This is a genomic window from Xenorhabdus sp. KK7.4, assembly GCF_963876465.1.
Classification (GTDB): domain Bacteria; phylum Pseudomonadota; class Gammaproteobacteria; order Enterobacterales; family Enterobacteriaceae; genus Xenorhabdus; species Xenorhabdus stockiae.
In genome coordinates this window covers 1-85736 of sequence record NZ_CAWNQF010000078.1, presented here as the reverse complement: position 1 = coordinate 85736, position 85736 = coordinate 1, and the positions used below count along the sequence as shown (strand labels likewise).

Here is an 85736-nt window from a genome sequence, read left to right as displayed (position 1 = left end):
CGCAAGGTGTTTTAACAAATCAAAAGGGGTTTTTATAGCTGCCTCATCGCTGAAAGCTCTACGGAACCCCCTGCCTAGCAGGGGGTTTTCTATATACAAAAAACCTGATGATCGACATCATCAGGTCAAGATAATCAAGTCATTTTCTACTGTGGGAGGCGCCAACCCTGCTCAAGCGAAGATCGGCGCGCTCAATGCTGATTTTTAGAAGCTCATTTTAGCCCCAATACCCACTTCACGTGGTTCTAAAATATTTCCAGAAAGCCCGGCTGTACGGTCACGGTACTTATTTGTCGGCGCACGTCTGTCAAAAATATTATTTCCGTAAACGAAGAGTTCCAGATTATTAGTCGGATTATATGAGAAACGAAGATTGGAGACTGAATAAGAACTGACTCGTAATTCAGGATCGTTTTGGTCATCAGAGAAATAATGATCCACGTAACGAAGAGACCCACTCAGACGAAATTGTTCGGTGATATTCCAGTCAGCACCGATATTAAACATATAACCGGGTGCTTTAGAGAAGTGTTTTCCTTCAAACGAGTTGCCTCGATAATCAGCGAATTTTTTGATTTCAGTATGAAGTAATCCAAGCCCACCGTTTAAGCTTAAATTGTCCAGTACCCGATAATCCGCGCTTAGTTCAACCCCATAGCTTACCGCTTTATCGGCGTTAACAAGAATCGAACCGTTAGATTTGTCTTCCCTGTAATCATCTACAGCACTCTGGAACCCCTTATAATCTGTATAGAAAATATTGCTGGTTACCAGTAATCGGTTATTGATGGCTTTACCACGGGCAAACAACTCATAATTCCAGGCCTTTTCCGGGGCAAAGGTATAATAAGAATGCCCGGAGAAATTCACACCTGTACCACCCGGAGCATAACCTTTACTGACTAAAGTACCGACAGTGACATCGTCAGTAATATCGTAAGCAAGGGAAACTTTCGGCAGGACAGCATGGAACCCTTTACTATATTCATGATAAACACCGGGTACATAGCTGTTAATCCCTTCATGCTTAACCTGATCATATTGATAACGCAAACCGCCAGTCAGAGCCCATTTTCCCGCGAAACGTCTGGTCGCCTCTGAGAAAAGGCCAATGCTCGTGTTAGTCAAATCCGCATCAGCCTTGCCCAAGACATTATTAAGCACGTTTCTGGCCTTATCACGCGAGTAATAAAGCCCTGTCACTCCACTCCAGATTGAATATTCATCACCAAAGTTCAAGTGTGTTTCGTTAGTGATATTGTTCGAATCACGGTTTGCGATACCTGGCAACATCTTCGTGAAAGTGTAACGGTATTTCGATGCAGAATATTGGAGTTGGTTGGAGAGCACGATATCGTTGTCAAAATCATACTGAAGATCGAAGATACCGACATTACTGCTAGTTTTAGATCTGTTTATGCCTAAAGTCATACTCTTCAAATTACTGTAAGGTAATGAAGCAGACTCGGCATCAGAATTTTTTGCTGCTGTATGGAAGTAGGTTAGTTTAGCCAGCCAAGGGCTATCTAGTGGTTGCCAAAGTGCTTTAAACCTGGCATCCAGATTTTCAGAACCTTTCCTCATATCAGAATCATAGAATCGAGGGTTGGTATATTTCATAAACGTATTTCTGCCGCTGTAATCCACTGCGAGGCGTACCGCGAGATCGTCTGTCAACGGCCCATTGACAGTAAAGGACGCTCGTTTCTTTTGGTGGCTTCCATACAAAATCTGACCATCGAATTCGGGAGTAAAGGTGGGATCGTTTGTCTTGATAATAATTGCCCCGGCAATACTGTTTGCTCCCTGTGTTGTGGTTTGTGGGCCCCGGAAGACTTCTATTGAATTCACGTCCCAAATAGGCCCTCTTCCCAAACTGAATTCCGCCGCACTCATATAACGACCATCAACACTGGTGGTTGCTCGCGGTATCGGTTTGGAAAGAAAAGTATTTCCCCCTACAAGAGGCCCGTTCGTCTCAATACCGCGAATACTCGGTGCCTCTGTATTACTGGTATAAAGCACATTGGGTGTACCCTGCAACATACCACCGATGGTTGTCGCTTCGGGCTTATTTCGTATCTCCTGTCTGGAGATAACGGTAACTGAACTTGCCGTTCTTTGTAGTGATCTTGCCGTTTTTTCACCGGTTACAGTGATGATATCGGCTTCATCGTTCCTCGTTTCATTTTTCTTTGCTTGATCAGACGCAATCGCTTGCCCTCCCAGGGAGGATAAAGAAAGCAAAATTGCACTGTTAAGTAACATTTTTTTACGTGAAAAAATCTGATTTCCTGCCTTGATAGCTAGGGGAGTTACTGCCTTTTTCGGGATGATTATCATTATCATTATCATTATCATTACTGTTCACAGGCAGGTAATATTATGTTAACCTTCTAATTTGTCAATTACATATTTGTTAGTATTTCTTCAAATACGGGCCGTTACAGCACATATTCTGCGGGTAACATCTGGCTTTCCTATGCCGTATTTAATGGCTGTTAGCCCGTATTAATACACTTAAAAAAAACAACTAATTAGTTTGATAAAGCGGGATTTTTTATGTTGAACATTGATTCAGGAAAGTTATCGCACGTAGCCGTATCCCGTTATGAAGAACATATCTGGTTACTCCAGCAACAGAATCCTGACCGCGTACTTAAACAGCTCTCAGCCTGGCAGCTTCATGATGATGTTAATATTTCAATGGTGGTGCAGGCTGTCCAATCTGTTGTTGAAGCAATACCGGATTTGAACGTACGTTATGAGTTAAATGATGACGGTGAATTGTATAAAACCCGGGCATCGAGCTGGCAGTCATGCCTTGAGTTTTTCTATGCCGGTTCACATTCAGACATGCTCCAGAAAATACTAACTGTGCAAGCATCTGTCTGGCTTCCTGAACAGAATCCCCCCTTCAATATATTGATAATACAAAGAAGTGATAAAGTTGTTTTAGCGCTTATCTTGCACGAAATACTGGCGCAAACTTGCCATGAAACCGAAATTATCGAAATGCTGACCCGCGCTTATGCTGGTCACTTAGTAAAACTTTCACCTCTAAAACGCACTTCCTTATTACCTTACGATGGAAAGGCAACTTCTCTTGTGCCTTGGCTATGCTGCCGCAATGATGAGAATTTCACCATTCGTTCCTCTTTTGGTGAGGCAACCTATCTGAGTAAAGGTCGGCTCGCACTGCGTTGGAAAACAGGACTTAAAATTAATGAACTGGAAAAATTTCTTCCTAGCGACAGATTACCTCACTATGTGCCAGCCCTTATTTCGGCCCGATTTTCTCAGTTTATCGCTCTGCTTGGAGGCCAGAAAAAGCTAGCACTGTGTCTGTTGCAGCCGGACGGGTTCCGTCGCCTTGTTATCGAATCTGACATGGCGGAAACACAGATTGTCAGCTCCATCATGGATAAACTTCAGGCTCAACCAGACGAAAATAATTTTCTCTCCGATGCTCCCGTAACAGTAAGTGATGAACCTGAGATATATGTTCGGTTGTTATCTCGCCCGAACGATCTGGTTGAACAACAGAGCTTACTGAGTCAGTCAATTCTGTTACCCACCTATGAAATGCGGCCCGATTTTGAGCTGGCAATGGAGTATGAAAGTACAGAGGAAATTAGTCTTATTTTAACAACCGGCCAGTCGGTTTCCAGCCATGCCGGCGAGTTCTTAATGAGCCGTTTTGTGTCTTTTCTTAAAGGTACTGAAGATGCCATTATGCGCTTAGCTGCAAAATCTGTGTCTGACTCAGGTATACCTTCTACGCATGATGCCACCAGCAAAGAGATCTCCGTTGGTACTGACGAAATAGCAACAATAATCCTGTCGGAATTCCGTGAAGCTTTAGCGATTACAGATATGACACTGGAAGATGATTTTTTTGATTGTGGCGGTCATTCCCTGCTGGCAACACGTATTATCGGTAAATTGCTTGGTACGCACGGTCTGGAAGTACACTTTGGTGATTTCTTCAGCCATCCTTCAGCTACTGCTTTGGCATCCCGTGCGATCAGAAAAAATCAGAATAAAGGCGCCATCTCTTCGGCACAGAACGATCATTTAACGGCCCCATTGGCACTTGCCCAAACCTCGCTCTGGGATGCCTATAAGGCCTATGAGTTTGGCACTATCTTTAATCTACCATTCGCTCTGGATTTTCTTGATGAGGTTGATGAAACAATCCTTGAACAGGTTTTTTCTGATCTTATAGAACGCCATTCCAGTCTGCGTACCCTGTTCTATGTTCAAAATGGCGAGGTTTATCAGCAGATTGTCGCGATGTCGGACATGAGTGATTATAAATGGTTCTGGTTCAGTCACGAAAATCAGGGTGTACACCTTGATGATGAAGCGGCTTATACGTTCGATCTTTCCCGTGAATTGCCAATCAGAATACGACTACTCCGCAATGCGGAAACCGGACGTCAGATATTATCGCTTCTGGTCCACCATATGGTTATTGATGAATGGTCGCTAAATGTTCTGATGGATGAACTCTCCCAGGCTTATTTATCACGTTCTTCCGGTGTGGCCCCTATCTGGAAAAAACCCGTATTATCATTCCATCAATTTGCCCTGCAACAGCAGGCGAACGGCTTTAATCAAAAACACCTCGATTACTGGACAAACATGTTGCGTAATGCAACTCGCGGATTAGAACTCACCTTATCTGACAACCAGAAAACTGTTGCAGCGCATGAAAGTTCATCTAAAGCCGGCTGGATCGAGTACAAACCTAAACCTGAAGTCACTCATCATCTTTATTCCTTTGCCCGACAAAATAACGCATCCCTGTTCAGTGTCGTCTACGCGGCAATTGCGCTTTCTCTGCATAAGCTCGGTAATCTGAAGGATATCGTAATCGGTACTTCTGCATCAGGTCGAACCGAACATGATACTTATGAAACAGTCGGCTATTTCACCACCATGGTTGCACACCGGTTGCAATTCTATCCGGAGAAACCCGTCGGTACACTGATCGAAGACACCAGAGATACAATCAATAACTCAATGCCGTATGCAGATGTGCCGCTCGATCTTATTCAACAATCGTTGGGGATGGCACCTGAGGAGGGACTAATCTTCGACGTTTATATTCAGATCCATGCCAATAATGCACTGAACGGTGTACTTAAGACCCCGCCTGGTAACGATATACGCTATCGACAAATCGATCCCGATAAAAAGGAATCCATGTTCGGTCTTCAATTCGAAATTATGGAAGATGTCATTGATGGCGAAAGAATCATGCGATTGGTCATTACTTACCGTGAGGAGCGTTATCCTGAAGAACTTATCCAACGCCTCTGTGAAACAATAGAGAAAATTTTCTCATTCTTCACCATACCTGGGGCCTTAAGCCTTCCTCTTGCTCAAGTGACTGTGTGATATCTATAACAACCATAATTAACGTGAGTCGGTCGGTGTTAACTGACGGACTCATATAACCCTGATCCGTTCTGAAAGAGAAAACATTATGCGATCTGCTATTACTGTAATATTAATGTGTCTGATGGGAACATCGGCCTTTGCCGCATCACGGCAGGTTACGGATACCTTAGGGCGGGATGTCGTTATTCCTGAGGAGCCACAGCGTATTGTGGTTATGAGCGAGCCAGCTATCGGCCTGCCCTTAATGGAGCTGGGTGTTGAACCTGTAGGCAGTTACGGGCGCACGGAAGATGGTATCTACCAGCTTGGAACAGATTTCGTCGATACTGTTCTGGGTGAAGGGCGTGCAAAACCAAAAGGCATCGGTGCTGGGCGGGAGATTGATCTGGAAAAACTCTACGCGCTGAAGCCCGACCTGATTATCGGAACAGAATTTGATATCGACAAAGTAAAACAACTTTCAACAATCGCCCCTGTCTATCTGCAAAATTTCCTTTCTGGGAAATCCCACAATTTTCATATTGAAGAAAATCTGGCCCAACTGACCGGACGTGAGCAGAGCTTTCAAAAACGACGGGATATGTATTTGCAACGCGTTGCCGCAACGCGCGCCCTCTTGCCGGAAAATCCGGCTAAACAGACTTATCTGCCGATCCTTGTCACAGATCAGATCAATGTCGTTGGCGAAGCAACCGGTTTCACTCAGGCATTGGAAGATCTTGGTTTCACCCGGCTGAACCTCTCGAAACAAAGCGGCCTTTCTGCCAATTCATCCCAACTGCTTCTACAGTTGAGTGCGGACAAATTAGGCGAGCTTAACCCGGACGTTCTGGTCGTGCTCAACAGCTGGGGCAGCAAGGCACACGATGAGAAAGCCATTCGCTCGGCGCTTGATCGGGTTGTCCCCGGATGGGCTCACTATATGAAACCCGCCCGCGAAAAACGGATAGTTTTCCTTAACGCAGGTGAAGTTTTTACCCCCACATTTGCCAGTGCGGAACATACGCTTAAAGCCGTGGAAGAATGGGCTAAGTCGAAGCAATAAAATGATCCTGCTCGCCAGAGGCTGCTCGCATTCAACCTATTTTTATACTTGTACCTATTAACAGCATTTTTCAACTACGTGAATAAACTATGAGAGAATTAACGTCAATGCAGGCAGCTTACTGGGTCGGGCGTCATGTTCAGGCCGATCTGGGAGGCGTTGCCGCGCATCTTTATGCTGAGTTCGACGGCGATGACATTGAAGTGAGTCGATTTAAACAGGCTCTGGAACGCGTTTGTTCTCTACATCCAATGCTAAGACTCTGTGTCGATGCTGAGGGACTTCAGTCTGTGACTTCATCCGGTGAGCCATTATTGCCGGAGATCGACGATTTTCGTGGATTAACAGAACAGGAAGTGGAGAAATTACTTCTCGTTAAACGCACGGAGTGGACTCATCAGAAACTTGATCTTTCTTCCGGTCAGGCATCGCGGTTCTCGCTCAGTCTGCTAAATGACGGAAAATTTCGCCTGCATATTGATACGGATATGATAGCTATCGATCCTTCAAGTTTCAGGGTACTAATGGAGGATCTGGCGATATTTTATGATAATCCAGACCAGCCAGCTCCGGTAATAGCATCATATTTCGAATGGTGCGATCAGGTACGCACCGATCCCCACCTGAAAGCAGCCCGTGAAAGGGATAGAATTTGGTGGCGTTCACGTATTCCACAGATTCCACCAGCCCCTGCTCTGCCTATGAATAAAACTCAGCCCGATCAGGTTCACAGCCATCGTCTGGCGGCATGGCTTCAGCCAGAGGAACGTCAGGCGCTGAAACGGCTTGCCCGAATACACAAAATAACCATGTCTAGCCTGATGCTGGGGCTTTTCTCCATTATTCTTGGAAGGCATACCGGAGATAAGCAGTTTCGCCTCAATGTGCCGATGTTCTGGCGCTCTCCCCATGTGAATGATGTAGAAAGAATTGTCGGCGATTTCTCTAATGTGCTTATCCTCGGCGTTGATATCAATGGAGCTGAAAGCCCTGCTGACCTTAGTCAACAGCTTGGCGAGCAACTGACCGATTTGCTCGCTCACTCAGCTTATCCGGGGGTGAATCTGATGCGTGACCTTTCCCGGCATCATGGTGCAACGCAATTAACTCCAGTCGTCTTCACCGCCGCTTTGGATATGCCGGGGGAAGAACTTCTCTCAGATCGCGTCAGGCAGGTATTCGGTTCTATGAACTGGGTTATTTCACAAGGCCCGCAAGTTGCACTTGATGCACAAGTGGCATCTGCCGATGGCGGTATTCTCATCAATTGGGACATTCGTCTGGATATACTGCCAGAAGCATGGATAACCTCAATGTTTGACAGTTTTGTCAATTTCGTCCGTGAAATCGCCACACACCCACAACGATTCGATGAAGCAATACATTCTTCACCCAATAACGTCGCAGCCTTATCATCAATAATCAGGCGCAAATCCGCTGATTCTACCGCGCAAATTGATCTGAAAAACAATATTGGCCTGAAAAACAATATGGAAAAGACAGATAACACGGAAAAACCATTAACCGCCCTTCAACTGGCGTATCTGCTTGGGCGACGGGCAGAATTGCCGCTGGGTGGCGTCGCGATGCAAGAGTTTCGTGAATACCGCGGAAGCATGGAGTTGGCGCGTTTGCGAAATAATCTGGAAGATATGGTTCAGCGTCATGACAGTTTGCGCACCCGAATTGATGCCAAGCGACTTGTCCAATATGTTAGTACAGAAGCCGATATCAATTTACACCAAGTCGACCTGAGTGCTATGTCACGGGAAGAAGCTTTCCGCTATGTAGAAAACCACCGTGAAGAATATGCACATGCACTTTGCGATTTGGATCGTTCTCCATGGGACATAACATTATTTCGTTTACCAAAAAATCCGTCAGAAAAGGATGAGCTGATTGCGTTTGTTCGTTTCGACGCGCTGATCCTTGATGGGCGTTCGATAGCTTCTCTGATGGTAGAACTTTTCGAGGGCAAAGTTTCACTTGTGGCGGATACTGATGCCTCCTTGAATGAGAGTGATATCTCTGAAAAGCGCAAAACAGATGAAGCATATTGGAAAACAAAACTTGATGCCGTCAGCGGTGCCCCACGACTTCCGTGGATAAAACCATTGGTGCAAATTGGCACATCCCGCTATGCACGACAAAGCTTGATTGTAGCCCGGGAAGATTATGCCGCAGTATCAAAAGCCGGTACTAAACAAACGCTTTTTAAGAATTCCACTATTATGGCTCTGGTGCTTGAGGTTCTGTCCCATTGGAGCGAAGAGAAAAATCTATCTATCGGCATTCCCGTGGCACCGCAGCTCTCTGGTGTTTTGTGTAATCGTTCAAGTTTTATTGTGGTCAACTGGAATGCTGAGCAAGGCAACCTTTCTGAACGGGCCAGCACCCTACAGAACGATGTGATGGAAGGGATTGAACACCTTGCATTTTCAGGTATAGACATTACCCGAATGTTGGTTGAAAAAAATGGGGCTGGCCCTGTTTTACCTGTCGTCATTACCAACGGGCTTTCATGGCCGGTATCAGGTCAGGATAGTGGTATGCAGTTGCATCGCGGGCTGACTCAGACACCACAAGTCGCGATGGATATCCGTTTTTCAACCAATGCGAACAAAGAGCTTGTTTTTGACATCGATTATGCAACTTCCGCAATTGAACCCGCTTTCATTCAGGACATTTTACAGGCTCTAAGCAAGGCGATACAGGCCATCGTATCATCAGGCGTATTCACCCTTTCAGCGCAGAATATTATCGATACAGACCACTATCGATTAAACAGTGTCGAAGCTGATTTTCACTGCGGACAATTTCTCAGTCGGATAGCCGCCAATATTTTCGACAACAAAAACACCAAAACGGCACTCATCTGTGGCGACAGACATATCAGCTACGCTGATCTTGGGCGTGATGTACGTCGAATTATGGGCGCTTTCAGGGAGAAGGGGCTTTCCGAGGGTAGCGTTGTCGCCCTTTGCCTGCACCGTGGGCCTGAGCACACAGCAATAACCCTAGCCTGTGCATTAACAGGGGTGATCTGGGTTCCGATAGACGCAGACTCCCCTTTTGAGCGACTGCATTATCTCCTTGAAAACTGTCATCCGGATCTTGTCGTAACGACAAAAAGAGAAGGCATTGAACATCCGGCTGAAATGCCTGAAACACTTTTGTCTGCCGAGCCTTTAGCAGAACTCCCACTTCCGCTTGACGCTCTCTCATCAAGTGAGGCGCCCGCCTATTATCTGTACACATCAGGGACAACCGGAAGGCCAAAGTGCGTTGTTTTATCCAATAAATCAACATCGAATGTCATTACCAGTACCCTTAAAGAGTGGTCTGTAACACACCAGGATGTCTTCATTTCTGTAACGCCTTTACATCATGATATGTCGGTCTTCGACATTTTTGGGTGCCTGACCGCCGGTGCAACACTGGTTCTTCCTGCTATCGGTGAAGAAAAGGATGCCCTGTGCTGGAACCAGTTAGTTGTCAGACACAAGGTCACATTATGGTGCTCTGTGCCTGCTATTTTGGAAATGCTCCTCGCTTGCCGTCAGAGTGATGAATTGAAAAGCCTACGGTTGATTGCTCAGGGTGGTGATTATATCAAACCTGCTGTGATTAGTAGCTTGCGTACACTTCTACCGTCAGTGCGGCTGATTTCGTTAGGAGGACCAACCGAAACGACTATATGGAGTATATGGCACGAAATTGGGCAGGATGATATCAGCCAGATCCCTTATGGAAAACCCTTGCCTGCTAACAGCTACTTTTTGTTGAACGAGTGTGGTAACCACTGTCCGGTCGGTGTGACTGGCCTTATTCATACGGCTGGTGTCAATGTCGCACTGGGTTATCTGGAAAACGGGAAGCTCACCCAGACCAATTTTGTCACCATCAGGGATACAAACGGAGAAGACATCCGAGCCTTCCGCACCGGCGACCACGGGCACTATCGTCACGATGGCATCATTATTTTCGATAGCCGCGTCAACGGTTACGTCAAGGTGCGCGGGGTGCGTATTTCCTTGCCGGACATTGAAAATGAACTGGTTCGTCATCCGTCAGTTAAGCACATTCTTGTGGTGGATTATGGCGATGAAATGCATGGTGAAACCTCTATCGGCGTACTTTATGTACCACTAAAAGAAGATGCCCTGTCAGGAGCAGAATTACGCAAATATGCCAGCCAATGTCTGCCTCCATCACATGTTCCGACACGGATATTACAGGTCACTGAATTACCGCTCTCGCCAAATGGTAAACCTGATCGCCCTAAAGCACGCAGCCTATTGATGGAATCTGTGCATGAAGCATCGCCTATTCGACACAATTCTTCCCCTGAGCAACAAACAGAGATAGAAGAGACGGGAATGAAAAAGAAAGTGCTGGAAATCTATCTGGACGTGCTCGGCCAATCACGAGATAGCCATTTTGATGGTTCCAGCGACTTCATCAGCATGGGATTACGCCCCCAGCATCTGAAGACAATTTCGGCACGAATCTCCGAGGAATTTGCTATCGGGGTTTCGTTACCACAATTGCTGCGTTGCCGTAATGCCGCAGAGGTTGAACGGCAACTGAACGCATCTCTGCGCTTTTGAAAATAGTTCGGATTATTAACATGAATAATATTGACCTTATCGGTATTGGTATCGGCCCCTTCAATCTGGGATTGGCGGCCCTGCTTTCGTCACACTCTAACCTGACCAGCCTTTTCCTCGAACGCAAGGCTGAGTTTCGCTGGCATGAAGGTCTTCTGCTACCGGGTACAACGTTACAGGTTCCATTTCTGGCCGATCTGGTCACGATGGCAGACCCTACACATCCTCTGAGCTTCCTGAATTATCTTCATAAGCACGACCGTATTTACAAATTCTATTACTATGAAAAATTTCAGATCCCACGTCAGGAATATGACCATTATTGCCGCTGGGTGACACAACAGCTTCCCTCCTGCCAGTTTAGTGAAAATGTCATTGATGTGGCGTATGAACCAACATCTGAACGTTTCATTATTGAAAGTAAGACTCACTCGCGTTCAACGCATCAGTACTATAGTCGTAACCTTGCTATTGGTATCGGAACAGCTCCGTTCCTGCCTGAATGGGCTAAAATCCAAACCCAAGCGCCTATCTTTCATTCAGCAGACTTCATCAACAAACGAGCTCAACTCTCAACATGCCGACGTATAACAGTGATTGGATCAGGGCAAAGTGCTGCCGAATGCGTGCTGGCACTCTATAGTGCGTTGACTCCTGAAATGATAGAGGACGGTGCTTCAGTCCAGTGGATCACCCGCTCTGCCGGTTTTCACCCGATGGAATCATCGAAACTCGGTCAGGAATGTTTTACGCCTGCTTACATGAACCATTTCCACAGCATAAGCAGAGAAAAACGCCGCAAGATCGCATCGGGCCAAGGGGGGCTTTATAAAGGTATCAGCGTCTCAACTATCGCAGATATCTTCGATATTTTGTATGAACGTTCCATCGGCGGTCGTGATCCGGGTCTTTCGCTTGTTTCAAACTGCGAGGTTGAGCAAGTGGAAAATAGCGAAGACTCCGGGACATTGCGGATCGTTTTTCGCCATCAGCAACTCGATGAAGTCAGTTCCATTGAAACTGACGCCATTGTTGCTGCTACAGGTTATAAACACACCAGCCCAAAATGGCTAGAAGGACTCAAACAAACGGTACTTGCCACCGATGATTACGGCGATTTGATTGTGAAAGAGGACTTTAGCGCTCAACGCCTTGATAAAGGAAAAGGCCTTATTTTCGTGCAAAATGCTGAGATCTTCCAACATGGCATTGGTTCTCCCGATCTGGGACTTGGCGCATATCGTAATAGTATTATTGCCAACCAGCTTCTTGGCCGAGCGCATTATCGCTTACCTCAAAACTCGTCATTCCAAAGCTTTGGTCTGCAAGAGCATCACAATATCGGAGATAAAAATGACATTATCCCTTGCCGATAAGGGCAGACTAGATGCATTTTGGTATCACTGTGTTAAAAACCAGCATTTCAATATCGGTTATCCTGAGTCCTCAGACTTTGATTACTCTTATTTACAGAGATTCATGCAGTTCTCTATCAACAATTGCGGGGACTGGGGGGCGGAATGCAACTATCTTTTAAACTCCTTTGAGTTCGAAAAAGAAGTCATGGAGTATTTTACTGAACTGTTCAGAATTCCATTTGAAGACAGTTGGGGTTATGTGACCAACGGGGGAACGGAAGGTAATATGTTCGGCTGCTATCTGGGACGAGAATTATTCCCGGATGGCACACTCTATTATTCAAAAGATACTCATTATTCGGTGGCAAAAATCGTCAAATTATTGCGTATCAAATCTTGTTTAGTGGAATCTCTACCCACTGGTGAGATAGATGATAATGACCTGCTACAGAAAATCATCGCTCATAAAGAACCCCATCCCATCATCTTTGCTAACATTGGCACGACATTGCGCGGTGCGGTGGATAACATAAAAATCATTCAACAGCGTATGCAGCAAGCAGGTATCGCCCGCGGGAATTACTATCTGCATGCTGACGCCGCCTTAAGTGGGATGATCCTGCCATTTGTAGATAACCCGCAACCCTTCACCTTTGCCGATGGTATCGACTCAATCAGTGTGTCCGGGCACAAAATGATAGGCTCACCCATTCCTTGCGGAATTGTTGTTGCGAAACGGAAAAACGTTGAACGTATTTCCGTTGATATTGATTACATTTCGGCTCAGGACAAGACTATCTCCGGTTCACGTAATGGCCAGACGCCACTGATGATGTGGGCCGCTATTCGCAGCCACTCGTTCGCCGATTGGCGTCATCGCGTCAAACGCTGTCTGGAAATGGCACAATATGCCGTCAAGCGTTTCCGGTCTGCGGGGATAGATGCCTGGTGTCATGACAACTCTATTACGGTGGTATTTCCATGCCCGTCGGTCGCTGTCTGGAAAAAGCATTGTCTGGCAACATCGGGAAACACGGCACATTTAATAACCACAGCACATCATCACGACAGTAGTAAAATCGATATCTTAATCAATGACGTTATTGCTGATTCCCGCCAGATAGTTAACGTGCGGGATGTTGTATGTGAGCAGTAAAAAATAACAGTGAGGCTGATTATTTTCAGGCTATGCGGCATTAAAGATGCAGAGAATGGATCATCCATAAGATAAAACCGTAACCTGACTGCTCGTCAGATAAACGATAACAGCCACCATTTTTCTGCTGTGTTATGGATAGGGTGATTTTGGTATTCTGCCTGAACCCTAACCATGTCACTGTAATTTTTTTTATATATAAGATAACTGAAGGAGCTTTTGGTGCTTACAGCAAAAAATCTCACCGCAACTTACGGTAAAAAAACCGTATTGCATGATTTGTCAGTAGACTTTGCTCAAGGGCGAATTACCGCACTCGTCGGGTCTAATGGCTGCGGTAAGTCAACACTTCTGAAGTCCATCATGGGCTTCATTCCACTGAAAAGCGGGGAAATTTTACTGGAAGGTAAGCCGATTGCAGGGATAGGCCGCAAAGCGCTGGCCCGAAAGATCTCTTATCTGCCGCAGGAATGCCACTGCCCGGACTACATGACACTGGGAGAGTTGATCGAACTGGCTGCTTGTGGACGCCATTCTCTTTTCGGCGGGGCATCTGCGCGGGATCGCAAACTATTTCATGATGTATTAGACATCGTCGGTCTGGCTGATCAGGCCAGCTCTCAGGTCAGCGACCTTTCAGGAGGGCAACGCCAGCGGGCCTGGGTGGCGATGGTGCTTGCACAGGACACTGATATCATTCTTATGGACGAACCAGTCAATCACTTAGATATCAAATATCAGTACACCGTACTAAAACTGATCCGCGATCTCTCACTCCAGCACGGAAAAACCATCGTTGTGGTGTTACATGATTTAAATCTGACGACCACTTTTGCCGATGATGTAGTGATGCTTAATACTGGCAAAGTCATTGCCGCGGGGGCTGTCAATAAGACAATAACGGTAGATAATATCCAGCGTGTATTCGATATTCCGGCTGATATTTTCAGTTATAACGGCAGCCTTATCTGTCAGCCTTATCCGGGCATAAACCATCCTGAAAATTGGTCCGGAGTATAACGATGAAACCCCGTCTATTCTTTATATTCGCACCTTTTTTATTACTGCTGATCTTCTTTTTTAGTCTTTCTTTCGGTGTAAATATTGCCTCATTTTCGCAAATTTATGCCGCCTTAACCCAGTCTGAACCACAAAACTATGAACAAGCCGTTATTTTATACCAGCGACTGCCACGGGCGCTGATCTCTGTTTATGTCGGCGCGGTGATGGCATGCAGCGGTCTTGTTTTCCAGGGATTGATCCGCAACCCGCTGGCTTCTTCATCAACATTAGGCATCAATGCTGGTGCAACACTGTTTGTCGTAGCTGGTGCAATCGTTTTTTCACTCGACCTGACACTACAAGGCATAGCAGCACTTTTGGGTGGGCTACTTGGTTTTTTATCATCTCTTTTGATATCTCGTCTGGCGGGCGTTAACACCGTTTCTCGCGACTTACTGCTGATACTGGCTGGCACATTAATAGCGATGCTTTATCTTGGGGTAAGTAATGCTGTTCTTCTTGCTTATCCTGAAACGCGAACTGAATATTTGAGCTGGCTAGCAGGAGCTATCAATCATGTCTATATCACAAGACTACACCATTTCTGGTGGTTCGGTCTGCTGGCCTTAATCGTACTTTTATTACTGGCACGTCCGCTGACGCTCATTCTGCTCGGTTACGAAAAGGCGCACTCGATTGGAGTGAATGCAACGCTTGTTTCGCGCATTGCGTTAATTGCAGCCATAGTTGCATCCAGTTCTGCTGTTGCCATATGTGGTCCGATTGGTTTCGTAGGGCTGGTTGTACCCCATATTGTCAAGCCTTTGGTTGGACAGAACTTTATGCTGTCGCTGCCAGCCTGTGCTCTGGCAGGAGCAAGTGTCTGCCTGATCGCTAATCTTTGTGCGCAGACACTCTTCCAGCCTTATGTCATTCATACCGGTATTCTGATGGATTTTTTGGGCGGGCTGTTTTTTATCTGGATCATCAGAAAGCGCTATCTTTCAACAAAATCAGCGAGATTGTTATGAAGTTCGGTCAGGCAATAGACGGAAAAAGAGTATTACGTTTCGCGAATGGATTACAAATGCGTACCCTCGATATAAAAGTCGGGTTATGTCTATTTACCATTACGATCATACTCGTCGTTATTTCTTTAAGCGTGGGAGTTACGGACGTTGGTGTCTATGAATTCTTGCATATGCTTTTCGGTAATTCGCTGGAACACCACCAGTTTTATGCACTCTGGGTTGTACGCATCCCGCATATTTTATTGGGGCTGATGGTTGGTTGGTGCGCAGCTCTTGCCGGTGCTATTCTGCAACCGATTGCTCGCAATCCATTGGCCGATCCCAGTCTTTTTGGCATAAGTCAGGGTTCAATGACAATGATCATCATCTTGCTGGCGTTCGTTCCCAACGCACCTAACATGCTGATCGTCCTTGCTGCACTGGCTGGTGGGCTGGCTGTTGCATTGTTTTTGACTTTACTCGTCGGCAATAATCGCGCAAGTGGTTTGGCAATTTTACTGATGGGAATTGCCGTTTCGTCCGTTCTCGGTTCAGTTAGCTCTTTTCTTATTCTCTATCTTCCAACAGAATTATCCCTCCACCTTGCCGGATGGATGGAAGGATCATTGTTTCAGGCCAGCTGGTCAGTTATCGCATCATTCATACCATTATTTTTATTGAGCATTATCGGCATTTTGCTCATCGGCCCCGCGTTAAATCGCTATGAACTTGGAAACGAACTTGCTTTGTCCCTTGGAGAACCTATCAAATATTCCCGCCCGATGCTGATGGGATTCTCTGTCTTGCTAAGCGCTGCATCTGTCACCGCAGTAGGGCCATTGAGCTTTCTAGGAATACTGGCACCACATCTGGCCAGCTTTATTTCATCGGCTACAGGTCGCGCCCGTTTGTTTCTTTCCGCTCTGGTGGGCGGCAATCTAGTCATTGCGGCAGATATCATAACGAAAGCAGCACCAGCAGGCGTCTTTATCCCTATCGGATTGAGCTTCACACTTATTGGTGTGCCCCTGTTCATCCTGACGATGCGGCTTCGCGCACTGCGTAAACGCTAAATATTTGCCGTATCTGTTGTGGAATAGAGCCCGTCATTCAACCGTGTTCCGTTTAAACCGTCACTGAAAAATCTTCTTCTGAGAAGAAAAATTTCAGTGACGGTTTTTTCTACTTTTGGAAAATATCTCAGGTGTGACCAATTATTGTCAACCCCATAATTTCTTAAACTTTATTTTAGGATAAATTTATATATCCTTAGTTTAATAACCAAGAATATATAAAAGTGAAATTAACAATTCCATACGTCAACAAATAATTTCTTCAATAATAAAACATTAATCTGTACAATACTTAATTAACAAGTGAGGATTAGGGATTCCTATTTCATTTTTTAAAATTAAAACTTTCATCATTCTCAGTAAAAATAAAATAATTAACTCCAGTTACCCGACCCAGACCCGATTCCTGTTACCAGGGAAATGCCTAGACCAGTGAAAACTCCAAGAGGAGAAAGATCTGCACTTTGGAAAGTAATACCTAAAACCAAAGAATTTCCGACAAATTTAAAATGTGTAGTATCAGAAAAAAGTTTATCTAAATTATCTGTCCAAATCCAACCCTCTGAAGCACCCACACCAATAGAAGAAATTCCCCATGATTCACCTCGAAAAACCTCATGATGATCTTCCACCACGATGTTAAAAATCTGTTTAATGAACTTGCCAACATAAGAAACTGTAGCTTGATAACCCTCAATTCCCAAAGAAGTAATTTCTTTTATTGTTTTATCAATAAGCTCAGCTTCCAATTTACCTTCAGTATATTTTTTAACATCTTCAATCATTTTTAATCTTATTTCATTGTCTTTTATTGCACTCATAATATTACTCCCACCATTATATAAATATATTTTTTATAAAAAAATAATTAATTTCAACGACCCTGAACACAACCTTCCTCTAGCATAAAAGAAATGGGTGGACCTTGAAAACAGCCAAGAACAAAATAACCTGCGCAGAAGAAATATACACTTAAATAAACGGTAGTTTCTAAAAAGAAAAAACATACCGTATCAGAAAAAAGTTTAGCTAAATTATTTATCAAAAACCAACCATCTTAACTATAATATTATGATGACTATTTTATCGATAAGATCAGCTTCCCATTTACCTTCTGCTTTTTTAAAAAATGTTTAATCATTTATAGATTTATTTTTTCTTTTTCACTCATAAAACCATCTATATTGTATAAAATGCAAAAAAAAAAAAATAACACTCCAAAATATAAATAATATTATCACTCCTCATTAGAGGCCATTTTTAATAGTAGCACCCCATCTATGTAATAAATCACCCCAAATAAAACAATCATCATTAAATTTAATGGGATTTTCTTGATAAAGAATAATTCAAACACATTACAATAACAGTATGGATAATTACCAACAATGTACTAAATATCATTTCATTATATTAAACGTATTTTTATACATAAGTGATTATATTTCTATTTCATGACCAAAATTTAGAAATCTTAATCCATACTTATAAATTTGCTTTACCTTTATCATCTGAAATATTTTTTAATATAACAATTAATAAATCTCTCTATTGAAATCTAACTCATATACTAACTATCTTATTAAATTAGATAATTAAAACATATTATCTATTGATCTTTTTAAGAAAAAAGTTAATTTCTGTTATGTAGAAAAGTATCGCCTTTATATAAATCAGATTTAAAATACTAAAGGAGATCTTCATGATAGATAAAAATTTAGCCTGTTCTGAAATAAAATCCCTTCCGTGGAGAAGTGATGATGCTCCATTATTAGTTGTTCTTGGGCAGTCAAATAGTTATGGTCATGCCACTCAACTGGCACCAAATGAAGCAATTACTCAGGGTTTAAATAATGTATTTGCCCTGTCCCTGCCTGAAGTTTATAGTGTCAATTTTTCAACCATTAACTGGACAGGCCTGACGAGTTTTGGCCATGCCAATATTGGTGCTCCGTGTGGTTTACCGCGAGGTAATCAGGATCATCCGGTTAATATCGCCAATCGTTTTGCCCGCTATTGGCAAAATCATATTAACACCGGTAATATTCTCAAATTACCTGATCTTTATGTCATTCTCATGGGATACGGTGGGCAGGGAATGTATTTACCTGATACTCCTGATAACCGTTGGGCGCCAGAGCGGGACCCTGATGATGTAGAATCACTCTACCCCCGCGCAGTCAGAACATTAAGGATGGCGGTGAATTCCCTGCGTAAAATGGGTAAAAATCCCCGCATACTGGCCGTTCACTGGAATCAGTGGGAAGCAGAAACTGAAAGTTTAGCCGCCGCAAAAGCCGCAGAAATGAACTTTACCCGTATCGTTACCGGCCTTAGTGATGCCATAGGATCCCGCAATATACCGTGGAGATTTTATTACCCGCTTTCAGTCTGGTTTGACCCCCTTAATACCAGCTATGTTTCCGAAGCAATGAATAGTGTGATTGCGGCTAATCCTGAGTATCGTACACTCGTCGATGCCAGAAATGCACCAAACTATAACGGGATCTCCACCCAATTTGGGGTATTTACTCCCGATGATATGCATTACAACGCAGAGACCCAAAAATGGTTTGCCCGACAGGAATGGGCTCAGATTCTGGCTGGTTATAAAGGCGTTGAGTTGTAGAATGTATCTATACTTTCCGTCTTTCAGATTGCCTTTTTGTTGGACATAGGTGGTGTAAAAATACCACCTATATTTCCACACCAAACCGCTGTTTAAGTGCCCGCCTTCCTGTCTCTGTCAACGTTAGTTCCCGACTATCCAATTGCCGGATAGCCCATTTTTTCTGCAAAAAAATATTCAGCAGCGATGAACCCAGAAAACCACTAAGGTGGAAATATCGTTCACTCCAGTCAAGACAGGAGCAGGCAAATTTCCGTCCGGAAATTGTTTTCTCATCCAAACTCAGGCCAAGAGAAAAGAAAAATTCTTTCCCCTGTGGCGTTAAACGGTAATCATCCGTTATCCAAAAACGGGACAACAGACTGTTATGAATTTTTACGGCGATTTCTCCGGACATATGGTCATAGCAAGTTCGGAAGGAACGCAATGATTTTGGTGTCGACGTTTTAATAACCCCGAAGCTTTCGCTATTAACAAAACACATCATGCTTTCCAGCAATACTGCGACTTCTTTACTATAAATTTTAAAATAACGGTATCGCCCCTGCTTAATACTGCTCACCAGATTTTGTTCTACTAACCGGCTTAAATGCGCACTGGCTGTCGAAGGTGCTATATCAGCCGCGGTACTTAATTCAGTCGCTGTGTAAGCGCGGCCGTCCATCATCAGAAATAGCATACAGAGACGAGCACGATCCGATAATAATGCAGAAACTACAGTGACTTTTTTCTCCAGAGTTAATTCACACATATCTATCCCATACCTGATACAGCCAACAAAGAGGCTACTTGAAAAACGAAGAGTATATTTCGCTGCCCAACGAAGTAACCGTCAAAACGGCAATATATGATTACGTTTTCTATTCTTCAAGGAAACGATAATGTTAGTAGTTATATTTGAAGTCGAAATCGCAGAAAACCAGAGTGAACGTTACTTTGACACCGCAACCATGTTAAGGCCACTACTGGATACCATTCCGGGCTTTATTTCTGTAGAGCGCTTTCAAAGCCTGTCTCAAAATAATAAATATCTTTCATTATCCTACTGGCGGGATGAGGAATCTGTTAAACAGTGGCGGAATACCTGCCAACACCGGGAAGCACAGATATTAGGACGCAATGGGGTATTTTCAGATTATAAATTGAGAGTCTCAGCCATTATTCGTGATTATGGCATGTATGAACGGGAAGAAGTGCCAAAGGAAGATTAACCCTGAGCTATCGGGAGATCGGTTGCCAGCATCTCCCGATATACTCGCCACCTTTTAAGTCATAAATTGTATTAGCCACAGCTAATATACAGCAAATGAGCACCCCATTAATCGGCCGAAGAACATCCAGTACCAGTATCCTATTGCAAATCCTGCAATCAACATATAGCTGATCGATTTGAATTTACATACTGAAAAAGTTTTTACTCCTTTTACGACAAATATCAGCAGAAAAGGTAGCAAAAAAAACAGACATAAAGGTGCAGTCAATGCCCTGTCATCATCAATAACAAAAGAGCTGACCACATCACAAACGGTATTTATTCCTTCCTCTCCGATTGTCCATTCATAATCAACAGTTGACAAACAACCTATCAATATCGTACTGAACAAAATAAAAGTAATACAGGCGAGTATATTTAGAGTTTTCATGCACATTTGTTTTTCTTATCTGTTTATAAGGCATAAGACGAGATTTAATCCTTTCCTAAGTTCACTAACTTAAATCTGAAACGTTTATATCAAAAAACTTAATACATGATTCTTCTTACCTATCAAAGATAAGATCTCGATCACAAGATAAAATAATATAATAAGAAAAAAAGAAAGGATTTACTGAATGCAAAATAACTCAATACACATTAAGAGGTATAAACCATTAAAGCTATTAATAACAATGCGTTATTAAGGAAACCAAAGAGGAAATAAAAAGCTCTTACCGCAAACAGATAAGAGCCGGAAATCACAGAAATAAATTAGAATGTGTTATCTATACATCTCAAACAAAGACATCCCTTTTAGATCAGTAAATGCTTTGAAAGAAGCCTGCAAAGAAGCCTGTTGCTGATAATAGTTGGAAATCGTGGAAGTCCAGTCCACATCAACTAACTCCCCTGAGCGAACTTTGTTGGCAATACTGCGTTCACTACCCAGAGAATCCAGCTGTTCCAGTTCCTGAAGCTGTAAACCCAGTACCGCTTCAACAGAAGAGAGGTTATTCAGGCTATTACGAATCCCACGGTTAGCTTTGTTGATAAGCTCCGCCGCTTGGTTTTTTTCTTCTTCAGTCGCTGAACTGTATGGTGTTCTTAAAGCTTCGATTGCCAGATCAATCGTGGCAAAAATATCAGATCCACTCGCAGTTTTGCCATCAGGTTCTTTGATTGGATTAGGAGGCGAGGATAAAAACACCTGCTGTCCGGTATGAGCGATAACCATTGAGCGGTTATCATCCACTTTCTGAGTGATTTTTTCAGACCCACCTACATAAGTGACTTTGCCATCTTTATCCGCTGAAAAAGGCGGCACATCAGTTTTATAGCCGGCAAAAATATAACGGCCATTGCCATCAGTTTTATTAGCAAGGTTTAACAGTTCCTCTTTAAAACCCTGCAATTGCTGTGCATAGGATGAACGATCCTGATCACTTTGTTCATCTGCTGCTGCCACTAAAGTTTCAAACACATTCGTTGTTACCTTAACGGCATTCGCTGTAATGCTCAGCTGGGATGACATTGCATTTTTGGCAAAAATACGCGCAGTGGTAAATTGCTGGTTTTTCGATTCAGACTGAGAAACCATGATATTTTGCGATGCCGCCAGAGGATCATCAGATGGGTTAATAACCCGGCGTCCGCTGGACAGTTGCTCACCATATTTCATCCATTTGGACTGAGCGCCAAAAATTCCATCCATTTTCTGGCCGTATAATTGATTCGTACTTACACGCACAGTATCACTCCTTCTTATTCCTTTTATCAGCGAATGCCTAAAATAGCATCGAACAACGTCGTCGCCGTCTGGATCACACGGGCATTTGCCAGATAATACTGCTGCATACGCTGCAATTCGCCGTACTCTTCATCCATATTGACGCCGGAAATTGATTCACGGGTTTCTTTCAATTTATCAACGATATGGCCCTGTGTTTCAACGCTGATTTGTGCGCTGTTGGCTTTACTGCCCACGGTACTCACCAATGAGGCATAAGCGCCGGAAAAAGAAGCCTTGCCATCCACCAGACGCTTATCCTGTAATTCAAGGAATTTCTTCGCGTTGCGGTTATCACTTGGGCCAGCACCTTTCTCACTGGCGGTTGCCAGTTGGGAAGAATCCTTGAGGTTTACTTCCAGTGTTGCGATAACATTGCCGACAGTTTTCAGGGTATATTTATCGTGTTCCTGTGCATCAGGCGCTGTGATTTCGACTTTCAGTCCATCGAATTCCAGTGTATTGCCGTTTTTGGTTACAGCAACCATTTCACGATCAGAGACTCGCTGTACTTTCCAGTCTCCACCTTCATATTTGAGGGTATAATCGCTGGCTTTGACTTTCGTGGAATCCGCATATTCCACCTTAATCTCAGCCGTGCCTTTGTTATCACTGCTGGAAATAATTTCCGACTGTTTAAAATTGAAGAAATTAACCCCTTTCTCGCCTTTCAGATCAAAACCGCCGTGTTGTACCTGATTAAACTGATCCGCCATCACCAGCGCCAGTTGGTTCAGTTCATTACGAGTCGAGTCAACCACTTCGCTGCGAACGCGCAATGCACCACCCAACGCGCCACCAGAGATGAAACGCTCATCAATTTCTCTCGTACCTACTGTGCCGTTGTTATAACCCAGCGTAATACGGCCGCTGTCAGCACTGGATGGAATGGCTTCCATACGGTAGGATTTACTGCCTGATACCAGTGACATACCACCACCGAATGAGACGTTATAAACGCCACCATCCTGCTGAGTCACATTCACTTCCACCAGCTGATTTAATTTATTGACTGCCAGATCACGTTTATCCAGCAATGCCAGCGGTTCACCCGTGCCAGTACCACGCATACGGATGATTTCGTTATTCAGCTTGGCAATTTCTTCTGCATATTTGTTGATTTCTTTGACATTCTGCTCAATCTGAGAATTGATGCCACTATCAAGCTGGCGCAGGAATTCATCAGCTTCTTTAAAGCGACTGACCAAGCCTTCCGCTTTGCCTAAGACCGTAGTTCTTGCCGCGCTGTCTTCTGCATTGCTCTCAACGGTACCAATGCTTTTGAAAAAATCTTCGAAAGAATTAGAAAGACTGGTGTCTTTATCGGCTAACAGATTGTTGATCTTAGTTATCTGTTCGTTATATGACTTTAACGCCGAGTGTTTGGTCTGAGCTGAATTGAACTGCTGGTTAATAAATTCGCTGTATTCACGGTTAATAGTCGTAACCGCTGTTCCGTTACCTATAAAACCCACCGGGGACATAGTTCCATTATTTTGCGTCATGACGGTGTTCTGTCGGTTGTAGCCCTCACTTTTGGAGTTGGCAATATTATTACTTACTACACCCATTGCCACCTGAGCGGCATTAATACCGCTCATCGCAGTATTCATAAGACTGTTGGACATGTGTAGATCCTTTTACGTTTTCGCTCTGCCTCTATTCAGAGAGACATGACTGCTATCGTTATCGGTATAAATTCTCTGTAAAAGTTATCGGCAGAAGAACCTGAACCTTGAACAAAAATGATTTGGACGGTGACTCAGAACAAATCATCAAAATCGTAGGTATAGGCTTTTACCATCTGAGTGCCGTTACTCTTTAATTGCTGGATCAGTGATACCAGTTTCTGGGCATAACCGGGGTCTGTGGCATAACCTGCTTCTTGCAAGGAATGAGCCCCCTGCTCTGCGGTCACTGATTGTGCGACTTTGGCGTAGCGGGGATTTTCCGTCAGCAGCCTGACGTAATCCGTAACGGCTTCCAGATAAGAATCATAGACCCGGAAACTGTCACGCATTTTTTGCGGCTCACCATTCACATACTCGGTTGTCATGATATTGGTGACCGCGCCCCTCCAGTTTTTACCCGCCTTAATACCAAACAGGTTATGGCTCGGTTTACCTTCTTCCGTCAGTATTTCCCGCTGACCCCAGCCAGATTCCAGCGCCGCCTGTGCAATAATCAACAAATGAGGAATGCCGCTTTGCTGACTGGCTATCTGTGCAGGTATGGAAAGCATGGAAACAAAACTGGAGCTGTTTACTGGCAGAGATTTTGACTGTGTGCCTCCTGAAGAGGATTTATCAGACTGGCTTTTTTCGGGCATCGCCCGGCGTAAAAACTGCTCCAGCGCTTGTGTCGGCAGAGTATGCAGGATGTCATTGCCCAGCGGCATCGGCACGGTTCCGGCCAGTTCACTGGGAGCACTGTTCGCACCAGAAACCTGTTTGACAATCATATCGGCAAATCCCAGCCCCTTTTGGGAGAGATCCTGAGCAATTTGCTGATCGTACATCGAAGTATAAAAACGCGTCTGGTCACTGCTTAACATGCCGTCCTGCGGCAACGAGGAACGCATACTTTTCAGCATCATCTGAACAAATACGCCTTCCAGTTGTTGGGCTACCTGCCGTAGCCCCTGTTGTGGTTCCTGTGATAATTTGGCTTTCAGTGAATGAAGTGAGTTCACATCATAAGCCGCAGTCGGCATCGACAGAAAATCATTCATCAGATAATCTCCAGCTTCGCCCGTAAGCAGCCTGCACTTTCCATCGCCTGTAGAATCGACATTAAGTCTGTCGGTGTTGCACCCAACGCGTTCAGTGCACGGATAACCTGAGTCAGATTCGCACTGGAGTTGACTTTCTGTAGCACACCGCCCTGCTCCTGAATACCAACACCTGTATTACGGGTTACGACAGTATTACCACCCGCCAACGGAGTATCCGGCTGACTGACTGCGGTTTGACGTTCAACAATCACAGACAGGCTACCGTGCGCAATCGCACAGCTATCCAGTGTGACATTGCGGTTCATCACCAGCGATCCGGTACGGGAGTTGAAAATCACTTTGGCATCACCGGCATCAACGCGAATATTCAGGTTCTGCACTTGTGACAGAAATTTCACCTGCTCACTGTTTTCTATCGGCAGACGCAACTGTACTGTGCGGGAATCCAGCGCTGTTGCCGTACCCACACCTTGCAGACGGTTGACCGCATCACTGATTTGCTGCGCCAGACTGAAATCATCCTCATTCAGTTGCAGATTCAGTGTCCCTTTCTGGCCGAATCGCGTTGGTAACTCCCGCTCAATAACTGCACCATTAGAAATTCGTCCGCCTGCCAGCTGGTTGATTTTCACGCTGTTACCGCCGGCGCTGACACCCGCCCCGCCAACCAGAATATTACCCTGAGCCAGTGCGTATACCTGATTATCCACACCTTTCAGTGGCGTCATCAGCAATGTACCGCCGCGCAGGCTTTTGGCATTACCCAGTGAAGAAACCACCACATCAATATTCTGCCCTGAACGTGCAAAAGGTGGCAGCTTAGCTGTCACCATCACAGCAGCAACGTTTTTAAGCTGCATATTCGTGCCGGGGGGCACAGTAATACCCAGCTGTGACAACATATTATTCAGGCTTTGCGTGGTGAAAGGTGTCTGCATGGTCTGGTCACCCGTTCCATCCAGCCCAACCACCAAGCCATAACCAATCAGCGCGTTATCCCTGATACCTTCAATCGTCGTCAAATCACGAATGCGTTCAGCAAAAGCGCTGGTCGGTGCGAACGTATTGAACAGTACCAGCACCAACGTAAAAAGGCTGGCGACTAATTTTTTCATCCTGACCATCCTCTTTTAAAACGGTGAGATATTCATAAAGAAACGTTGTAACCAGCCCATATGCTGCGCTTCATTAATATAACCATCGCCAACATACTCAATGCGGGCATCCGCAACCTGATTGGAGCTGACTGTATTGCTGCCGCTGATGGTGCGCGGATTGACAACGCCGGAGAAGCGGATAAATTCCGTTCCCTGATTGATGGCAATTTGTTTTTCGCCGATAACATGCAGGTTACCGTTTGCCAGCAGGTGATCCACGGTCACAGTAATGGTGCCCCGGAAGGTATTGTTGGCATTCGCCCCACCTTTTCCACCAAACTCACTGTTACCTTCCATCTCAATATCGGTCTTACCTCCACCGATCAATCCCTCTAAGAAACGAGGCGTCACGGCAGCAAGGAAACCTGTTTTACCGCTGCGGCTGGCATTGGCGGAAGAGTTTTTGCTCGCACTGACATTTTCTTGCAGGATAATAGTTAGCGTATCACCGATATTGCGTGGACGACGGTCTTCAAACAATGGCTGATAACCGTAGTAAACTGGCTGGACGGTCTGAAAAATAGAACCATTCGGCGCTGGCGCAGGTGCTTCGGTAGGTTTGGCCGTTGTCACTCCTTTCACCAGTGGTTTGTGCGGCATGTAAGCACATCCCCCTAATGTCAGTACCGACAATGCGAGTACCGCCGCAGTTCTGCTGATACGCCGCTTATTTCCCCGGTTTTTCCGTAAACCGGCACAGCTATCAGCCACAGGATTTTCAGTATGGCTTTCAGCAACGGGCATTGTATCCATCTTCGATGCTCTTATGTTTATCGCAGTAATCATGAAGGGTTTATACCCTCTGGGTATAAATCCCTACTGATTAATGATTAGATTATAACTGGGTAAGTTTTTGCAGCATCTGATCAGATGTTGATACTGCCTTACTGTTAATTTCGTAGGCTCGCTGAACCTGAATCATATTGACCAGCTCTTCCGCCACGTTGACGTTAGAGGTTTCAACATAACCCTGATACAGCAATCCGGCACCATTGATGCCCGGCGCATTTTCGACCGGAACACCGGAACTGTTGGTTTCCAGATACAGGTTCTCACCAATGCTTTCCAGACCACTTTCGTTAATGAAAGTCGTCAGTGTCAGTTGCCCGACCTGCTGTGGTGCGTTCTGCCCCTGTACGTTAACGCTGACAATACCATCACGGGCAATGCTGATTTTGGTGGCATTGTCCGGAATAATGATGGCAGGCATGACCTGAAAGCCGCCCGCTGTCACCAGCTGACCATTCTGATCCACCTGAAATGAGCCATCACGGGTATAACCAGTTGTGCCATCAGGCATCTGGATCTGGAAGAACCCCTGCCCTTTGACTGCCACGTCCTTGCTGTTGTTGGTCTGAGCCAGATTACCCTGACTGTGCAGGCGTTCAGTCGCTACCGGACGAACCCCAGTACCAATCTGTAAACCGGATGGCAGGTTAGTCTGTTCAGACGACATCGCACCGGGCTGACGTTCCGTTTGATAAAGTAAATCTTCAAACACCGCGCGCTGACGTTTAAAACCATTCGTGCTGACGTTTGCCAGGTTGTTGGCAATAACGTCCATATTTGTTTGCTGAGCATCCAGCCCAGTCTTGGCAACCCATAAAGAACGGATCATGAATTTATCCTCTGTTTCCGGCTCAGCTCATTGCAAGAATTTGATTAGCTCGCTGAGCATTTTCATCGGAACTGTGTATTACTTTCATCTGCATCTCAAAACGACGCGCGTTGGCGATCATATTCACCATGCTTTCCACTGGATTCACATTGCTGCCTTCCAGTACACCCGGCATGATTTTTACTTCGGTGCTCGCTGCCAGTTCGTCGCCCTGCTGTTCCCGCGCCTGGGGCGTTAAATGGAATAATCCATCATCACCGCGCACAACCTGTCCCGCTTCCGGTTTGACAATTTTCAGTTTGCCAATCTGCCCCAGCAAAGTCGGAGGATCACTGGCAATCAGGGCAGAGATAGCACCATCTCCGGCAAGAGTCAGTTCAGCCTGTGGCGGAACATCAATCGGCCCGTTCTCACCCATCAACATGCGTCCCTGTACCGTCAGTTGCCCTTCCGGTGAAATCTGGATGTTACCGTTACGGGTATAGGCTTCTGTCCCGTCTTCAAGCTGAACAGCCAGATAACCGCCTTGTCCGACAGCAACGTCCAGCGGGCGGGAGGTATAATTCATCGGCCCCTGACGGCTATCCATTCCGGGAGTAGAAGCAACAACCAAAGTACGGGTCGGCAGGGTTTCACCTTCAATGGGTACAGCACGCAGCGCAGCAAGCTGGGCTTTAAAGCCCGGCGTCGATGCGTTAGCCAGATTGTTGGTAGTGACAGCCTGATGTTCCAGTGTCTGGCGCGCGGCTCCCATAGCGGTGTATATAACGTGATCCATAAAGCGATCTCCAAAAAAGCTATCCGCCTGAGATTATTAACGCATGCTGACCAGAGTTTGCAGGATTTGATCCTGAGTCTTGATGGTCTGGGCGTTGGACTGATAGTTACGTTGAGCGACGATCATATTGACCAGTTCCTGACTCATATCGACGTTTGAGGCTTCCAGCGCGCCGCTGATCAGCTTACCGAAGTTACCAGAGCCTGCCGTACCCACAACCGGACTACCGGATGCGCCGGTTTCGACCCAAACGTTATCACCTTGTGATGCCAGACCTTCCGGGTTAGAGAAGTTAGCCAGAACAACCTGTCCCAGAACCTGAGTCTGCTGGTTAGAATAGATACCGTAAATTTTGCCATCAGCATCTACACGGTAATTAGTGAAGTGACCCGCTTCATAGCCGTCTTGTTGCAGGTTGGAAACAGAATCCTGCTGAATGCTCTGCTGTTTGCTGCCGTTAAAATCGATAGTGATCGCCGCAGGATTGGAGCCATTCAGTGCTGGCATATTAAATGGAAATGCGTTGTCATTGCCTTTAATACGTCCATTATTGTCGAATTCTACATTACCCAGTTTCTGGGCCGCAGAACCTGCTACAGAAGTATCCTGTGCATGAATTTCCCATTTGTTATCTTCGGTCTTGACGAAGAAAACATTCACGTTATGTTCATTACCCAGACTATCGTATACGGACATACCCGTGCTGTAGTTAAAACTGTCTTTTTTGGCAGGATCAAACGGATTAGCAGTTGCGTCGATAGCTTTATTCATCGAATTCAGGTTAGTTGTCATCGTAACCTTTGTAGTCGCTTTGGCATCCAGCATATCTGTTGCGATAGCGATTGGTCCCGGTGCTGCACCACGTTGAATTTCAGGCCCGTTTGGTCCCTGTACTGCCGGATAACCCGTTAGTTTCATACCCTGCATATTGATCAGGGTACGGTCTGAGTCCATTTTGAACTGACCGTTACGGGAATAAAAAATGTTACCGTTTTCATCCAGCATGCGGAAAAAACCGCCCTGCGTGATGGCCATATCTAATTGACGGTTAGTAGTAGTGGTTGAACCATCTTTAAAGTTCTGAACCATGCCAGAAACTTTAACGCCCAAACCTACATCAGAACCGCTGAATACATCGGCGAACGCCGCTGAACTCGATTTAAAACCGAATGTTGCTGAGTTCGCAATATTGTTACCGATTACGTCCAGGTTACTTGCTGCGGCATTTAAGCCACTGACTGCCTGTGAAAAAGCCATATGTCCTCCGTTTTGTTAAAGAATCTGACGAACTTTATCCATGGTTACCGTACCCGCCAGCCCTAAATCTAATTTAGTGCCGTCCTCACCCCGCATGACGCCATTTACCACGGCATATGTCAGCGGAAGTGCCACTAACGCTTGATCACGATAGCTTGCAGAAACAGTGAAACTATAAGCACCATTTACCACTTCCTTGCCATCAGCGTTTTGACCGTTCCATGCAAAGCTATGAACACCCGCCTCAAATTTACCGATGTCCAATTCCCGCACTACCGCACCATCTTTGTCTCTGATGGTTATTTTTACGTTATCAGCAGGTCGGGTCAGCTCAAGGCCTATTGGCGATGTGCTAATCCCTTTCTCTTCACTGGAACCAACTAAAATTTTATTCCCCGGAACCATAACGCCCCGACCAATCAACTGGGTCGTCTGCATGGCCTGATTGCCTTCCATCTGGCTGACAACAGCGCCCAGCGATTTATTGAGTTTTTCAATCCCTTCTACCGTACTGATCTGCGCAAGCTGCGTAGTCAGTTCATTGTTTTGCATGGGATTGGTTGGATCCTGATTCTTAAGTTGCGCAACCAGCAGATTCAGAAAGTTATCTTTAATATCATTGCTGTCTTGCTTTTTTTTGGGGCTACTGGCTAATTCACCAATCGTTGAATTATCCAGAGAATCATTGATTGAAGCAGTAACTGCCATAATGGAATTCCTGTTACTGACCCAGAGTCAGGGTTTTCAGCATGATGGACTTGGTGGTATTGAGTACTTCAATATTGGCCTGATAGCTGCGGGAAGCCGAGATGGTATTAACCATTTCTCCGACGACATCCACATTTGGCATACGTACGTAGCCTTTTTCATCCCCCAGTGGGTTGCCCGGCTGGTATTCAAGACGGAAAGGGGTTGGATCATCCACCACTTCGCTGACACGCACGCCGCCAACCTCTTGCCCTGCGGGAGCAGCGACACGGAAGACAACCTGCTTGGCGCGATAAGGCTCGCCATCCGGCCCGACGATACTATCGGCATTCGCCATATTGCTGGCACTGACATTCAGTCGCTGGGACTGAGCAGAAAGCGCGGAGCCGGCAATATCAAAAATACTGAGTAGAGACATTCCCATTATCCTTGTGACTGTAGAACTGACATCATGCTTTTGATCTGAGCATTAGTCATCGTAAGTTCAGCCTGATATTTCAGACTGTTATCTGCAAAATTGCTGCGTTCCATATCCATGTCAACGGTATTTCCATCCATAGCCGTCTGATGAGGAACCCGATACAACAGATCCATCTCCAGACGTTGCTGGGGCTGAATGGGAATATGTCGATTGGAAGTCAGAGTCAGCCCAATTCCATTCCCAGTTACCCGCCCGTGATCCATCACTTTTTTTAACTGAGCGGCAAAATCGATATCGCGTGCCTGATAGCCGGGGGTATCCGCATTGGCAATGTTTGCAGACAGAATTTCCTGCCGCTGGTTGCGGAGTACCAGAGCTTCCTGTCGAAAATGAAAGGCGGCGTCTAATTTATCGAGCATATTCCTCCCTCGCCTGTTTTTTAAGCCAGATTTATGGCCTTTCTTGTAGGGCTAATTCCGTAGAACCAAGCCCTGTAACGCATTAAGAGCGATAACAGCATAAACGCAGAAGAAAAAGCCGATTCGAAGAATAGACACAAATTGATTTGCTATTTATCCCATTAACTAATAATCAAGCGCGTTACACTATTAATTAGTCAGATAGAGTTAATGAAATGAAGAACGGCAACAGGTACTGATTATTTTTTGCAATCATGGTCTACCCTATTAGGGTTGGGTATTAGGTCTGTCAGGTAAGGAAAATGAAGGTGATAAAATGTCTGTATTAAAATTTATCGGATCCGTTACCTTTTTCCTTAATTTGTTTTTAGGCTGCTCTCTGGCATGGGGGAGTGATTTACCTCGCTCAATAAATGATTATTTCAGGCAAATTCACCACGGTACGAACTACAAAGTTTCCGTTGAAATCAAAACACCGGAACAACAATGGCCGACGTGCGAATCGCCTGACATACATCCCCCTATGGGCAATAAAAACTGGGGCAATATTTCACTGCCTGTTAATTGTGGTCAACAGCGTCGTTTTATACAGATTTACGTTAGTGTTACCGGCCCATATCTGGTTTCAAACCGGGCTATTCAGCGCAACTCAGTACTGACAGAAAAAGATTTTCAGAGCAAAACAGGTCAGTTGGACAAACTGCCGAATAACATCATTCATAACAAAAAGGCGGTAAAAAATGGAATTGCCATCCGCAATATCCCCGCCGGACAACTCATCACAAGCAATATGATCCGGCGTCCGTGGGTGATTAAAGCCGGACAAAATGTCATCGTCATCGTAGATGGGCAAAATTTCCGGGTACGTTATGAAGGAAAAGCGATTAACAATGCTGCCAGTTTTGATAATATCCGTATCCGTTTGGTTTCCGGGCAGGTTATTACCGGTGAAGCTCAGGAAAATGGCAGTGTAAAAATGATGTTATAAGTGTCTAAAGTTTTATTGCTTTCAGCCGATATAACCATCAGACCATGATTTACAGGCATGCCAGCGGTATATCGCCTGCTACCTAAGACAAATAAATAATGCCTGAATAAAGGATTACGATTATGAGTATTGAACGCACTCAACCTCTACTGGCTATTGCGGCTTTACAGCAGCGCAATTCCAATGAAGGTGTCCATAGCACTCGCAGGACCGTGGCTGTTGCAGAAAAAAGCGCCGATACGCAGGTTAAACTGAGCGAGGCACAGAAAAAACTGGTTCAGCCAAGTAGTCAAGACATTAATATCCAGAAAGTACAACAGCTGAAAGAAGCGATAGCGAAAGGAACTCTGACCATGGATAGCGGCAAAATTGCTGATGCCCTGATCAGAGAAGCTCTTGAAAACTGATAATACCTCTCGTCTTTCAAGCTGTTTCTTTGTTGGCTGCATTCGCTCACCCCGGTTAGCATTTTTATAAATATACGGTTGCCTATGCTCCCGGGGGAAACGAGAGGCTCAGTCTCTCATCGGAGGCCAGCCTCTGGCTGAGCAAATTCGTTCCCGACGAATTTGTCGCTCCCTTGCTGCCACAATGCAACTTGAAATCCATTAGGTATACTTTCAGTGGTTGTTTAAAACAGATAAACCAGCAAAATCATAAAGGCCATAAATGGAAGAACTTCAACTGTTGCTTGAGCAGCAAAGCGCACATTTAAATTCGCTTTCGATAACGATGGCAGAAGAACAACGTATCCTGAGTGAAGGCTTTATTGAAGCGAATCATTTACATCGTGTGACAGAACAGAAAACATTTTTACTCTCAGCGCTTGATCATTCTGAGCGAAAGCGTCAGCAATTAAATGAAACGCTAAAAGTAAGTGCCCCCTATGCCGATCATGAAATACTGATAGTATTGTGGGATCAAATCAGCCAGACGGTTGAACGTATCCGTGATTTAAATGCCCATAACGGATTTCTGCTGGAACAGCATATTGATCAGAATAGTCAGGCAATTGCTTTTCTCAAGAGTCATCACAGCCCCTCTTTTTATGGTGCTGATGGTCAGGCTCGCCGTAATTCTGCACTATCAGGTCACAAAATCAGCGTTTGATTTTTAAAGACTTTTAATCAATGTGTTATATACAGACCTCTTAGTGTGTCAATGGTGATAAGGGGTCTGTTTTTGCTTATTAGCATTCCTTCTTGCGGATTATCCCCACGTTAACTTTATTCTCCTGTCCCATTTTTTATCGTTATAAATATAGAACAACCTGTACCCCATAGATGATTACACATTTTCTAGTTTAAATTAAAAATCAAATAACTGGAAAAATGAAAGAGTATAATCACTTATTATCATTATTGTTGTGACAAAGAAAACACTGAGATTTTTCTATAAAAAACAACAAAAACACCAATCAGGTACTATACTAAAAAGTAGACATTGAATTTCTTAAAAGTGCTGTTTTATTCATTTAACTTTAACAAATCATTTCACTTTAAAAAATTAATGCATTCATTAAATATTCTTATGTAAGATCTCTTTTAATATTATAAATAGAAATTAAGACAAGAATTTAAAATCCAAATTAATTGGACCTTAATAATAAAAAAGATAAAAACAAAAACATTAGACCAAATAAAAAGTAGTAGATGACCGAATTATAATGCATTAATTAAAATAACATATCTACCACACTATATACCTTTTCAGAATAGTGAGAGTACCAGCATGCGGTGTTCCTTACCCCGCGTGTCACGCGGGGTAAGGAGTACTCCTACCATTTTGACAAGCTATTTAGAAAAACAAGAGAATATAATATGAAATATATTTTACTAATTTTATCTCTATCAGCATTTTATGCTTATCCTTATGATCCCTCTGCCTACTCAAACCCTAATAGGCACGTCTGTTCTATAGCTTTAAACAATCAAATCTATAACCCATCTGATTTTTTTAATAATAATTTAAGATATAGAATAGCTGAAAATATAGGATCAGTTACAGTCTCTATTCATAATGATGATGGAACAACAAGAAATATTACTATCGAGGTTGCTCCATTAGTAAGAGATGCGGCAGATATGTGGAATCAACGCCTTATAGCAAGGAATAGCCCTATTCGTCTTACAGAAATACCTCAGGGCTCATCGAGTGATACTGATTTTCAAATCACCAGAGCAAATGATGCGCAACAGACAAGTTTGGGTTCGGATTTAGCTGAAACAACTTTAGTTTTACCTCCTGAAGTCCAAGAGCATATAACAAATCAAGTTTTTAATAGACCTGGAATAGTCCTAACTAATACATTCAATTACCCAAGAGAAACTTTCAACACCATTAGAAAAACGTTAAATGAACATTATTCAGAACCCCACGTTGCAAAAATATTGGTTTACCATACCATAGCTCATGAGTTTGGACATGCTTTAGGTCTGACGCATCCCGGGTTGCTTGAATTGAGAGGGCCGAATGAAAAAGAAAATCAAATACAATTAGATAGATCAAATCCCGGACACTTTTTTGCTATAGCGATTACAGCAGAAGTTGAACAGGGACAAGCAAATGCCAGAGTACCATTAATGACAAGTAACGATACCTATTTTCTCCGATTACGTAACCAATTAGGCAGGCAATTAGAATATAACGATCTCCGCCCATCAGAATTAGAGCTAAACGCTATAGCGACAGAAAATGCATGCGGTGATTCACCTTCACCTCAGTCTAAAAGAAATGTTACGGCCTCAGAAATTTGTAAAGAAAAACCCCGTATATTTTACCCTATAGCGCAGGCACTGATACCTATTCTACAAACACAGATACTCTAGACCAGAAAAAATAATGGAGCCTAAAATGAAATATCTTTTATTAGTCTTATTACTAACCACACATAGTGTTTTTGCAGATAGTGATTTTGATCCAACTGCCAGAAATAATTCAAACAGGCACACTTATTCTTTTGTTGTTAATAATCAAATTTATAGCCCTGCTCGGTTTTTTAATAATAATTTAAGGTATAGAATAGATGAGCACATAGGGCAAGTAACGGTTAATGTTGGAGCAAGAGCCTTTACGGTTGATACTGCGCCATTAGTACGCAATGCAGCAAACCGATGGAATCGACGTTTAGAGTCAATTCACAGCCCGATTCGCCTTACTGAAATTCCTCAGGGTACACCACATGAAGTTGATTTCTGGATTACCAGAGCAAATGATGCACAAGAGAATTATCTGGTTCCAGAACCCCCCTCAACCGATCCGTCACGACCTCTTGTCAATCACGCTCTAGCTGTAACAACCCTCGTTTTACCTGATGAAATGCTCAAGCATTATTCAATGAGATATTTCGAGAATCCGGGAATAGTTATAGCAAATACATTTTATCTAAGTGAAGAATCCTACTCTCAATTACGAAATGACTTAAGTCTTAGACTTACACATGAGGAGATTGCAAATATAATGGTTTATTCAACCATTATGCATGAATTCGGCCATGCTCTAGGCCTGACTCATCCACGGACAAATGCAGGCTATGAACGTTACGGATCTTCAATAAATACAGATAGGGGAGATATTCTGGCCGTCGCCATTACCGCACAACTTCCCCGAGGAGTACCTGATGCCAGAGTGCCTGTAATGACGAGAGCAAGTTTAAGCTATTTTTCCTCTTTACGTACTCAGCTGAACCGGAGAGTAAGGCAGACTGATATTACCCCATCAGAATTAGAGCTGTCCGCTATTAATATGGAAAATGCGTGTAGTGGCTTGTCTTCATCTCAACCTAAAAAACACATTGTACTCTCAGAAAGTTGCAAAGAAAAACCTCGTATATTTTATCCTATAGCACAGGCACTGATACCCATTTATCAAACACAGTTATTTTAATTAAATTTTTCATATTTAAGATAATCAAAATAAAATGAAATATTTTTTTATTTAACCGGTTTTTACCTTGGGCAATATAACACAAAATTGAAATAGATCATCCGGATGTAAAAATACTAAAATATATATGCTAGTTAGATACTATCTACTGATATCTGTCCTTCATTAATTACGACACAAATAAGTAATGGATGAACGAAAATAGCGATGACCAAATTAAGCTAATAAACGAAAAAATCACTATTGCCCCATATGTGCCCCAAGCACTTAACTTAAAACAGCAAATTTTTACAAATCAGTTGATTATACATAATGGATTTCAAGATACGTCGCGGCGGCAAGGGAGTTCACCCCCGGGAGCATAGGTAACTATGCGACTGGGGTGAACGAACGCAACCAACAAAGAAGCAACGTGAAAGACAAAGTGTATCTATCGTTAAACCTGCATATTCATTACTTCGTGGTACGCACTGACCAGCTTGTTTCTGACCTGAATACCCATTTGCAGTGAAATAGTGGCTTTCTGCATATTGACCATCACGTCATTCAGTTCCACGCCCGGTGTGCCCAGTGTGAAATCCTGTGCCTGTTTCGCTGCTTCTACGCGGGACAGATTTATTTTTTCTACCGCGGCGGTGAGCTGGCTGGCAAAGCCGCCTTTTACCGGCATAGGCTTAGCAATACTTGCTGCCTGTAATGCCTGCGTCTGCATCTGTTGCAGTACACCTTCAATTGCCTGAATTGACATAAAAACCTCGTGTTAAATCACCCTATTGATTACGTGATTAAATGCCATATTAGCCGTGGGCTGGTTGGCAGTTTTTTCAGGCTGCCACCGTAACATAGCCCTTTCAAACTAAAGCGGGTAATTAACGTAAAAATTCGAAGCTTATTGTGCCATTAAAAGATGTGTGAACAGCGAATAATGACGGGATTAATTATATCTATTGTATTTAAGTTGCATCACGGCGGCAAATTAAGCAATTCCCGGTGACACGATAACGATGTCACTGAGGCGGATGCAGTCAGCAAAGAGGCAATTTGTAATAAAATGAAAGGTATAGAGATAGTTTTTTCGCTTGCGTATGGGGAGTCTGTTTTGTTACGCCACGCTTTTAGTATTCATGTTGACCAGCAAGGCAAGGATCGTCTATGAGTGCAGCAACAACCGACGCTGAGAATCCACAGAAGGGTTTCAGCGCTATCATCAACAGGATAAAAGCTGATCCAAAAGTTCCATTATTAGTTGCTGGCTCTGCTGCCATCGCTATTATCGTCGCCCTTTTTCTCTGGTTGCGCAGCCCTGATTATCGGGTGCTTTACAGCAATCTGAGTGATAAGGATGGCGGCGAGATCGTTACACAATTAACTCAAATGAATGTCCCTTACCGGTTTGCCGAAAACGGCGCCGCCATCATGATACCTACTGATAAGGTGCATGAAATCAGGCTGAAACTGGCACAACAGGGCTTACCAAAAGGTGGCGCTGCGGGTTTTGAGTTGTTGGATAAAGAAAAGTTCGGCATCAGCCAGTTCAGTGAACAGGTTAATTACCAGCGTGCGCTGGAAGGTGAGTTGGCACGCACTATCGAGTCTCTCGGCCCGGTGCAAAGTGCCCGCGTTCATCTGGCATTACCAAAACCTTCCCTGTTTGTCCGTGAGCAAAAATCACCTTCTGCTTCAGTAACAGTAGGATTATTGCAGGGTCGTGCTCTGGATGAAGGGCAAATCAATGCCATTGTCCATATGGTTTCAAGCAGTGTGGCCGGATTGCCGCCAAGCAATGTCACTATTGTGGATCAGGCCGGACGTCTGCTGACTCAATCCGATGCCAATGGGCGGGATTTGAATACCACCCAGTTGAAGTACATACAGGAAGTCGAAAATCGTTTCCAGCATCGTATTGAAACCATTCTGGCACCTGTTGTCGGTCGTGGTAATGTTCATGCTCAGGTCACCGCGCAAGTCGATTTTTCCCGCCGTGAAGAAACTGCGGAAGAATATAAGCCTAACCAGCCACCGAATCAGGCAGCCGTCCGTTCTAAACAGACCAGTGCCAGCGAACAAAGTGGCGGGCCGTTGGTAGGTGGTGTTCCGGGAGCGCTGTCGAATCAGCCAAGTGCCGCACCGAGTGCGCCAATTGAGAAACCGAAAGGTAATGGTGACGACAAATCTGCTCAGGGGCGCAATGGCAATAACAGCTATGAGCGCATGATCAGTAATAACCGCAATAATCGTCATGATGAAACCATCAACTATGAAGTGGATCGCACTATCCGCCATACCCAGTTACAGGCTGGTGGCGTGGAGCGTCTCTCTGTTGCGGTTGTGGTCAACTATGCCACTGTTCAGGGTGAGAATGGCCCGGAAACTCAGGCACTGACACCAGAGCAGTTATCCCAGATTGAGTCACTGACCCGTGAGGCAATGGGCTTTTCTGCCGACCGTGGTGACAGCCTGAACGTTGTCAACACGCCGTTCAATAATACAGCCGAAGTGATAGAAACGCTGCCGTTCTGGCAACACCCTGTCCTGCTGGAGAAATTATTGGAGCTGGGCCGTTGGTTACTGTTAGCACTGGCTGCATGGCTGCTGTGGCGCAAGATGGTCGTGCCGCAAATTGCCAGAAAACGTGCTGCGGAAAAAGCCGCACTGGAAGCGCAGAAGAAACAGAATAAGCCTGCGACTGAATCCAATGCTGAAATGGATGAAAAAGTGCGCCGTCAGTTGGCTCGCCAGCGTGTCAATGCTGAGATTCAAAGCCAGCGTATCCGTGAACTTGCGGAAAAAGATCCTCGCGTAGTTGCGCTGGTGATCCGCCAATGGATGAGTAACGAACAATGAGTCTGACCGGAACAGAAAAAAGCGCCATCATGTTAATGACTCTGGGAGAAGATCAGGCGGCTGAGGTGTTCAAGCACCTGAACTCCCGGGAAGTACAACAATTAAGTATTGCAATGGCGGGGATGAAACAAGTCTCCAACCAGCAACTGGCTGAAGTCATGGCCCAGTTTGAGGAAGATGCTGAGCAGTACGCTGCTCTGAGCATCAATGCCAACGACTATCTGCGCAGTGTGCTGGTGAAAGCACTGGGCGAAGAGCGGGCTTCCAGCCTGCTCGAGGATATCCTTGAATCACGCGATACCACAACCGGTATCGAAACACTCAACTTCATGGAGCCGCAGGCAGCGGCTGACATGATCCGCGATGAACATCCGCAGATCATTGCCACGATTCTGGTTCACCTGAACCGTGGTCAGGCCGCAGATATTCTCGCCATGTTTGATGATCGTCTGCGTAATGACGTCATGCTGCGTATTGCCACTTTTGGTGGTGTTCAGCCAGCCGCACTGGCCGAGCTGACCGAAGTTCTGAACAATCTGCTGGATGGGCAGAACCTGAAACGCAGCAAAATGGGTGGTATTCGTACTGCGGCTGAAATTATCAACCTGATGAAGAGCCAGCAGGAAGAGAGCGTTATCGATGCTGTCCGTACCTATGACGGCGAACTGGCACAGAAAATCATCGATGAAATGTTCCTGTTCGAAAACCTTATCGGCGTGGACGACCGCAGTATCCAGCGTCTGTTGCAGGAAGTTACTACCGATTCGCTGTTGGTTGCACTGAAAGGCTGCGATCAGGCACTGCGCGATCACTTCCTCAACAATATGTCGCAGCGTGCTGCTGAAATTATGCGTGATGACTTAGCAACCCGCGGTCCGGTTCGTATGTCTCAGGTGGAAGCTGAACAGAAAGCCATTCTGCTTGTGGTTCGTCGTCTGGCCGAAAACGGGGAAATGATCCTGAATGGTGGTGATGATACCTATGTCTGATAATTCAAATAATGGAAACTGGCAGCGATGGCTGCCGGGTGAATTGACTCCGTGGGAAACATTACAAGCGAAACTGGAATCATCGGATGAGATACAGGAGCTTACCGAACAGGAGCGTTTACAGGAGCAGGCCAGAATACTCGACGAACTGAAAGAACAGGCGCGTCAGGCAGGTCACGAGCAAGGTGTTGCTGAAGGTCATGTTCGTGGATATGAGCAGGGTATTGAAGAAGGCCGGAAAGCCGGATTTGAACAGGGACTCAAGGAAGCCGCGGAACAACAGCAGGTTGTCATTGAGCAGTGGAAAGATCTGTTGAGTGATTTCAGTCATTCACTGGATGGTCTGGATACGGTTGTTGCATCACGCCTGATGCAGCTTTCCCTGACGGCAGCGCATCATATTCTTGGCCAACCGGCTGTGTGTGACGGCACTGCCCTGCTGAACCAAATCCGTGAATTTATTCAGCAGGAACCGATGTTCAGTGGCAAACCTCAATTGCGGGTTCATCCGCAAAATATCCCGCTGGTTGAGCAACAACTGGGCGAGATACTGGCTCTGCATGGCTGGCGTCTGGTTGCAGATAATAAACTGCATCCGGGAGGCTGTAAGGTCAGCGCTGATGAAGGTGATCTGGATGCCAGTCTGGCAACGCGCTGGCATGAAATGTGCCGTCTGGCGGTATCAGGAGAACTGTGATGACTGCAAGACTTGGGCGCTGGCTGGCGACATTAGATTGCATGGAAAAACGTCTGGAAAAAACGCCGAAAGTACGTCGTTACGGACGTCTGACCCGCGCCACGGGTCTGGTACTTGAAGCCACAGGTTTACATCTGCCACTGGGAGCAACCTGCCTGATTGAACGGCAAAATGGCAACACCCTTGAAGAAGTCGAAAGTGAAGTCGTCGGCTTTAATGGTGAAAAATTGCTGTTAATGCCTTTGGAAGAACTTGAAGGCATTGTGCCGGGTGCCCGTGTCTATGCACGTGCTTATGGTGAAGAAGCGGGTGGTGGACGGCGTTTACCTCTGGGGCCGGAATTACTCGGCAGGGTGCTGGATGGTGCAGGTCGCCCTCTCGATGGTTTACCTGCCCCGGATACCGGATATCGCGCCCCCTTGACCACACCACCCATCAACCCCCTGCAACGTACTCCCATCAGCGATGTACTGGATGTGGGTGTACGTGCCATTAATGCTCTGCTGACCGTCGGGCGCGGACAGCGAATGGGGTTATTTGCCGGTTCTGGTGTCGGTAAAAGTGTGCTCCTTGGCATGATGGCCCGTTATACGCAGGCAGACGTTATTGTGGTCGGCCTGATTGGTGAACGTGGCCGGGAAGTTAAAGATTTCATTGAAAATATTTTAGGTGAAGAAGGACGAGCCCGTTCTGTAGTTGTTGCTGCACCTGCTGACGTTTCGCCATTACTGCGAATGCAGGGAGCTTCCTATGCAACCCGTATAGCAGAAGATTTCCGTGATCGCGGGAAGCATGTGTTGCTGATTATGGATTCTCTTACCCGTTACAGCATGGCGCAGCGTGAGATTGCGCTGGCAATTGGTGAGCCACCGGCAACCAAAGGTTATCCCCCTTCTGTGTTCGCTAAATTACCGGCGTTGGTAGAACGGGCGGGGAATGGTGTCAGTGATGGCGGTTCAATAACCGCATTTTATACCGTCCTGACCGAAGGTGATGACCAGCAAGACCCGATTGCTGATTCAGCCCGGGCTATTCTGGACGGTCATATTGTCCTGTCCCGTGCTCTGGCTGAATCCGGGCATTATCCGGCTATCGATATTGAAGCATCAATCAGCCGGGCCATGACCTCCCTGATTGATAATACCCATTATCGACGGGTGCAACATTTTAAACAGCTGCTTTCCAGCTACCAGCGCAACCGGGATCTGATTAATGTCGGTGCTTACGCTGCCGGTAGTGATCCTTTGCTGGACAGGGCAATTGAGTTGTATCCACATATGGCTCAGTTCCTGCATCAAAGTATTGAGGAACGCAGTGAATACGATGCAGCATGTGCCCAACTGCAACAGTTATTACCAAGTTAAGACCGCAACTTAACTATACCCGATGGATTTCGGGTTGCATCTCGGCGGCAAGGGAATGACAAATTCGTCAGAAACGAATTTGCCCAGCCAAAGGCAGCCTGAAAGACGAAGGGTATAAAACGCTGAGGATAGACATGCAACAACACTCCCCTCTTGTGACTTTGCGCGAACTTGCTCAGGACGCAGCGGAAAAAGCTGCGACTCAACTGGCACAGATACGACAAAGCCATCAGCAAATGGAGCAACAACTCACGGCGTTAATGAGTTATCAGGATGAATATCGTACACGTTTGAACGACACACTAAGCAGCGGCATGTCCAGCTCGACCTGGCAGAATTACCAGCAGTTTATGAAAACACTGGAAATGGCAATCGAGCAACACCGATTACAGCTCAACCAATGGAAAAAACGGCTTGAGCAGGCTATGTCGCAATGGCAGGAAAAACAGCAGCGTCTGAACGCGTTTGATACGCTGCAACAACGGGCAGAACATAGTTTGAAGTTACACCAGAATCGCATGGAGCAAAAACAAATGGATGAGTACGCACAACGTGGTGCACAACGGAGAATGAAACAATGAATCTCACTCTTTTGCCTACTGATTTAACACTTGAAAAAAGTGTGGGAAAAAATCAGCAAGCACTGAACTCCTCTCAGGGCAGTAACACCCCTAAAGAGCAGGCGACTGAATTCGGCCAGTTTCTCAGTGCAGAACAAAAAACCTCTGTTCAGACCGCTAAAAATCGCACAGATGGCAGCAATAGCGAATCTGGAGAGAAACATTCCACTGATAACCGGGATGAAGAAAAGTTATCTTCTTCACTGGCTGTTTCTGGTCAGATCGCCAGACTGGATCAATCTTCGGCTTCAGGCGCTTTTGCATCCGACAATGATGCAGAATTCACCTTATCCGAAGAGGATGATCTTCTGTCTGCTGAAATGTTAATCAACGCGATGCCTATTCAGCTGGCGGGATTAATCAACCATCGTCCGACCGGCGAGGGTTCAGAAAGCTCAGATGATTTACTGCGCACTGAAAACAGCCTTGAAGATACATTATCCGACAGAAAACTATCCGGTAAAAAGACTAAAGCCGATATGGCGCTGACGGCGACAGATCCGGCTGAAGAAAATGATTTAGATAGTGATATCCGTTCTTTTACTCCACAGCATACAGCCTCAGCCACAAACCGTGCAGCTCTGGCAACAGCTACCGGAAAAGTAAAAGCCACCGCTAACGGCACTGAGCAAAATTCAGAGTCATCTGTTAGCGGAAAAGGAGATATCGGGAAGGCGTTCCTATCAACACAAGGAACATCAGCACTGGCTTCAGCTTCTGCGGAAACGCCCTCTTCAGGTGCACCACACAATCTGTTCAGTGCTCCCCTGCTCGCGACAGGCCACCAGACTAACGGGCAGTTCCAGCTGAATAGTGCTCCTGCACCTTTACTGAGCGCTCACCTCGGCAGTGAAGAGTGGCAGCAGCAACTCAATCAGCAGGTACTATTTTTTAACCGGAACGGGCTGCAACAGGCAGAATTACGCTTACATCCACAGGAGCTGGGTGCCCTGCATATCCGTATGAATGTTGAAGATAATCAGGCACAGCTGCATTTTGTTTCTGCACATCAACATGTTCGTGCTGCTTTGGAAGCCGCTCTGCCTAACCTTCGCCATTCACTGGCAGAAAACGGCATTCAGCTGGCTGAAAGCAGTGTGGGTAGTGATACATCAGGAAACTGGCAACAGGAACAGGCCGCCGACCCTCAACAGCATGCCAATACCGGTAGCCATACTGAAAACCATAGAGCACTGGCAGTAACACAGGCACCGACAACTCATGAATCCACAATCCGGCTAACCCCTCAGCAGCTGGCTTCAAGCCGGGGAGGCGTTGATATTTTCGCCTGATTATCTACCTGATTTCATCATTTGCTATCAGAACACTGCAAAAAAATGAAACAGAGCCGATAACAAACGAGTGAGTTAATGGTTTTTTCCGCGCTTTTTCCTGCCATTGCCGGAACAAAGACGCGGGATAATTGATGTTGAATTTGTTGGATAAGGAACTCCGCCACGGAATGCGCGGTGCCTTACTCCACTACAGAAAACAGGAATTTGTCTGTCCATGTCTGATTATAGCTACGAGCGTAAGCGCACAAAAACAATTTGGATGATACTGCTAATACTGATTGCCGTATTTAGTACCGCCATCGGAGGATATAGCTGGTGGACAATGAAGCAATCCGGCAATAACAGTACAGAAAAAGCCAAAATCATAAGTACTCCGGTATTCATGACACTGGAACCTTTTACCGTCAATCTGATAGACAACGAAGATCATTTTGATCGCGTTTTGTATGTCGGCGTGACGCTGCGTCTGTCTGATGAAATAACTCGTCAGCGCTTCCATGATTACCTTCCTGAAGTTCGTAGCCGTATGCTGCTGTTACTATCCCGCCAGAGATCAACTGATCTGGCAAAAGATGACGGCAAAGTACGTTTAGTGGAAGACATTAAACAGACACTGAGCCCAACACTGATCCCCGGTGAACCTGATCAAGAGATCACCGATGTGTTGTTTACTACGTTTATTCTGCGATAATCACGATGAGTGACAATATTCTTTCACAGGCAGAGATCGATGCTCTGCTCAATGGTGACAATGCTGCTGCGGATGACGTAGAACAAACTACGTCGTCAGTGGAAAGTGAGGTTCGTCCTTACGATCCGCATACACAGCGCCGTGTTGTACGCGAGCGTTTGCAGTCACTGGAAATCATCAATGAACGCTTTGCCCGCCAATTCAGGATGGGGCTGTTTAACATGCTGCGCCGCAGTCCGGATATTACGGTCGGTGCCATTAAAATTCAGCCTTATCATGACTTTGCCCGCAATCTGGCCGTGCCGACCAACCTCAATCTGGTTCACCTGAAACCGCTGAGAGGAACCGCACTGTTCGCTTTTGACCCCAGTCTGGTTTATATCGCCGTTGATAACCTGTTTGGTGGTGACGGGCGCTTCCCGACTAAAGTGGAAGGCCGTGAATTCACCTATACCGAACAGCGGATCATCAATCGGATGCTGAAACTGGCACTGGATGCCTATCGTGACGCATGGGATTCCATCTTTAAGATTGACGTGGAATATGTGCGCTCTGAGATGCAGGTGAAATTCACGAATATCACGACTTCCCCTAACGATATCGTGGTCACCACGCCATTTACGGTGGAAATTGGTGACCTGTACGGGGAATTCAACATCTGTATTCCGTTTGCCATGATTGAACCCCTGCGTGAACTGCTAACAAATCCTCCGGTGGAAAATGTACGGCAGGAAGACGGGCAGTGGCGTGACATTCTGGTGAAACAGGTTCAGAACTCAGAACTGGAACTGGTGGCAAATTTTGCTGATATTCCCCTGCGGTTGTCAAAAATTCTCCAGCTAAAGCGCGGCGATGTTTTGCCGATTGAAAAGCCTGAACGTCTGATCGTTCACGTTGATGGTGTGCCGGTGCTCACCAGCCAATATGGAACACTCAACGGGCAGTATGCCCTGCGCGTTGAACACCTGATTAACCCTGTTTTAAATGCTCTGGATGAGGAAAAGCCCAATGAGTGATGCTAAACAACCCGCAGATACCAGCTTGACTGAAGAATCGTGGGCAGAGGCGCTGGAACAACAGGCTGCACAGCTTGCCTCTGACAGCGGCTCGTCAATTTTTGAAAGCCTTGAACCGCAGGATGCGCTTTCCCAGCTTTCTGATATTGACCTGATTATGGATATTCCCGTTAAGCTCTCTGTTGAACTGGGACGCACCAAAATGACTATCAAACAACTGCTGAAACTTTCTCAGGGTTCTGTTGTTTCGCTTGATGGTCTGGCTGGTGAGCCACTGGATATCCTGATCAACGGCTATTTGATTGCACAAGGAGAAGTGGTCGTCGTATCCGATAAATACGGTATCCGTATTACGGATATCATCACACCTTCTGAGCGCATGCGTCGCCTGAGTCGTTAACCATGATGGCGAACCAGCCTTCTCTTCATACTTCTTTCCAAAGTGGTGCGGCATCAGATGCCGCACCGATTGGTACAGCAGTAACACATGCCCCTCCCCTTTCTGCCGGTCAGACACTGATGCAGGTCAGTAGTGCTCTGGGCGGGATCCTGTTACTGATATTTTTCATAACTTGGTTGATCCGTCGTCTGGGACTCGCTCCTGCCAAAAATAAAAATCACCGGTTACTCAATGTAAAAGCAAGTTGTTCACTTGGGGCAAAAGAGCGGATTGTCGTGGTTGAAATCGAGGACAGCTGGCTGGTACTGGGTGTCACCCCTCAACAGATCACTATGTTACATCAGTTACCTGTACCACCTGATGACACGGAAAAGGAAACCGTGCTCAAGACACTTCCTTTCGGTCAGTTATTAAAAAATAAGCTTCAGCGAAAAAACAGGAACGACAGGGACGGCGATGAACAATAGAGTTTTCCTTATGATAGGCAATCAAATAAAAAGCCGGAAATTCGCCGCACATATTTCTCCGGCGCGTCTGGCAGCTGTGTTTATGGCGCTATTACTGCCACTGTTTCCCATGAATGCAGCAGCAGAGTTACCGGGCATCATCAGTCAGCCGCTGGCAAATGGCGGTCAAAGCTGGTCATTGCCGGTTCAGACCCTGATTTTCATTACTGCACTGGGATTTATTCCCGCTGCACTGCTGATGATGACCAGTTTTACCCGCATCATCATTGTACTGGGCCTACTGCGTAATGCACTGGGAACACCTTCTGCCCCACCGAATCAGGTAATGCTGGGCTTAGCGCTGTTTATGACTTTTTTCATTATGGCCCCGGTATTCGATAAGGTTTATCAGGATGCCTATCTGCCTTTCAGTGAAGACAAAATCACGCTGGAAACGGCACTGGAGAAAGGTTCCCATCCTGTGCGCCAGTTTATGCTGCGTCAGACCCGGGAAAACGATCTGGCACTGTTTGCCCGTTTGGCGAATCAGGAAGCATTTGAAACTGCCGATTCTGTCCCGATGCGGATTCTGGTTCCGGCTTTCATTACCAGTGAACTGAAAACAGCGTTTCAGATTGGTTTTACGCTTTTCATTCCTTTCCTGATCATCGATTTGGTTGTTGCCAGTGTTTTGATGGCTCTGGGGATGATGATGGTTCCTCCCGCCACAATATCGCTGCCATTCAAACTGATGCTATTTGTTCTGGTGGATGGCTGGCAATTATTGCTTGGTTCGTTGGCGCAAAGTTTTTACGTCTAACAGAACTTTTCTTAAAAAGATCGAAAACGGTTTGAAAAATTATGACTCCAGAATCGGTAATGGCACTTGGTGTTGAAGCAATGAAAGTCGCATTGGCGCTGGCCGCGCCATTGCTTTTATCTGCTTTGATATGTGGTTTAGTGATCAGTATGTTGCAGGCAGCGACACAAATAAACGAAATGACGCTGTCGTTTATTCCTAAAATTCTGGCCGTTGTTGTCACAATTATCGTTGCCGGCCCGTGGATGCTCAATCTATTGCTGGATTACATGCGCACACTTTTCAGCAGTATTCCTACGATTATTGGTTAATCATGATCCCGTTTGACAGTGAAACACTTTCCCGCCTCGTCAGTGATTTTTTCTGGCCACTGGCGCGCCTTCTGGCATTGTTCAGCATCGCCCCGATTTTCAGCGAAAAGCAGATGCCGATAAAAGTCCGCATCGGGCTGGCATTAGTGATCACCGCCTTACTGGTTCCCGGTATTCCGTCTCCCCAAATTCCGATCTTTTCCGTTGCCGGAATTTGGGTTCTGATCCAGCAAGTGCTGATTGGCGTTGCTCTGGGGTTAACTATCCAGATTGCCTTTGCTGTGGTGCGTCATGCCGGTGAAGTTCTGGGGCTACAGATGGGGCTATCTTTCGCCACATTTTTTGATCCGACCGGTGGCCCGAATATGCCAATCTTGGCGCGTATTCTGAATATGTTGATGATGCTGTTGTTTCTGGCTTTTGACGGGCATTTATGGATATTATCCATTCTGGCTGATACCTTCTATTCCATCCCTATTCAGACTACCCAGTTAAACCCAAAAAGTTTTCTGTTACTGGCGCAAAGTGCCAGCCTGATATTTATCAATGGCATGATGCTGGCAATGCCACTCATTACTTTATTGTTAGTTCTGAACTTCTCGTTAGGGATGCTGAACCGCATGACGCCTCAACTTTCCGTGTTCGTAGTTGGCTTTCCCCTGACGCTGACAGTTGGCATTTTCACCCTCTCCCTGCTGTTCCCGATGCTGGTGCCATTTACAGAACGATTATTCAGTGAAATGTTTGATCGTCTGGCAGTGATTATTAATTATATGGTGCTGTAAAGAGCACCATTTTTTATTTCCAACGCAGCAATCTGCTTTAGATTTTATTTTGATATGCAGTTTACTGATACTGTATTTTTATTAGCCCGTTTTGATGCATTAGCTCAAGGCTATCAGGTTCTGATGTTAATTTTAGCTGGGCTTGCTTTGGTCTCAACCCTCATCTGCTATTCTCTGAACCGAAAATAACCTCCGGGGCTCGCTTTGCCCGAGCCTCACTCCTCACAGTACCTACACTTAAAATTAACTTTTCTTCAACAAAAAATATCGACATCTGATATTAATTTCAGTTAATTTAATTTCCTGAAGTTATAGTTCGTTAAGTATTTTACATGGATATCGTCATCCAGCCTTATTACGTTTCTTTGCATCAAGGTTAGCCTAAGGCGATATACATTTATTTTTCAAATGGATAAGAATTAAAGCCAGACTCTTACCAAGGAGAAATGAGAATGTCACATGAGAACTCTTCACAAATTTCCTCAGCAGTTCGTGATAGCCATCAACCTATTTCGAATACCTATCCTCTTAGCTCTCCGCAGCAGGCCATCTGGTTTGATCAGGCGCTTCGGCCTGACTCTTATGACTACAATATCAACATATTTATCTGTGTCGAAGGAGAGTTGAATGAAGAAGTATTTGTCCGCGCCTTTGAACAGGTTGTTTATAGTAATGATTCTCTGAATCTGCAATTTATCAGTACACACGGCTTACCCGCGCAAAAAGTTGTCAGGCCACAATCTGTGACCATGGATATCCTCGATTTGTCATCATATCCCGATGTAGAACTCAAAGTAAAAGAACATATGGATGCTCAGTTGATGCGTCCGTTTCAACTGGATGATGTGCTGTGGCGAGCCAGTTTACTGAAAATAAGTAATACCTGCCGATATTGGCAATTCTGCGGCCATCATTTGATTATTGATGGTGCAGGTATGTTTATACTCTCTGAAAAACTTCTCGATACCTATAACCGATTGATGCAAGGAAAAATACCGGATAAGGTTACTTTCTCTTATCTGGATTTCGTTGGAGATGAACTCAATTACTTTGCTTCAGAACACTATTCTTATGACAGGCAATTCTGGTTACAGCGGTATGAAAGATTGCCTCCTCCATTACTCAAACCCGTCCAATCCCATAATCCGGCCGGTGATAAACCATCCACACCTGTTGTCGCACAATCTGTTATCTGGTCACTGGATCAGGATCTTTTTAAGCGTATAGAAGAGGCTATTGGCGGGCGGAAACTGCCACTCCTGCATTTCATGTATGCCGTTCTGGCCTGCTATTTTGCGCGGACAACCGATATCAATGAAATTGTTATCGGTATTCCCCTACATAATCGTAAAAATCCACAACAAAAGCAGACAGTAGGGATGATTGTGGCTGTATTTCCGATTGGTATCACCATTGAGCCGGAAGATACGTTTCATGATGTCATGGATAAAGTCGCCGCTGAAATGCGGTGTTGTTATAAACATCAACGCTTCCCGATGGTAGAACTTAACCGGCAACGCCATTCCCGGCAAAAAGCAGAGAACACGAAGTTATTTCATATTGCCTTATCTCTGGAGTCGATTGAAGCTAATTTTCTGATAGAAGGAGAGGACAACAGAGTCAAACTTTTTGACATGCAATCCGGTATACCTTATCCGCTGACTGTCAAAATAAAGCAACATACAGATATTTCCCGCTCTAATAATATACCTCCTCCTATTTCCATTGAACTCCATGCTTCTCCTGATTATCTGAGCCATCAGGAATTAATAACACTCCGCTCCCGCCTTGCCGTTCTGCTTAATGCCGCTCTCACTACGCTGGAAACACCTTCCCTAAAAAATACGAAAATAGTTAGCCTGCCTATTCTGCCCGATATCGAGCGTCAGCAGGTATTAGTGGATTTCAACGCCACTCAGGCGAAATTTCAGCAGGATGCCCTGATTCATCAGTTGTTCGAAGCACAAGTACAACGCACTCCGAATGCGATTGCCCTGGTTTTTGAAAACCAGTCATTAACCTATGCCGAGCTGAACAAACAAGCCAATCGTCTGGCACACCACCTGATTGCGCTTGGTATCCGGCCTGATGATCGAGTCGCTATTTGTATTGAACGCAGTCTGGAAATGATGGTCGGGTTATGGGGGATCCTCAAGGCTGGTGGTGCCTTTGTGCCCCTCGATCCGGCTTATCCGAGCAACAGGCTGATATATATGTTCAATGATGCAGAGCCTGTCGCACTGGTGACTCAATCAGCAATAACAGAAAAATGGAATAAGAACCTACCAACTATACTGCTTGATAACCCGCCATATTCAGTTTTAGATGAAAGCTCGGCAGAAAACCCGAATATTCAGGCACAGGGACTCACTTCCCGTCATCTGGCTTATGTTATTTATACCTCCGGTTCAACAGGTCAGCCGAAAGGTGTCATGGTTGAGCATCGCAGCCTGTGTAATCTGATTACGACTCAGCAGAATAAACTTAACATCACGCCAGAAAGCAGGGTTTTACAATTTTCCTCAAATAGTTTCGATTCCTGTATTTGGGAATTCTGCATGGCATTACTAGCCGGAGCGCAACTTTACCTCGCCAGACGGGAAGACCTTCTGCCCGGAAAAATCCTGTCTCATTATTTAGAAACTCATGCCATTACTCTTGCACTATTATGCCCCAGTGTAGTGGCAACAGTGGATTCTCTTCCTGCAACGCTGCAAACTCTGCTCGTGGGAGGGGAAGCGTGTCCGCCTACGTTGGTTAAGCGCTGGGCGAAAGGACGACGGATGATCAATGCCTATGGCCCGACAGAAACGACCATTTGTGCCACCTTTGGCCAATGTGACAGTCAGGAAAGCAAAGCACCTCCAATCGGCTATCCCATCGCCAATACCCAAATTTATATTCTTGATAAATACCACCAGCCCGTTCCTCCAAATATTACAGGAGAGATTTATATCGCTGGTGCCTGTGTTGCCCGTGGCTATCTGAACCGTCCCGAACTGACTGCCGAGCGTTTCCTCACCGATCCGTTTTCTGCTGATAACGGGGCTCGTATGTATAAAACCGGCGATCTGGGACGGTGGCTGCCTGACGGTAGAATTGAGTACCTCGGCCGCAATGATTTTCAAATTAAATTGCGTGGCCTGCGTATTGAGCTGGGTGAAATCGAGGCGAGGCTACATCAGTGTGATGGCGTACACGAAGCCGTGGTACTGCCTTATGACAACCCTTCTTATGAAGAGATTGCCGATCAAGACACACCGGATGAATATAGTTCAGTATCAAAACATCTGATCGCCTACCTGCTGCCTGAAGCCAATGCCAGACTGGAACCCATGGCGCTCCGGCAACAACTCTCGCAGCACCTTGCCGAATATATGATACCCAGTGCCTTTGTAACACTTGATGCTTTTCCTCTGACAACCAGTGGAAAACTGGATAGACAAGCTCTGCCCAAACCCGATCACACTTCAATCGTCACACGCAGTTATCAGGCTCCGGTAGGAGAGCTTGAAATAGTGCTGAGCCAACTCTGGCAAAAATTGCTCGGCGTGAAATATATCAGCCGTTACGATCACTTTTTCGAACTGGGCGGACACTCACTATTAGCGGTGAGTCTGATAGAGCAGTTGGGGAATATGGGCTGGGTTATCGGCATCCAGACTGTATTCGCTAAACCAGTACTGAATGAGATGGCTGAAGCGATACTCTCAGTTCAGCAGTATGCCACTCAGGGAAATATAAAGCAGGAAAACATACCTGCATTCACTGTACCCGCTAATCTCATTCCTGACGGCTGTACTGCCCTTACTCCCGACATGCTGACTCTGGTTTCCCTGTCTCAGCATGAGATTGATACCATTACTGCTGCCATTCCCGGAGGCGCTGCCAATATACAGGATATTTATCCGCTCACTCCGCTACAGGAAGGGATTTTGTTCCATTATCTGTTGCAGCAACAGGGCGATACTTACCTGCTACGCAATTTGCTCGCCTTTGGCAGCCGTGAACGACTGGACAGTTTTTTGTCAGCCTTACAACAGGTTATTAACCGTCACGATATTCTGCATACTTCTATCTTCTGGCAGGGATTGGAAAAACCCGTTCAGGTTGTCTGGCGTCAGGCTCTTCTGAGTATTAAGACATTTTCGCCAGAGTGTCATTTAACAAATAGTGAAGCGGATATTCCTGAACAATTACGGGCACACACTGATCCTCATCAGTATCGCCTTAATATCAGTCAGGCTCCGCTATTCTCTGCTGACATTGTTTATGATCCACTACGGGATGAATGGTTACTGGCATTGTGTATCCATCATTTAGCCTGTGACCATGTAACACTGGAAAGTATCATTAGTGAAATCAGCGCATTATTAGGCAGTCATACTCAAAAACTGTCCCCGGTGTTACCTTACCGCAACTTTGTTGCCCAAGCGCTGAATGTTCCGGCTTCAGCTCATGAAGACTATTTTCGTGAAGTCCTCTCTGATGTGGAGGAACCAACGGTATCTTTCGGGATACTGGATGTTCATAGCGGAAATAAAGAAATCGCAGAGGCCAGACAACCTATTGATGCCAAACTAGCCAAAGCTATCCGTACACAGGCAAAACGTCAGGGAATAAGCCCCAGTATCCTGTTTCATACCGCGCTGGCTATGGTTCTGGCAAAAGTCAGCGGGCGCGATGATGTGGTATTCGGTACAGTTTTATTAGGGCGAATGCAGGGCAGTACCGGTATCAATCAGGCGATGGGCTTGCTTATCAATACCCTGCCTATCCGGGTTAAACTGGCGAATAACAGCGTACAGGCGACGATTCAGGAAACCAGCCTCAGTCTGATAAGATTGCTGGAACACGAACAGGCCACTCTGACACAGGCTCAGAACTGTAGCGGCGTGGCGCCCTCTGTACCGCTCTTCAACACCCTGCTTAACTATCGTCATAGTCAGTCGAACCTTACTTTTAATAAATGGGAAGGGATTCGTTTGCTGATGCAGGAAGAGAGAATTAACTATCCGTTTGGTCTGTTTGTGGATGACTGGGGCGATGGATTCAGTCTAGTTGCTCAGAGCGTATCAGATATAGAACCCGTTCGTCTGATCAACTATATGACCACCGCCCTGACGGGATTGGTTAATGCGCTGGAAACCGCACCCCACCAGCCAATTCTGAATATTTCGATTTTACCGGCCAGAGAGCGTCAACAACTGGTGGTGGATTTCAACACAACACAATCCTATCAGGAAACACAACCTTATCCTCATTTGGTATTTCCCCTCCATACAGCTACCGTTTCCCAGCAAAAATTTATTCATCAGTCAATTGAAAAACAGGCTCAGCACATGCCTGATGCGATTGCGGTGATCTTTGAAGAACAGTCGTTAAGTTATGCCGAACTAAACCGTCAGGCCAATCGGGTAGCTCATTATCTGCTGACCCTCGGTGTACGTCCTGACCATCGGGTAGCCATCTGTACTGAGCGCAGTCTGGAAATGATCGTAGGATTGCTCGCAATTCTGAAAGCCGGAGGGGCTTATGTTCCGCTCGACCCCCACCAGCCAGCTGAACGTCTGGCTTACATGCTTGAAGATTCGGCACCTGTTGCCCTGCTCACTCAAACACCCTTTGTTAATCTCACTCATCAGCTGACCGATAGCATACCTATTGTCAATCTGAGCAATTGTGAATGCTTGCTAACAAGCATGCCAGACAGTAATCCAGACCCTGACACTCTGGGGTTAACCTCACGCCATCTGGCTTATGTGATCTATACCTCTGGTTCAACCGGAGTGCCAAAAGGGGTGATGAATGAACATTGTGCTGTTATCAATAGCTTATTCTGGGCACAAAAAACGTATCAGTTAACGCCGCAAGATCGGATTTTGCAGAAAACACCATTCAGTTTCGATGTTTCGGTCTGGGAGTTATTTCCCCCTCTGATGTTTGGTGCCCGGCTGATTCTTGCTCGTCCGGAAGGCCATAAAGACCCACATTATTTATTGTCAGAGACAGAAAAACACAAAATTACTTTCATCCATTTTGTGCCCTCAATGCTACAGCTCTTTCTCAGTGCGATCCCCGCCGGTCGTTGTCTTTCTTTGCGTCATATTTTATGCAGTGGGGAAGCATTTCCTTACGCCTTGCAGCAGAAATGTCTGTCCTATTTTGCCCACTGCCAGTTACATAATTTATATGGCCCGACAGAAGCGGCAATTCATGTCACGGCCTGGCAATGTTTGGCGGATCAGTATGTTGGTCGCATTCCTATCGGAAAACCCATCGATAATATCCGCATTTATCTGCTCGATAATCAGAAAAACCCGGTTCCTGTTGGTGTTTCAGGTGAGCTTTATATTGGTGGGGTCGCTGTTGCCCGTGGTTATCTGAACCGCCCTGAGTTAACGGATAAGCATTTTATTTCTGACCCATTTTCTTCAGATCCTGATGCCCGTCTGTATAAAAGCGGCGATCTGGCTCGATGGTTACCTGATGGTAATATCGAATATCTCGGTCGTAACGATTTTCAGGTCAAAATACGCGGTTTCCGTATTGAGCTGGGTGAAATCGAAGCGAAACTAGTGCAATGTCATGGTGTACGTGAAGCGGCTGTCATTGCCCGGGAAGACGATTCTCATGAAAAAGCCGCTAATTGTGAAAAAGCAGTGGGTGATAAACAGTTAATTGCTTATCTGCTTGCAGATCCTGATACAAATCTTGATCCCGCAAAACTAAGAGAACAACTCGCACAACACCTTGCTGAATATATGCTGCCCAGTGCCTTTGTGATCCTTGATACCTTTCCGTTAACCTCGAGTGGTAAGCTCAACCGCAAGGCACTGCCAATGCCGGATCAGGCTGCACGGGTAACTCGTCATTATCAGGCGCCTATCGGAGCAACCGAAACAGAACTGGCCGAAATTTGGCAGGAACTGCTAAAACTGGAGCAAATTGGGCGTTATGACAATTTCTTTGAGTTAGGCGGTCACTCCCTGCTCGCCATCCAGTTTACCACCCGCATACGCCAGAAACTGGCGCGGGAACTGCCCTTACAGGAGATTTTTTCTCATCCTGTTCTGGCTGATTTAGCTGTGCTGATCGCCAACACTTCTGTGACAACTCAAAGCACCATTACCCCCGCTGAACGCGATCCGCTCCTACCGCTCTCTTTCTCGCAACAGCGTCTGTGGTTTCTTACCCGTCTTAATAGCGAAATCAGTCTGGCCTATCAGATTCCGACTGTCCTGCGTTTGGATGGGCATCTCGATCATGCTGCGTTTGCAACAGCACTTGACCATCTCGTCAGCCGACATGAAAGTTTACGTACCCGTTTTGTACTGGTGGATGAACAGCCTTATCAGCATATCGATAACGCGAATACCGGGTTTTCTCTGACTCATCACGATTTACGCAGTTTAGATGAAACAGCCCGCCTGAGCCGCATCAACGAACTGGTTAAAATCGAAAGACAGACACCGTTTGATTTCGCCAGTGAATCAATGATTCGGGGCCAGTTACTGCAACTGTCTGATAAAGAACACGTACTGATTCTGATCCAGCATCACATCATTACTGATGGCTGGTCACTGGGCATATTGCTCCGCGAACTTAGTGCACTCTACTCCACTGCTCTGGGAGAAAATGAGACTTCCTTACCCCCGCTTTCTATCCAGTACGCTGACTATGCGGTCTGGCAACAAAAATGGCTACAAAGCAAGGATTTCGCTGTACAAAAAGATTTCTGGCAAAACCAGCTTCAGGGAGCACCGGCACTACTGTCTCTCCCTACTGATTACCCACGCCCGCCAGAGCAACATTACACAGGAGATCATATTCCTGTTCACCTGAGTGCTGATTTGCTTTCTGCACTCAAAGCGCTCGGACAACGCCAAAACACAACGCTGTTTATGACATTACTCACTGCCTGGGGAATTGTACTTACCCGGTTAAGTGGGCAGAACGATATCGTTATCGGCACACCCGTTGCCAATCGTTCACACAGTGAACTCGAAGGATTAATTGGCTTTTTCGTCAATACCCTGCCTTTACGTATCGAAACTGAACAGTGCCACTCCGTAGCCGATTTATTCACCCATGTCCGTGAGCGATCACTGGCAGCTTACGCTCATCAGGAGCTGCCTTTTGAACAGTTAGTGGAAATTCTGCATCCTGAACGCAGCCTGAGCCATAACCCGATCTTTCAGGTTATGCTGGCACTGAACAATACAACCGACCCCTCCATCAAGTTACCGGGATTATCCGTTTCATTAATGGAACAGCCGCACAGCACCGCCTATTTTGACCTGACACTGGCACTGACTGAAACTCAGGATGGACTCAGCGGTTATCTGGAATACGCATCAAGTCTGTTTGACAGAGCAACGGTTCAACGCATCGTGGGCTATCTCACCAATGTTCTGACAGCCATGTCATTAGACGAAACGCAGGCTATTAGCTTCCTACCGATGTTATCTGTTGCCGAGCGTCAGCAGTTATTGACTGATTTCAACGATATTCCACCGGTTCAGAGTAATAAACCTGCCCAAAACCTTGTTACCGATTTTTCACAGAATATGTTGATTCATCAGCTGTTCGAAGAACAAGTACAACGCACACCCGATGCAACGGCAGTGATCTTTGAAGAACAGTCATTGAGTTATGGCGAACTTAACCGCCTCGCCAATCAACTGGCCCACAGCCTGATTGCCTTTGGCGTTCGTCCTGATGATCGGGTGGCAATTCATGTTGAGCGGGGGCTGGATATGATTGTTGGCCTGCTTGGGATTTTAAAAGCAGGTGCCGGTTACGTTCCGCTTGATCCGGAATATCCCGTAGAACGGCTGACATACCAACTCACTGACAGTAAGCCTGTCATATTACTGACCCAGAAACATCTACAAACACGCTTACCGATACAAAATATCCCCATCTGGTTACTGGATGATGAAACTCATCGGGATGGTATGCAAAAACAATCTGCCGATAATCCTGACCGCCAGCAAACAGGAATTCAGCCACATCATCTGGCTTATATCATTTACACCTCTGGTTCAACCGGAAAGCCGAAAGGCGTTATGCTCGAACACCGTAATGTGGTCAGCCTTATTGGCGCTCACTGTCAAATTAGTGAACCCGCGCCGGGAGATCGTGTACTTCAGTTTGTTACCTTCGCATTTGATATTTCAGTATCAGATATTTTTCCTACGCTGGCCTCCGGCGCTACGCTGGTACTTCGACCTTCTTATCTCAAAGTACCGGACAACACTTTTGTCGATTTCATACGTGAACAGAAAGTCACGATCATTAATGTACCGACTGCTTTCTGGCATCATTGGGGACAGGAGATAAAAGCCGGACGCAGCGGTTTCAGTTCCTGCATTCATACTCTGATTGTTGGAGGGGATAAAGTAGAACCCCGCTGTTTAATAGACTGGTTTTCATGTCCGGAAACAGCAAACTGCCGCTGGTTCAACGCTTATGGCCCGACAGAAATCACCATTACTGCGACTGCGATAATGGTCAACAGGGAAATGATGATGGGCAGCAACAATCACATTTCCACCATCATTCACAGTATCCCGATTGGGCACCCGCTCTCCAATACCCGCATCTATATTCTGGATTCATTTGGTCAACCGGTTCCTGTCGGTGTAAGTGGCGAAATCTACATTGGGGGCATGGGTGTTGCGCGGGGTTATTTAAATCAACCGGAGCTGACTGCCGAAAAATTTGTTGTTGATCCTTTTAGCAAGCAACCCGATGCTCGTATGTATAAGACCGGTGATCTGGCTCGCTGGCGCGCTGACGGTAATATTGAATACCTCGGCCGCAATGACTTTCAGGTTAAAATCCGCGGCTTCCGTATTGAGTTAGGCGAGATTGAAACCAGACTACTCCAGTGTCAGGGTGTATGTGAAGCTATCGTACTGGCCCGCGAAGAGAGTTCTTATTCAAAAACAGGGAATGATAAACGCCTTGTTGCCTATCTTATCGCTGAACCCGGTGCAAAACCGGAGCCCGCAGAGCTACGCCGACAACTTGCACAATATCTCGCTGACTATATGCTGCCCAGCGCATTTGTAATACTGGATGCGTTCCCACTGGCTCCTAATGGCAAACTCGACCGTCAGGCACTGCCTGCACCGGATCTGGATGCTGTCGTTACCCGGACTTATATAGAACCGCAGGGTGAAGCAGAAATGGTACTGGCTGAGATCTGGCAGGCATTATTGAGGTTGGAAAAAATCGGACGTTATGACCATTTCTTTGAACTGGGCGGTCATTCACTGATGATTATCAACTTAGTCGAACGACTACGCAGCCGTGGCTGGAGTCTTAATATCCGTGAGGTGTTCGTCACGCCGATTCTGGCTGAAATGGCAAAAACGATGCAAGTCACGGAGGATAACCCAGAGACATTCGCCATCCCTCCTAACCTGATCCCTGATAACTGTACCGCGATTACGCCTGACATGTTGCCGCTGGTTTCTCTGGCACAAGATGAAATTGATCTGATTGCAGCGGGCATTCCCGGTGGAGCCGCCAATATTCAGGATATCTACCCTCTTGCGCCATTACAGGAAGGTATGTTGTTCCATCATTTGATGCAAACACAGGGGGATGTTTATCTACTACATACCCTGTTCGCATTCGATAGCCGTAAACGCCTTGATGATTTTCTGAATGCTTTGCAACAACTCATTAATCGCCATGATATCCTGCGCACAGCCATCTGCTGGGAAGGGATAGCTCAGCCGGTACAGGTTGTCTGGCGTCAGGCATCCCTGCATATCAAGACCTTTATACCGGATACAGATAGTAGCGAAGACATTCCGGCTCAGTTGCTAGCGTACACCGAGCCTTGTCAGCACCGCCTTGATATCAGCCGTGCACCGTTATTCTCCGCCGATATTGCCTATGATCCGCATCAGGGTGAGTGGCTGCTGGCTTTCTGCTGTCACCACATACTTAATGACCATATGTCGCTGGATCATATCATCGCTGAAATTAAGGAGCTGCTGCGCCAACGCATTGAACCACTGCCTCCAGCACTGCCTTATCGTCACTTTATCGCCCAGTCCCTGCACATGCCGATAGCAGATCATGAAACCTTCTTCCGTGAAATGCTTGCCGATGTGGATACGCCTACCGCTCCTTTCGGGATACTGGATATCTACAGTGAAAACAGGCAGATAACTGAGGTCATTAAACCACTGAGTGCATCCCTGTCCAGAGCCGTCCGTAAGCAAGCAAGCCGTCAGGGAGTCAGCCCCGGCGTATTATTTCACGTAGCACTGGCACAGATACTGGCAAAAATAAGCGGACGGGATGATGTGGTCTTCGGTACTGTTTTACTGGGACGAATGCAGGGAAATGCCGGTATTGAACAAACACTGGGACTGTTTATTAACACCCTGCCTGTGCGTATCCGGCTGGCAAAAAACAGTGTGCAGGAAACCGTGAAAGCCACCTATCGCAGCCTGACACAGTTACTTGAACACGAACAAGCGTCACTGGCACAAACACAGCGCTGTAGCAACATTGCACCGCCTCTGCCACTTTTTAACACGCTGCTGAACTATCGTCATAGCCAGTCAAATGTCACCAACACGCTATGGGAAGGCATACATCTGGTAACCGGCAAGGAAAGGACGAATTACCCTCTTTATCTTGCCGTGGATGATTTAAGTAAAGGCTTCCTGCTGAGTGCTCAGTCAGTTGCGGGAATTGATCCTGCTTATCTGATTACCTGCATGACCGCAACGTTGTCTGATCTGGTACAAACACTGGAAAATGAGTCCCAAAAACCGATTATGGATATTTCTACTCTGCCTACCACTGAACACCGGAAATTACTGGAGGACTTTACCGCCGCTCAGACTAACCTGCCACCAGCTATGCAAATTTCAACTCAACCTGCTGCTGTAGCCTATCAGGCACCGCTTGGTAATGTAGAAATTGCACTGGCAGAGATATGGCAGGAATTATTGGAACAGAAACAAGTAGGTCGCCATGATAATTTCTTTGCACTGGGAGGCCATTCATTAACAGCAGTGCAATTATTATCCCGTATGCGGAAACAGAATATGGAAATCCCACTTGCACTGCTATTTTCTCATCCGACAATATGTGAATTGGCTGAAGTTATAGATCAACATTATTCTATTGGAATTAAAAATAGTTCAAGTGGTAATAATTAGCAAAATATCATTGAATTAAGTGAAAAATAAATTAGCTCTACAAATTGTGGAGCTAATTTAATATAAAAATATATTTTATTGTTTATTATCACAAAAAAGTGCATAATCCTGCGCTTTTGGCGGTTTTAGTAGGTAATAAAAGTGAAAATCAAATTATTATGCATCTCAGCAATCACAGCTTCTTCAATGATTATCAGTGGATGTCAGTCCAATGCTGATTCATATGCAGCAGATGTTTATGACACAACCCAGTTAAATGGAAAGCAAGAAACAAAAACAATCAATATTATTTCAGTTCTTCCTGCCAAAATCGCTGTAGAAAATAAAGCAAACAAAGAAGCTGCTCAAACTTTTGGCGCTATTCTTGGTGCTGTCGCAGGTAGTGTTGTTGGGTATAACGCAGGTTCTGGTTCTGGCGCGGGTACTGCCGCAGGGGCTGTAGGTGGTGGTGCTCTTGGGGCGGCAGCAGGTTCTGTGGTGAAAGATAAAGTCATCGTTGAAGGCGTATCCCTTACCTACAAAGAAAAAACTAAAATCTACACTTCTACTCAGGTTGGTCGCACCTGCCAGTTCACTCCGGGATTGGCTCTTGTGATTACAACCAAAACAAATGAAACACGTATCCAACCAAATGCTGCTTGCCCGGATAAAAAATAATAATAAGGTGAATCATGGTTAAAAAAATTATTATTTCATCCCTGTTGATCTCCTTATCCACCCCTGTTTTTGCTTCATCTCTTCAGGACCAGCTTTCCGCGATTGCTCAAGCTGAAAATGAAGGTAAGGCCGAAGAACAAAAGCAACAAACTGAAAGACAAATACAGCGAGAAAAAGCAGCTAAAGTAGAAAGAGAGAGAAAACAGAGGGAAGCCGCTGCCAGAGCAGAAAAAATCAGAAAGCAGGAAGCTACTCGTGAAGCAGAAAAACAAAGAGTACTCGCAGAAGTTAAAGCAGACAAAAAGCGGGATCAAGATTATGAGGATGAACTGCGTAAACTCGAAATTGAGATGAAAAAACTCGAAATTGAAAAACGTTCAGCCAGAGTAAAGCGTGAAAACGAATTTATTGATCAAGAACTGAAAACACAAGCTGCGCAGACGGATGTTATTCAGTCAGAAGCTGATGTTAACCGTAATCTATCATCTGGAGCTAAATCTCTGCTGGAAAGTGAAGGTAAAGCCCGGGAAAAACAATCCAGTGGCTGGTTTAAGTAAAAATTAACCGGAAATCAACTCTGTTTCTAAATTTATGTAATTGCCTGTTTTTGATATGATTAATTTATCAACCAAAACAGGTGAGAAAATAGATGAGATACAGTTACAAGCCCCGTCTACTGAGCTGACTAAAAATCTCAAAACTCCAGATGATTTAAGTCAGCTCTCCCATTTCCTCAAAAATCTGACCATTGAAACGCTAATAAGATCTTGGACTGCTAAGGGATTTAATCTGGTGATGGAACGTTCTCACCTTGAAGATTATATATTTATTAATTTCATGCTGAAGACGGGGTATATCAATGAATCGCATCACAGAGCATATATGCAATTATGGGAAGAAATAAATCATATTATTCCTGTACCAGACCTTATCGTTTTCCTTAATTATTCCGCAGAACATTCTCTTCAACATTTACATGCTGATGAAACTCACGGCATCCGCCCCAAGGAGTTTCCTGATGAAGTGACAAAAATTAAATGGATAAAAGGCTGGCATGATGAGTATCAATACTTTTTGAATAACCTTCCCGAAAATCTCCGGAACAGAGTGATGATTTGTCAAGGCCCGGATAATATTAACGAATTTTCTGATATAGTTATCAATAAAATAAATATGCTGCGGAGGTGATATGCGTCAAAGAACAATTGTCTGTCCTATCATTCAGAATAATGGAGAATACCTGCTTTGTAAGATGGCATCTGATCGTGGTGTTTTCCCGGGTCAGTGGGCATTGTCCGGAGGAGGAATGGAACCCAACGAAACAATGGAAGCAGCACTAAGACGAGAAATCAGGGAAGAGCTGGGTGAAGCTCTGGAAATAACGGAAGTGAAACCTTGGGCTTTTCGTGATGATATCCGGATTAAAACGTATCCGGATGGCACCACAGAAGAAATTTACATGATTTACCTCATCTTTGACTGTATCAGTACCAACCGAGACATTACATTCAACGAAGAATTTCAGGAAATTGCGTGGGTGTCACCAGAAGCTATGAAAACTATGGATCTGAATGAAGCCACACGGGTTACCTTTACCCAGAAAGGAATAATCTGATAAATTCCACCGGCTCATTCCTGCCATCCATGATAAAGGCAGGGACGGGCCAAACAGCTCTAACGCTGAAATCTACAGGCCTGAGAGGCATACTGTGTATCATCGCCAGACCGGAATATGGGGCCAGAGTCGTGGTTCACGTGCTTTCGGCATTTGCTGCCCTGCATCCGCCACTACGCACCCCGCGCGTTTCTTCATTAGGAGTATTTATGACTCAGCTTACCCCGCTTCATTTTTTCAAATATCTTTCGGATGAGACGCGCCTTCGTATCATGTTGTTGCTACGTGAGACCGGCGAGCTGTGTGTTTGCGATATCTCAACGGCACTTCAGGAACCGCAGTCTAAAACTTCGCGCCATCTGGCCATGCTTCGCGAAGCTGGGCTGCTTCTAGATCGACGTGAAGGCAAGTGGATTTACTATCGTTTGTCTCCACATATCCCTGTCTGGGCAGCTAATGTCCTTGAACAAGCTTTTCAATGTCAGCAGGCTGAGATAGCTCAGTTGAGTACGCGACTTCAGAAGATCAACTCGACAACAAGCGGTAAATCCGTCTGTCAGTAACAAAAAATTTATTCAAACAAATTCGATTTTTCACATATGTATATTTAGGAGAAAACTATGTGGCTTGCAGGGGCAATTTTTATTCTGACTCTGATTCTGGTGATATGGCAACCAAAGGGGCTTGGCATTGGCTGGAGCGCTGTCATTGGTGCCACACTTGCCTTGATCACGGGTGTTGTCCATGTCAGTGATATTCAAGTAGTGTGGCAAATTGTCTGGAACGCAACGGCAGCCTTTATCGCTGTTATTATCATTAGTCTGTTGCTTGATGAATCGGGATTTTTTGAATGGGCAGCCCTGCATGTTGCACGCTGGGGAGGAGGCAGAGGCCGCTGGCTTTTCACCTACATTATTTTGCTCGGAGCCAGTGTTTCCGCGTTGTTCGCAAACGATGGTGCGGCGTTGATTCTGACACCGATAGTGATTGCGATGCTTCTGGTGCTAGGTTTCAGCCGGGGAGCCACGCTGGCGTTCGTCATGGCCGCAGGATTTATTGCTGATACGGCCAGTTTACCGTTGATCGTCTCCAATCTGGTGAATATCGTCTCTGCTGACTTCTTCAAACTGGGATTTCATGATTATGCCTCAGTAATGGTACCGGTTGATATCGCTGCTATCACCGCTACGCTTGCCATGTTGCACTGGTTTTTCCGCAAAGATATTCCGAAGGCCTATGACGTTGCGAAATTGAAATTACCGCGTGAGGCTATTCGTGATGTGCGCACATTCAAAACCGGTTGGATTGTACTTGCCCTGTTATTGACGGGTTTCTTTGCCCTTGAGCCTTTAGGCGTCCCTGTGAGTTTGGTTGCCTCTGTCGTCGCTCTTGTCCTCTGGCTGGTTGCTCGCCGAAGTCATGTGATCAATACGGGTAACGTACTGAAAAAGGCACCCTGGCAAATCGTTATTTTTTCACTTGGGATGTATCTGGTGGTATACGGCTTGCGTAATGTCGGTCTCACCGATGTGCTGTCTGGCATACTGAATACCTTAACTGATTACGGTCTTTGGGGAGCGACGCTGGGCACCGGTTTCCTGACAGCAATTCTATCATCGGTGATGAATAACCTTCCTACCGTTCTGGTTGGTGCACTGTCTGTTGAATCCAGTACGGCTACGGGGGTTATCAAAGAGGCTATGATTTACGCCAATATTATTGGTAGTGATCTGGGACCTAAAATCACACCCATTGGGAGCCTGGCAACGTTACTTTGGCTGCATGTTCTCGCGCAGAAAAATATCATTATCTCATGGGGTTATTATTTTCGCGTCGGGATCGTGATGACCATTCCGGTTCTTTTTGTGACGTTGTCTGCACTGGCACTGCGCCTGTCGTTTTAATAATCCTTTAATTATGGGCCGGATCTTCCGCTAAACAGAAAGATAATGTGTAATAGCAGATATCACTATTTATCATAATCCGGCCTGTAGTGCTTTGCGCAATACACTGGAATTGATCCGTAACAGTGTATTACTGACCGGCGGTAGCACTCTTGAAAGCCGGGCAGCATTACAAAAGTACCAAACAGCATAGGCAGGGATGTCTAAACCGATATCATCCCCGTCCTATCGCCATAATGTATCCTATTTAAAGCCTATTTTGTCCCATTCCAAACGCCACAAGCCTGTCCTTATAACACCTCATAATTTTTATCGGTGACCCAGAGGAATAGGCTGTTAATAAAAGTGAAAAAGCAGCCCGTGTATTTTCGGCAGCCACAATATCATCTGGAAGTATTACATTGTGTTTACTACTAACGTAAGTATAAAAAGATATTATTAATTTTATTTTAATTATTATCTGATTGATTTAGGATTTATATAATATAACCATATTAAATGGTTAATTGTTTTAATGGTATTTTCAAAAGGATACTTTTCTTCCGGGAGGGTTTCATAAGCCACGTAATCACCTGTGCAGTAACTTCTCTTTATGGCGATAACGGTCAGGCTCGCTGTAATATTAGGTATACACACTCTCTAATTTTAATTAAAAATCAAAGAACTGGAACAATGATAATTCATCATAATTATTCTTGTAATGAATAAACATTTAAACTCCTCTAAAAAAATAACACAAATAACACCCTTGTACTATAATAGATAACAGATATCAGCTTTCTTCAAGTCGCTGGTTTACTGATTTAAATTAATAGGCAATTATTTTAAATCAGTAACCCAATGTACAAATTTGCAATAGGTCATTTAAAGAAATATCAAATTATTCACTTCATTTATAATGATATTTCACTTACTATGTTAATGCATTTTAATATATAAGGCTTTATTTTAAATAAAAATACTGATTTTGAAATTTCGTGTTTATATCATTTCATCTTCAATTCAATCCACTTATTAAAATATAAATACGGTTTAATTTAAAATTAAGAGAGTCTAAGATGAAGTATATTTTATTGATTCTATTATTCTCAGCATCTAATGTTTTTGCTACTCAGGATTATGATCCCGCAGCCCGTACAAACCCGAACAGGCATGCTTGCTCTTATGCCATTGATGATCAAGTCTATAGTCCAGCCCGATATTACAATAATCATCTAAGATATTTAATAGAAAGTAATATAGGACAGGTTGCAGTTTTTAATGGCGGAAGATATTATCTTGTTGATACTACGACAGAAATACGCCATGCATTCGATATGTGGCGGCGGCGCTTAGCCCAAAGGGGTATCCCCATTACCCTTACTGAAGTCCCTCAAGGCCCACCGGCTGAAGTTAATTTTTGGTTCTCCAGAGCAGAGACAGACCCAGAATATAACCAGCAAGGTTTTTTACGGCAACATAATATATATGCTCTGACAACGTTAATCTTACCGGATCAAATTATGAATCATTACGCATACCCACTTTTTAATATTTCGGGCATTGTTGTATCAAGCCAGATGCATTTTTCAAATGAAGAATTCGATATATTCAGGGATGCATTGCCTTCAGGGATTGGAGATCAACAAATTGCAAACATGCTGGTTTATTATGTTATGTCTCATGAAATTGGTCATGCTTTAGGTTTGCACCATCCAAATGAACATATGAGGGATTTTGAATGGTCTCATCAGGATCCTATAGATCTAGAAGCTGGACATGTTTATGGAGAGTCAATTACAGCACTCGTTCCCCGAGGAGGACCAGACGCCAGCACACCATTAATGGGGGCTGACGATAGATATTTTGAACGATTACATGACCAATTACATAGAAGATTAAACTATGATGATATTGGACCATCAGAATTAGAACTAAACGCTATAGCTACCGAAAATGCATGCGGTGATTCACCTTCATCTCAGTCTAAAAGAAATGTTACGGCCTCAGAAATTTGTAAAGAAAAACCTCGTGTATTTTACCCTATAGCGCAGGCACTGGTACCCATTTATCAAACACAGTTATTTAACTAAAATTTACCTAAGAAGTCCGGGCGCTAAGAAAAGCGCTCGGTTGTATAGCAGGCATCTTTCTCGCCAAAAGAGAATGCACTATAACGAAGCTCCAATCACCCTACAGGTCGCGGAATTAGCTCTCACAGAACTTGAACGGTAATGTCAATTGGCAAACTAAATCAGGGAAAAACACTGATGAAACAACACCATGAGGGAATTGAGTTTTGGCAGGCAAGTCGCCTGCCAAATCATTAATAGGGTGTTCTTTAAAGTATTATCACTCGTTATCAAAAACCTAAACTATCCAGTAAATCATCAACCTGTTCTTGGTTGGCGATAACGCCAACCCCGTCCTGGTTGACCTGTGGGCCATTAAGAAGACTGTCATTCTCTTTTTTCGTTTTGGCCATCTGATCAGAAGGTATATTTTCCATTAATACCATAACCAGTTGTTTTTCCAGTTCCTGAATGACTTCCATCATCCGTTTGATTACCTGCCCGGTGAGATCCTGAAAGTCTTGTGCCATCATGATTTCAAGTAGTTGGGCATTGGTAAATGCAGCATGTTCCGGTACGAGACTGAGATAATTTCTCGTGTCCGTGACCAAAGAACGTGCCCCGGCCAGTTCTAAATCAGTCGGATTTGCAAACCACTCATCCCAGCGCTGAGTCAGGGATTTTGCAGAAGCTTCTAATTCATTCTGGCGGGGCTGAGCCACTTCAACACAATTCAACACTCTTTCTGCTGCCTGTGCCGTCATTTGGACAACGTAATTCAATCGTTCCCTCGCATCAGGGATCGCCTCAGCCGCCTGAGCAATGGTTTGATCCAATCCCAGTTCACGCAGACTATCTCGCAGCATTCTTGTTAACTGCCCGATACGACTGATTATTTCACTGGTTGTAATCGCCTCATCTCTTCTAGGCATGACTGGATTTTCACTCATTTTGTCTCCTTAGAGCCCCAACTTTTCAAATATTTTGTTAAGCTTTTCTTCCAAAATTGCCGCAGTAAATGGTTTCACAACATAACCACTGGCTCCGGCCTGTGCGGCTGCAATGATGTTTTCTTTCTTTGCTTCCGCCGTTACCATCAGAACCGGTAAAGCAGCCAGTTCACTGTCACTACGAATTGTTTTCAGTAACTCCAGGCCATCAATGTTAGGCATGTTCCAGTCAGAAATAACAAAATCAAATTCAGCTGTCCGAAGTTTTGTCAGGGCTTCTGCTCCGTCTTGTGCTTCATCAACATTGTTAAATCCCAGTTCTTTCAGCAAATTACGCACAATCCGACGCATGGTTGAAAAGTCATCAACTACCAGAAATCTTAAATCCTTACTTGCCATAAAAACTCCTTGAAATTTTGTTCATCCGACAGCATCGTGCTGTAAAAGTTAACACTCAATATTCCCTTTATCTTTCAGGCTACTATCCTGTAATCTGAAATCCATCGGGCCTAAATATGACTCAATTTAATCAGATCCGACTAAATCCGAACTGATTGCACGGTGCTGATTTTAGCCAGCATCGTTCTGCTGAGTTTTTGCAGATCCATCACATCATCGACAGCGCCCAGCTGGATTGCCGCCCGCGGCATACCAAACACCACACAGCTCGTTTCACTTTGTGCCAGTGTATAAGCGCCCGCTTTCTTCATTTCCAGTAAACCCGCTGCACCATCACTTCCCATTCCTGTCAGGATAACTCCCACCGCATTACGCCCGGCATATTTGGCCACGGATCGGAACAGAACATCGACTGAAGGGCGATGACGATTCACCGGTGGAGCGCTGCTGGTCATGATTTGGTAGTTTGCACCGCTACGGCACAGTTCCATGTGACGATCTCCCGGTGCTATATAGGCATGGCCCGGCAGAACCCGTTCACCATCTTCCGCTTCTTTAACGGTAATCTGGCTCAGTTTATTGAGCCGTTCGGCAAATGAGCGGGTAAAACCTGATGGCATATGCTGTGTGATAAGTAATGCCGGGCTGGTAACAGGCAAAGGTTGTAACAGGTTTTTAATTGCTTCAGTCCCTCCGGTAGAGGCACCGACCGCGATCAATTTTTCACTGGATAACAGTGGCTTAAAACTCAGTGGAGCGTCAACTTTCTCTACAGTCTTCTTCGTGCTGACTTTTGCCTGCGCCGCCGCTCTGATTTTCTCAGCAATCAGCTCGCTATAGGCCAGCATTCCTTCACGGATCCCCAACTGCGGCTTGGTCACAAAATCCACCGCGCCCAATTCTAGTGCTTTTAATGTGATTTCCGAACCTTTTCCCGTCAGGGAGGAAACCATCACTACGGGCATAGGGCGCAACCGCATGAGTTTTTCAAGAAAATCAATTCCATCCATCCGCGGCATTTCGACATCCAGTGTCAGTACCTGCGGGTTATGCTTTTTGATTAAATCGCGGGCAACAAAGGGATCAGGCGCACAATCCACAACTTCCATGTCAGGATGGCTATTGATAATTTCCCGCATGATTTGGCGCATCAGCGCCGAATCATCCACACAAAGAACTGTTATTTTATTCATGACCCCTCCTTGCCTGACCTACACCGTAAACGGTCTGTCCCTGCAAGTAGAACTCTCGGCTAATTTGAGTAACATTCTCGGAATGCCCGGCAAAGAGCAGACCATCTGGTTTTAAGAAATTGACAAAATGTCGTAAAATTCTTTCCTGCGTTTTTTTATCAAAATAAATCATGACATTACGACAAAAAATCGCATCAAATTTACCTTCAAGTGCCCACTCAGAATCCAGTAAATTCAGATGCTGAAAGCTGACCATTTCAGTCAGCACCGGGCGAACTCTGGCATATCCTTCATAAAAACCAACACCTTTGAAAAAGTATTTTTTCTTTTGACTGTCACTCAGATGCTGTAGTTCATCTAACCGATAAATCCCCTGACGGGCTTTTTCCAGTACCTGAGTATCAATATCACTGGCAATGATTTTTATCCGGTTTGAACGATGCCCTAACGCATCACATAACGTCATGGCGATGGAATACGGCTCTTCTCCAGTGGAAGCCGCTGCACTCCAGACACGGTAAGTCCCCCCGTTTTTTTTGCCGGCATGTGCCGCAAGAATCGGAAAATGGTGGGCTTCCCTGAAAAACGCAGTGAGATTAGTTGTCAGGGCATTAACGAATAATTCCCATTCCTTGCTATGACTGTTCTGTTCCAGAATAGACAGATATTGACCAAAATCATTAAACCCCAGAACACGCAATCGCCTGACAAGGCGGTTGTAAACCATTTCTCGTTTATTTTTTGCCAGTACAATCCCGGCCCGCTGATAAATAAATTGGCAGATACGCTCAAAATGCGCATCCGACAATGTATGCCGCTGAAACATAAAGTTCAGCGGTACAGTGGCTTCAGTATTTGAAGCCGTTAAGTTGGATTTCATCTGACCTCAGCGTACTTAATTTACAGCATACTCATCGGTCATTTTTGATGCAGTATATCCCTGATGGTTGTGCTCATATTCTGACGTTTTTGGCAGTTCAAATTGAGCAACGGTTCTCACCAATGTATCTGCTTTATCTTCAAGTGCAGATGCAGCAGCAGCGGATTGCTCCACTAATGCGGCATTTTGCTGAGTGACCTGATCCATCTGGCTCACAGCCTGAGCTACCTGATGAATACCACGACTTTGCTCATCGGAAGCAGCTGCAATTTCAGTCATCAGATCAGTTACCTGATTGACCGATCTAACCAGCTCGTCCATAGTTTGTCCGGCATGATTCACCAGCTCTGAACCTTGATTAACACGGTGAACAGATTCATCAATCAGAATTTTGATCTCTTTTGCCGCTTCAGCACTGCGTTGCGCCAGATCGCGTACTTCTCCGGCAACCACAGAGAATCCTCTACCCTGTTCGCCGGCACGTGCTGCTTCAACCGCTGCGTTCAGTGCCAGAATATTGGTCTGGAACGCAATACCGTCAATCACGCTGATAATTGCACTGATTTTCTTCGAACTATTAGCAATTTCATCCATTGTCGCAACGACACTGCTGGTCTGTTCTCCGCCTTTTGTTGCGGTCTGAGAAGCGGCAACAGCAAGAGCGCTGGCCTGACGGGCATGTTCTGCGTTCTGTTTAACGGTGACGGTCAGCTGTTCCATACTGGCTGCTGTTTCTTCCAGAGAGGCGGCCTGTTCTTCAGTACGTGAGGATAAATCTGTATTACCCTGCGTAATTTCCTGAATGCCGATATACATCTGATTAGTATTGTCTCGCACCGATGATATGGATTTAATCAGCGATCTCTGCATATCGCGTAGTTTTCTGAATATATCGCCGATTTCATCGTCAGTGGTAACAACAACTTCTTTATCCAGCCGCCCTTCTGCCACATCCTGAAAACAGGCTCTCATATTGTCAAAAGGTCGGAGCAGGTTACGTTTCAGCCACCAGTGAGCGGCCATAGCAACAATAAACACCATCAGGATGGAACCAAAGAACATAGCAACGGCAACTTTATAGTAGAACGCGGCATTCTCTACCGTATCTTCAATATTCTTGTTGAGGTACTGCATATAATGTTTATATGCAAGCTCCATTTTGAGCTGATATTCTTCTGTCGGCTGATCAAGAAAAGCCTGAAAATCGCCGCCATAAAGAAATTCTTTCATCTCTTTCAGAGCACTGAAATAGTCCCTATAAGCGCGATCAAGGTCAGTTAATAGACCGTCCCTTCTTTCATTCTTTCCTACCTGAGGCAAAGAAGTAAATTGGTTAAAGCTTCTTTCTGCTTCATTTAATGAATGTTTGAGCAATGCTTCCATTGCATCGATTTGTTCTTTGGGTTGCCCTACTTTTTGAGCAATTGCGATTTTGTTCAGAGTGTTACGCGTTTGCAATAATGCAGTCCAACTCACGCCCAGGCTATCCCTGCGCTGAGTTCCCAAATCAATTCTTTCGATATATGACTGATCTGTATAAATTATTCCCAGCGATAGACCACTGGAAATCATTTGCATAATACAAAACATCATCAGTAATAGATACAAACTGGTTGATATGCGAAGCCTGCCTAACATGTAATCACCTCGTTTAACGGCTGCATTATGCAGCCGTAGTTATCGCTATTATTTTTTAGAATGTTTCCCAATTAGATGGGTCTTCCACGTCACTGCCTTTCTTCAGCACGGGAGGATTCGTTTTATTAGCTGGAGGGGTCGGCGATTTTCTCGTCGATAAAACTTCATGTTTTCTTTTTTCAGGCAACTTCCTTTCTGCCTGCTCCGGTAACTGAAATATTGCCACAGCTTTGGTCAGGATCATGGCCTGCTCTTCCAGAGCTGCTGCGGCTGCCGCAGACTGTTCGACCAATGATGCGTTCTGCTGTGTCACTCTGTCCATTTCAGAGATAGCAACACCAACCTGGGTTATTCCCCTGCTCTGCTCATCAGATGCTGAGGCAATTTCACCCATAATGTCAGTTACACGGGTTACTGAGTTGACAATATTATTCATTGTCTCACCCGCACTTTCCACCAGCTCAGACCCTGTATCAGTACGGCTGACAGAGTCTTCAATCAGTGATTTGATCTCTTTTGCCGCTTCAGCACTGCGTTGCGCCAGATTGCGGACTTCTCCGGCAACTACGGCAAAACCACGTCCGTGTTCACCTGCACGGGCGGCTTCTACCGCTGCGTTAAGAGCAAGAATATTGGTCTGGAAGGCGATGGCATCAATCACACCGGTGATATCTGAAATTTTGCGTGAACTGTCAGCAATGTCGTGCATAGTTTGCACAACGTTCGCCACCACTTTGCCACCCTTACGGGCAATTTCGGAGGCATTATCAGCAAGATTACTGGCCTGACGGGCGTTATCAGCATTCTGTTTTACTGTTGCGGTGAGTTCTTCCATGCTGGCCGCAGTTTCTTCCAGTGAAGCAACCTGCTGCTCAGTACGGGCAGAGAGATCATTGTTACCCGCAGCAATTTCGCTGGTACCGGTATAGATGGTTTCGGTGCTGTGATGAACACTTCTGACGGTATTGATCAGCTCTTCCTGCATGTGCTTAAGACCAACTGACAATACCCCCATTTCATTATTACCGGAGACATCAATCTTTCTGGTCAAGTCACCTCTTGAGAAGGCTTTAATAGAATCCAACAGGTTATTCAGTGGATCAATTAATGCTTTGCGTAAACCAATCCAACTCACGGTCATTACACCGATTAACAGCACAAAGACAAAAATCAGGCTAATAATGACGTTACGGTAGGCTATATCAGCGTCATCTGATACCTGCTCATACAGTTTTTCATTCTGACCCAGATAGAAGAGATATTCAGTATCAAATGCGTTCTGATACATGGTAGTTGGCTGGGCAAAAAATGCTTTAAACTCTTTTTTTGCCAGCAATACATCCAGCTCTTTAAGTGCATTGAGGTAGATGGAATGAGTTTGTTTCAAACGCTGCATACGCTCCGGATCGCGTATAGACAAGTTCGGCATTTGTTCAAATTGCTGAAAACGGCGCTCCGCACGAGCGATGTTGACTTTGGCCTCCGCCAAAATATCATCAATTTTGTATTCGCTCTCACCACCGTTTATTTGCATGATGTAGACGATACCAACACGGTTCAGGTTATTACGGGCCTGCAACAGGTTGATCCAGCTTTCATCAAGTAATTTTTGCCGCTGCCGCAGTTCGTCCAGCGTATCAAAGGCCTTGGTATCATTTTTTATGGAATTAAAAAACAGGCCGCTAGACATAAATTGCAGAGCACCAAATAAGATTATGACTGAGATTAGCCCCGTCACTATTTTCATTCGGTTAAACATGACTTCCCTTGTGTAATAAATTGCTATGCCAGTGTTATCGGCATCCTTAAAGGGAACTTTACGCGTAATACAAAAAATTGAGTTTTTACTGCATTTTTTTGATCTAAAACAAAAGTGGGCTGCCTTTTCACGCTGTTATTTGGCGTGACCCTCTTTATGTTTAAGAGAATGGCAGCCCTGACTTATCACTCTTTGGCGACAGAATCCACCAGAGCCATTTCTTCGCTGTTAAGCAGTTTTTCGATATCGACCAAAATCAGCATACGCTCTTCAATCGAACCCAGTCCGGTCAGATACTCTGTTGACAGTGTGACGGCAAATTCCGGCGCAGGGCAAATTTGATCATCTTTCAGAGAAAGCACATCGGATACACCATCAACAACAATCCCGACAACCCGGTTAAGCAGATTCAGGATGATGACCACGGTATTATCATTGTAAGTCACATCTTCCTGAGAAAATTTAATCCGCAAGTCAATAATAGGTACAATTACACCACGCAGATTGGTGATACCTTTGATAAAAGCAGGCGTGTTGGCAATGCGGGTGACCTGATCATAACCACGGATTTCCTGCACTTTCAGTATTTCAATTCCATACTCTTCATCACCCAGAGTGAAAACCAGATATTCCTTTCCGGCTGTTTCTCCTGATAACTTACTGAATTCGTCTATGGCTGCCATTGTGTTACCTTCTATCTATTGTGTGTGACATAAATCTTTGGATATATATCCATCGGGTATGACAAAAAATGGTTATTTTTTGTTTGCAAATTCCGCCTTACGCACGGCCAACTGTTCATGGTTAAGTTTCTGCAAAGCAGGAATATCAATGATCAGAGCAACACTGCCATCGCCCATAATCGTGGCAGCGGAAATACCCGGTACTTTGCGATAGTTGCTCTCGATATTTTTAACAACAACCTGATGCTGCCCAACCAGTTTATCGACCAGCAATGCATAACGGCGTCCCGCACTCTGCACAATCACCGCAATGCCTTTCGTCGGTGCTGTTTCTGCGCCCGGAATGTCAAATATCCGATACAGTTCCAGCAATGGCAGATATTCACCACGCACCTGCAATAGTTTTTCATCTCCCGCCAGCGGATAAATATCTTCCTCCTGCGGCTGTAAGGAACTGACCACAGCACTCAGGGGTAAAATGAAGACTTCATCATTCACTTTGACAGACATGCCATCCAATATTGCCAAGGTCAGTGGCAGCAAAATACGGATAACTGTCCCCTTCCCTTCCTGAAAGTTGATCTGGATCTGTCCGCCCATGTCCTGAATGTTACGTTTAACCACATCCATACCCACACCACGACCAGAAACATCTGTGACAATTTCTGCGGTAGAAAAGCCCGGTGCGAAGATCAGCATGGCAACTTCTTCATTACTCATGTTTTCATTGACCGCCAGTCCCTGAGACTGAGCTTTGGCTAAGATCTTCTCGCGATTCAGTCCCGCACCATCGTCAATAACTTCAATGCAGATATTGCCGCCCTGATGCTCAGCAGCCAGTGTCAGATTACCTGTTTCCGATTTACCCGCGGCGAGGCGTTTTTCCGGCGTTTCGATACCATGATCAAGGCTATTACGGACTAGATGCGTCAGTGGGTCGATAATTCGTTCGATCAGACTCTTATCCAGCTCAGTGGAACTACCAATTAATGTCAGCTCCACTTTTTTGTTCAGCTTACCCGCCAGATCCCGCACCAGACGTGGATAACGACTGAATACATATTCCATCGGCATCATCCGGATCGACATAACAGATTCCTGCAAATCACGGGAATTTCGCTGCAATTGCGCCATACAACTCAGCAATTCGCTGTGTATTGTCGGTTCCAACGCATCACAGTGTTGTGCCAGCATAGATTGGGTAATAACTAACTCGCCTACCAGATTGATAAGCTGATCGACTTTCTCAACGGCTACACGAATACTGGAAGATTCTACACGCTGACGCGGAGAACCCGCCATCGGACGCGGGGCCGGACGGCCAGCTTCAGTAACATCAGTTTTTTTCCTGGTATCAGCCGGCTGTGATGCTGGCAATTGAGCCAATTCCTTTTCCACATCAGGAGTGGAGTCTGTTGTATTAGCCGTTACCGAAGTTTCCTGTACCGTAGGCTGAGTCGTATTTTCTTCTGTTTTTGCTTCAACCTGCTGAGACTCTACTACAGGCAAGAAGGTTATTTGTTCTGGCTCAACCACAAAACACAATACTGCGGTGATATCATCTTCTGTTGCAGAGGTGATTAAAGAGGCTTCAAGGCTGTCTGTTGTTTGTTCGACATCATAAATTTCACCAAGATGCCCCAACTCATCTTTCATCAAAGCAACTTCACGCTCTTTCAGCCCGGATAGGTGAACACGGATCCGTCCCTGTTCTGTGGCTGAAACCGGCGTTGTCGTCAGAAGATTTTTTTCTTCAGGCTGCTCTACAGGTTCTACGTGTTCTTCCTGCTTTTCCTGAATTTCTGCCACATGCTGAATAATCTCTTCCGTTACAGGTTCAAATTCAGATGATTCAGTGGAATCAGCGATATTCTGCTGCTCTTCCTGTAACTCTAATGCAAGTTGGCGCAATGTTTCGCAGATATAATTAAATGTATCTTCATCTGGCTCCTGAGAACTTTTATAGGCATCCAGTTGTTGCTGCATAATATCTTTCGCTTCTAAAAACAGGTTGATAATGTCAGTTGTCAGGCGTATTTCGTCACGTCTGGCACTATCCAGCAGATTCTCTAAAACATGCGTGGTTTGTTGCAGTTTGGAAAAACCAAAAGTCGCAGCGCCCCCTTTAATCGAGTGGGCGCTGCGAAAAATGGCATTCAGCTGTTCATGGTCAGGTTCATCGGCATCGAGCAGCAATAAATGCTGCTCCATATCCGCCAATAGTTCATCTGCCTCATCAAAAAAAGTCTGATAAAACGCGGTAATATCCATCGTTACTTACTCTGTCACCTTATTAGGATCACTTGCCGGTTCAGTATTTGTCTGCTCCGGCACCGTGATTTCATTGGATTGTCCGGTGGGTTGCTGAGAAGGCGTTCCCTCATTCGAATCCATTCTGATGACTTCTTGTATATCCATACTACTGTTAGCGGTCATGGCGTTGCCGCCACTGTTTTCCTGCTCAATCCGTTGTTCTGCTTCTTTATTCAGAACAATAATACTGATACGGCGATTGACAGGAGCATCAGCGGGAATTCCCTTCTGCATACTGACGGTGGATGCCATTCCAACAACTCGCATAATTTTGGATTCATCCAGACCACCAGTTAGCAGTTCCCGTCTTGACGCATTCGCCCTGTCTGAAGACAGTTCCCAGTTACTGTAACCACGCTGTCCACTGATATATTGCAGATTATCAGTATGACCCGACAAGCTGACCTTATTTGGAATGCTATTTAAGATCGGCGCAATTGCCTGCAAAATATCACTCATGTGGTTTTCGACTTTCGCACTACCAATCATGAACATCGGACGATTTTCCCGGTCGATGATCTGAATACGTAAACCTTCATCCATCATGTCAATCAATAAGTGTGGACGTAGTGCTTTAAGACGAGGATCGGTGATGATCAACTGATCGAGTTGCTGACGTAACCGATCCAGACGACGGCGATCTTCACTGACTTCAACCTGTTTGGTTTGGCGGAAGACTTCTCCATCCTGCTGGAAAACATCATCCCCTCCCCCCGGGATCGGATTTGTTGTATCACTACTTTGCTGACCCTTGTTTATTGCAACCTGCAAGGGAGTACGAAAATATTCGGCAATGCTGGTTAATTCCTGCGGGCTAGCAATCGATATCAGCCACATGACCAGAAAAAATGCCATCATTGCAGTCATAAAATCGGCATAGGCAATTTTCCATGACCCACCATGATGGTGCTGGCCATGTTTTTTGCGCTTTTTTACTCTGACGACAGTAACATTATTCGCTCTCATAATTATTCTTCAGCTTCTTGTTGTACGGGGGCTTTAACCCTGCGAACATGCTCTTCAAGTTCTGTAAATGAAGGACGATCTGTGAGGAATAATGTTTTGCGACCAAACTCAACCGCGATTTGTGGAGCATAACCATTCAGGCTGGAAAGCAGAGTCACTTTGATACACTGCATCATTTTTATCTGCTCACTGCTGCGCTGGCGTAACAACGTTGCCAGTGGAGACACAAAACCATAGGCCAGTAAGATCCCGAGGAATGTCCCTACCATTGCGTGAGCAATCAATGCGCCAAGTTCACCTGCTGGTCTGTCTGCCGAACCCAGTGCATTAACAACCCCCATCACAGCGGCAACGATACCGAATGCTGGCAGTGAATCCCCCACCATTGCCAGACTGGTCGCAGGGACTTCACTTTCCTGCTCATAAGTCTCGATCTCTTCATCCATCAGGGCTTCGATCTCATGTGGATTCATATTGCCGCTGACGATCAAGCGCATATAATCCGTGATGAAGTTCATCAGGTAAGGATCTTGTAATAAACGGGGATACTGTGTGAAGATGTCACTTTGTTGCGGATTCTCAATATCACGCTCAAGAGACAAAAGCCCATGCTGGCGGGATTTGGATAAAAGACGGAACTGCAAAGCCATCAGATCCATGTACATAGCTTTATTGTATTTTGATCTACGCAATATTTTTGGTAAAACACGCAATGTCGCCTTTATCGCCTTACCATTGTTCCCGACGATAAAAGCCCCAATACCCGCACCTGCAATAATCAAAAATTCCGCTGGCTGATAAAGTGCGCCCATGTGGCCACCGACGAGCAGATAGCCTCCAATCACCGCACCAAAAACCACGATATATCCTAAAAGTACTAACACGCGATATCCTTTAGCTAAGTTGGTGAGCAGATGGGATTTGAACAGGGAGAATTAATAAATGAAGAGGAGGATTGTAGATTACAGGCCAGAATGACCAAAACCTGTAACCTAAGTTTTCACTTTCCCATTTAAATTCACATAGCTTGCTGAGCAAATCCATCCAGCAGTTGTGAATTAGTATCGGCAGGTTGCGCGGAAAGTTTACGTTTTTTTACCGCCCTTGAAGGCGGTTGGCAAAGACTACAAACAAAGCTGTTGACCGGCTGGTGTGCGTGTGTGATAAAAGTCCCACCACAACAGCGACACTCAGTTGGCTGCAACATCCCACTATCGACAAAACGAATGAGTGTCCAGGCCCGGGTCAGAGCTAAAACGGGCGCATCTCCGTCAGACGGAGGGCATTGCTCAAGATAGAGCCTATAAGACTTAACTACAGCCTCAACACCTGCACAGTGCCCACTTTTCAACAGGAAACGGTAAGCATTATAGAACATGGAAGAATGAATATTCTGTTCCCACGTCATAAACCAATCCGTTGAAAAGGGAAGCATCCCTTTAGGCGGGGGGCTTCCCCGCAACTCTTTATACAGCCTGATCAACCTTCCTCTGCTTAACTGCGTTTCACTTTCAAGCATCTGTAAGCGTGCGCCTAAAGTGATGAGCTCCATTGCCAGCTGAATATCTTTAGCTTCTTGGACAATACTTTTTTCAGCCATCTTTATGCTCTTTTCTTCATTGAAGTGTCATCCTGCGCGGACAACTGCTGAAAAAGATGAGTGGACAACAAAATACCTGTATGAATTTGTTGTAGATCGTCCACCCGCGATTCCTTCGTCAGCTGCTGTACGGTTTCGTGATCTTCAAACCGAAAATGGCAAATCAGTTGGTTGGTTTCAGCTAATTTTACTAACTGAGGCAATGTCAGCTCGGCCAACGTATCAGCCATCGATTCACTAATACCTAAACGGAACATCGCAGACGCTTTCTCATGGTTAATTAGCCGTTGTGCTAAAAGCAAATACGATAAATTTATGTCATAAATATGTTTGAGCAATTCAACCGTACTCATTTCTATATATCCCGTCCGATTACATGAAAAAATCAATTAAGTGATCAAAGAATCACTCACGACAAAATTACCAGTAGCATGAGATTCAATAATCTCCGACATAACTGAAATATACATCTTTAGCCAGAGCAGTAACTGTCCTTTGTATTACTCTTGGGATCGCCCAATTTCTAAAATATTTCGGTAATGGATTGTAAAAGTATTATTGCGTCATCTGGATAATGAACTTGCCACAATTGATTAAGAATATTCTTAATACTAATTAACTTTACTCCTGAATCATCAACTTATACAACGGAGAATATATGTCATTTTAAATACTATGTGACATACATCACAAAACTGACATTTTTTATTATGATTCTAGCTCATTAACTATTCAAGCAACTGAAAAGACAAAATAGTCCACAATTAATAAGTTAAATTATTTAAATAAAAATATTAGAGACTGTTTTTTGTTTTATACGATCTATTAAACTTATAAATTTAAAATAACAAGAAAAAATCCCTCCTTTAGCTAAATTATCAAAATCTTATTAAAATTTGTTTCGTGATAATGTAGGTAGGCACTCATCTTCCACTATTAGTTGATTTAGATCATAGTTATGCCAAATTTATTAATTATATGTGAATACTAGTTATTAAAAAGATACCAATCTGATCATTTTTAGTTTACGATTGCTTTTTTTTTAAACAGAAAAAAGCCTGTACTGACAGCATTTTAAGTACAAATATTATTCAGGTCACAAAAATAAGATAAAATACAGTATGATGTTGAAATCAAAAAACATCTGCACATCTTCCCCAGAACAACAGCAACCAATAAAACTCCTATACCTCAACAAATCCTACCACTTCACAAATCCATCAGCACATCACTAGTTAGCCTCAATTGATTAATTTAACTAATCAAAGCAAACCATAAACATGACGAATTTTGACATTATTTTAACGAAAACCACATTAGTCACTATTTCCGTACATTGGCTATTCCATAAGCTTAAATCATAAGTAAAATTTATAATATATATCTCGGCTAATTTCATAAATGTTAAGAATAATCAATGATTATGATACCCATCACACCAAAGCGATTAATGGTCATGCTTCAGAAAAAAACAATCTTTTACTGAAATTAATTCCCTTAAATATGTAGTATTGAGAAATAAAATAATAACTAAATGCAAATTTACCAATAACTTCTTATATCATAAAATCAAATTAAAAGAACAATAAATAATTTAAATAAAATACTAATCCAGTAATGAAAAAAATAAAAAGCAAAAGAAAGTTATTCTTCTTAATTTAAAATATAAATAATAACCAGTCATATAAAGAGATGGTTCAAATTAAAAAAATAGCATGTAAATATAATTCTATTACACCGTTAAATTTATCATTATTATGATAGCAACTTCATAATCAGGAATAACATCTATACCTATTCTAAATATCTACTAAAAACCATTAACACTGACAGTGAATAGTATAGAAATTACATAAGTCATTTTCTTAATCAATATAGAACAAGATACCAATTAATGAGGATTATTCATAACCATTCACCAAAATGGTGAAGATAAGATCATTTTAGAATGCTAACCACAATACACTACTTATGAAATTCTCAATTAGCTAAAAAATATTTTTAGGATAACAATTTCTATCCTATTAACGCATTGAATAATGAGTGTTACATGCAAATGGTTAGTTAAGTAATTATTAATGCCATCAATAATACAGGTAAAGTAGTAGTGCTGGTATGCTTTATACCAATGAGTTTAGAGCTGAATAGCATATGTACAATTTAAGTGGCCATAACCCTCTGTTTTGCAAATTTCTTCAGCAGATCCTACCTGACGTTCTACACAATTAACTGCAATCATATATCTCATCACAACAAATATTCCAGGAATCGATCCACTCAGGATCATAAAATGGCAGACAGGTTATTATCTCATTTGCGAGGCATTCTCAAATAAATACTTTATTCATTTTTCCCTATCGTAAAACAGTTGTGAAATATCGTACATTAGGTTTTGTACAAGCAAATCAATGGCCCAGATAGATAAAAATAGAATAAATGCACTGACTATCCTCCCTAAAAATACATTTACAGGATCAGATCAAGCAACCATATTTATTAGATAATGATATTCCCAAACGTTTTCGTATCCTTTATTACTCTTTTTCTAATCCCTTAGGATTCTTCTCAGGAAAAATGAGATCTAAGAATCCTTTTGTGATATCTATGGCATTATCAGCAAAAATACCAACACTAGTAACCCGATATGTAGTACATGACGTATTGCATCATCAGATAGATCAACTGCATAATTATTATTTTATCGTCACTTTTTGATGCGTATTTTTTCGAAATATTTACTGATAAAGATCTACATTTAATTCCACTATTTTTAAAAGGTTTTCATCACTCACACACTCAATATTAAAGCGATTAAGAATATTTCCAGTATCTAAATCCGCTTCATAGTGAGTTTTAGCTATAGCAGCAGAATTATATTCGCCTACTTAACCTAAACACTGTGCTATTCTCATCAGCAACAGAAAGTGAATGTTTCACTTCATCAGAATTTAACTCCGGGATTGTTAAGATTAACACCCTGAAACCTTGTTCGTTGTAATAATCAACCTGCTCCATGATATTGTTGTGATTTTCTTCAGTGAAAAAAGTAAGTTGTTCCTTTAGCGGCACATTACAGCAAACAAATGACTGCTCCCCTACTACACTTTCGCAAATTAATTGATGATCTTACCGAAGATCCTGAACAAAAATTGATAATTTTCGAAGAGAGCAATGACAAGGTAACTCATCAATTTTTCTGTAGCTGTGCAGAAGACTATACTTCATGGATTTTTGGATTGCATAACAATGGCAGCAGAGCAACAGATTCATCGGAAAAGAATTTGCTCAGTCAAAGGCTGTTTTCCGGTGAGAGATTTCAATCTCTCATTAACTCAGGGGAGTATAAATAACGGTATGTTTATAAACAGTAGAAGAAGTGAGCGTTGCCAGTGAGGAGATAACTAAAAAGACAAAGGTATAAAAGATGTTGGTGTTACCTGAATAGAATACAGTCCACGATTATTAATAAATAATAGTGATAATCAATATCATTTACATTTTTATTTATTAATAACTTGTATTGTTTAACAGGTAACACTCTGTTTATGGTCTCAAATTATTTTAAGCAGGTAATTCGGAAGCAATTTTCCAGTTAACGGAACTAACACTTTTCTCTAAGCTCACCCGACAAACAATCGATTCGATCTCTTTTTGCTTATCCGGAGTTGCCAGAATTTCTGCACACACTTCAAGCCGGTTCGGTTGAATTGTATCAGCACTGCTTAATGACTGTAGCCGGACATTTAATCCATTAATTGCCTGTAGGATCAAAGTCCTGATCAGGATCTCATCGCCAATATCACAAATAATGTGAATTTTATAACTCTGTTCTAAATCTAAGGCCTGCTGTTGTGGCTGAGCATTGATTCTCTGAGCAGCTTCCCTGAGTAAAATATTTGCAGATAAAATTATTGTAACTGCAATAGTAGCAGACCAGTATTGACCCAACCCACACAAAACGCCAATTCCCGCCGAACACCATAATGTTGCCGCAGTATTTAATCCGCGGATGTTCATTCCCTCTTTCATGATCACACCAGCACCAAGAAAACCAATGCCGGATACAATTTGTGCAGCAACACGTCCGGGACTATCATCAGAGGTAGCGGACATTGAACTGAGAATAAAAACCGCAGCACCAGTTGCGACTAACGCATTGGTTCTTAACCCCGCCATACGCTGACGCCATTGACGTTCAGCCCCAATCAGTGCACCGAAACACATCGCCGAAAGCAAATGAATTGCAATAGATGTTAATTGCATAACATCCTCCATAATATAAAATGGATAAATACTCTTCTAAATGGCTACTTAGCTAACTAACTTAGTAATTCATAATTTCAAATCTGCAATTAAAACACTTACTCTTACAAGCGTAAGCATGTAACTGCTGGTCATCTTTTTGAATTAAACTAATGCGTAGCAGGTTGCCAGAAGAAATAAATTATTTCTCTTTTCGTTAGCAATAGAAAAAGCATCAGACTTAATCTGATTATTGATGTGTTCCCGGAGGAAATAAGGAATGAGTATATAACAGTACCATAGATACCCCGATATATCTCTTTGATACTGTTTTCGTGATCTGAATAGCCGATCTACAGTACCGCATCATCTTTCGGGTGAGTACAACTCATGAAACTGAAGTAGCATCGCCCACCATTATTCGGCAAGCAGTAAATTCATTGAAAATTAACAGATTACCGATTAGCTTTTATTTAATTTTAAACTTTGACTGTCCAATGATTAGCTCCAAAATAAAACCAGGACGAAATTATAATCAGGTAAGATTAATAAGTAAAGGCTTCACTTATTAAATGGTATTAAAAGAAAGGTATTCTTGTAGACTTGTTTAATAAAAAAATAACTATTGTTTAATATATTATGATTACTTTTTTCATTAAAAATAATCTAATAAATAATCTAATAAACAAAAAGCCCGCCAAGGCATTTTAGCATGGCGAGCTTAACAAATAGGTATAAAGGCAAATTAGATAGCAGTTACGTTTGCTGCTGCTGGGCCTTTGGCACCGTTTTCAATGGTGAACTCTACGTTCTGGCCTTCAGCCAGAGTTTTGAAACCGTTACCTTGAATGGCAGAGAAGTGAACGAATACGTCTTTGCTACCATCGGCTGGAGTAATGAAACCAAAACCTTTGGACTCGTTGAACCACTTCACTTGACCTTTCATTTTGTCAGACATGTGTCTTTCCTATATATCAAAAAAAACTCGCCACCTTGGGCATGTGTTGGCCATTATCAGCTATTACTTATGGGGCACTAAGAAGGAAACGGTCTACAAAGGCTAATCAAGATAGCACTTACACATAACGCATTAACTCAAGATGTCGTACATAAAGTAGGTCTGTTAATCAGGCCAAACGCATTAACGCATGACCGAACCGGAATAGCAACCTTTTTATGGATTATAGATCTAAAAAAATTTTAGACGCTCAATATTAGAACAGAATAACCTAATAAATAGATGTATTTATGCTTTTATTTGATTTATTCAACTTTTATCTTAAACAAAAATATTCGTGATCATCAGGAACAATAACAGTTTTACAAATTAAAAGAAGTAATTGCTATACAGATGGAGACACCCGGCATGATAACCTTGGAAAGGTGGGTACTTTTAATTCGATAACTGATTTCTACAATAATTGGGCTGGTATTATGAACATCATCAAACAGATATTGATTCAGGACCTAGAGCGGATCAATCTCGCAGAACGTAGGGATGGTAAAGTACATTTTAATAGTATCTTTATTCATCAGCATCCATACCTGTTTTTAGCTATGATCGTTGCTTATGTTTTCCTCGCTGTACTGATGTGGTATGCCCCCTATTTTGGCACTTGGTCACTGCTTTTATTTACTGCACTTTTTTTTGTTATGGCGGCCGTTCTTCTTTTCGATATCAAACCCGTTTACCATTTTGACGATATTGATGTGCTGGATTTACGTGTTTGTTATAACGGCGAGTGGTTTGTCGATGAAAAGGTATCTCAGAATGCCGTCAATACAATACTCGGTCATCCGAATGTCCCCAATGAAGTGAAAAACGAAATCAAACAAATCATTATAAAAAAGAACGGAATATGCTTTTATGATGTTTTTATGATCGCATGCTCAGAGCAATCACCTTACTTTCAATCTTATCAAGTTGAACAAAAGCATGTAATTTCAGCAAAATAGCATAATTTTATAGCAATGCGATCACATGATAAGCAAGTGTTAGAAAAATCGAATTTTTGCATTGACACCTCCTGAGTTCGTCGTTAATATTCGCCCCGTTCTCAGGAACACAGCAATTCCTCCATAGTTCAGTCGGTAGAACGGCGGACTGTTAATCCGTATGTCACTGGTTCGAGTCCAGTTGGAGGAGCCAAATTTAAAGAAGCCCGATTCAGTT

The 85736-nt window shown here is 44.4% G+C and carries 68 protein-coding genes, 1 tRNA gene and 2 pseudogenes; 41 read left to right on the top strand and 30 right to left on the bottom strand.

The genetic code is table 11. The annotated features are described in order from the left end of the window. Positions 1-208: hypothetical protein (locus AACS90_RS13180; protein ID WP_206601828.1), on the top strand; the 208-nt coding region annotated here is incomplete at its 5' end. Here the strand turns inward: AACS90_RS13180 and AACS90_RS13175 are convergent. After that, positions 205-2349 carry a TonB-dependent receptor gene (locus tag AACS90_RS13175; protein WP_206601827.1) on the bottom strand — a complete coding sequence of 715 codons (2145 nt, stop codon included), beginning with the start codon at positions 2347-2349 and terminating at the stop codon, positions 205-207. The genes AACS90_RS13180 and AACS90_RS13175 overlap by 4 nt on opposite strands. Positions 2350-2562: 213 nt before the next feature. Here AACS90_RS13175 and AACS90_RS13170 point away from each other — a divergent pair, with 213 nt between their 5' ends. The 8 genes from AACS90_RS13170 to AACS90_RS13135 all read left to right on the top strand — a co-directional run bounded on the left by AACS90_RS13170 (position 2563) and on the right by AACS90_RS13135 (position 16663). After that, positions 2563-5406, top strand: a complete 2844-nt coding sequence (locus tag AACS90_RS13170; RefSeq protein ID WP_206601826.1) for a condensation domain-containing protein — start codon at positions 2563-2565, stop codon at positions 5404-5406. A gap of 88 nt (positions 5407-5494) precedes the next feature. After that, the gene (locus tag AACS90_RS13165; RefSeq protein WP_099120525.1) at positions 5495-6454 is read left to right on the top strand and encodes an ABC transporter substrate-binding protein; all 960 of its coding nucleotides are present in this window, start codon (positions 5495-5497) and stop codon (positions 6452-6454) included. Positions 6455-6543: 89 nt separating this feature from the next. Then, positions 6544-11064 (top strand): amino acid adenylation domain-containing protein, encoded by a 4521-nt coding sequence (locus tag AACS90_RS13160; protein WP_193757129.1) that lies wholly within the window; start codon positions 6544-6546, stop codon positions 11062-11064. 20 nt (positions 11065-11084) lie between these two features. Then, positions 11085-12440 carry a putative histamine N-monooxygenase gene (basC, locus tag AACS90_RS13155; protein WP_099120523.1) on the top strand — a complete coding sequence of 452 codons (1356 nt, stop codon included), beginning with the start codon at positions 11085-11087 and terminating at the stop codon, positions 12438-12440. Further along, positions 12418-13578: a histidine decarboxylase gene (locus AACS90_RS13150; RefSeq protein WP_099120522.1), complete on the top strand. Its 1161-nt coding sequence runs from the start codon at positions 12418-12420 to the stop codon at positions 13576-13578. Before basC ends, AACS90_RS13150 begins: the two co-directional genes overlap by 23 nt. Positions 13579-13800: 222 nt before the next feature. Beyond that, positions 13801-14598, top strand: coding sequence for an ABC transporter ATP-binding protein (locus AACS90_RS13145; RefSeq protein ID WP_099120521.1), 798 nt, complete (start codon positions 13801-13803; stop codon positions 14596-14598). A gap of 2 nt (positions 14599-14600) precedes the next feature. Continuing rightward, positions 14601-15611, top strand: coding sequence for a FecCD family ABC transporter permease (locus AACS90_RS13140; protein ID WP_099120520.1), 1011 nt, complete (start codon positions 14601-14603; stop codon positions 15609-15611). Continuing rightward, complete coding sequence (locus AACS90_RS13135) at positions 15608-16663, top strand: iron ABC transporter permease (protein WP_099120519.1); 1056 nt, start codon at positions 15608-15610, stop codon at positions 16661-16663. The genes AACS90_RS13140 and AACS90_RS13135 overlap by 4 nt, the downstream gene beginning before the upstream one ends. Positions 16664-17037: 374 nt before the next feature. Here the strand turns inward: AACS90_RS13135 and AACS90_RS13130 are convergent, their stop codons facing one another. Then, positions 17038-17484: a VapA/VapB family virulence-associated protein gene (locus tag AACS90_RS13130; protein ID WP_099120518.1), complete on the bottom strand. Its 447-nt coding sequence runs from the start codon at positions 17482-17484 to the stop codon at positions 17038-17040. An 881-nt stretch (positions 17485-18365) separates the two neighbouring features. Between AACS90_RS13130 and AACS90_RS13125 the strand changes: the two genes are divergently transcribed. After that, entirely contained in the window at positions 18366-19292 is a 927-nt protein-coding gene (locus AACS90_RS13125) for a hypothetical protein (RefSeq protein ID WP_099120517.1), read from the top strand. Between the two features lie 67 nt (positions 19293-19359). Here the strand turns inward: AACS90_RS13125 and AACS90_RS13120 are convergent, their stop codons facing one another. Next, on the bottom strand, positions 19360-20043 hold the full coding sequence (locus AACS90_RS13120; protein ID WP_099120516.1) for an ArsR family transcriptional regulator: 684 nt from the start codon (positions 20041-20043) through the stop codon (positions 19360-19362). Between the two features lie 130 nt (positions 20044-20173). On the opposite strand from AACS90_RS13120, the gene AACS90_RS13115 reads away from it, so the two are divergent. Beyond that, positions 20174-20503 (top strand): antibiotic biosynthesis monooxygenase family protein, encoded by a 330-nt coding sequence (locus AACS90_RS13115; RefSeq protein ID WP_099120515.1) that lies wholly within the window; start codon positions 20174-20176, stop codon positions 20501-20503. Between the two features lie 81 nt (positions 20504-20584). On the opposite strand, the gene AACS90_RS23335 is transcribed toward AACS90_RS13115, so the two are convergent. The 12 genes from AACS90_RS23335 to flgB form a co-directional block, all read right to left on the bottom strand. Further along, positions 20585-20935 (bottom strand): DUF2645 family protein, encoded by a 351-nt coding sequence (locus AACS90_RS23335; RefSeq protein ID WP_193757128.1) that lies wholly within the window; start codon positions 20933-20935, stop codon positions 20585-20587. 333 nt (positions 20936-21268) lie between these two features. Beyond that, a complete protein-coding gene (gene flgL, locus AACS90_RS13110; RefSeq protein WP_099120513.1) occupies positions 21269-22234 on the bottom strand; it encodes a flagellar hook-associated protein FlgL in 966 nt (321 codons plus the stop codon). A gap of 26 nt (positions 22235-22260) precedes the next feature. Further along, entirely contained in the window at positions 22261-23901 is a 1641-nt protein-coding gene (gene flgK, locus AACS90_RS13105) for a flagellar hook-associated protein FlgK (protein WP_099120512.1), read from the bottom strand. 134 nt (positions 23902-24035) lie between these two features. Next, positions 24036-25004 carry a flagellar assembly peptidoglycan hydrolase FlgJ gene (gene flgJ / locus AACS90_RS13100; protein ID WP_099120511.1) on the bottom strand — a complete coding sequence of 323 codons (969 nt, stop codon included), beginning with the start codon at positions 25002-25004 and terminating at the stop codon, positions 24036-24038. Further along, entirely contained in the window at positions 25004-26122 is a 1119-nt protein-coding gene (locus AACS90_RS13095) for a flagellar basal body P-ring protein FlgI (protein WP_099120510.1), read from the bottom strand. Before AACS90_RS13095 ends, flgJ begins: the two co-directional genes overlap by 1 nt. A 15-nt stretch (positions 26123-26137) precedes the next feature. Continuing rightward, a complete protein-coding gene (locus AACS90_RS13090) occupies positions 26138-26917 on the bottom strand; it encodes a flagellar basal body L-ring protein FlgH (protein ID WP_099120509.1) in 780 nt (259 codons plus the stop codon). Between the two features lie 82 nt (positions 26918-26999). Further along, a complete protein-coding gene (gene flgG / locus AACS90_RS13085; RefSeq protein WP_099120508.1) occupies positions 27000-27782 on the bottom strand; it encodes a flagellar basal-body rod protein FlgG in 783 nt (260 codons plus the stop codon). Between the two features lie 22 nt (positions 27783-27804). Further along, a complete protein-coding gene (locus tag AACS90_RS13080) occupies positions 27805-28560 on the bottom strand; it encodes a flagellar basal body rod protein FlgF (RefSeq protein WP_099120507.1) in 756 nt (251 codons plus the stop codon). 36 nt (positions 28561-28596) lie between these two features. Continuing rightward, positions 28597-29817 (bottom strand): flagellar hook protein FlgE, encoded by a 1221-nt coding sequence (gene flgE / locus AACS90_RS13075; RefSeq protein WP_099120506.1) that lies wholly within the window; start codon positions 29815-29817, stop codon positions 28597-28599. A 15-nt stretch (positions 29818-29832) separates the two neighbouring features. Then, complete coding sequence (gene flgD / locus AACS90_RS13070) at positions 29833-30525, bottom strand: flagellar hook assembly protein FlgD (RefSeq protein WP_099120505.1); 693 nt, start codon at positions 30523-30525, stop codon at positions 29833-29835. Positions 30526-30538: 13 nt separating this feature from the next. Then, positions 30539-30943 (bottom strand): flagellar basal body rod protein FlgC, encoded by a 405-nt coding sequence (flgC, locus tag AACS90_RS13065; protein ID WP_099120504.1) that lies wholly within the window; start codon positions 30941-30943, stop codon positions 30539-30541. Positions 30944-30948: 5 nt separating this feature from the next. Further along, positions 30949-31365 carry a flagellar basal body rod protein FlgB gene (gene flgB / locus AACS90_RS13060; protein WP_099109740.1) on the bottom strand — a complete coding sequence of 139 codons (417 nt, stop codon included), beginning with the start codon at positions 31363-31365 and terminating at the stop codon, positions 30949-30951. A 316-nt stretch (positions 31366-31681) separates the two neighbouring features. On the opposite strand from flgB, the gene flgA reads away from it, so the two are divergent. The 5 genes from flgA (at position 31682) to AACS90_RS13035 (ending at position 36238) form a co-directional block, all read left to right on the top strand. Next, positions 31682-32353, top strand: a complete 672-nt coding sequence (gene flgA / locus AACS90_RS13055) for a flagellar basal body P-ring formation chaperone FlgA (RefSeq protein WP_099120503.1) — start codon at positions 31682-31684, stop codon at positions 32351-32353. 122 nt (positions 32354-32475) lie between these two features. Further along, on the top strand, positions 32476-32760 hold the full coding sequence (gene flgM / locus AACS90_RS13050; protein ID WP_099109738.1) for a flagellar biosynthesis anti-sigma factor FlgM: 285 nt from the start codon (positions 32476-32478) through the stop codon (positions 32758-32760). 262 nt (positions 32761-33022) lie between these two features. Continuing rightward, positions 33023-33463, top strand: a complete 441-nt coding sequence (locus AACS90_RS13045; protein ID WP_099120502.1) for a flagella synthesis protein FlgN — start codon at positions 33023-33025, stop codon at positions 33461-33463. A 710-nt stretch (positions 33464-34173) separates the two neighbouring features. Then, entirely contained in the window at positions 34174-35181 is a 1008-nt protein-coding gene (locus AACS90_RS13040) for a hypothetical protein (RefSeq protein WP_099120501.1), read from the top strand. 25 nt (positions 35182-35206) lie between these two features. Next, the gene (locus AACS90_RS13035) at positions 35207-36238 is read left to right on the top strand and encodes a matrixin family metalloprotease (protein ID WP_099120500.1); all 1032 of its coding nucleotides are present in this window, start codon (positions 35207-35209) and stop codon (positions 36236-36238) included. A 436-nt stretch (positions 36239-36674) separates the two neighbouring features. Here AACS90_RS13035 and fliE read toward each other — a convergent pair whose 3' ends face one another. Beyond that, positions 36675-36986 (bottom strand): flagellar hook-basal body complex protein FliE, encoded by a 312-nt coding sequence (gene fliE, locus AACS90_RS13030; RefSeq protein ID WP_099120499.1) that lies wholly within the window; start codon positions 36984-36986, stop codon positions 36675-36677. A 404-nt stretch (positions 36987-37390) separates the two neighbouring features. On the opposite strand from fliE, the gene fliF reads away from it, so the two are divergent. The 23 genes and pseudogenes from fliF (at position 37391) to AACS90_RS12920 (ending at position 66961) form a co-directional block, all read left to right on the top strand. After that, on the top strand, positions 37391-39082 hold the full coding sequence (gene fliF / locus AACS90_RS13025) for a flagellar basal-body MS-ring/collar protein FliF (protein WP_099120498.1): 1692 nt from the start codon (positions 37391-37393) through the stop codon (positions 39080-39082). Beyond that, the gene (fliG, locus tag AACS90_RS13020; protein ID WP_099109733.1) at positions 39079-40071 is read left to right on the top strand and encodes a flagellar motor switch protein FliG; all 993 of its coding nucleotides are present in this window, start codon (positions 39079-39081) and stop codon (positions 40069-40071) included. The genes fliF and fliG overlap by 4 nt, the downstream gene beginning before the upstream one ends. Beyond that, positions 40064-40768, top strand: a complete 705-nt coding sequence (fliH, locus tag AACS90_RS13015; RefSeq protein ID WP_099120497.1) for a flagellar assembly protein FliH — start codon at positions 40064-40066, stop codon at positions 40766-40768. The genes fliG and fliH overlap by 8 nt, the downstream gene beginning before the upstream one ends. Further along, on the top strand, positions 40768-42132 hold the full coding sequence (fliI, locus tag AACS90_RS13010; RefSeq protein ID WP_099109731.1) for a flagellar protein export ATPase FliI: 1365 nt from the start codon (positions 40768-40770) through the stop codon (positions 42130-42132). Before fliH ends, fliI begins: the two co-directional genes overlap by 1 nt. Positions 42133-42266: 134 nt before the next feature. Next, positions 42267-42713 (top strand): flagellar export protein FliJ, encoded by a 447-nt coding sequence (gene fliJ / locus AACS90_RS13005; RefSeq protein ID WP_086956259.1) that lies wholly within the window; start codon positions 42267-42269, stop codon positions 42711-42713. Next, positions 42710-44044 (top strand): flagellar hook-length control protein FliK, encoded by a 1335-nt coding sequence (locus AACS90_RS13000; protein ID WP_099120496.1) that lies wholly within the window; start codon positions 42710-42712, stop codon positions 44042-44044. The genes fliJ and AACS90_RS13000 overlap by 4 nt, the downstream gene beginning before the upstream one ends. Before the next feature lie 217 nt (positions 44045-44261). Further along, on the top strand, positions 44262-44738 hold the full coding sequence (gene fliL, locus AACS90_RS12995) for a flagellar basal body-associated protein FliL (RefSeq protein WP_099120495.1): 477 nt from the start codon (positions 44262-44264) through the stop codon (positions 44736-44738). Between the two features lie 5 nt (positions 44739-44743). Further along, on the top strand, positions 44744-45754 hold the full coding sequence (gene fliM, locus AACS90_RS12990) for a flagellar motor switch protein FliM (protein ID WP_099120494.1): 1011 nt from the start codon (positions 44744-44746) through the stop codon (positions 45752-45754). Then, entirely contained in the window at positions 45747-46154 is a 408-nt protein-coding gene (gene fliN, locus AACS90_RS12985; protein ID WP_099120493.1) for a flagellar motor switch protein FliN, read from the top strand. The genes fliM and fliN overlap by 8 nt, the downstream gene beginning before the upstream one ends. 2 nt (positions 46155-46156) lie before the next feature. Then, positions 46157-46621: a flagellar biosynthetic protein FliO gene (gene fliO / locus AACS90_RS12980; RefSeq protein ID WP_099120492.1), complete on the top strand. Its 465-nt coding sequence runs from the start codon at positions 46157-46159 to the stop codon at positions 46619-46621. 82 nt (positions 46622-46703) lie between these two features. After that, positions 46704-47420 (top strand): flagellar type III secretion system pore protein FliP, encoded by a 717-nt coding sequence (fliP, locus tag AACS90_RS12975; protein ID WP_099120618.1) that lies wholly within the window; start codon positions 46704-46706, stop codon positions 47418-47420. 41 nt (positions 47421-47461) lie between these two features. After that, positions 47462-47731 carry a flagellar biosynthesis protein FliQ gene (gene fliQ, locus AACS90_RS12970; RefSeq protein ID WP_099120491.1) on the top strand — a complete coding sequence of 90 codons (270 nt, stop codon included), beginning with the start codon at positions 47462-47464 and terminating at the stop codon, positions 47729-47731. A gap of 2 nt (positions 47732-47733) precedes the next feature. Continuing rightward, the gene (fliR, locus tag AACS90_RS12965) at positions 47734-48516 is read left to right on the top strand and encodes a flagellar biosynthetic protein FliR (protein ID WP_099120490.1); all 783 of its coding nucleotides are present in this window, start codon (positions 47734-47736) and stop codon (positions 48514-48516) included. Between the two features lie 452 nt (positions 48517-48968). Beyond that, positions 48969-60713, top strand: a complete 11745-nt coding sequence (locus AACS90_RS12960; protein ID WP_099120489.1) for a non-ribosomal peptide synthetase — start codon at positions 48969-48971, stop codon at positions 60711-60713. A 186-nt stretch (positions 60714-60899) separates the two neighbouring features. Then, positions 60900-61370: a hypothetical protein gene (locus AACS90_RS12955; protein WP_099120617.1), complete on the top strand. Its 471-nt coding sequence runs from the start codon at positions 60900-60902 to the stop codon at positions 61368-61370. A gap of 14 nt (positions 61371-61384) precedes the next feature. Beyond that, positions 61385-61927, top strand: a complete 543-nt coding sequence (locus AACS90_RS12950) for a DUF5384 family protein (RefSeq protein WP_099120488.1) — start codon at positions 61385-61387, stop codon at positions 61925-61927. A gap of 88 nt (positions 61928-62015) precedes the next feature. Next, positions 62016-62138 (top strand): annotated as a pseudogene (locus AACS90_RS23330) (IS256 family transposase); the annotation flags it as partial. Further along, positions 62112-62558, top strand: coding sequence for a deoxynucleoside kinase (locus AACS90_RS12945; protein ID WP_339373622.1), 447 nt, complete (start codon positions 62112-62114; stop codon positions 62556-62558). The pseudogene AACS90_RS23330 and the gene AACS90_RS12945, both read left to right, overlap by 27 nt. A gap of 1 nt (position 62559) precedes the next feature. Beyond that, the gene (nudI, locus tag AACS90_RS12940; protein WP_099120486.1) at positions 62560-62985 is read left to right on the top strand and encodes a nucleoside triphosphatase NudI; all 426 of its coding nucleotides are present in this window, start codon (positions 62560-62562) and stop codon (positions 62983-62985) included. A gap of 209 nt (positions 62986-63194) precedes the next feature. Further along, a complete protein-coding gene (locus AACS90_RS12935) occupies positions 63195-63548 on the top strand; it encodes a metalloregulator ArsR/SmtB family transcription factor (RefSeq protein WP_099120485.1) in 354 nt (117 codons plus the stop codon). 57 nt (positions 63549-63605) lie between these two features. Further along, the gene (locus AACS90_RS12930) at positions 63606-64889 is read left to right on the top strand and encodes an arsenic transporter (protein ID WP_099120484.1); all 1284 of its coding nucleotides are present in this window, start codon (positions 63606-63608) and stop codon (positions 64887-64889) included. Positions 64890-64941: 52 nt separating this feature from the next. Continuing rightward, a pseudogene (locus AACS90_RS12925) lies at positions 64942-65016 on the top strand (arsenate reductase); the annotation flags it as partial. Positions 65017-65947: 931 nt separating this feature from the next. Next, the gene (locus AACS90_RS12920; protein WP_099120483.1) at positions 65948-66961 is read left to right on the top strand and encodes a matrixin family metalloprotease; all 1014 of its coding nucleotides are present in this window, start codon (positions 65948-65950) and stop codon (positions 66959-66961) included. Between the two features lie 269 nt (positions 66962-67230). Here the strand turns inward: AACS90_RS12920 and cheZ are convergent, their stop codons facing one another. The 14 genes from cheZ to cspE all read right to left on the bottom strand — a co-directional run bounded on the left by cheZ (position 67231) and on the right by cspE (position 84521). Then, the gene (gene cheZ / locus AACS90_RS12915) at positions 67231-67890 is read right to left on the bottom strand and encodes a protein phosphatase CheZ (RefSeq protein ID WP_099120482.1); all 660 of its coding nucleotides are present in this window, start codon (positions 67888-67890) and stop codon (positions 67231-67233) included. A gap of 9 nt (positions 67891-67899) precedes the next feature. After that, positions 67900-68289: a chemotaxis response regulator CheY gene (cheY, locus tag AACS90_RS12910; RefSeq protein ID WP_099111796.1), complete on the bottom strand. Its 390-nt coding sequence runs from the start codon at positions 68287-68289 to the stop codon at positions 67900-67902. A gap of 140 nt (positions 68290-68429) precedes the next feature. Further along, the gene (locus AACS90_RS12905; RefSeq protein WP_099120481.1) at positions 68430-69482 is read right to left on the bottom strand and encodes a protein-glutamate methylesterase/protein-glutamine glutaminase; all 1053 of its coding nucleotides are present in this window, start codon (positions 69480-69482) and stop codon (positions 68430-68432) included. After that, complete coding sequence (gene cheR, locus AACS90_RS12900; RefSeq protein ID WP_099111798.1) at positions 69475-70362, bottom strand: protein-glutamate O-methyltransferase CheR; 888 nt, start codon at positions 70360-70362, stop codon at positions 69475-69477. The genes AACS90_RS12905 and cheR overlap by 8 nt, the downstream gene beginning before the upstream one ends. Positions 70363-70377: 15 nt before the next feature. Beyond that, the gene (locus AACS90_RS12895) at positions 70378-72000 is read right to left on the bottom strand and encodes a methyl-accepting chemotaxis protein (protein WP_099120480.1); all 1623 of its coding nucleotides are present in this window, start codon (positions 71998-72000) and stop codon (positions 70378-70380) included. A 55-nt stretch (positions 72001-72055) separates the two neighbouring features. Further along, positions 72056-73759, bottom strand: coding sequence for a methyl-accepting chemotaxis protein (locus tag AACS90_RS12890; protein WP_099120479.1), 1704 nt, complete (start codon positions 73757-73759; stop codon positions 72056-72058). 185 nt (positions 73760-73944) lie between these two features. Beyond that, positions 73945-74442: a chemotaxis protein CheW gene (cheW, locus tag AACS90_RS12885; protein WP_099111801.1), complete on the bottom strand. Its 498-nt coding sequence runs from the start codon at positions 74440-74442 to the stop codon at positions 73945-73947. Between the two features lie 72 nt (positions 74443-74514). After that, positions 74515-76653 carry a chemotaxis protein CheA gene (gene cheA, locus AACS90_RS12880; protein WP_371635150.1) on the bottom strand — a complete coding sequence of 713 codons (2139 nt, stop codon included), beginning with the start codon at positions 76651-76653 and terminating at the stop codon, positions 74515-74517. A gap of 66 nt (positions 76654-76719) precedes the next feature. Continuing rightward, entirely contained in the window at positions 76720-77721 is a 1002-nt protein-coding gene (motB, locus tag AACS90_RS12875) for a flagellar motor protein MotB (protein ID WP_099120477.1), read from the bottom strand. A 2-nt stretch (positions 77722-77723) separates the two neighbouring features. Next, positions 77724-78605, bottom strand: coding sequence for a flagellar motor stator protein MotA (gene motA, locus AACS90_RS12870; protein WP_099120476.1), 882 nt, complete (start codon positions 78603-78605; stop codon positions 77724-77726). 134 nt (positions 78606-78739) lie between these two features. Further along, positions 78740-79321, bottom strand: a complete 582-nt coding sequence (gene flhC / locus AACS90_RS12865) for a flagellar transcriptional regulator FlhC (RefSeq protein ID WP_099111805.1) — start codon at positions 79319-79321, stop codon at positions 78740-78742. A gap of 2 nt (positions 79322-79323) precedes the next feature. After that, positions 79324-79674: a flagellar transcriptional regulator FlhD gene (gene flhD, locus AACS90_RS12860; RefSeq protein WP_086956238.1), complete on the bottom strand. Its 351-nt coding sequence runs from the start codon at positions 79672-79674 to the stop codon at positions 79324-79326. A 3208-nt stretch (positions 79675-82882) separates the two neighbouring features. Beyond that, on the bottom strand, positions 82883-83596 hold the full coding sequence (locus AACS90_RS12855) for an MgtC family protein (RefSeq protein WP_099120474.1): 714 nt from the start codon (positions 83594-83596) through the stop codon (positions 82883-82885). A gap of 712 nt (positions 83597-84308) precedes the next feature. After that, entirely contained in the window at positions 84309-84521 is a 213-nt protein-coding gene (cspE, locus tag AACS90_RS12850; protein ID WP_010847246.1) for a transcription antiterminator/RNA stability regulator CspE, read from the bottom strand. A 476-nt stretch (positions 84522-84997) separates the two neighbouring features. Here cspE and AACS90_RS12845 point away from each other — a divergent pair, with 476 nt between their 5' ends. Both AACS90_RS12845 and AACS90_RS12840 read left to right on the top strand, forming a co-directional pair. Continuing rightward, a complete protein-coding gene (locus AACS90_RS12845; protein WP_099120616.1) occupies positions 84998-85519 on the top strand; it encodes a YlaC family protein in 522 nt (173 codons plus the stop codon). A 117-nt stretch (positions 85520-85636) separates the two neighbouring features. Then, positions 85637-85712: transfer RNA gene (locus AACS90_RS12840), tRNA-Asn, on the top strand. Positions 85713-85736 lie beyond the last annotated feature (24 nt).

Coding starts and splice junctions, on each gene's coding strand:
- AACS90_RS13175 (WP_206601827.1), bottom strand. CDS start 2,349: ATGATAATGATAATCATCCCGAAAAAGGCAGTAACTCCCCTAGCTATC.
- AACS90_RS13170 (WP_206601826.1), top strand. CDS start 2,563: ATGTTGAACATTGATTCAGGAAAGTTATCGCACGTAGCCGTATCCCGT.
- AACS90_RS13165 (WP_099120525.1), top strand. CDS start 5,495: ATGCGATCTGCTATTACTGTAATATTAATGTGTCTGATGGGAACATCG.
- AACS90_RS13160 (WP_193757129.1), top strand. CDS start 6,544: ATGAGAGAATTAACGTCAATGCAGGCAGCTTACTGGGTCGGGCGTCAT.
- basC (WP_099120523.1), top strand. CDS start 11,085: ATGAATAATATTGACCTTATCGGTATTGGTATCGGCCCCTTCAATCTG.
- AACS90_RS13150 (WP_099120522.1), top strand. CDS start 12,418: ATGACATTATCCCTTGCCGATAAGGGCAGACTAGATGCATTTTGGTAT.
- AACS90_RS13140 (WP_099120520.1), top strand. CDS start 14,601: ATGAAACCCCGTCTATTCTTTATATTCGCACCTTTTTTATTACTGCTG.
- AACS90_RS13135 (WP_099120519.1), top strand. CDS start 15,608: ATGAAGTTCGGTCAGGCAATAGACGGAAAAAGAGTATTACGTTTCGCG.
- AACS90_RS13130 (WP_099120518.1), bottom strand. CDS start 17,484: ATGAGTGCAATAAAAGACAATGAAATAAGATTAAAAATGATTGAAGAT.
- AACS90_RS13125 (WP_099120517.1), top strand. CDS start 18,366: ATGATAGATAAAAATTTAGCCTGTTCTGAAATAAAATCCCTTCCGTGG.
- AACS90_RS13120 (WP_099120516.1), bottom strand. CDS start 20,043: ATGTGTGAATTAACTCTGGAGAAAAAAGTCACTGTAGTTTCTGCATTA.
- AACS90_RS13115 (WP_099120515.1), top strand. CDS start 20,174: ATGTTAGTAGTTATATTTGAAGTCGAAATCGCAGAAAACCAGAGTGAA.
- AACS90_RS23335 (WP_193757128.1), bottom strand. CDS start 20,935: ATGAAAACTCTAAATATACTCGCCTGTATTACTTTTATTTTGTTCAGT.
- flgK (WP_099120512.1), bottom strand. CDS start 23,901: ATGTCCAACAGTCTTATGAATACTGCGATGAGCGGTATTAATGCCGCT.
- flgJ (WP_099120511.1), bottom strand. CDS start 25,004: ATGAATGATTTTCTGTCGATGCCGACTGCGGCTTATGATGTGAACTCA.
- AACS90_RS13095 (WP_099120510.1), bottom strand. CDS start 26,122: ATGAAAAAATTAGTCGCCAGCCTTTTTACGTTGGTGCTGGTACTGTTC.
- AACS90_RS13090 (WP_099120509.1), bottom strand. CDS start 26,917: ATGGATACAATGCCCGTTGCTGAAAGCCATACTGAAAATCCTGTGGCT.
- flgG (WP_099120508.1), bottom strand. CDS start 27,782: ATGATCCGTTCTTTATGGGTTGCCAAGACTGGGCTGGATGCTCAGCAA.
- AACS90_RS13080 (WP_099120507.1), bottom strand. CDS start 28,560: ATGGATCACGTTATATACACCGCTATGGGAGCCGCGCGCCAGACACTG.
- flgE (WP_099120506.1), bottom strand. CDS start 29,817: ATGGCTTTTTCACAGGCAGTCAGTGGCTTAAATGCCGCAGCAAGTAAC.
- flgD (WP_099120505.1), bottom strand. CDS start 30,525: ATGGCAGTTACTGCTTCAATCAATGATTCTCTGGATAATTCAACGATT.
- flgC (WP_099120504.1), bottom strand. CDS start 30,943: ATGTCTCTACTCAGTATTTTTGATATTGCCGGCTCCGCGCTTTCTGCT.
- flgB (WP_099109740.1), bottom strand. CDS start 31,365: ATGCTCGATAAATTAGACGCCGCCTTTCATTTTCGACAGGAAGCTCTG.
- flgA (WP_099120503.1), top strand. CDS start 31,682: ATGTCTGTATTAAAATTTATCGGATCCGTTACCTTTTTCCTTAATTTG.
- flgM (WP_099109738.1), top strand. CDS start 32,476: ATGAGTATTGAACGCACTCAACCTCTACTGGCTATTGCGGCTTTACAG.
- AACS90_RS13045 (WP_099120502.1), top strand. CDS start 33,023: ATGGAAGAACTTCAACTGTTGCTTGAGCAGCAAAGCGCACATTTAAAT.
- AACS90_RS13040 (WP_099120501.1), top strand. CDS start 34,174: ATGAAATATATTTTACTAATTTTATCTCTATCAGCATTTTATGCTTAT.
- AACS90_RS13035 (WP_099120500.1), top strand. CDS start 35,207: ATGAAATATCTTTTATTAGTCTTATTACTAACCACACATAGTGTTTTT.
- fliE (WP_099120499.1), bottom strand. CDS start 36,986: ATGTCAATTCAGGCAATTGAAGGTGTACTGCAACAGATGCAGACGCAG.
- fliF (WP_099120498.1), top strand. CDS start 37,391: ATGAGTGCAGCAACAACCGACGCTGAGAATCCACAGAAGGGTTTCAGC.
- fliG (WP_099109733.1), top strand. CDS start 39,079: ATGAGTCTGACCGGAACAGAAAAAAGCGCCATCATGTTAATGACTCTG.
- fliH (WP_099120497.1), top strand. CDS start 40,064: ATGTCTGATAATTCAAATAATGGAAACTGGCAGCGATGGCTGCCGGGT.
- fliI (WP_099109731.1), top strand. CDS start 40,768: ATGACTGCAAGACTTGGGCGCTGGCTGGCGACATTAGATTGCATGGAA.
- fliJ (WP_086956259.1), top strand. CDS start 42,267: ATGCAACAACACTCCCCTCTTGTGACTTTGCGCGAACTTGCTCAGGAC.
- AACS90_RS13000 (WP_099120496.1), top strand. CDS start 42,710: ATGAATCTCACTCTTTTGCCTACTGATTTAACACTTGAAAAAAGTGTG.
- fliL (WP_099120495.1), top strand. CDS start 44,262: ATGTCTGATTATAGCTACGAGCGTAAGCGCACAAAAACAATTTGGATG.
- fliM (WP_099120494.1), top strand. CDS start 44,744: ATGAGTGACAATATTCTTTCACAGGCAGAGATCGATGCTCTGCTCAAT.
- fliN (WP_099120493.1), top strand. CDS start 45,747: ATGAGTGATGCTAAACAACCCGCAGATACCAGCTTGACTGAAGAATCG.
- fliO (WP_099120492.1), top strand. CDS start 46,157: ATGATGGCGAACCAGCCTTCTCTTCATACTTCTTTCCAAAGTGGTGCG.
- fliP (WP_099120618.1), top strand. CDS start 46,704: ATGGCGCTATTACTGCCACTGTTTCCCATGAATGCAGCAGCAGAGTTA.
- fliQ (WP_099120491.1), top strand. CDS start 47,462: ATGACTCCAGAATCGGTAATGGCACTTGGTGTTGAAGCAATGAAAGTC.
- fliR (WP_099120490.1), top strand. CDS start 47,734: ATGATCCCGTTTGACAGTGAAACACTTTCCCGCCTCGTCAGTGATTTT.
- AACS90_RS12960 (WP_099120489.1), top strand. CDS start 48,969: ATGTCACATGAGAACTCTTCACAAATTTCCTCAGCAGTTCGTGATAGC.
- AACS90_RS12955 (WP_099120617.1), top strand. CDS start 60,900: ATGATTATCAGTGGATGTCAGTCCAATGCTGATTCATATGCAGCAGAT.
- AACS90_RS12950 (WP_099120488.1), top strand. CDS start 61,385: ATGGTTAAAAAAATTATTATTTCATCCCTGTTGATCTCCTTATCCACC.
- nudI (WP_099120486.1), top strand. CDS start 62,560: ATGCGTCAAAGAACAATTGTCTGTCCTATCATTCAGAATAATGGAGAA.
- AACS90_RS12935 (WP_099120485.1), top strand. CDS start 63,195: ATGACTCAGCTTACCCCGCTTCATTTTTTCAAATATCTTTCGGATGAG.
- AACS90_RS12930 (WP_099120484.1), top strand. CDS start 63,606: ATGTGGCTTGCAGGGGCAATTTTTATTCTGACTCTGATTCTGGTGATA.
- AACS90_RS12920 (WP_099120483.1), top strand. CDS start 65,948: ATGAAGTATATTTTATTGATTCTATTATTCTCAGCATCTAATGTTTTT.
- cheZ (WP_099120482.1), bottom strand. CDS start 67,890: ATGAGTGAAAATCCAGTCATGCCTAGAAGAGATGAGGCGATTACAACC.
- cheY (WP_099111796.1), bottom strand. CDS start 68,289: ATGGCAAGTAAGGATTTAAGATTTCTGGTAGTTGATGACTTTTCAACC.
- AACS90_RS12905 (WP_099120481.1), bottom strand. CDS start 69,482: ATGAATAAAATAACAGTTCTTTGTGTGGATGATTCGGCGCTGATGCGC.
- cheR (WP_099111798.1), bottom strand. CDS start 70,362: ATGAAATCCAACTTAACGGCTTCAAATACTGAAGCCACTGTACCGCTG.
- AACS90_RS12895 (WP_099120480.1), bottom strand. CDS start 72,000: ATGTTAGGCAGGCTTCGCATATCAACCAGTTTGTATCTATTACTGATG.
- AACS90_RS12890 (WP_099120479.1), bottom strand. CDS start 73,759: ATGTTTAACCGAATGAAAATAGTGACGGGGCTAATCTCAGTCATAATC.
- cheW (WP_099111801.1), bottom strand. CDS start 74,442: ATGGCAGCCATAGACGAATTCAGTAAGTTATCAGGAGAAACAGCCGGA.
- cheA (WP_371635150.1), bottom strand. CDS start 76,653: ATGGAGCAGCATTTATTGCTGCTCGATGCCGATGAACCTGACCATGAA.
- motB (WP_099120477.1), bottom strand. CDS start 77,721: ATGAGAGCGAATAATGTTACTGTCGTCAGAGTAAAAAAGCGCAAAAAA.
- flhC (WP_099111805.1), bottom strand. CDS start 79,321: ATGGCTGAAAAAAGTATTGTCCAAGAAGCTAAAGATATTCAGCTGGCA.
- flhD (WP_086956238.1), bottom strand. CDS start 79,674: ATGAGTACGGTTGAATTGCTCAAACATATTTATGACATAAATTTATCG.
- AACS90_RS12855 (WP_099120474.1), bottom strand. CDS start 83,596: ATGGAGGATGTTATGCAATTAACATCTATTGCAATTCATTTGCTTTCG.
- cspE (WP_010847246.1), bottom strand. CDS start 84,521: ATGTCTGACAAAATGAAAGGTCAAGTGAAGTGGTTCAACGAGTCCAAA.
- AACS90_RS12845 (WP_099120616.1), top strand. CDS start 84,998: ATGAACATCATCAAACAGATATTGATTCAGGACCTAGAGCGGATCAAT.